This is a genomic window from Dactylosporangium sp. NPDC049742, from assembly GCF_040674675.1.
Lineage (GTDB): Bacteria > Actinomycetota > Actinomycetes > Mycobacteriales > Micromonosporaceae > Dactylosporangium > Dactylosporangium maewongense.
The window spans coordinates 362,169-477,511 of the sequence record NZ_JBFANF010000001.1 but is presented as its reverse complement, the minus strand read 5'-3'; the positions used below and the strand labels follow the sequence as shown (position 1 = coordinate 477,511).

Here is a 115,343-nt window from a genome sequence, read left to right as displayed (position 1 = left end):
AGCGGCAGCCCCGCGGCGACCACCCCGCCGAAGATCAGCACCAGCACGACGAGCAGCGTGACCAGCGCGATGCTCTCCCCGATCGCGAGGTCCCGCACGGACTGCTCGCCGAACGCCCGCTCCGCGATCTTCGTCCCGCCGACCGTCACCTTCGGCGCCTCGATCAGCTTCAGGCGCGCCCTGACCTTGTCCTCGAGCTGCTCGCGGGCGGCCTCACCGAGCTTCGGGTCGAGCTCGACCCGCACCGTCGAGCTCATGTTGTCGGCGCCGATCTGCCCGCCGGGGCCGTTGTAGAGGTCGTTGACCTCCTTCACCCCGGCCATGGCCTTGATCTCCTGGCTGGCCTTGGTGACGCTCGCGTTGAGCCCCGGGTCGTAGACGTCCTTGCCCTCGATGACGGCGATGACCATCGACCCTTCGGGCGCCAGCTCGTCGATGCGCTGCTGCGCGATCGCCGACTCGCTGTCTGCCCGGTTGGTGGTCGTGGTGGCGAGCCGGTCGAACAGCGCGCCACCGAAGACGGCACCGGCCACGGTCACTGCCAGCCACACCCCGATGACAGGCCACCGGTAGCGGTCCATGAGCGTGCCCAGTTTCGCGAACATCGCAGTATGCAAGCACGGCGGTGGAGCGCGGCGAAATCCTCCGTCTTGTTAGAGACCCAACGACCGCGAGATGATCATCCGCTGTACCTCGGACGTGCCCTCACCGATCTCCAGGATCTTCGCGTCGCGCCACATGCGGGCCACGGGCGTCTCGTTCATGAAGCCGTAGCCGCCGTGCACCTGGGTCGCCTCGCGGGCGTTGGTGACCGCGGCGTCGCTGGCCTGCAGCTTGGCGATGGCGGCCTGGCGCTTGAACTCCCGGCCGTTCACCAGCCGGGACGCCGCGTCGTAGTAGGCCAGCCGGGCGGTGTGCGCGCGGGCCTCCATGTCGGCGAGCTTGAACTGGATCGCCTGGTACTCACCGATCGCCTTACCGAACGCCCGGCGCTGCTTGGCGTAGGCCACCGACTCGTCGACGCAGCCCTGGGCGAGCCCGACGCCGAGCGCCGCGAACGCGACCCGCCCCTCGTCGAGGATCTGCAGGAACTGCGCATACCCGCGGCCACGCTGCCCGAGCAGGTTGGCGGCCGGCACCCGGCAGTCGGAGAAGCTCAGCTCGTGCGTGTCGGAGGCGCACCAGCCGACCTTGGAGTAGCCGGGCTGGACCGTGAAGCCGGGCGTGCCGCTCGGCACGATGATCGAGGAGAGCTCCTTCGAGCCGTCCGGGTTGACCCCGGTGACGGCCGTGACGGTGACCAGGGCGGTGATGTCGGTGCCGGAGTTGGTGATGAAGGCCTTCGAGCCGTTGATCACCCATTCGCCGGTGGCCTCGTCCAGCACCGCGCGGGTCTGGGTGCCGCCCGCGTCGGAGCCGGCACCCGGCTCGGTGAGGCCGAAGGCGGCCAGGGCCTCGCCGGTAACGAGCCTCGGCAGCCACTGGGCCCGCTGCTCGTCGGTGCCGAAGCGGTAGATCGGCATGGCACCGAGGGAGATGCCGGCCTCCAGGGTGACCGCGACGGAGGAGTCGACGCGCGCCAGCTCCTCCAGGGCGACGCAGAGGGCGAAGTAGTCGCCGCCCATGCCGCCGTGCTGCTCCGGGAAGGGCAGGCCGAAGAGGCCCATCTTGCCCATCTGGCGCACGATGTCGTACGGGAACGCGTGCCGCTCGTAGTAGTCGCCGATGACCGGTGCCACGACGTCGTTGGCGAACTCGCGAACGCTCTGACGGAGGGCCTCGAGCTCCTCGCCGAGGGTGAAGTCGACCATGACGGGTACCTCTCAGACGGGCGTGACGCCGTGACGGCGGCGCGAGAATTGACGGTCTTTCCCGGTGGCGGCGGCGAACCGGCGGGCCACCTCGGCGCGCAGCGCGCCCGGCTCGACGACCGTGTCGACGACCAGCTCGCTGGCCAGGCGCATGATGTCGATGTCGCGCTCATACTCGGCCCGGGCCGAGGCGACGAACGCGGCGCGCGCCTCGTCGTCGGGCAGCGCGGCGATCTTGTTGGCATAGACCGCGTTGACGGCGGCCTCCGCCCCCATGACGGCGATCTTGGCGGTAGGCAGCGCGATGGTGGCGTCGGGCTCGAACCCCGGGCCGGCCATGGCGTAGAGGCCGGCGCCATACGCCTTGCGGACCACGACGCAGAGCTTGGGCACCGTCGCCTCAGAGATCGCGGTGATCATCTTGGCGCCGTGCCGGATGATGCCCTGCTTCTCCACGGCCGAGCCGACCATGAAGCCGGGCACGTCGGCGAGGAAGAGCAGTGGCACGTTGAACGCGTCGCAGAGCTGCACGAACCGGGTCGCCTTGTCGGCGGAGTCGACGAAGAGCACGCCGCCCTTGAACATCGAGTTGTTGGCGACGACGCCGACGGGCCGGCCGTCGATGCGGGCGAAGCCGACGGTGAGCTCCCGCGCCCACAGCGCCTGGATCTCGAAGAACGAGCCCTCGTCGACGAGACCGCGCACGAACTTGCGCATGTCGAAGGCCTGCCGCTCGCTGGCGGGGATCTCGGGCAGGCCGGTGGCGGCGGCCGCCGCGGCGACCGGCGCGGGCTGCGTCCAGTTGGACGGCAGGTAGGACAGGTAGCGCCGGACCGTCTCGATCGCCTCGGCCTCGGTCTTGCACAGGAAGTGCCCAACGCCGGACTCCGCGCAGTGCACCCGCGCGCCGCCCATCGCCTCGAGGGTGGTCTTCTCGCCGGTGACCATCTCGACCATCCGGTCGGATCCCAGGTACATCGACGCGTTGCCCTCGACCATCGCGACGACGTCGCAGAAGGCGGGGATGTAGGCGCCGCCGGCGGCCGACGGGCCGAACAGGGCGCAGGCCTGCGGGATGCTGCCGCTGGCGCGGACCTGCGTGTGGAAGATGCGCCCGGCGCCCCGCCGGCCGGGGAAGAGCTCGACCTGGTCGGTGATGCGGGCGCCGGCGGAGTCCACCAGGTACACCATGGGGACGCCGGTGTCGTAGGCCTTCTCGATGATCCGGATGATCTTCTCGACGGTGCGGGCGCCCCAGGAGCCGGCCTTGACCGTGGAGTCGTTGGCCATCAGGCAGACGGGGCGGCCGTCGACGGTCGCGGTGCCGGTGATGACGCCGTCAGCCGGCAGGCCGTCGGCCAGCACGTTGGCGAACATCCCGTCCTCGACGAAGGATTCTTCGTCGACGAGCAGGGCAATCCGCTCACGGGCGAAGAGCTTGCCCCGGGCTGCGTTGGCCGCGTGGTACTTCTCGGCACCGCCGGCCTCGACACGCTTCCGAAGCTCCTCCAACATGGCGCGACCTCCGCGTCAGCAACCTGAACGATCGTTATGCCTAACGATCGTTCAGGTTAGCCGAAGCGGAGGTCAAGTACCAATGGCTCGTCGGGCACGGGTCGGTGTGCACCCGGCGGGGCCCCGGGTCCCCCTGCGGATCAGAGGGACCCCAGTACCGGTGTCAGCAGGAGTACGCGACCGCGCCGCCCTGGCTGGACGCCTGCGAGAAGCCGAACAGGCTGATCGCGTTGCCGCTGATGTTGACCGGCACCTGCAGCGTGGTGTCGAACTGGTTGCCGTTCAGCAGACCGGCGTTGTAGCCCGTGGTCCAGTCGCTGCACGAGTTCTTGACGGCGGTCGCGCCGCCGCCGTTGCTCCAGCCGCCGCCGTTGCCACGCCCGTGGCCGTGGCCCCGACCGTGGCCACGGTCGTCGTCGCCGTTGCCGGCGCCGTTGCCGTAGCCACCGTTGCCGTTGCCGTTGCCGTTGCCGTAACCGCCGTTGTTCTGGCCGTTGCCGTAACCGCCGTTGTTGTTGCCGTTGCCGCCACCGTTGCCGTAGCCGCCGTCGTTCGCGGTGCCGGTGCCGGCGCCGTTGCCACGGCTGTGCTCGCTGGTGACCTTCTTGGTCTTCGCCTTGCCGTGCGACGCGGAGGCGCCGTGCGAGCTCATGTTGCTGGCGTTGCCCGCGGCGTTGCCGTACGCGCCGGGGTTGCCGTTGCCGTTGCCGTAGCCACCGTCGTTGTCGGCGTCGTCGTCACCGTAGCCACCGTTGCCGCCACCGTTGCCGTTGTCGTCCCAGTCGCCGTTGTCGCCGCCGTGACCGTGGCCGTGCCCGTGACCGTTGCCGCCGCCCCAGCCGTCGACGGCGACCGCGCCGCCGCCGCAGGAGGCGCTGGAGAAGCCGAGCACCGCGATCGCGTTGCCGCAGACGTTGATCGGCGCCTGGACCGTGGTGTCGAACTGGTTGCCGTTGAGCAGGCCCGCGTTGAAGCCCGTGGTCCAGTCCTCGGTGGTCGCGCTCTCGGTGGAGGCGCTCTCACCCTTGACCGCCCAGGCACCGCCGGCGCTCTGCGCGCTGGAGAAGCCGAACAGGCTGATCGCGTTGCCGCTCAGGTTGACCGGCACCTGCAGCGTGGTGTCGAACTGGTTGCCGTTGAGCACGCCCGCGTTGTAGCCCGAGGTCCAGTCCTCGGTGCGGTTGCCGGTGCTCTCGGTGTAGTCGTCGGCACCGGCGGCGTAGCCACCGTTGTTGTTCCCGGTGTAGCCGCCGTTGCCGCCACCGTTGCCGCCGCCGTGCCCGTGGCCCCGGCCGTGGCCGTGCCCGTGACCCCGGCCGTTGTCGGAGGCCATGCCGCCCTTGACGGCGTACGCGCCGCCCTGGCTGGACGCGCTCGAGAAGCCCAGCACGCTGACGGCGTTGCCGCTGACGTTGACCGGCACCTGGAGGGTGGTGTCGAGCTGGTTGCCGTTGGCGACGCCCGCGTTGTAGCCGGTCGTCCAGTCCTCGGTGGTGGCGCTCTCGGTGTCGACCGCCGCGGCGCCGCCACCGCAGGACGCGTCGGCGAAGCCGAGCACCGCGATCGAGTTGCCGCAGACGTTGACCGGCAGCTGGAGGGTGGTGTCGAACTGATTGCCGTTCAGCAGGCCGGCGTTGTAGCCAGTCGTCCAGTCGGCGTGCGCGGCCCCGCCCGAGATGAGCAGGAAGCCCGCGGAAAGCACGCCCACGTTGAGCGACTTACGAACCCACGTCTTCATGGTGAAAGTGAGACCCTTCGGTAGGTGTTTCTGTTCAGTGCTGCTGGCGTGGGCGCGGATCGGAGCCGCGAAACCTGCGTGCGGGCAGGCTCTGCCCGGCTCCGCCCTGTCGACGTGCGCCCGGATGGTGCGTGTTCGGTGTTGCGAGATGCCGCGATGTGGTCGATGCGGGTCGATGCTGGCCCAGGGGACCCTGGCTGGCTCCGGCTCGGCCCGCTTCGCTTCGCGTCGGCTGGCCGGCCGGCCTCAGTCGGGTGAGACTGTCGGCTCCTCGGCTGCGAGCAGCCGCAGCTCGGCGTCTTCGACCGCATCCAGCCTGAAGGTGACCACCTTCGTGCCGGCCGGAGCGGCGGGCAGCGTGGCGGCGGCGCCACCGTCGTGGTTGACGCCCGAGCCGGTGCCCGGGACCCCCGAGGTGATGCCGGCCGCCGGCGCCGGAACGGGCGCCGGGCGGGGCAGCAGCGGCACGTGGCGCGTACCCTGCGCTTCGGTCCGGTCCGCGACCGGCTTCTCGTGCGTGGCGTCGCCGGCGTCGAGCCGGTCGAGCTGACCCATGGCACGGGAGACGACGACGCGTGTCGAGTCGACGCCGGCACGGGAGGTGCCGGTCGCCGCGGCTACGACGTCGCCGGGTGACCCGACGCCGACCGGCTCGGCCTGGACGGCCGGCTCCTGCGTCTGCGTCTTGCGGGCGATCGTGATGCCGGCTTTTGCCGGCCTCTTGGTGCGTGAGTTCGTGGCGCTCGACGCGTTCACCGTCGTCAAGCGGGGCATCTTGGTGGACACCGGAGTGGCGGCTTTGCCGGCCGCCTTGTCCGTGACCCCGTCGGTCGTGGCCAGGACCGTGCCCGTCACCGGTCGCAGGACGGTCAGCACCGTCCCGGTGAGCAGGTCACCCCTCGACTCGCGCGGCGACACCCCGGAAGGCGCGCCGGAGGACACCCTGGAGGGCACACCGGTGGACCCGATGTGACCGAGGGTGCCGCCACTGGAAGAGGCGTGACCGTCAGCGCCGTGACGGCTGCCGCCGGCGCCGAGGTCGAGCAGGTCGAGTCCCGTCCCGCCGCCCCTGGTGACCAGGTTGGTCACCGGCGCGATCAGGGAGGCCCCGGACGCGAAACCGTCCGAGCCCGACGACTCCGAGGCGTGCGCCGCCGACGCCGACAGCAGCCAGGCCACGCCGGCGAAACCGGCGACGACCAGACCCTTGACGGCGAAACGGGCAGCAGACCGGGCACAGGGGGCCGTGCGCGGGTTGCGCTCGCTCCTCGACCTGGCCATGGCTGCCTCTCAGTACGGGCTCGGTGCCGGGCGGGTCGCCCGACATCTGACAGTTCCGTACTGAGCAACGAATCGTCCCGGCCGGGGACACGCCACTATCCCGGCGAATCGGGCACAAGTGGGACAGCGGGCGTCAGAAAGGGATTCGCGGACCGGCCTTGAGCACGCCCGATGGCAGCTCCCGCCCGACGATCTCCTGCGCCATCGCCGCCGCCTCGATCATCGCCTTGAGGTCGATACCGGTGTCGTGGCCCATGTCGTGCAGCAGGTGCACGACCTCCTCGGTGGCGACGTTGCCGGTGGCTCCCGGCGCGTACGGGCAGCCGCCGAGCCCGCCGACGCTCGCGTCGAACTCGGTGATCCCCAGCTGCATCGCGGTGAGGATGTTCGCGAGGGCGGCGCCGCGGGTGTTGTGGAAGTGCAGCAGCAGCGGCAGGTCGGGGTGGCGGTCGCGGACGAGGCCGACGACGTCCTGCACGCGGCGGGGGGTGGCCATGCCGGTCGTGTCGCCGAACGCGACCCGGTCCGCGCCGTCGGCGACCACCCGGTCGACGATGCCGGCCACCCGCGCCGGGTCGATGTCGCCCTCGAACGGGCAGCCGAAGCTGGTGGAGATGATCACCTCGGCGGTGGCGCCGGCGCCGTGCAGCAGCGCGATCAGCGCGGCGATGTCGTCGAGGGACTCGCCCGTCGACCGGTTCACGTTGCGCTGGTTGTGCGTCTCGGACGCCGACACGACGACCTCGATCTCGCCGAAGCCGGCCTTGAGCGCCCGCTCGGCGCCCCGCGAGTTGGGCACCAGCGCCGAGTAGTGCACCGCGGGGTTCTTGACCGCGGCGGCCCACACCTCGTCGGCGTCGGCCATCTGCGGGATCGCCCTCGGGTGGACGAACGACACCGCCTCGATCCGCCCGACACCGGTCGCGGAGAGCGCGTCGAGCAGCCGTACCTTGGCGGCGGCGGGAACGGGGTCCTCGTTCTGCAGACCGTCGCGGGGCCCGACCTCACGGATGGAAATGAAGCTCACCGCGCACCTCCTGGGCGCATCCGGCTCACGATGCCGGTGTCGTAGTCGCCGGAGAGGAACTCGGCGTTGTCGAGCAGCTCGGCGAAGAACGGCAGGTTGACCTTCGGGCCCACGACCTCGAACCCGGCGACCGCGGCCCGCAGCTTCGCCAGCGCGTCGGCGCGGTCGGTGCCGTGCACGACGAGCTTCGCCATCAGCGAGTCGTAGTTGGGCGTGACGACGTTGCCCGGCCCGTACCCGGCGTCGACGCGCACCCCGTCGCCGGTCGGCTCGACCCAGGTCGTGATCGCGCCGGGGCCGGGCAGGAAGCGCTTCGGGTCCTCGGCGTTGACCCGGACCTCGACGGCGTGGCCGGTGACGCGCAGCGCCGCGGGGTCGAAGGTCGGCGCGAGGCCGGACGCGACCCGCAGCTGCTCCTCGACCAGGTCGATGCCGAACACGGCCTCGGTGACCGGGTGCTCGACCTGCAGGCGCGTGTTCATCTCCAGGAAGAAGAACTGCCCGGAGGTCGGGTCGAACAGGCACTCGACGGTGCCGGCGTTGCGGTAGCCGACCGCCTCGCCCGCCCGGACGGCGGCGGCGAGCAGGTCGGCGCGCTGCCGCGGGTCGAGGGCCGGCGACGGGGTCTCCTCGACGAGCTTCTGGTTGCGCCGCTGCACCGAGCACTCGCGCTCGCCGAGGGCGACGACCCGGCCGTCGGCGAGGCCGAGGATCTGCACCTCGACGTGGCGGACGCGGGGGAAGTAGCGCTCGATGAGCACCGAGCCGTCGCCGAACATCCGCTCGGCGAAGCCGCGGACCTTCTCGTACTCCACGACCAGGGCGGCCTCGTCGGCGGCGACCGCCATGCCCATGCCACCGCCACCCGCGGCGGCCTTCACCATCACGGGGAAGCCGATCGAGGCCGCGGCGGCGACGGCGTCCTCGACGGTGGCGGCGGGGTCGGTGCTGCCCGGCGCGACCGGCACGCCGGCGGCGGCCATGAGGTTCCTGGCGTTGATCTTGTCGCCCATCGCGGCGATCGCGTCCGGCCCGGGACCGACCCAGATCAGGCCGTGCTCGGTGACGGTGGCGGCGAAGGCCGCGTTCTCCGACAGGAAGCCGTAGCCGGGGTGGATCGCCTCCACGCCGGTCGACTTCGCCGCGGCCAGGATCGCTTCGGTGTTGCGGTACGACTGGGCCGGGTTGGCCGGCCCGATCAGCACCGCCTCGTCGGCCTCGCTGACGAAGGGCAGCCCGGCGTCGGCCTCGGAGTGCACGGCGACGGTGTGGATCCGCAGCCTGCGCGCGGTGCGGATGATCCGGCGAGCGATCTCTCCGCGGTTGGCGACGAGCAGCGAACTCAGCATGCGGACCGGCTCCTGTGGATAACTCTGTGGGTTAACACGTGACTGGCCTGTGGATAACCCTCGGAGGGTCACCCTTGCAGCGCGGAGAGTGTCGCGGCGCGCAGCAGCTCGGCGCGGCGGGTCCGGTCGACCTCGCCGCCGAGGAACGGCGTGGAGTTCATCAGACCGAAGGCGGCGTGGGCGAGGACGCGGGCCTCGCCGGCGTTGAGCTCGCCGCGCAGCGCGGTGAGCGTGCTGACCCACTCCTCGACATAGAGCCGCTGCAGGCGCCGGATCTGCCGGCGGGGCTCCTCGGGCAGCCGGTCGAGCTCGTGCAGGTGCAGCGCGATGACCGCCGGGTTGGCCAGGGCGAACTCGACATGGAAGTCGACCAGCGCGGCGAGCGCGGCGGCCGGGTCGTCGGACGAGTCGGCGATGCGCTTCTGCCCGCCGTCGAGCAGCTGCTCGCTGACCGGGATGAGCGCGGCCGCCAGCATCGCCTCCTTGCCGGCGAAGTGGTGGTAGAGGGCCGGGCCGGTCACGCCGGCCGCCGCGCCGATGTCGTCCATCGACACGCCGTGATAGCCGCGGGTCGCGAAGAGCCCGACGGCGATCTCGAGGATCTCCTCCCGCCGTGAGCGGCGGCGTTGTCCGGCAGGCCCGGCACCGCGGGTCTGTGCAGGTGGGCGCACGGACGATTGCTCCAGCGTCATGGGGAAAGCCTAACCTTGTGTCAAGACAACTGCTGAACGGTCGTTAAGTTTGTCACTGCCCGAGGTGGAGCTGACGGATCTCGGCGGCCTCCTCCGAGCGATCCATCGCCTCGAGCGCCTCGGCCAGCATCCAGGCCGCGTTCTGCCCCGCCTGCGAGCCCGCGGGCGCGGCACCGAGCACCGAGCGCAGCAGCGGCTCGGCCGGTGCCGGATCGCCGGAGCGCAGCAGCAGCTCGGCGTGCAGCAGGTCGGCCTCGAGGGCCTCGCCGAGCGCGCCGATGCCGCGCAGCACGTCCGCGGCGCCGCGGACCCGGGCCAGGGCCTCGTCGCCCTGGCCGGCGCCGAGCAGCACCCGCGCCGCGTCGCAGTCGAGCATCGCCCGCTGCCAGACCAGCCACGGCTCGGACGGCCCGACCGTCTGGCTCAACGACGCGGCCAGCGCGTCGGCCTCGGCGAGCGCGGCGAGCGACTCCTCGACGCTACCGGCCCAGCGCAGCGCGAGGGCCCGCATCCGGCGGTTGTACAGCTCGGCCTGGACCACCCCGGCGGCCCCGAACGCGGCCGCGGCCGCACCGAACCGCTCGGCGGCCTGCGCGTCGCGGTCGGCCCGGTAGAGCAGCTGGGCCGCCTCCTGCAGCATCCGGCCGCGGGACTGCAGGTTGTCGAACCCGTCGAGGTTGCCGGCGAGCGTCTCCAGCAGCGCAAGCGCCTGGTCGGGCTCGTCGAGCTCCCGGTAGATCCGCGACAGCAGGTAGCGGGTGCGGTCCGCATACTCCTGGGCGCCGATCCGGTCGAGCACGTCGATCGAGCTCTCCGCCGCCTCGGCCGCGTCGAGCGGCTGCCCGGCCTGGTCATAGGCGCTGGCCAGGTCGAAACGCAGGATCGCGGCGGGCCCGTCCTCGCCGTGCGCGACGTGGTCGGCGATCGCCTCGACGAGGTCGTCGACGGCCTCGGCCGGATGGCCGCCGGCGAGCCTGGCCCGCCCCCGGCCGACCAGCGCCGACAGCCGCGGGTCGCGCTCGACCGCGGCGGCGAGCGCGGCGTCGAACGCCTCCACCGCGGCGTCGAACTGCTCGAGGTTGGCCAGCGCGTGCCCCTGGATCAGCGCCGCGAGCGCCACCGGCGGCGGGTCGCCGAGCCGGCCATACTGCTCGCGGCAGTCGGCGGCGGCCGCCACCGCCTCCTCGAAGCGCTCCAGCACCAGCAGGCACCGGGCGCGCCGCCCGGCCAGCTCGGCCCGCAGCGCCGGGCGGGCCGGCTCCTCGGCGACCGCGGCCTCGACCGCGGCGAGGGCGTCGTCGAGCCGGTCGAGCGCCAGCAGCGGATACTCGAGCCGCAGCCGCGCCTCGGCCCGGGTGTCGGCGTCGCCGATCGCGACGATCCGCTCGGTGACCTCGGTCAGCCGGGCCAGGACCTCCTCCTGCCGGTCCTCGGCGTCGGGGGCGAGCAGCGCGCGGGCCTCGGCGATCAGCGCGGACCGCTCGTCGCCGAGCCGCCGGTGACCGGCGGCGGCCTCCAGGAACGCGGCCTCGGCCACCTCCGGCTCCTGGTCGACGCTCGCGATCCGGCCGCGGCCCTCCACCCGCCGGACCGCCAGCGCGGGCGCCGGGTCGTCGACGAGCTCGTCGAAGCGCTGCCACGCGGCCCGCGCCTCGGTGAAGCGGTACTCCTCGAACAGCTCCTCCGCCCGGTCGAGCAGCTCCGCCGGGTCGGTCGGCAGCGGGCGCGGCGCGCTGGTCGCGGCGGGCGCGGCGGCGGTCCGCAGCGTGCGGGCCACGGCGCTGAGCGGCAGGTGGTCCACGAGCGGCTCGGCCTGCAGCCGGGCCTCGATGAGCCGGCCGATGTTGGATGTGCCGTTGCGGGCGTCGAAGCGCGCCGCCAGGGCCCGCGCCCGCGCGGCGAGCCGCTCGGCGAGCACCGGCGCCGGCAGCCCCTCGGCACCCTCCGGCGCCCGTTCCGCCGCCGGCACCCCGGTGATCACGACCGTGGCGTCGAGGCGGCCGAGCAGCAGCGCCGCGGCGGCGGAGAACCACATGTCGGCCTGCGGGTGCGGGGCCTTGTCGAGCCAGGTCAGGTGCCGCTCGACGATCTCCAGGCCGCGGGTCTCGTTGCCGGTCCGCGCGCAGAACACCACGTGCTCGCCGATGCGCTGCAGGTCGGCGAGGTTGCCCCGCAGGCTGCGGTAGGCGCGGCGGTGCGCGTCGGCGGCCTCCGTGAGCCGGCCGGTGCGCAGATACGGCACCAGCAGCGACGTCAGGATCGACTGGGGCTGCTCGGCGCAGGTGAGGTGGCCGGCGAGCACCGGCTGGGCGAGTGCGACCGCCGCCTCGTCGTCGCCGGCCGACACCAGGTGATACACCTTCGACGTCGGGTCGCAGCCGACGCAGTCGGAGTTGTCGTCGCGAGGCGTCGCGCACCACTGCTCATACCACTCGTCGGCGGCCGGGTCGCCGATGTGCGCGGCCACGGCGTGCCGGTAGGAGTAGACGGCCTGCAGGCTGTGCCCGCCGGCGCGGAAGCGGCGCTCCATGTCGTCGAGCACGTCGTGCGTGCGGCCGAGCGGCACCTCGGGGAACTTCAGCAGGCCCGACACCATGTACTTGAACTGCCACAGCAGCAGTCTCTCGGCGTGCCGGTCGAAGCGGTCCGGGTGCGCGTCGTACTCCGCGCGGCACCACGAGAACGTCACGAACGACTTCGCGGTCTCCCCGCCGTGCACATACGCCGTCGTGGCCTGCATCCGCGCCGCGAAGCGCAGCTCGTCGAAGCCGCCGGCGTCGGCGTGCTGCACGATCTGCTCGACCAGCGCGATCTGGCCACTGCCATAGGGCATGTGGTCGGCCTCGCGCAGGAGGGCCCAGAGCTCGTCTTCAGTCTTCATGCGCGACCGCCTTGTTGAGCAGGCCCAGGAATGAGCTGTTGAGCAGCGCGGCGTCCGCCGGCCGCAGCGGGTGGTGTCCGAGCAGCAGCGCCTGACCGTACAGGCCCTCGACGGCGAGGCGCACCAGGTCCTCGTCGGCGAGCTCGCTGACCCGCCGGACCAGCGGGTTTCGATGGTTCAGCACCAGCTGGGGCCGGTCCTCGTCGTCGGTGCGGGCGAGGGCGTCCAGCACGTCGGCCCACACCTCGTCGACCCGCTCCCGGGTGGCCCGCAGCTCGGCGGCGAACGCGGCCGACCGGTTCACCAGATACATGGCCGGCATGCCCGCCGGGTCGAACGCGCGCAGGACCACCTCGCAGCCGAGCCGGTCCATGGCGCGCTGCGCGCGGGCCACGAACGGCCGCCGGGCCAGCTCCAGCCCCGGCTCCAGCGCGTCGAAGTGCGTGGTCAGGTCGCTGGGCTCGACCCGCTCGATCAGCGCGCCCGGCTCGATCAGCGGCAGCCGCTCGATGAGCTGCGCGTCATACACGTAGCCGGCGTTGACCACCGGCATGCCCTGCGCCGCCGCGACCGCGCCGATCTGGCGGAACTCGTCGACCTGCACCGTGTATCGCACGAGGCCGTGCTGGGCGCGGAAGTCGGCGAGCGTCATCCGGCCCGTGTTGGTCTCCATCGGCCACCAGCGCTCGACCAGGCGCAGCATCTCGTCGTCGTGGACGGCCAGCGCCTTGACGCCGAGGTGGTGGATCTCCAGGAACTCCGCCAGCCGCCGCGGGTCGCGGGTGGCGAGCCGGACCAGCCAGCCGCGCAGCTGGTCGCCGAGCGTCTCGCGGGTCGACTCGAGCAGCTGGTCCTCGTACAGCGCCTCGCGGCTCGCGGTCGGGCGCAGCTCGCCGGCGTCGAACACGCACCGCGCGAAGAACGCCCACTCGGGCAGGACGCCCTCGGCGCCCTCGGCGAGCAGCATCCGCTTGAGGTAGACGCGGTGGCCGGCGCGGGCCGCCGGGTTGGCCGGGGTGGGCAGCACGAACGCGACCCCGGTCAGCCCGGCCTCGGCCACGGTCAGGTCCACCACGTCGAACGGGGTGAACCCGAAGACCTCCCGGCAGTGCGCGACGAGCCGCTCCCGCCGGTTGTCGCCGCCCGCCCGCCACGGCAGGCCGTCGCCGGTGACCTGGACGTCGCCGACCTCGACGGTCACCGGCAGCAGCGAGCCATAGAGGGTCGCGAGCTCGGTCACGGTCCGCCGCAGCAGCCACTGGTCGGCGTCGCGCCGGGGCACCAGCGTCACCGTCGTGCCGACGTGCAGCCGGTCCTCGCCGGCGGGCGCGACGCTGTAGCGGCCGTCGGCGAAGCCGCGCCACAGCACCGTCGGGCTGCCTTCCGCCCTGGTCAGGACCCGGATCTCGTCGGCGACGAGGAAGCAGGAGAGCAGGCCGATGCCGAACTGGCCGAGGAAGTCGTGCCGGGCGAAGCCGAAGTCGTCGCGCTTGGAGCTGCGCCCGATCGTGGCCAGGAACTGGTGGACCTGCTCCTCGGTCAGGCCGATCCCCGTGTCGGACACGCGCAGGGTGCCGTCGCCGGTGACGTCGGGCGGGTCGATGCGCACCCGTGCCGGCGCCGCAGGGTCGAGCGCGCGCCGCGCGGTGATCGCGTCGACGGCATTCTGGAGCAGCTCGCGCACATAAACCCGCGGGCTCGCATAGAGATGGTGGCTGAGCAGGTCCACGACCCCGCGCAGGTCCACCTGGAACGTCCGATCCACGCGCGCACGCTACCGCGACCCACCGACATTCTCCGCCCCGTTCTCACCCCAGCACGTGCTCCACGGCGGTGAGCCCCGGCACTGCGACGGTCGCCACCGGTGCTCCGGTTTCCGGATGCAGCCGGTGTACGGCCTCCGCCTGCCCCACGTACAGCCCCGTGTCCGACACCGCGACGCCCCGCGCGTCGCCCGGCAGGGCCCAGGTCGCCCGCGGCGACTTCGAACCGGTGTCGAACACCTGCACCTGCCGCCCGGCCGCGAGGTACGCCGCCGATCCGGACACCGCCAGCCGGGCCCGGCCCGCCGCCGGCGTGAACCGGAGCTCCTGCGTGACGGCCAGTACATCGGCGGAAATGACCGCAAGAACACCCTTGCCCGCGTCGGCGACCCACACCTCGTCGCCGCGCTGCGCGATCGTCAGCCCCTCGACCGGCCCCGTGCCGAACGACGACGGCAGATCGACGCAGACCGCCCACCCGTCGGCGACGCTGAGCGTGTGCACGAACGCGTGCACGTCCGGCCTGCCGTCCCGCGCCCCCGTCTCCGGGTGCAGCAGGTCGCGGACGTGCACGTGGTCCGGCTGGTGGCTGTACAGGGTGAAGAGCCGCTGCCGCCGGGCGTCGAAGACCGCCTGCCGCCCTTCGCCGCGCATCTGCTCCTCCGCGCCCTCCGGCACGAGGACCTTCACGCCCGCTTCCGCGTTCGGCAGGTTCAGCGCGGTGAGCTGCCCCGCCGCGAGATCGAGGACCCGCACCCGGTAGCTGTCCGGATGCTCCGGGGGCAGCATGTCCAGCACGAAGAGGCTCGTGCCGGTGGAGGAGAACGCCTCAGGCTGCACGAACCCCGGCAGCTTCAGCCGGTGCCGCTCGCCCGCCGGCCCGGCGACCACGATCGTCGTCTCCAGCCGCCCCGCGGGATCGCCGTCGACGAGCGCGACCAGCCCGGCGTCGGGTGCGACCGCGGCCAGCCGGCCGGCGCCCCGCACCGTCGTCTGCGCGACGACGTCGCCGGTGCGCGCGTCCCGGGTGACGACGCGCGACGCGCCCGGCTCGGCGACGGCGCTGACGAGCCGCCTGCCGTCGGCGGTCGCGAGGGTCGCCGCAGGTGTCACAACCCTCCGGCCGGTGCCGGACTCCACGACGGTCATCCCGTCCCCGACGGAGACGGCGAGCAGCTCACCGGGCTCCACCTTCTTCGGCTTCGAGCCGGAGCCGCAGGACGCCATCAGGACGGCCCCGCCCAGGCCGAGCAGTTCACGACGCTTCATGCCCACCACGAGCCGCGATCCGCCGGCTCCGTTCCCGGCCCGCATCGACTATTTTCGGCGGGTGGATCTCCGCGCCGCGCTCGACAGTCTGACCGGTCTCTCCGTCGGCGACGCGCTCGCCGCGCCGTTCGAGATGCACCCGCCGCTGCCCGCCGGTGCCGGATTCGTCCCGCCGCCGGCGCCGTGGCGCTGGACCGATGACACCGAGATGGCCTGCACGCTGCTGGAAGGGCTCCGCCGGGACGGCCGGGTCGACCAGGACTGGCTGGCGGGCGCGTTCGCGCAGCGCTGGAGCCGCGACCGGGGCTACGGCCGCGGCGCACGGTCGCTGCTGACCAGCATCGACGAGGGTGTCCCGTGGCGGGTCGCCGCGGGCGCGCTGTTCGCCGGCCGCGGCTCCGCGGGCAACGGGGCGGCGATGCGGGTCGCGCCGCTGGGCGCGTTCTTCTCCGGCGACCCCGACGTCGCGGCGCGGCAGGCAGCACTGTCGGCGGAGGTCACCCACCGGCATCCGGAAGGCGTGTCGGGTGCCGTCGCGGTCGCCGTCGCGGCGGCGCTCGCGGCCCGGCACACGCCGCGCGAGTCGCTGCTGCGCATGGTGCTCAACGCATTGCCGCCGTCCGACGTCCGGGACGGCATCGGCCGCGCCGCCCGCATGGCGGAGACGTCCGATCCCGGGGACGTCGCCGCGGAGGTCGGTAACGGCGCACACGCATTGGCGCAGGACACCGTGCCGTTCGCGCTGTGGGTGGCCGCGCGGTATCTCGACGACTATCCGGAGGCATTGGCGGCGTGTGTACGGGTGGGCGGCGACACCGATTCGATGTGCGCGATCGCCGGCGGCGTCATCGCGGCGCACACGGGTGTCGGCGCCCGCGGTGACACGGTCGGCGTGCCGCCGGAATGGATCGAGTCACGTGAACCGCTACCCACGTGGGCCTGAATACTCTACGTGACATCTGAACGGTAATTCACCCGAACGATCACGCCGGACCAGGTTTCCACGGAGATGGACTGAGCAGCACATTCACCCCAGAGTCCCATCCGGGCGTATCAAGGTTTTTTGGCAGGCCCGGGGGTAACAATGTGCTCATGTCACACCCTGCCGCGACCTATCGCCTCGGTATCGTGTCGACCTATCTGCCTCGCCGTTGCGGGCTCGCGACGTACACCGCGGACCTGCGGGAGGCACTTGGTGTCGCCAGCGACGATCTGGAAACAGTCGTCGTGGCCATCGACCGTGACGGGCACAGCTACGGTGACGAGGTCGTCGTCACCATCAATCAGGACCGCATCGAGGACTACTCCGCCGCCGCCCGCGCCATGCGGGAGGCCGGCGTCCAGGTCGTGCTGATCCAGCACGAGTACGGGATCTTCGGCGGCACCGACGGCTCTCACCTGCTCGAACTGACCCGCGCGCTCAACGCGTGCGGCATTCCTTACCTGCTGACACTGCACACGGTGCTGTCGCGCCCCTCGTCCGGGCAGGCGGCGACGCTGCGCGCGCTCTGCGCCCGGGCGGCGAGGGTCACGGTCTTCACCGAGACCGCGCGCCGGGTCGCGATCCGCACCGGCGTGGCCGCCGGCCACCAGCTGGTCGTGGTCCCGCACGGCGCGCCCGAGGCGATGCGCCAGCCACCGGACCCCGCGACGCTGCGGCCCGAGCTGCGCGAGCTGCTGCAGACGGTCGCCGGGAAGCCGACCCTCACCACGTTCGGCCTGCTCAGCGAGGGCAAGGGCATCGACATCGCGATCGACTCGCTGGCCGCGGTGGTCAAGGAGCACCCGGACACGCAGTACATCGTGGCGGGCGCGACGCATCCGGAGATCAAGCGGCGCGACGGCGAGGCCTACCGCGACAGCCTGCGGTCCCGCGTGGAGCTGCTGGGCCTGGCCGGCCACGTGCACTTCGTCGACGCCTTCTTGGGCCTGGACGAGCTGTCGGCCATCCTGCACGCGAGCACGCTGTTCGTGACGCCGTACCGGTCGCCGGAGCAGATCTGCTCGGGTGCGCTCACGTTCGCGCTGGGCGCGGGCCTGCCCGCGGTATCGTCGTCGTACAGCTACGCGGAGGACATGCTCGCCGGCGGCGCCGGGCGGGTGGTGCCGTGCGGCGACGACGCGGCGCTCGCGGCGGAGATCATCGACCTGCTCACCGACGGCCGCGCGCTCGCCGCCGCGAAGTCGGTGGCCGAGGCGTGCGCCGTGTGGCTGCCCTGGCCGGCGGTCGCCGCGCGGGAGGCGGAGCTGGTCGCCGACGTGCTGCGCCAGACGCAGGCCGCGACGGCCCGCCCCGGTCACTCGACCGCGGCCGCCCCGCTGCTCAACCTCGCGCACCTGGACCGGCTCACCGACGAGATCGGCATCATCCAGTTCTCGCACGGCGCCAACCCTTCGCTGGAGTCCGGCTACTGCGTCGACGACGTGGCCCGGCTCGCGATCGTCGCGGCGGACCTGCTCGCGATCGGCATCGACACGAAGCAGACGGCCCAGGCGACGCGCTGGCTGCGTCAGTCGATCCGCTTCCTGACCGCCGCCTACGACCCGTCGGGCGCGATGCACAACATGCTGAGCTACCACGGCACGTGGCAGGACTGGCCGCACCAGGGCGACCACGTCGGCCGGGCCGTCTGGGCGCTCGGCGTCCTGGTCGGCACGCCGGCCGTCCCCGACGACATCCGGCGGCCGGCGGCGGCGCTGCTCGACGAGCTGGGCGCGCGCACCCACCAGCTGCCGGACATCGGGCTGCGGACCGCCGCGTACGCGCTGATCGGCCTGGCCCGGGCGGGCCGCACCGACCAGGCGGCGCCGCTGCTGCGCCGGCTCGACGAGGCGCTGGTCGCGACGTCGGCAGTGGACCCGTCGTGGCGCTGGTTCGAGCCGGAGCTGACCTACGACAACGCCCGGCTGCCGCAGGCGATGCTGCTCGGCGCGGCGCTGCTGGAGGACGACGCGATCGCGGCGCGGGCGATCGCGGCGCTGGACTGGTACGCCCAGCACGTCGGGCTCGCCGACGGCACCCTGCGCTGCGTCGGCAACCGCTGGCACAGGCGGGGCGAGTCGGCCGCGGTCTGGCTCGCCGACGACGGCGACGAGCAGGCACTGGACGCGGCCGCGATCACCGAGGCGATGGTCGACGCCTGGCAGTACACCGCGGACCCGGCGCTGGCGCGGCTGGCGGGCTGGGGCTACTCCTGGTTCCTCGGCAGGAACCGGGCCGGCGCGCGGCTCTACGTCGACGCGACGGGCGCCTGCCACGATGGTTTGTCTGCTACTGAGCCGAATGGGAACCAGGGCGCCGAGTCCACGCTAGCCTATTACCAAGCGCTACTCAGCCTGCTCAAGGCCGGTTTGGCCGCTCTGCCCCACCCTGTCGTCGCCACGACGCCGGTCCCGACGTCATTGCCGGTCACCGGCCCGTCACGGCCGACTCCGAACAAGGCGCCGACGGGCACCCGGGCCGTCGGACGGGCCTCGGCCGGTTTCAGCGCGACCGCCCAGCCGCCCCGCCTGCGCACCACGGAGGGCCAACCTGATGCACTTTGACGCGGAGCTGTTCCACCGGGAACCCACCAATCCCCTGCTCACGGCCGGGGATTGGCCCTATCCGATCAACAGCGTGTTCAACCCGGGCGCCTGCCTGCACAACGGTGACACGGTCCTGCTGTGCAGGATCGAGGACCGGCGAGGCATCTCGCACCTGACCGTCGCCCGCAGCAAGGACGGCCGCACCGACTGGGTCGTGGACGCCAAGCCGCTGATCGCAGACGACCCGACCGACCAGCACAGCTGCTGGGGCGTCGAGGATCCCCGGGTCACGTACATCGATGGGCTCGGCGGCTACGTGATCGCCTACACCGCGTACGGACCCAGCGGCCCCTGCGTCGCGCTCGCCCGCACCGAGGACTTCGAGTCGGTCGAGCCGCTCGGCATCGTCATGCCGCCCGAGGACAAGAACGCCTCGTTGCTGCCCCGCAAGATCGACGGCCAGTACGTGCTGTTCCACCGGCCCGTGTCCGTGCTGTCCGCACGGGCCGACGTCTGGCTGTCGAAGTCCGTGGACCTGCAGGCGTGGACGACCCCCGAGCCGGTCATGCAGTCCCGCTCCGGACCGTGGTGGGACGCCACCCGGATCGGCATGGGCCCGCCGCCGGTCGAGACCCCGCACGGCTGGCTCTGCGTCTACCACGGCGTCAAGCAGATGGTCGCGACGTCGCTGTACCGCGTGGGCCTGGTCATGCTCGACCTGGACGACCCCACGAAAATCATCCGGCGGACTCCGAGCTGGGTCCTGGGCCCCGACGCCGAGTACGAACGGGTCGGCGACGTGCCCAACGTCGTCTTCCCCACCGGCCTCGTCCACGACGAGGCCCGCGACGAGCTCCGCCTGTACTACGGCGCCGCCGACCTGTGCGTCGCCATGGCCAGCGCCCGTTTCTCCGAGGTGGTCGACTACCTGGTCAGCCTGCCCGCCGAGAACGAATAAACTCTGCCAACCGAACGGCGGCCCCCACACCGGGCCGCCGTTCGCCTGCCTACACAAAACGGCGGCCCCCTGCAGTGGGCCGCCGTCCTGTTTGTCGCTACTTCGGGCTGTTGCCTTTAACGACCGGGACGCGGACCAGGTTGCCCCACTCGGTCCAGGAGCCGTCGTAGTTGCGTACGTGCTGGAAGCCGAGCAGATGCGTCAGCACGAACCAGGTGTGGGACGAGCGCTCGCCGATGCGGCAGTAGGCGATGACGTCGTCGTCCGGGGAGAGGCCGAGCTCGCCGACGTAGATCTGGCGCAGCTCGTCGACGGGCTTGAAGGTGCCGTCCTCCTGGGTCGCCTGCTTCCACGGCTTGCTGACCGCGCCGGGGATGTGCCCGCCGCGCAGCGCGCCCTCCTGCGGGTAGTCGGGCATGTGCAGCAGCTCGCCGGTGTATTCGCCGGGTGAGCGGACGTCGACCAGCGGGCGGTCGGCGGCGATGTGCGCCATGACGTCCTCGCGGAACGCACGGATCTTCGTGTCGTCCCTGGTGGGCACCGGGTAGGTGGTTTTCGGGCGATCCGGCGCGTCCTTGGTGAGCGGCCGCCCCTCGGCGATCCACTTGGACCGTCCGCCGTCGAGGATCCGCAGTTCGCGGTGGCCGAAGAGGGAGAACACCCACATCGCGTAGGTCGCCCACCAGTTGAAGTTGTCGCCGTAGAACACGATGGTGTCGTCGGGGCCGATGCCCTTGGCCTCGCAGAGCGCGGCGAAGCCTTCCGCGTCGAGATAGTCGCGGGTGACCTGGTCGTTGAGCTCGGTGTGCCAGTCGACCTTCACGGCGCCTGGGATGTGGCCGGTGCCATACAGCAGCACATCCTCGTCGGACTCGACGACGACGAGACCGTCGTCGTGGAGCCGCTCGGCCAGCCAGTCGGTGGTGACGAGTTTCATGAGTTCAATCTAGCGGCGCGAGCTCGGGCCGTTTGGCGGTCACCATGTCCCCGGAAGATTTTCCGGTCAGCCGCCGCTTCACCCACGGGGCCAGGTGCTGCGTCGCCCAGCGCGCGTCGGCCGCCTTGCGCGACATCCACGACAGATCCTCCGGCGGTGGTGGTGCGGCCAGCCACGATGCGTCGCAGTCGACGCCGAGCGCCGTCAGCACGTGGCCGGCGACCCGGCGGTGCCCGGCGGGCGAGAGGTGCAACCGGTCGATCCCCCACAGCCGCGGGTTGCCGAACTCGGCGTCGTCCCACATGTTCACCACGTGGGCGCCGTGCTTCGCGCCGATGCCGTCGATCGCGGTGTTGAGCGCGTCGACCCGCGGGCGGAGCATCTTGCCGCCCGGCATCCTGCCGGTCAGGTCCGCGAAGCGGAAGAGGACCACGTCGGCGCCGGTGGCCCGCAGCCGCTCGATCGTCTTGTCGAACCGCGCGACCAGGATGTCCACCTCGAACCCGCGCCGCAGCGCGTCGTTGCCGCCGCCGGCGAAGCTGATCAGGTCCGGCTTCATCGCCGTGGCGAGCGGCACCTGCTCGGCGACGATGTTGTCGAAGAGGCGGCCCCGCACCGCGAGGTTGGCGTAGCGGAAGTCCGGCAGGTCCTGGGCGAGACAGCCCGCCACCAGATCCGCCCAGCCGCGGTAGCCCTTGCCGTCCGGTCTCGGATCGTCCATGCCTTCGGTGAAACTGTCACCGACCGCGACGTAGCTAGTCCACCCCGCCACTGCACAACCTCCCCATGGTCTGCATGCCTGCATCGCATCTTTTCAGGGCACCAGGGGGGTTGGAAGCGACTTTGCCGCACGCCACACCTGGTTCAGCCCTTCTGGGTTCGGGTAACAAACGGGCATCAACAGCCGGGAGGGCGACCATGACGATGCAGACCGTCCGCGACGTGATGACCACCAATGTTGTGTATCTCCCGAGTGAGACGACCCTCGCCGAGGCGGCTCGCACCATGCGTGAGCAGGACATCGGCGACGTCGTGGTGGCCGACGGCCCCGGCCTCACCGGCGTGGTCACCGACCGCGACATCGTCGTGCGTGCCGTCGCGGAGCGCTGCGACCCCGCCGCCACGACGATCGGCGAGATCGTCACCCGCGACCTCGTCACGGTCCGCCCCGAGGACTCCATCCACACGGCGGCGCTGCTCATGCGCGACCAGGCCGTGCGGCGGGTGCTCGTCTGCGACGACGCGCAGGGCCTCGTGGGTATCGTCTCGATCGGGGACCTGGCCGAGGAGATCGACCCCGACTCGGTCCTCGGCGGCATCAGCAAGGCCGCACCCAACAATTGAGCGGCTAGATTTGAGGTATGGACATGCCCGGCAAGCTGGCCGCCATCGTTGACGAGTTCGCCTCCGCGCCCCGCGACGTGGTGCTGGAGATGCTGCTCGAGTTCGCTGACGCGGTCCGCCCGCTGCCGGCGTCGTTCGACGGGCACGAAGGCATGGAGCAGGTGCCCGAGTGCCAGACGCCGTTCTTCCTCAAGGCGGTGGTGACACCCACGGATCAGGTCGAGCTCCACTTCGACTGCCCGCCCGAGGCGCCGACGACCCGCGCCTTCGCGGGCATCCTGAGCGAAGGCCTCGAGGGTGCCACCGCCGCCGAGGTCCTGGCCGTCCCCTCCGACCTGTACCAGCGGATGGGTCTCGCCACGGCGATCAGCCCGCTGCGCGTCCGCGGCGGCACCGCCGTCCTGACCCGCCTCCAGCGCCAGGTCCGCGAGGCCGCCTCAGCGCAGGATGCCTAGCCTCCTGACCTCCGGGATCCAGGTCGGAAACTCGCCGAGCAGGCGGTCGTAGAGCTCGGCGTCGCTGACCTTCGAGATGTCGTCGACCGCGAAGAACCCGACGCTGTCCACGACCCGGCCCGCCATCCGGTCGAACCGCTCGAGAATGCCGTAGTTGCCCCTGCCCAGGCCGATGAACTGCCAGAACGTCGGCTCGCTCGCGGCGGCGCGCAGCTGGCGCTCGATCTCGGCGTTGCGGTGGACGCCGCCGTCGGAGAAGAACAGCACCAGGGTCGGGTCGGGCACCGGGTTCGCCGCGGTCCAGCGCCGGACCTGGTCGATGACGCTCGCCTCGTTGTTGCTGCCACCCACGCCCGAGGGCCGTTTCGGCGTCTGGGCGGCGAGCCAACCCGGCATCTCGGCGATGGTCAGATCCGGCAGCTGGCGGGCGAGGTCGGCGAACGCCCACACCTGCATGGTCCCGTCGTCGTCCAGCTGAGCGGCGACCGCGGCCATGCGCTCGACCGCTTGGCTGACGATGCCGCTCTTGTACAGCCGGTGCATCGACCCGGACGCGTCGAGCACCACGATGACCCTGGCCCGGATCCCGGCGGCGCCGCGCTTCGCCAGTGACACCAGCACCTGCTGTTTGCGCAGGTTGAGCCGCTGCCGGTCGGCGGCGGGCAGCCGCTCCTCGCCCTTGGTGAACCGGACCCCCGGCTGCTGCGCGGGCGCCGGTGCGGGCGCCGTTGCGGGCGCCGCGGCCTCCTCGGAGATCGAGATGCCGAAGGCGGTCGCCAGCCCGGCCAGCCCGGTGTCCCACCCCTGCCCGACGGCGCGGAACTTCCAGGCGCCCTGCCGGCGGTACAGCTCCCCGACGACGAACGCCGTCTCCGTCGTGGCCCGCATCTCGGTGAACCGGGCGATCTCGGCGCCGGTGGCGGTGTCGTAGACCGTGACGTGCAGCCCGGGGACCTGCCCGAACGAGCCACCGTCCGCCGACGCGGCGACCACGATCCGGTCGACGCCCGGCTCCACGGCCCGCAGGTCGGCGCTCACCGCGTCGTACCCCCAGCCACCTGCCTGCTGCTTCCCGTCGTGGACGACGGCGCCGCTCGGGTGCTTCGGCTGGTTGTAGAACACCATGTCGTTGTCGCCGCGCACCTTGCCCGCCGGGTCGAGCAGCAGCGCCGTGCAGTCGACGTCGGGCACCCCCGCCCCCTGCTGCCAGCCGACGACCACCCGGACCGCGCCGACCTGCACGGCCGTGTTCCCACCCTTGCCAAGCGTTGTCACGACTGACAACCTCGCACGCCGTGATCACCGGGTCTTCGCACGAACGGCTCATGTTTCACGTGCAACGTCGCCGCGACCTGCGGAACGGCCGATGGTAGCGTCGGAAAATGATCGACCAGAACCGATCGGTTGTCGACCTGTCGCACGTCGTGTCGCCCGGGTTTCCGGGCCATCCGTCCAGCGTCGCGGCGCGCGTGGCGGCGTCCAAGGACTTCGCGAGCGGGGTGTGCTTCTCGCAGCGGTGGGACATGGATGAGCACTGGGGCACGCACCTGGACGCGCCCGCGCATTTCGCCCCCGGCGAGCGGACCGTCGACGACATCCCCGCGGCGGACCTGGTGCTGCCCGCGGCGGTCCTGGACATCCGGGACCGTGCCGCGCGATCGCCCGACGCCGTTGTGGGGGTCGCCGATGTACGAGCCTGGGAACGGCGCAACGGTCCGCTGCCCGCGGCGGTGCTGGCCCTGACCGGCCGGTCCGAACTGATCGGCGACCGGCGGGCGTACCTCGGGCTCGACGCCCACGACCAGCCGCACTGGCCGGCGTTCGCGCCCGAGGTGGCCGAGTTCCTCGTGGCGGAGCGCCCCCAGGTCGGCGCGATCGGGATCGACACGCCGAGCCTGGACACCCCCGCCGGCGAGCGCGACGGCTGCCCGGTCCACCGGATCTGGCTGCACGGCCGCCGGTACGGCCTGGAGCACCTCACCAACCTGGCCGCCCTTCCCGACGCCGGCGCGACGATCGTGGTGGGAGTCCCGCGGTTCCAGGGCGGCAGCGGCGGGCCGGCGAGGGTGCTGGGGCTCAGGCCGGCCCGTACGTGAGGTGGACGACGCCGGTCGGGAACGTCTCGGACGTTGTCAGCCGCAGCGGGACCCGCGAGCCGTCGAAGAGGCGCTTGCCGGCGCCCAGGACGATCGGGCACACCAGGAGGTGCAGCTCGTCCAGTACACCGGCCGCCAGCAGCGACCGGACCAGCGTGGCGCTGCCGGTGACGGTGATGTTGCCGCCGTCCTGGCGCTTCAACGCGGTGAGGGCGGCGGCGACATCGCCCTCCAGCAGCGTCGACCCGGCCCAGTCGACCGAGGTCAGCGTGGTCGACGCGACCAGCTTCGGCGTGTGGTTCATGAAGTCGGCGATCTCGCCGCTCTGCCCGGGCCAGATCTTGGCGAACTCCTCGTACGTCTGCCGGCCGAGCAGCAGCGTGCCGGTGGCGTCGCGGCGGTCCTTGATCGACTGGCCGACCTCGTCGCAGAAGTAGTCGAAGCTCCAGCGCTCCGGCGACTCGACGACGCCGTCGAGGGACATGTGCAGCCCGGCAACGATCTTGCGCATCTCGGTGCTCCTTCAGGTTGGGTTCTAATGACGCGTCGAACGACGACGCACCCCTTCGACACGAGGAGCGGAAAAACTTTGCCTTCGACACTGCCGACCCATCCGCTCGCCGTCCTGCCGCTGAAGCTGTGGCGGCCCAGGTGGTTCGACGGCGTCGCGCTGGTGGCCGGGGCCGCGGCGCCCGACACCGCCTACCTCTTCGACCGGCTCCCGGTCCCGGCGCCGCGGCACGCCGTGCACGCCTGGGGCTACGAGCCCGACCACCTCTTCGGCGCGCTGTGGTTCAGCGTGCCGGTCGCGCTGCTCGTCGCGTGGCTCATCCGCCTGGGCGCCCCGGCCGTCGCCGCGCACCTGGGCCGCGAGGGCGGCTGGGCGCGCGACTACGGCGTCCTCGGCCGGGTCCGCCACCGGTGGTGGATCACGGTGAGCTCGGCGGCGATCGGGGTGGCCAGCCACCTGCTGTGGGATCTCGTCACCCACCCCGGCCCGCTGACCTCGTGGTTCGCCGTGCGGCAGACCAGCGACTACGCCTCCCTGCTCCTGACGCCGCTGTTCATCTGGTACGCCGGAAGCCACCGCCTCCTCCGCGACTGGCACGGCACGCCACCGCCGGTCAGGCCCGCCCCGAGGCTGTTCTGGCCGACGGCCGCCGCCGTGTTCACCGCCGGCGCCCTGGTGACGTGGCACCTCGGGTACCACGGCCCGCACATCGTGATCGTCCGGCTCATCACGGCCCTGATGCTCGCCCTGCTCACCGCCGCGGCCGTCGTCTCCACCCGTGGGGCTCAGCGCAGCGCGGCCAGCCCGCCCCGCGCCATGAGCTCCGCGACCCCTCCGCGCGGGTAGCCGGCGATGCACCGCTGATACAGCGCCTTCGCCTCCGCGTGGCGGCCCGTGAGCCGGTAGGCGTCGGCGAGGTTGTGCTCGATGTTGGCGATGCAATCCGGTACAGGAGCCGCCGACGCCAACTGGTCGGCCAGCACCCGCGAGAGGAGCTGGATGCCCTCGTCCACGCGGCCGGTCTCCAGCCAGTCGAGGGCCAGCGACTCACCGGTGTAGCAGGTGGCGACGTGGTGCGGGCCGAGGATCCGCAGGCGGGCGGCGTACGTGTGCTCGAGCAGGGGCTCCGACTCGTCCAGCCGGCCGAGCAGCCGGTGGTCGACGGCCACCTGGTACTGAGCCTCCAGCGTGTCGGGATGATCGGCGTCCAGGGCCGCCCGGCAGTCGGCCAGGAGCGCGGCGTGGACGGCCAGGGCGTCCTCGAACGCGTACTGGCGCCGCAGCACGATGCCCAGCGTCACGCGGCGGTCCAGCGTCTCGGAGTGCCACGGACCGAGCACCCGGGTCGCCGCGGCGACCTGGTCCCGCGCCGCCCGCAGCGTGTCGGCCGGGTAGCCCAGCGCGTCGCGGGCCCGCTTGAGGGTGGCGTGGGCGAAGACCAGGTCGCCGTGCGCGATGTTGCCGTGCACGAACGTCGCGTCGGTCAGGACCGCCGGGCCCAGCGTGTCGACGGCGCTGGTGTTGTGGCTGCGCAGCAGCAGGTCGGTGCTCTTGCTGCGCAGGTGGACGAGCCGCTTGCGGGTCTTGGCGGTGGCGGTGTCGCTGTGCAGGAACGCCGCCTGCAGATGCAGCGCGAGCTCGGCCGCGGCGGCCCTCGATCCGTCGATCCGCTTGGCCATGCGGGCCAGGGCGCCGGCGACGTGGGTGAGCACGGTGTCGGCCCGGCCCAGCTCGCGGCCGCGGGCGGCGATCGCGTGCCGGACGAGGTTCGTGAGCGTGACCCGGTCGGCGGTGACCGTCGCGAGCGCGGGCGGCACGTCGAGGGGCGGCTTCCCGCCGAGCAGCCGGGGGTCGATGCCGCACGGCGCCAGGACGGCGAGGCACTCCAGCAGCCAGTACACCTCGGGAGACAGCGACTCGTGCGCGAGGCGGACCACGTCGGTGCCGGGATGGTCGTCGGGGGCCGGGAAGCGCCGCCCCGGCCCGCACGTCGCGGCCGCGATCGCCAGCGCCTCGGGGTGGTGGTCGACCCGCGCGGCGAGCCCGGCGAGGTCGGGCGGCACGTCCGCCGGCGGGTGGCCGCCCAGCTCGACGGCACCGGGGACCGCGGCCCGCGTGGTGACGACGACGTGGATCGCGCCGAAGTACGGCCGCCACCGGTGCACCAGATCCATGCCGGGCGCGTCGTCGTAGACCATGAGCACCGGGCCGGGATGGTCGCGGAGCAGGGTGAGCGCCGCCGGGACGGTCCGCGACACGTCGGAGCCGGCGTCCCAGGCGCCGAGCGACTCCGCGACCTGGTCGAGGCCGACGAGCAGGCTGATCTCGTCCGTCGCGGACAGCCGCAGGACCAACGGCCAGCCGTCGGCGATGCACTGGTGGGCGTACGCGTCGGCGAGCCGGGTCTTGCCGACGCCGGACGGGCCGGACAGGACGGTGACCCGGGCCGGCCGGCCGCGCACCGGCGGTGGTCCCCAGGCGACGCCGGGGGAGACTGAGGGCATGACCACGATCTACGTTCCCTACCACCTGGACGAGCCGCTGGACGGGCTGGTCGACGAGCCGGCGGACGTGACCGTCACCGTCGAGTTCCCCGAGGATGGTGACATCTGGGGACGGCTGGCGGTGCTGTACGAACGGGTCGCCGACGAGGTGAGCGGCGCCGACGCGCCCGTGGTGATCTCCGGGGACTGCACCACCGCGCTGGGGACCGTCGCCGGCCTGCAGCGGCGCGGGGTCGACCCGGCGATCGTGTGGTTCGACGCGCACGGGGACGTGCAGACGCTGGAGACGACCACCTCGGGGTACATCGGCGGGATGCCGTTGCGGGTGCTGGTCGGGTACCGGCCGGAGCTCATCGCCGACCGGCTCGGGATCCGGGCGCTGGCCGAGGAGCGGGCCGTGCTGGTCGACGCCCGGGACCTCGACCCGGCCGAGGAGGAGTACCTGAAGGGGTCGGGGATCCGCCGGTACCGGCTGCAGGACCTGGAACTTCCGGAGGGCCCGCTGGTCGTACACGTGGATCTCGACGTGGTGGACGGGGCGGAGCTACCCGGTCTGCTCTTCCCCGTGCCGGGCGGGCCGTCGCTCGGGGCGGTGCTCGCGAAGGTGGAGGAGATCATCGCGACGGGGAGGGTGGTCGCGGTGGACCTCGCGTGCACCTGGCGGCCCGGCAACGGCGCCGAGGCGCGGGAGTTCGTCCAAACGATCTGCAAAGGCTTCCGAAAGGATCCGAACAAGTTTCAGACTCAACGTGATCATTGAAGTGCGGAGTGTACTCGTGTCGCGCGAACTTGTGTGACGAATAGCCGAACGCGGGACCCATTTACCTCGTATCTAGGGAATATTGGTACCCGTGAGAGGACGGCACGCAGCGGCGGACCTGAGAAGTAACGGGTTCGTCGCACTCGCCGCCGGCATGATCCTTCCCCTCGTCGTCATCGGTGCCGTCTATGGCGGCTACCAAGTGATGTCGTCGGCGGGGTGCTCGGGCACGGTGCGGCTCTCAGTCGCGGCGAGCCCGGAGATCGCGCCGGCCATCAAGGACGCCGCGAATCGGTGGGTCAAGACCGAGCCGCGGGTCGACAACGAGTGTGTCTCGGTCGATGTGGCCGCCGTGGGCGCATCGGAGGTCGCCGCGGCGATCGCCGGTGAGCACGGCGTCTCCATCAGCACGCTCGGCCAGGCCGACGGCAAGACGCTGGTGCCGCACGTGTGGATCCCGGACTCTTCGATCTGGCTTCAGCGCATGCGCGCCGCCCGCGAGGACCTGGTGCCGCAGGCCGCACCGTCGCTGGCGCGCAGCCCGATAGTGCTGGCGGTGCCGGAGCCGACGGCGAAGTCACTCGGCTGGCTGGAGAACAAGCTCACCTGGAAGCAGGTGCTGCAGCAGATCGTCGGCGACACCCGGATCACCGCGGGCATCGTCGACCCCAAACACGACGCCGTCGGCATCTCCACGATGGTGGCGATGGCGTCGGTACGAGACCAGTTCGGCCCTGAGGGCGACGCCCTGACGGTCGGCGCGATCAAGGCCCTGACCAGCGGCAAGTCGGAGCAGCAGTCGGGCCTCATCGCCCGGTTCCCGCGCGACGCCGACCCGCGGACCCTGTCCACCGCGGTGACGCTCGCGCCGCTGTCGGAGCAGGCGCTGCACGCGTACAACGCGACCGGGCCGGCGGTCCCGCTCATCGCGGTCTACCCGGACCCGGCGCCGATCGCGCTGGACTACCCGTACGCCGCGATGCCCCGCCTGTCACCCAACCGGGCCGCCGCCGCGGAGCAGTTCCGCGCCGTGCTGTCCGGGGCGGACTTCCGCAACATGCTCTCCTCGCACCAGCTGCGCGCCAACGACGGCAGCGTCGGCGCCAACATGACCCTCGGCCCCAGCGCCTCGACCGGCGGCACCGTCACCCCCGTGCCGGAGCCGAAGGTCATCAACGCGGCGCTGCAGATGTGGATCGAGATCACCCAGCCGTCACGCATGCTGGCGGTCCTCGACACCTCCGCCGCGATGAAGACGGCCGTCCCGTCCGCCGGCGGCCTCACCAAGCAACAGGTCGCCGTCCAGGCCTCGCTCGGAGGCCTGGACATGTTCCCCGAGAGCTGGGCGGTCGGCCTCTGGTCGTTCTCCACCGGCCACCAGCAGCTGGTGCCCATCGGCCCGTTGAACGCCCAGCGCGACCAGCTCCGCGGCGCGCTGGGCAGCCTGAAGCCCAACCCCAAGGGCGGCAGCAACCTCTACGACACCGTGTTCGCCGCGTACCAGTCGGTCCAGCAGGGCTGGGACCCGACCCGCGGCAACTCGGTCGTGGTCATCACCGGCGGCCGCAACAACAACCCCGCCGGCATGTCCCTCGACACGCTCGTCAGCTCACTGCGAAAAGCGGAGAACAAGGACCAGCCGGTGCAGATCATCATCATCGGCGTCGGCTCCGAAGTGAACCAGGCCGAGATGCAGAAGATCGTCGACGCGACGGGCGGTGCGGTCTTCATCGCCCAGGACCCGTCCAAAATCGGAGACATCTTCATGAAGGCACTCGCCCTGGACGACGGCCGTTGAGCTGTGCCCCGAGCTGCGCCCCGCGCAGCCCTTCGGGCCGCTCCGCCCACACCCCCTCAAGACCCGTTGCCGGCGCATGACTAGCCTGGCGACAACGACGGCGCGTGTCGGTCCGTCGTCGTCCGAGATCGGAGACCCCTTCATGACGGCACCCGCCCCGGACGGCCCCCGTTGATCGGCAAGCTGGAGACGGTCCCGGCCGCCTCGGCCCCGGACCTGCTGGCCGCCCCGGTCCTCGCGGCGCTGCACTCCACGGACATCTTCGCCGCCCCGATCGACCCTTCCTTGGCCGACACCGCCGAGTTCTGCGCCGCGTACGACGTCTCCCTCGAGCAGTCCGCCAACTGCGTCGTCGTCGCCGGCAAACGCGAGGGCTCGGTGCGCTACGCGGCCTGCGTCATCCTGGCCACCACCCGCGCCGACGTGAACGGCGTGGCCCGCAAGCGCCTCGACGTCCGCAAGGCCAGCTTCGCCCCCATGGACGACGCTGTTTCGTTGACCGGCATGGAGTACGGCGGCATCACCCCCATCGGCCTCCCCGCCGACTGGCCCGTCCTCATCGACTCCCGCGTCGTCGACGTCCCCTGGGTCATCGTGGGCAGCGGCCTGCGCCGCAGCAAGATCGTCCTCCCCGGCGCCGCCCTTGCCACCCTCCCCACCGCCGAGGTCATCCCAGACCTGGCCCGCTGACCCGAGCCGAATAACCGTTCGGTCAATCCCCATGGCGATGACTCGATTGCGGGTCCGGCCATCGCGATGTCAATTGCTCATACTCGGCGATCAGGTCGTCGCGACCGAGGCCACCGCCGTAGACCGAGCCCCACGCCAGGTCTTCGAAGCGCAGGTACTCCTGCTCCGACGGGGTCAGGTCGTACTCGGGACCCGGCAAGGTTCCCCTCTTCAATGCGTGGATGCGGACTGCGGCCCTGTGGTCGGCTTCATGGCTCCAGAGGCCGTAGCCCCCGACTGCCTGGTCATGTGGGTCGATGACCGGCAGGACCTCCCGTTCGGCGGGGAAACCGAGTGCGGCGAACAACGCCAGTACCTTGTCCTCCCTGAACGGCGATTCGTCCCAGGTGTCGTGGACGACGGCTGAGATGGTCTCGGGCCTCGGAGTCCGCCCGGCCTCGTGAGCCCATGCCTCGAACGCCTCGACCGCACGGTGTGGGTCGACCCGTCCGGGCCGGCCGTCCAGGTGCTCGTATCCACAGTCTTCGCCGGTGTTGGGCAGGTGCATGGTCACGGACACGCCCGCAGGGGTGCAGGCTTCCAGATGCGCACACACGCTCTCGGAAACCCATCCCGCCAGCACCGGAGCCCCGGTCGCGGCGGCCAGTTCCTGGACGCCTGCCGCCAACCGCAGCCGCTCTCGGTAGAACGGACGTACACCGACCCGCTGCCAGCCGTCGCCCAAGTCGTACAGCCCGAGCGGGTTACCGAACACCCGCATTCTGCTCGGCGTGGCGAACCACGACCCGAACGCCTGCCGCACCCCCCGGTACGCCGGAAGCGGGCCATCGGCGGACTTCGCGAGCAGGAGCGTTCCATACCAACCCATGAGCCGGCACTGTACGAGATGAGCCGCACATCCAGGCAGCAGAACGCCTCAGTGACGACGCGCCGCGTAGAACGGCAAAAGACCAGTAGCTGGAGCTACTGGTCTTGAGGGGGCGTCGGGTGGAGCGAAGCTCCCCCACTGGGGAGCGGCCCGAAGGGCCGCGCGGGGAATGCTGACACCACCCCGGCGAGCCCGCCGAAGGCGCGCGAGCAGAGTGCGCCGATTGGTGGAAGCGAGGGGACTCGAACCCCTAACCCCCGCCTTGCAAAGGCGGTGCTCTGCCAGTTGAGCTACGCCCCCGAGCGAGGGAATCCCTCGGTGTTGACTAGCGCAGGTCGGGTGCGGTGGTGGCCTCGTGCCAGAGCGCGCGCTCCTCGTTTGCGGTCTTCACGCGCTTGGCGACATAGGCAGCGGCACCGACGACTGCGACCACCACGAGCACCTTTTTCCACATGTGGGGCTAGCTGGAATCGAACCAGCGACCTCAGAGTTATCAGCTCTGCGCTCTAACCGACTGAGCTATAGCCCCATTACACCGATCCCCGCGAAAAGCGGCGTATCAGCGCGACGATGAAGGTTACCGCACCCGACACCCAAGCCTCAAACCGGTTCCCCCCGCGGCGAGTCGAAGCGCCCGCCGCGGGGGAAAACGCAGGTCAGTCCTTCTCGGCGAGGGTCAGCTCGATGCCGCCGACCAGGTCGGCGCAGACGTTGTAGATGAAGGAGCCGAGGGTGGCCAGCGCGGTGAAGAGGACCACGTTGACCACGCCGAGGAGGGCGGCGCCGCCGATGACACCCTTCGCGGTGATGCGGAAGGTGTTGTTGGCCTGGCCGCCGGTGGAGCTGACGATGTCGGCAAGGGCCTTGTTGACGCTGTTGAAGACGTCCATCGCGTCGAGGGCCAGGTAGAGCACCGACGTGGCGACGATCACGACGACGAACAGGACGAACGAGACCGCGAACGCGAACTTCATCACAGACCACGGGTCGATGCGCTTGAGGTGCAGCCGGGCCCGGCGCGGGCCGCGGCCGACCGCGGAGCTGACCGTCTTGCGGGCGGCACGGACGGCCTCGGTGACGCGGGCGGAGCCGCTCACCGCCGCCGCGGGCGTGTTCAGCGCCTGCGTGGCGCCCGCGTTGGTCGGGCGCACGGAGGCGCGTGCGACGGCGACGCTGGCCGTGCCGGTCGCCGCGCCGCTGGTGGGCGCCGAAGGCCCGGTAGCGCCGAGCGTGACCGGCGGAGGCGTCGTGACGCCCGCCTTGCCCATCGCCGTCGAAGGCGACTGGATCGGCACCGTCAACGAGTCGGGCGGCGGAGCCATCCCCGGTGCACGCTGAAACTTCGGCGTGCCGCCGATGGTGGTCTCGCCGGGCGTGCTGGTCCCGTTGACCGCGCCGGCGTCGCCGCCGGCGGCAGGCGCCCCCGAGTCGGATCCCGTCATGGCAGCCTCTCCGGCCGGCTTGGCCTCATCGGTTGCTGCCGAGGCGCTCCCCGACTTCGCCTGTGTGTCTGTCATCAACTAGTCCTGTTCGTCGGGCTCATCGGCGTTGCGGGCGATCGCGACGATGGTCACACCCTCCGGCAGGTCCATGAGCTTGACCCCCATTGTGTTCCGATCCCGCGTACGTCGTACAGGCTTCACGGGAGTCCGGATCACGCCACCATTTGAGGTGATGGCGAAAAGCTCATCGTCCGGAGAGATCACCGCGGCGCCAACGAGCCCACCGCGACGAGACGTGATTTTAGCGGTGAGGACACCCTTGCCGCCGCGACCTTGCACCGGATATTCCTCGATGGGAGTCCGCTTGGCGAAGCCACCGTCGGTGGCCACCAACACGTCCAGATCCATCCCCTCGCGCACAACTTCCATCGCCAGCAGTTCATCACCCTCGGCGAAGCGCATGCCGATCACCCCCGACGTCGCGCGGCCCATGGGGCGCAAGGTGTCGTCGTTGGCGGTGAAGCGGATCGCCTGCGCCTGCTTGCTGACCAGCAGCAGGTCGTCCTCTGGGCCGAGCAGCGCGGCGCCGACGAGCTCGTCCTCGTCGCGCAGGTTGATGCCGATGATCCCGCCGGACCGGTTGGAGTCGAACTCCTCCAGCTTGGTCTTCTTGACCAGGCCGTCCTTGGTGGCCAGGACCAGGTACGGCGACACCTGGTAGTTCGGGATCTCGATCACCTGCGCGATGTGCTCGTCGGGTTGGAACGCCAGCAGGTTGGCGACGTGCTGGCCCTTCGCGACCCGGCTCGCCTCAGGCAGCTCGTATGCCTTCGCCCGGTAGACGCGTCCCTTGTTGGTGAAGAACAGCATCCAGTCGTGTGTGGAGCACACGAAGAAGTGGCTGACGATGTCGTCCTGCCTCAGCGTCGCACCGGAGACACCCTTCCCGCCGCGCTTCTGCGAGCGGTACAGGTCGACCTTGGTGCGCTTCGCATACCCGGTGCGGGTGATGGTGACGACGACGTCCTCCCGCGCGATGAGGTCCTCCATGGAGACCTCGCCGTCGAACGGGATGATCTGGGTCCGCCGGTCGTCGCCGCGGCGGGAGACGATCTCGGCGAGCTCCTCGGAGATGATCTGCCGCTGCCGGGCCGGCGTGGCCAGGATGTCCTTGTAGTCGGCGATCTCGATCTCGATCTTCGCCAGCTCGTCGAAGATGCGCTGGCGCTCCAGTGCGGCGAGCCGGCGCAGCTGCATGTCGAGGATGGCGGTGGCCTGGATGTCGTCGATGTCCAGGAGGTTCATGAGGCCGTTCTTCGACTCCTCGGCGCTCGGCGAGCGCCGGATGAGTGCGATGACCTCGTCGAGCATGTCGAGGGCCTTGACCAGGCCGCGCAGGATGTGGGCGCGCTCCTCGGCCTTGCGCAACCGGTACGCGGTGCGCCGGACGATGACCTCGATCTGGTGCGTGACGTAGTGCCGCACGAACTGCGCGAGGTTGAGCGTGCGGGGCACGCCGTCGACGAGCGCCAGCATGTTGGCGCCGAACGTCTCCTGCAGCTGCGTGTGCTTGTACAGGTTGTTGAGCACGACCTTGGCGACGGCGTCGCGCTTGAGCACGATCACCAGGCGCATGCCGGTGCGGCCGGAGGACTCCTCGCGGATGTCGGCGATGCCGGCGAGCTTGCCCTCCTTGACCAGGTCGGCGATGCGCTCGGCCAGGTTGTCGGGGTTGACCGCATACGGCAGCTCGGTGACGACGAGGATGGTCCGCCCGCGGGCGTCCTCCTCGACCTCGACGACGGCGCGCATCCGGATGGAGCCGCGGCCGGTCCGGTACGCGTCGATGATGGCCGACGTGCCGACGATGAGGCCCTTGGTCGGGAAGTCGGGACCCTTGACGATCTTGATCAGCTCGTCGAGCGTCTCGGCCTCGTCGGCGTCGGGGTTGTCCAGGCACCACTGCACGGCCTGGGCGATCTCCCGCAGGTTGTGCGGCGGGATGTTGGTCGCCATGCCGACGGCGATGCCGGTGCTGCCGTTGACGAGCAGGTTGGGGATGCGCGACGGCAGGATCGTGGGCTCCTGGGCCCGGCCGTCGTAGTTGGGGACGAAATCGACGGTGTCCTCGTCGATGTCCCGCAGCATCTCCATGGCGAGCGGGTCGAGCCGCGCCTCGGTGTACCGCATGGCGGCGGCGGGGTCGTTGCCCGGCGAGCCGAAGTTGCCGTTGCCGTCGATCAGCGGGTAGCGCAGCGACCAGTTCTGCGCCATGCGGACCATGGCGTCGTAGATCGAGGCGTCGCCGTGCGGGTGGTAGTTACCCATCACGTCGCCGACGACGCGGGCGCACTTCACGTAGCCACGGTCGGGCCGGTAGCCGCCGTCGAACATGGCGTAGAGGATCTTGCGGTGGACTGGCTTGAGGCCGTCACGGACGTCCGGAAGGGCCCGCCCGACGATGACGCTCATCGCGTAGTCGAGGTAGGACCGCTGCATCTCGACTTCGATGCCGATCGGTTCGATCCGGCTCGCGACCGCTGAACCACTCTCGTCGGGGGTCTCCGGAGTGGAAGTCGGTTCCGTCACTCTTTATCCCTTTTCTCAGTGTCGACGGTCAGATGTCGAGGAACCGGACGTCTTTAGCGTTGCGCTGGATGAACGAGCGGCGTGCTTCCACGTCTTCGCCCATCAGGACGCTGAAGAGTTCGTCTGCGGTTGCAGCGTCGTCCAATGTCACCTGACGGAGCATGCGGGTCGCCGGGTTCATCGTCGTTTCCCACAGCTCGGGGTAGTTCATCTCGCCGAGACCCTTGAACCGCTGGATGTCGTCGGGCTTGGCGTTGGGCTTGCTCTGCTGGCGCAGCGTGATCAGGCCGTCGCGCTCACGGTCGGTGTACGCGTACTGCGCGTCGTCGCCCTTCTTGTTCCACTTGATCTTGTACAGCGGGGGCGCCGCGAGATACACGTGGCCGAGCTCGATCAGCGGGCGCATGAACCGGAACACCAGCGTCAGCAGCAGCGTCTGGATGTGCTGGCCGTCGACGTCGGCGTCGGCCATCAGGATCAGCTTGTGGTAGCGCAGCTTCTCGATGTCGAACTCGTCGTGGATGCCGGTGCCCAGCGCCGTGATCAGCGCCTGGACCTCGTTGTTCTTGAGGACGCGGTCGATGCGCGCCTTCTCGACGTTGAGGATCTTGCCGCGGATCGGCAGGATCGCCTGGACCCGCGGGTCGCGCCCCTGCTTGGCCGAGCCGCCGGCGGAGTCACCCTCGACGATGAACAGCTCGGAGACCCGGGGGTCGTTGGACTGGCAGTCGGCCAGCTTGCCGGGCATCGAGCCGGACTCCAGCAGCGACTTGCGCCGGGCCAGCTTGCGCGCCTGCGAGGCGGCCAGGCGCGCCCGGGCGGCCTGGGACGCCTTCGTGATGATGGTCTTGACCTCGGCGGGGTTGCGGTCGAACCAGTCGACCAGCCACTCGTTGCACACCTTCTGCACGAAGCTGCGGGCCTCGGTGTTGCCGAGCTTGGTCTTCGTCTGGCCCTCGAACTGCGGGTTGGTCAGCTTGATCGAGATGATCGCGGCCAGGCCCTCGCGGATGTCCTCGCCGGTGAGCTTCTCGTCGCCCTTGAGCAGCTTCTTGTCCGCGCCGTACTTGTTGACGACGGAGGTCAGCGCGCTGCGGAAGCCCTCCTCGTGGGTGCCGCCCTCATGCGTGTTGATCGTGTTGGCGAACGTGTAGACGCTCTCGCCATACGACTCGTTCCACTGCATGGCGATCTCGACGGAGATGCCCTCGCCGTCGGAGCCGAACTCCACCACCGAGCGGTGGATCGGCGTCTTGGTCGCGTTGAGGTGGCGGACGAAGTCGGCGATGCCGTTCTCGTAGCAGAAGACGACCTCCCGCTTCTCCTCGGGCGCGTCGGTGCGCTCGTCGCGCAGCGCGATCTTCAGCCCGCGGTTGAGGAACGCGTACTCCTGGATGCGCCGGTAGACCGTCTCGTAGTTGAACTCGAGGGTCTCGAAGATCGCGCCGTCGGGGAAGAACGTCACGCTGGTGCCGGTGCGGTCGGTCGCCTCGCCCTTCTGCAGCGGGTCGGGCACCGAGTTGCGGTACACCTGCCGCCAGACGAACCCGTCCTTGTGGATCTCCAGGTCGATGCGCGTGGACAGCGCGTTGACGACCGAGATGCCGACGCCGTGCAGACCGCCGGAGACCGCATATGCCTTGCCGTCGAACTTCCCACCGGCGTGCAGCACGGTCAGGACGACCTCGACGGTCGGGCGCTGCTCCTTCGGGTGGATGTCGACCGGGATGCCACGACCGTTGTCCACGACCCGGACCCCGCCACCTTCGAGCAGCGTGACCTCGATGGTGTCGCAGAAGCCCGCCAGGGCCTCGTCGACGGCGTTGTCCACGACCTCCCACACCAGGTGGTGCAGGCCGCGCTCGCCGGTCGAGCCGATGTACATGCCAGGGCGCTTGCGGACCGCCTCGAGCCCTTCGAGGACGGTGATCGCGGAGGAGTCGTATTGGCCTTCGGGCTTGTTTGCTACCACCCTCGGTCGCTTTCTCGCACTGGCCGGCCGCGCTGGAGGGCGCCCCGGGTCTCGTGCGGAGTCGTGCGAGCACTACGGTCGCGGATGCGGGCACGCAAGTGGCCTGCGCCCCACCGAACGGGCGCCGTGACCACCGGCGGGCCGACACCGCGGACGCGTGCACGCGGGGATGTGTCGGCTGGTTCTCAGAGCCTTCGCTCTGCCCGCAATCCTACTGTGCCCCTGCGACATTTTCGCATCGGGACGGCGCCTGTAGTCGTCGTAGCGGCCCGAACGGTACGGGGCGAAGGTCCCCCTACGCGGGAGGGGTTCGGACGGGCGATGACGGGCGGCACGGCGAGCGCTGAGATGCTGTCGCCGGGTTCGGCACCTGCGGGGGTCGCGCGAGCGGCCGTTCGTGCCGTATGTTCCCCGCCGCGGGGGCGGGGCAAGTGTGAGAGCGAGGGGTCCGCGATGGGGTTGGACAACGTCGCCGTGCAGTGGCCGCGCACCGGACGGTTCTACGACCCGGTGGCGCCGGCCGAGTTCGTCGACTTCGCCGAGTTGGCAGAGAAGCTGCCGCTGCACGCGGGGCCGGCCGCGGCGCTGGCGGACCACGTGGCGAAGACCGGCACGGTGCGCGTCACCGGTTATACGGAGCTGGTGGATCTGCTCTTCGGGCTCAACGGTGTGCTGTTCGCCACCGACGCGGCCGCCGAGGACGAGGATCCGGTGATCAGCCCGGACGACTGCGCCTGGATAGCCGGCGGGCTCGAGCGCTTCGTCAACGGGCATCAGGAGTTCGGCGACGAGATCACGTTCGAGACGGTGAGCACGGTGCTGCGCCGGGCCCTCGAGGGCTCCCGCCTCGCCGAGCAGCAGCTGCGCTGGCTGCAGAGCCGCCTCGACGCGCTGCGTGACGACACCGGCGACGCTCCGCAGTGGAGCTACACGATCGCCGAACTGGACGTGCTCGCGAAGTTCTACCGGCGCTGCGCCAACCGCGGGTTCGCCGTATACGCCGACTTCTAGATTTGGCGTTTGCGGCATTTGTACGACGCAGCGGGCCCGACACCCGTTACCCGGCGGACTGAAGGGCCTGGTTTCGTGGCGGGTCGATCAGCCGTAGGTGTCGCGCGGGCCACGCCCGCGGACCCGCATCGGCCCGCGGCTCCACGAGGGCGTCGACGGGCCGTGGATGTGCAGCTTCTTCACGACGTTGTGACCGACCTCACCAGCGATGCGCGCGATGAGCCGGCTGGAGAGCATCCGCAGCTGCGTCGCCCACGCCGTGGACTCCGCCTCGACGGTCAGCTCCCCGTCCTCCAGCTTGATCGGCCGGCAGTGGGCCGCCACGTCGGCGCCGACGACCCGCTCCCACTCGCCGAACACGGTCGCCTCGGCCGCCGGCCGCTGCCACCCCCGCGCCTTCACGACCCGCCCCAGCAGCGCGCCGAACAACTGCGGGTCCCGAGGGTCGGGCCCCGGTCCGGTGTACCCGCGCCGCCGCCGCGAGTCGCCGCCGCCCTCGGGCACGGCCTTGCGCCGCGGCTGCGCCCTCCGCTTGGCGAGGGCGGCCTCGACCGCCGCCCTGGCCAGCTCCGGCCCGCTCTTGTCGCCGCCACCGGTGTCAGCCACGTCGCACCTCGCCTCCGCCCACCTCATAGTGCGCCCCTCGGAGCGCGCGGGGGACGTCGTCGTCGACGGCACACGTGACGATGACCTGGCTCGCGCCGCTGACGAGCTCCGCGAGCCGCTCGCGGCGGCCCACGTCGAGCTCGGCGAACACGTCGTCGAGCACCAGCACCGGCTCCACCGCGTCGTCCCGCAGCAGATCGTAGGCCGCCAGCCGCAGCGCGAGGGCGTAGGACCAGGACTCCCCGTGGCTGGCGTACCCCTTCGCCGGCAGGTCGCCGAGCGTCAGCGTCAGCTCGTCGCGGTGCGGCCCGACCAGCGTCACGCCCCGCTCGACCTCCTGTTTGCGGGCCTCCCCGAGCGCCACCAGCAGCGCCTGCTCGATCTCTGCCTGTGCCGTCTCCCCCTGTACCGGCAGCGGGAACGACGGGCTGTAGGCGATGCGGGCGTCGGACCGGCTGGCGCTGACCGCCGCGTACGCCTTGGCGACGTGCGGCGCGAGCGCGGCGACGAGGTCGAGCCGCGCCCGGACCAGCTGGGCGCCGTGCTGGGCCAGGTGGCTGTCCCACACGTCGAGGGTCGACAGGTCGCCGCCGCGGCTGCCGCCGGTCTTGCGGGCCAGGTAGGCGCTGCGCAGCAGGGCGTTGCGCTGCTTGAGCACCCGGTCGTAGTCGGAGCGCACGCCGGCGAACCGGGGCTGCCGGGTGACCAGCAGCTCGTCCAGCATCCGGCGGCGCTCGCCCGGGTCACCGCGGATCAGCGACAGATCCTCCGGCGCGAACAGGACCAGCTTCAGCGCGCCGAGGATGTCGCGGGTGCGGGCCACCGGCGACCGGCCCAGTCGCGCCTTGTTGGCCTTGCCGGGCTCGATCGACAGCTCGACGAGCAGCTCGCGCTCCTCGTGGACGATGGCGCAGCGGACCACCGCACGGCTCGTGCCGAAGCGCACCAGCGGCGCGTCGGTCGCGACCCGGTGGGACTCGAGGCTGGCCACATACGCGAGGGCCTCGACCAGGTTGGTCTTGCCCACACCGTTGGGCCCGACGAGCACGCACGCCCCGGGCTCGAACTCGACGACGACCCGCTCGTAACTGCGGAAGTCGACGAGCTCGAGACCGCGGACGTACAAACTCAGCCCTTCTTGACCGCGTGACCGCCGAACTGGTTGCGCAGCGCGGCGACCGCCTTCATGGCCGGCGAGTCGTCCTGCCGCGAGGCGAACCGGGCGAACAGCGACGCCGCGATCACGTTCATCGGCACGGCCAGCCGGATGGCCTCCTCGACCGTCCAGCGGCCCTCGCCGGTGTCGTCGGCATAGCCCCGCAGGCCGTCGAGGTTGGGGTCCTCGTCGAGGGCCCGGTCCATCAGGTCCAGCAGCCATGACTGCACGACCGAGCCGGCCCGCCACGACTTGAACACCTCGGGGATGTTCTCGACGTATTCGGAGGCTTCGAGCAGCTCGTAGCCTTCGGCATAGGCGTGCATCATGCCGTACTCGATGCCGTTGTGGACCATCTTCGCGTAGTGGCCGGCGCCGACGCCGCCCGCGTGCGCGAAGCCGAACTCGCCCTCGGGCTTGAGGCCTTCGAAGATCGGCATGCAGTGCTCGACGTGCTTCTTGTCGCCGCCGACCATCAGCGCATAGCCATTGGTCCGGCCCCAGACGCCGCCGGAGACACCGACGTCGAGGTAGCCGAGGCTCTTGGTGGCGAGCCGCTCCGCCCGGGGGCGGTCGTTGCTGAAGCGCGAGTTGCCGCCGTCGATGACGATGTCACCGGGGGACAGCAGACCGGCGAGCTCGTCGATGGTCGGCTCCGTGTACTGCACCGGGACCATGATCCACACGACGCGGGGCGCGGCGAGCTTGTCGACCAGTTCGCTGAGCGACGACACGTCGGTGACGTCTGGGTGGTGGTCGTAACCGATGACCTCATGCCCGGCGGCGCGCAGCCGCTCGCGCATGTTGAAGCCCATCCTGCCCAAGCCGATGAGACCGAGCTGCATGTCTGGTGCCTCCGAAACTCAGCTGCCGATGCGAACCGGCATGATCAAGTACCAGTATCCGGGGATGATTTCTCCATCATCCTTGGCCGGGGACATGACCGCAGGCTTCTTCGGGTCAGTGAACGACAGCACGGCGATCGGGGCGTCGAGCGCCTTGAGGCCGTCGAGCAGGTATTGGTGGTTGAAGGCGATGGTCATCGGCTCGCCCTCGTAGGTGCAGTCCATCGCCTCGCTGGCCCGCGCGTCCTCGCTGCCGCTGGCCTCGACCACGAGACCGTCTGGGCTGAAGGACAGCCGCACCGGGGTGGACCGCTCGGCGACCAGGCCGACGCGCCGGACCACCTCGTTGAGCGCGGAGACCCGGATGCGGGCCTGGGCGTTGTGCGTGTCGGGCAGCAGCGCCCGCACCTTCGGGAAGTCGCCGTCGAGCAGCCGGGACGTGGTGCGCCGGGTGCCGCCGGCGAAGCCGATCATGCCCTCGCCGATCTTGCCCCGCGACAGCGCGACGGAGACCGCGCCACCGGTCGGCCCGAGCGTCTTCGCGGTGTCGTCGAGGGTGCGCGCCGGCACGAGGGCGGCGAGGCTGACGTCGGGCTCGTCGGGCCGCCACTCCAGCTCGCGCACGGCGAGGCGGTAGCGGTCGGTGGCGAGCAGCGTCAGCTTGGTCCCCTCGAGCTCGACCCGCACGCCGGTGAGCATCGGCAGCGTGTCGTCGCGGCCGGCGGCGATCGCCACCTGCGAGACGGCACCGGCGAAGGTGGCCGCGTCGACGGTGCCGGCCAGCTCGGGCATCTCCGGAAGCGTCGGATAGTCCTCGACGGGCATCGTCGGCAGCGTGAACCGGGCACTGCCGCAGGTGATCTCGACGTGCGACCCGACGGCGGCGACGTCGACGGGCTTGGCGGGCAGCGACTTGGTGATCTCGGCGAGCAGGCGCCCGGAGACGAGCGTCGCGCCGTCGGCGTCGGCCTGGACCTCGACGGTCACCTGGCTGGACACCTCGTAGTCGAAGCCGGACACCTGCAGGCGCCCGTCACCGACTCTGAGCAGAACACCGGCAAGCACCGGCACAGAAGGGCGGCTGGGCAGGCTCTTGGCTGTCCAGGCGACGGCATCGGCGAGCGCGTCGCGCTCGACTCGGAACTTCATCGCGGTCCTCCCGCGTCGTCTCGTCTCAAGCGTGGTGCTGCATCGAACCTTAGGGCTTCCCCGGCGGTGCCGTGCACCGACCCCACCAAAATTCCAGCCCGAGACTTATCCACTTGCTGATGATTGCTTTTTTCTCTCTTTTAAAGAGATTTACTTCGTAGTCATAGGTGGTGTGGATTCTGTGGACAACCCCTGTTTTAGCAGCTCAGCGGGGTTATGTCTCTGGGTATGAGCTGTGCATAACCCTCTGTGTACAAAGTTGTGGATTGTGGATAAGCCGTCATCCACAGGCGTTGTCCACCGGCTATCCACCGGGAATCCACAGGGTTCCTCCACCATCTGGGGATAACCCGTCCCGAACGGTGTTCACGTTCAGTCGATGATCCGATCACTCTCCGGATGTGTCCACACGTCTTCCACACGCTCTCCCCAGGAGTTATCCACAGACTGTGGACGAGACTTGTGAACAATCCGTAGCCGTCCGGTCACTTGTGAGCACTCAAACACGCAGCGTGGCGAAGAGTTGGCACAGACGAAGTTATCCACAGGTTCTGTGGACAAAATGTGTGGATAACTCCGGCAAACCCCTCGGGGGTATATGCCCACAAGCTGTGGGAAACCTGGGGACGAAGGTGTGGACAACTTATTGCCATAAGCGCCTGGATCCCAGGTCGGAGGCCTGTGGAAACAGTGGATAACGCGCGTTGTCCACAGGCTGTGCGCAACGTCGGTGGACAGTGCATTCTTCGCAAATCGACTCGGTACCGCGAGGGAACTCACAATGTTGTCCACAGGCTGTTCGTGAGTACCGCTCAGGTCGGCGGTTGTGCACAGCCCCGTCCGCCCCGCCGATCGGGTCGCGGACAGGGCGGCGGGCGGCAGTCGTACACCTGCCGCGACCGCAAACAGAAGGGCCGGACCGGCGCCGTCACGCGCCCATCCGGCCCCTGCGGGACGTCCGGCCCCTACGTCGTCTGCTTGATGCGGTTGGTCAGCTCGGCGATCTGGTTGTAGAGCGAGCGCCGCTCGGCCATCTGCTGGCGGATCTTGCGGTCGGCGTGCATGACGGTGGTGTGGTCGCGGCCGCCGAACGCCTGGCCGATCCGTGGCAGGGAGAGATCGGTCAGCTCGCGGCACAGGTACATGGCGACCTGGCGCGCGTTGACGAGCACGCGCGACCGGCTGTGCCCACGCAGGTCCTCCAGGCTGACGCCGAAGTAGTCCGCGGTCGACGCCATGATCTGGTCCGCCGTGATCTCGGGCCCGGAGCCGTCGGGGATGAAGTCGCGCAGCACCTCCTCGGCGAGGCCGAGCTCGACGGGCGCGCGGGTCAGGTTGGCGAACGCGGTGACGCGGATCAGCGCGCCCTCCAGCTCGCGGATCGACGACGCGACCCGCGACGCGATGAACTCCAGCACGTCCGGCGGCGCGAACAGCCGCTCCTGCGCCGCCTTCTTCTGCAGGATCGCGATCCGGGTCTCCAGGTCCGGCGGCTGGATGTCGGCGAGCAGGCCCCACTCGAACCGCGTCCGCAGCCGGTCCTCGAGCGTCGCCAGCTGCCGCGGTGAGCGGTCGGAGCTGATCACGATCTGCTTGTTGGCGTTGTGGAGGGTGTTGAAGGTGTGGAAGAACTCCTCCTGGGTCCGCTCGCGCGTCTCCAGGAACTGGATGTCGTCGATCAGGAGGATGTCGACGTCGCGGTACCGCCGCTGGAACGCCTGCGTCTTGTCGTCGCGCAGCGAGTTGATGAAGTCGTTGGTGAACTCCTCCGTCGACACGTAGCGCACGAAGCGGGCGTTGCCGAGCATCGTGGCGTACTGGCCGATCGCGTGGAGCAGGTGCGTCTTGCCGAGCCCGGAGCCGCCGTAGATGAACAGCGGGTTGTACGCCTTGGCCGGCGACTCGGCGACCGCGACGGACGCGGCGTGGGCGAAGCGGTTCGAGGATCCGATGACGAACGTCTCGAACGTGTACTTCGGGTTGAGCCGGTTGCCGGCGGAGTCGCCCGCGGGGGTCTGTGCGCTGCGACGGTCCTCGCGGCCGGTGCCGGGGTTGGACGGCGGGCGGGGCGGCAGGGGCTCCTCGTCCTGCAGCGGCGAACGGCGCAGGCGTTCGTCGCGGGCGGCCTCGAAGGCGGTGCCGGAGTGTTCGGTGCGTTCCGCTGGCGACCAACCAGTCGTGCCCTTGGAGGGGGTGTCGGACGGGAGATCGAACAGGCGGTCGCTCTGGGGCCGCTGGTCCTGTGGCTCGTGTGCCCGCCGGTCCTGCTCGTAGCCCGGCCGGTCGTGCTCATACCCCGGGCGGTCCTGCTCATAACTCGGCCGGTCCTGGTTCGGCCGGTCCGGGAGCATGCGGTCCTGGATCAGCCGGTCCTGCTCGTAGGACGGCTGCGGCGGTGGCTGGTACTGCGGCTGTGGATAGTGCGGTGCCGAAGCCGTGTCCGCCAGCTGGCCGGCGGTGCCGTTGGACCAGTGCGAGGCGGACGGGGCCGGCAGCGGCGGCGCGTCCTCCGGAGGGCGGACCGTGACGGCGACCTGGATGGCCCGGCCGAGCAGCCGCGACAGCGCCTCGGTGATGACCGGCCGGAGGCGCGACTCGATGACGTCGCGGGTGAACGCGTCAGGCACGGAGAGCAGCGCGGTGTCCTCGACGATGGCCCGTAGCCTCGTCAGCCGCAGATAGGCACGCTGCTGCGCCGAGACGATCTCGTCCGCGAGCTCGTCCGTCGCCGCATGCCATACAGCTGCGAGGTCGGTGTCAGTCACCGTTCGCGCACCCCCATCGTCGCCCCCCACCGCGAGTGGACCGTGCGCCGGAAGTTCCGCCCGTCCCGGGTCCCATTGTCCACAGGTTTTCCACAACCTGTGTATCAACGAGTCATGTGCCGTGGACGGATCGTCCTGATTCCCCCTCGCCCCGTGCCGAGTTGGCGGCTGTCGTGGCCCCGTGGCGGAGGTTCTGCAGGTCGGATGCGGTGCCATGCCCCCTGTGGCGCATCCGATTAGTGGCGGAAAGTCCTTTGTGCCCCGTCGCCGGTCGTCGCGGTGTCTACCGGCAACCGGGCACGTTAACAGCGTTGTCCACAACCACTCAACCGTTGTCCACAAGTAACCTGTGGATTTCGGGCGGATCTGCGGCATCGTTGACGGTCTGTAGGGCCGCGCGTACCCTGGTTCGGCTGGGGAAGCTTTCCCTGATAAACTCCAGTGACCAGCCCTACGCCGCTACGAAGACGGAGCCCGACGTGAGCAAGCGCACCTTCCAGCCGAACAACCGCCGGCGCGCGAAGACCCACGGTTTCCGGCTGCGCATGCGCACCCGGGCCGGCCGCGCGATCCTGTCGGCGCGCCGCGCCAAGGGGCGCGACCGCCTGTCGGCCTGACCGACGCGGGCCCTCCGGGAGGCAGCGTGCTGGCGGCCGCTCAGCGTCTGCGGCGGCGGGAAGACTTCGCCGCCACCATTCGCAACGGTCGCCGCGCCGGTCGCGGAGCCCTCGTGGTGCATTTCCTGCAGTCGACTGTCGAGCCGGCGCCAGCAGATCAACCGTCTGCGCGCGCCGGCTTCGTCGTGTCTGACGCTGTCCTTGATGGCTCCGGCGGCACGGGCGAGGCGTCGGACGACGCGGTCCAGCCGGCGCGGGCCGGTTTCGTGGTGTCCAAGGCGGTCGGCAACGCCGTCGTCCGCAATCTGGTGAAGCGCCGGCTCCGGCACCTGGTCCGGCCGCACCTGGCCGACCTCCCCCCGGCCGCCATGATCGTCGTCAGGGCGCTACCCCCCTCGGCGACAGCAAGCTACGAAGACCTGGGCCGCGACCTCGAGTCGGCCCTGGCGGCCGCGCGCCGCCCCAGAAGCCGGGAGGGACGTCGATGAACGTCGGAGCCCGGGTCGTTGCCGCTCCCATCGTCGCGTACCGTCGTTGGATAAGCCCGGCGTTGCCGGCGCGTTGTCGGTTCTACCCGTCGTGCAGCGCTTATGCCCTGGAGGCGGTCGGCACTCACGGCGCGATCCGGGGAATCGGTCTCGCGATCTGGCGGCTGCTGCGCTGCCACCCATTCCACCCCGGTGGGTTCGATCCGGTGCCTCCGCGCCGGGGAGCCTCGCCCGAGCCCGAGTCGACGTGACTGGAGCAGTGTCGTGATTAGCAAGCTGATGGGCGGGATCTACTGGCTGATCTCGCAGGTGATGCTGTTCTGGCACACCGTGTGGGACAAGGTCATGCCCGACCACCGCACGCTCGGCACCAACTGGCAATGGGTTCTCGCGATCGTGTTCCTGGTGATCACGGTCCGGGTCGTGCTGTTCCCGATCTTCGTGAAGCAGATCAAGTCGCAGCGTGCGATGCAGGCGATCCAGCCGAAGATGAAGGAGCTGCAGGAGAAGCACAAGGGCGACCGGGAGACCCTCCAGAAGGAGGTCATGAAGCTCTACCAGGAGGAGAAGGTCAACCCGCTCATGGGCTGCCTTCCGATGTTCCTGCAGATCCCGGTCTTCATCGGCCTCCTCCACGTGCTCCGCCACCTGAAGCCCGGCACCTCCAACCACCAGATGGAGCTGTACGGCTGGAGCATCCCCGAGTTCATGGGCGCCGTCGACGCCCGGCTCTTCGACGCCCCGATCGTCGCCAAGTTCAGCAGCAGCGCCTCCGACCTCGCGAAGATCGAGGCCAACTCGACCACCGTGAAGATCGTGGCCGCGATCCTCGTCGCGCTGATGATCACCACGACCTACCTGACCCAGCGTCAGATGATTATGAAGACCGGGTGGAACAGCGACCCGCAGCAGCGCATGATCCAGAAGTTCATGCTCTACGGCATCCCGTTCTTCACCCTCACCTCCGGCTGGTACTTCCCCATCGGCGTCATCATCTACTGGGTCACCAACAACGCGATCACCCTCGGCCAGCAGTACTGGGTCCTGCACAAGTACCCGCCGCCGGCGAGCGCGACCGCCAACACGACCCCGTACAAGAGCAAGGGCGGCCCCTCGCTGACCAAGGGCGGCGCCCCCGCGGCGAAGCCGGCCGGCGGCCTCCGCTCGATGCTCAGCAAGGCCAAGGACGAGGCAGCGGCGCAGCAGGCCGCGGCGGCCGCCGCCAAGCAGGCCCAGGCCAACGGCAAGGCCCTCGCCCCGAAGCCCGGCGCCAAGCCGATCAACCCGAAGAAGGGTGGCGCCGCGAAGCGGCAGTCGGGTTGATGCGACCCCGCCGGCCCACCCCTCCCCCGGGCCGGCGAGCGGCGCTCCCTGTGCACCACCACCCCTCACCGACGACCTGTGACGGCGCCTCGGCGCCCCAAACATGCGGAGATGAGTTTCGTGACCGACACCACCAGTGATCTCGACGCGCGCGGCACCGAGGACGACGCTGCGGATCAGGACGCCAACCTCGACGAGATCGAGGACGCGGACGAGGCCGACGAGGACGCCGACTCCAGCGACGGCGAATCGGCGAAGGCGCCCGGCGGCAGCAACGGCCGTGCCGCGGCCGACCTGTTCCGGGAGAGCGAGATCGCGGCCGACTACGTCGAGGGCCTCCTTGACATCCTCGACTACGACGGCGACATCGACGAGCTCGTCGTCAGCGGCCGCCCCGTCGTCGAGGTCGTCGAGGGCGGCGACGGCTCCGGCCGCCGCCTCCAGGCGCTCGTCGGCCAGCGCGGCGCCACCCTCGAGGCACTGCAGGAGCTGAGCCGCCTCGCGGTCTTCCGGCAGACGGGCTCCCCCAGCCGTCTCCTCCTCGACGTCGGCGGCTACCGGGCCCTGCGCCGCAAGGAGCTCGGCGCGATCGCCAAGAACGCCGCCGAGAAGGTGAAGGAGTACGGCGAGGCCGTCCGCCTGGAGCCGATGAGCGCCTTCGAGCGCAAGTGCGTCCACGACGTCATCAACGCCCTCCCCGGCGTGGAGAGCGAGTCCGAGGGCGTCGAGCCGGCCCGCCGGATCGTGGTCCGCCCGGTCGCCTGACCCAAGCTCCACCGCGAAGCGGGGCGCCCCATCACGGGGCGCCCCGCTTTCCGATTTTTGTGCTCGCCCTCGCCCACCCACCTGCCTACCTCTCCACGCGGTGCGTCCTTGTCCCGGCGCGTCTCCGCTCTGGCTGCCCACGCCCCCGCACGTTCCGCCTCTGTACTCGTCCCCTCGCGTCCAACCCCCGCACGTCGCGGGGTGCAGACGGGCCTCGCCCTTCCACGCACCAGTTGGTCGCTGCTCGCCCCGTGCCCTCGCTTCCTGTCATTCCCGCGTCCCGGCGTCCTGGTGTTCATGCCTTGCGCCTTGCGCCTTGTGTCGGGTGCCCGGTGGCCCGTGCCCGCCGCTACCGCCGGCGCCCCGTGCCCGGTGGCACCACGCCCCGTCTCCACGGCTTGTGCCCGGTTGCCGCGTCCCACTGCCTCTATCCCGTCTCGTCGTGAGCCTCCCGTCCGTGCGTCTGTGCTCCTGCCCGTGCCGCCCGCCCCGGCTTAAGCCTGCGGCCGAGTCGAGCCCCGCGCAGATTGCACTGTGGCCGGTTCCGGCCGCCCGCCGCTGGCGTCGGTTGCACCCAGCGCTGCGCGTTCGGGTTGCGCGTGTCTGGCGCTCCGCTCCTCACGCACTAGTCGGTTGTTCCTCGCCCGCGATCGGTGCCCCGCGATCCCGTCTCCATGTCTCGCGCCTGGTGGCTCCGTCTCCCCGCGCCACGCGTTCGGTGGCGCTGCGTGTCTACCCCTTGTGTCTTCATGCGTCAGTCGGTCGCTGTTCGCCCCATGCCACCGTGCACCTGCCCCGCCTCATGCCTCATGCCTCGTGGCCAGTGGCACCGTGGGCCGTTGCTGACGCTCGTGCCCCGGCTGCGCGTTCGGGTTGCGGGTGTCTGGCCTCCCTTCTTCAGGCACTAGTCGGTCGCTGCTCGCCCTGTGCTGCTCGCCCTGCGCCCGTGGCTTGTGCCCGTGGGCGCGTGCCCCCTGACTGCGCCCCGTCCACTGGGGAACGTCCCGTCCCTTGCGTTTGTGTTCCCGCCCCTGCCGCGCGCCCCGGCTTAGGTTGCGGCCGAATCGAGCGCCGCCCCGACTGCGCTGTGGTCGGTCACCGCCTCCGCGTCCGGGTTGTCGCCTTCCCCGTGTCGCGTCCCGCGCTGCCGACGCCGCGCTCTGTGTTTGAGGGGACGGTCCCGCACCCTCATGCCGCAAACCTGCTCGCCGCCTGTCTCGGCGGCCTCGGTTCTTTGTTGCCCGGGGCGCCCGCTTGTCTGCTGGCCGCGCCTCATGCGACGCCTGCCCCGCTTCACGCACTCGTTGCGCGTGGTTGTGCTGGGCCTCATTCCGCGCCGTGGTGTCGGGCTGTGCCGTATCCGCATGCCGGGTGTCGCGCCGCATCCTCATGCCGCGGGCCCGGGTGCGTGAGTCGGCCGCCTGTGCCGCTTGCCCTCGGCGTCGCATTCGAACGTCATCCACGCGCCGCGCTTCTCGTTCGTGCGGCGCGCCGCTTCTTCGTGTCCGGGTCGTGGGTCTTGACCCTGTGCTGGCTTGATCGAAGGAGTGTTCTGGTCGTCATCGCGACCAGAACACTCCTTCGATCACCACGCTGTTGGATGCCGGGGTGCGGGTGTCGGCGGGCCGCGGCGGGTCTGCGCGGCATGGTTCCCGGCTGCGATGCGGGCGGCGCCGCAGCGTCGGCCGCACGCGGTGGGGGGCGACGTGGTTCCGTCCGCCCGGTCTCGCGACTTGCGCTGGTGCCGGTCCGAGAGGCCACAACTGCGGCCTTGGCCCTGTGGCAGGTTCCTTCGGCGGGGTTCGTCCCCGCGTGGGCGGGAGGGGATGGGATCGGGGACAATGGGGGGCAGACGCGACTGGCGGCACCGGGATGGGACGGACCATCGGGGAGCTCGAGTTGTGAGGGTCGACCGCCTGGGTCCTCACGTCGAGGAGTCGTATGTCCACGACCACAGCTGTTCTTCTGCCCGGTGCTCCCGTCGCCGAGAAGATCCTGGCTGATGTTGCGACGCGGGTGGCGGCGTTGCGCGCGCGGGGGGTTGTGCCCTCGCTGGCGACCATCCTTGTCGGCGATGACGACGCGAGCGCGGGGTACATCCGCATCAAGCAGCGGCAGGCGGCGGAGCTCGGGTTCGAGTCGCCGCATGAGCACCTGCCGGCAGACACGACGCAGGAGGCGCTGCACGCGGTCATCGACCGGTTCAACGCCGACCCCGACGTACATGGGTTGCTCATTCAGTACCCGACGCCGCAGCACCTTGACTACGACGTCGCGTTGCAGCGGGTCGATCCGGACATGGATGTCGACGGCATGCACCCGTTGAACCTCGGGCGTCTTGCCGCGGGTATGCCCGGGCCGCTCCCCTGCACGCCCGCCGGGATCGAGGCGCTCCTCGCGCACTACGAGATTCCGGTCAGCGGCAGGGAGGTCGTCATCCTCGGGCGCGGGGCGACGCTGGGGCGTCCGCTGGCGATGCTCCTGTCGCAGAAGCGGCCGACCGCCAACGCCGCCGTGACGGTCGTGCACACGGGTGTCGCGGACTGGCCGCGGTACACGCAGCGGGCCGACATCCTCATCGCCGCCGCCGGCGTGCCCGGCATCATCCAGCCCGAGCACGTGAAGCCCGGCGCGACCGTCATCGGCGGCGGGGTCCGGTACTCCGGCCGGCGGCTCCTGCCCGACGTGGATGAGTCGTGCGCGGAGGTCGCGGGCGCCATCACGCCGCGCGTCGGCGGGGTCGGTCCCACCACCGTTGCGATGCTCTTCCGCAACGCCGTGACCGCCGCGGAGCGACGTTTCACGTGAAACATCGGGGGCCGCGTCTTCGGCGGCCCTCTTCCCGCCGCCCCCGTGCGCCGATCTGTCCCCAGTGGCCGGTCGCGCGGGGGCGGCGTGATTTGCTTGACCGCATGGATGGTGCTGTTCCGAACGAGGTGTTGCCGGCCGCCGAGAAGGTGTTCGGCGATCGGCTCCCGTTGGCTGAGCGGTTCGCTCAGTTGCTCGTCACCGACGGGGTGGTGCGAGGGCTGATCGGCCCCCGCGAGGCGCCGCGCATCTGGGAACGCCACATGCTCAACTGCGCCGTCCTCGGCGAACTCATCCAATCGGACGCCACGGTCGTCGACGTCGGCTCCGGCGCCGGACTGCCCGGTATGGTGCTGGCAGTGGCTCGTCCCGACCTGTTCGTCACGTTGGTCGAGCCGCTCGCACGACGCACCGCGTTCCTGACCGAAGCGGTGACGGCGCTCGGCCTCGAGCGGACCACCGTGGTCCGGGCGCGGGCCGAGGAGTGCGTCGGGAAGCTTCCCCTCGCCGATGTCGTCACCGCCAGAGCAGTCGCACCGCTGGACCGGCTTGCCGGATGGTGTCTTCCCCTCACCGCCATCGGTGGGCGACTGCTCGCGCTCAAGGGATCCTCTGCCGCGGCGGAGATCGCCGAGCACGCAGAAGTCCTGAGCCGGCTTGGAGCGGGCACGCCGTCGGTACGGCTGTGCGGGGACGCCGTCCTCGCCGAGCCGACGACCGTCGTCGAGGTCGTGCGGGAGCGGGAAGTCGCGCAGCGCCGGAAGGGCAAGCGCGGGCGGTAAACCGGGGGGCGGGCCGAGAGCGTCCTCCGGACACGGGGGAACGCGGGGGTTCGACGATGGACATCAGGAACTGCAATAGCGGCTGGCCGGCCGCACCGACCAAGCGACTCGGCGGTCTCCTACGCCGAGTCGACGGCTTTCTGGTCTTCTTACGGCCGAATGCGAGTGAGAAGACCAACGACGCGCCGATCGGCCATGGCTCTGGTCGCCTGTGCGCCGTAGGCTGGCCGCGCGCCGTTTTTGCGTTCCCGGCGCCGGTCACCGCAGTCACTCGAGACCTCGCGTCGGGCGGTGCGCCGGAGGTGGGCACAGCGTCGCTGACGGCCGGCAGTGCACATCTTTCCGAGCGGGACGGGACTGACATGGTGCGCGACAGCGGTGATGGTCCGGACTACGGCGATGGCAGCTCTCATGTTTCACGTGAAACACCGATAGGTCCGCGACCGGCCGCCGGCGCCGGAAGCCTCTACGGCTCGCCCGCCGGGAACGTCGCGCACTCTGGATTCGGTGCAGTCAGCGAGCCCGGCGTTCCCGGTCCCGACCACGGGCACGGGACCTATCAGCCGGACAGTCCGGCGCCGGTCGCCCAAGCGGCGAGTGCGCAGGGATCCGACGGGCAGGAAATCGAGGGTTGGGGGGTTCGCCCGCCGGCGCGGCCAGTGCCCCAGCCACGGGTCGACAACCCAGCCGAAACGACACGCGGCACCACGGTGGACTTTCGCGGCAGTGGCCCAGTCGATCGCGCATCTACCGGTACTGTTTACGGCCGGGGCGGAAAACCGGTCGTGCCCAGAGCCGATTCACAATCCGCTGCAGACGAAGCGAAAGCCGAGACGAGAGCAGATATGAGGTCCGAGCGACGGAGCAGTCCGTCCCCCCGGCCACACCCGTCCGTCGTCACCGCGGATACCGAGGGCGCCATGACAGACGCGTATGTTTCACGTGAAACCGAAGACCCCCCGCTGGCTCAGGAGGCAAAGCGCGCCGTGGAGATCCTCAACCCGAGCGGGGAGATCACGATGCCCCGTCCGCCACGGCGGCGCACGATGTGTGTGGCGAACCAGAAGGGCGGCGTGGGAAAGACCACCACGGCGGTCAACATCGCCGTCGCCCTGGCGCTGCACGGCAACCGCGTCCTGGTGATCGACCTCGACCCGCAGGGCAACGCCTCCACCGGTCTGAACGTCCCCCACCACTCCGGTGTGCCGGACGTCTACGACTGCCTGATCGACGGCGCGCCGCTCGACGCGGTGACCCAGCAGGTCGAGGGCATCCCGAACCTGTGGGCCGTGCCCGCGACGATCGACCTCGCCGGCGCCGAGATCGAGCTGGTCTCGGTCGTCGCCCGCGAGTCGCGCCTCAAGCGGGCGATCGAGGCCGGCGGGAGCAACTACGACTACATCTTCATCGACTGCCCTCCGTCGCTCGGCCTGCTGACGGTCAACGCGCTCGTCGCGGCCGAAGAGGTCCTGATCCCGATCCAGTGCGAGTACTACGCCCTGGAAGGCGTGCAGGCCCTCACGAACAACATCGAGCTTGTGCGGTCGCACCTGAACCCGAAGCTCGACATCTCGACGGTGCTGTTGACGATGTACGACCGGCGGACCCGCCTCGCGGACCTCGTCGAGCAGGACGTCCGGAACCACTTCGGCGAGAAGTGTCTGAACGCGGTCATCCCCCGCAACGTTCGCGTGTCCGAGGCGCCGAGCTACAGCCAGTCCGTGATGACGTACGATCCGGGCTCCCGCGGTGCGGTGAGCTACTTCGAGGCGGCGCAGGAAATCGCGCTGCGCGGTGCGCACGATGCGCAGGTTGGAGGAGTGGCATGAAGTCGAACCGACGTGGAGGTCTCGGACGGGGGCTCGGCGCCCTCATCCCCACCGCCGCGCCGGCAGCCGAGAGCGCGACGGGCGGCACCGCCACCGCGCTGGCGACTCCCCCGGCCGAGACCGACGCTCCGACCAACGGTGTGACCGCCGCCGACTCCTCGGTGGAGCAGCTCGCTCCGGTGCCGGGCGCGCGGTTCGCCGAGATCTCGGTGACGTCGATCGTGCCGAACCCGAAGCAGCCCCGGCAGGTCTTCGACGACGATGCGATCGAGGAGCTGAAGACCTCGATCCAGGAGGTCGGCTTCCTGCAGCCGATCGTCGTCCGCGAGCTCACCGAGCCGATCGAGTCGGACGACGAGTCGGGCGCGCAGAAGAAGTACGAACTCGTGATGGGCGAGCGTCGCTGGCGCGCGGCCCAGGCGCTCGGCAAGGAAGCGATCCCGGCGATCGTCCGCGAGACCCGCGACGACGCGATGCTCCGCGACGCGCTCCTCGAGAACATCCACCGCGCCAACCTCAACCCGCTGGAAGAGGCGGCCGCGTATCAGCAACTCCTCGAGGAGTTCGGCGCGACCCACGAGGAACTGGCGCGGCGCATCGGCCGGAGCCGTCCTCAGATCTCGAACACGATCCGCCTCCTGAACCTGCCCGCTCAGGTACAGCGTCGCGTGGCCGCCGGCGTGCTGTCCGCCGGGCACGCCCGCGCGCTCCTCGGACTCGACAACTCCGAGGAGCAGGAGACGCTCGCGCACCGGATCGTCGCGGAGGGTCTGTCGGTCCGGGCGACCGAGGAGATGGTCTCGCTCGCGGTGTCGGAGGGAGCCACGGCGAAGAAGGCGGCGCCGCAGCGGCGGGCCAAGCCACACGCGCCGGCGTTGTCGGACCTCGCCGACCGGCTGTCGGACCGGTTCGACACGCGGGTGAAGGTCGACATCGGCCAGCGCAAGGGACGGATCACGATCGAGTTTGCGACCGTGGACGACCTGGAGCGCATCGTCGGCATCATCGGTGTCGACCAGCGAGGCCAGCAGCGGGAGCAGTAGCACTGAGATTCTCGGCCGCGGCGATGTTCGCGGTGAACGATCCGGCCGGCGGTCCGGGCAGCTGCAGAACGAGCAGCGGCCCGGACCGCGGTGTATCCGGGCGAAGTCCGGCCGGAAGACCGAGGCGGTTTGAGATGTCGCGGCGGTCGCGGCATCGGGGCGAGGCTTCGAGCTGGAACGTGCGGCCGCTGCCTGATGTCGGTGGGGTTCGGTTCGCGGTCGCTCTCCCGCCTGCATGTGGTCGCGGCGATCGGGCGCGTCTACGGAACGGTCACGTTCGACCGGTGGGCCGTCGTGGGTCGGTCGGGTGGGCGAGGGGCGCGCTGATCGTGGCACCGCTTGGCGGTGTGTCTGAATGACTCGCGAAGGGCGCCGTTGGAGCGGCCAGGTACGGGCGTCGGGCTGGCGCTAGTCGTACAAACGCCGAAAACGCCAATCAGAACGGCTGGGGGCGAAATCTTGGGGCGTTTGGTTTCCGCCTCAGGATCGTTCTGGGGGAACTTTATCCACAGGGGTTATCCACAGGCTCACCGTTTCACGTGAAACCGCGTGGTAGAGGGCTTAGGTGCCTGTGGACGAAGGTCCCTGGGGTGCACTGTCCACAGGGTGCGGACAGCAGGGTTGCGATTGGGCTAGGGTCGGCTCGTGTCCGAGACGCCATCGCAGCTGCCCTCGTTTACCTACTGGCCCACGTTCCCGTTCGAGGGTGACCTCCGGGTGAAGCGTCTGCTCGACCCGGTGCCGATCGAGCCGCCGCGGCATGGGGACAACCCGGCGGAGTGCCGGGCGTGCGGGGCGCCGGACGAGGCGTACATCTGGGTGAGTGACCGGTGGCGGGTGCGCAGCCTCGACCGGCCGACCGGGCTGCCGGCCGTGCTGATCCTCGAGTCACGGTCGCACCTCGACCTCGGCGATCTGCCCAACATGCTCGCCGCCGAGCTCGGCGTGATGACGGTGCGGCTGGAGCGGGCGATCCGGTCGCTCGACGGGGTGGCGCGCGTCCACGTGAACCGGTGGGGCGACGGCGCCGCGCACCTGCACCTGTGGTTCCTCGCGCGACCGTATGGGCGGCTGCAGCTGCAGGGGACGTTCCTCGCGCTGTGGGACGACATCCTGCCGCCGATCCCGGAAGACCAGTGGCGGGAGAATCTGGCGCTGGTCGCCGCCTGGCTCGCGGAGTTCGGCGGGCGACCCCTCGCCGAGCCGCCGCGGATCAACTGGACGGCGCCGGCGCGGTTCCGCGAGGAGGCGGCGCTCGGAGACGCGGGGATTCACGTGGACCCGCCGGAGCCGGCGGCGGCGAGCGAGCCTTCTGTCGGCGGTGGCGGCGTCGGTACGGCCGGCAGCACCACAACGCCCGCAGCCGGCGCAACGGCTACCGGTCCAGCGGTGCCAGGCCCGGAAGCGCCTGGCACGGCAACGGGGCCCGGCGCGTCCGGCGTGGCAGCGGGGCCGGGCGCGGCAACGGGGGCGGGTGCAGCAGGGGCGGGGGCGTCTTCCCAAGGAGGAGACGCGGCGCCGGTGCTGGACAAGAAGGAGCCAGACACCCCGTGACCTGGTCGCGGCGCACGGTGCCGCTGAGGCACATGAGCCGCGGGGGCGGCGCCGACTGAGGAACTCTCGCCGGATGACTCCCGCGGCCCGTGATCGGTGCGTACCATCATGACGGTTGACCGTAAGTAAGCAGCGCGCGGAGATGGGCCAATGTCGCGACGTCTCGTGAGTTTGACGCTCGACACCCTCGAGGATCTGCCTCGATCGTGCCGTGCCTGCGTCTTCTGGGAACTCGACCCGGTAGCCGCCGACAGAGCCTGCGCCAACGGCGACCCAGGCCTCGAAAAAGAGGCCTGGGTGTCGCAGACGCTGCTCGAGTGGGGCTCCTGCGGCAAGCTGGTGTATGTCGACGGGATGCCGGCGGGGTTCGTGATGTTCGCTCCCCCGGCGTACGTGCCGCGGTCGATGGCGTTCCCGACCTCGCCGGTGTCACCCGACGCGGTGCTGCTGATGACCGCGCACGTGGTGCAGCCGTTCGCCGACGGCGGGCTGGGGCGGATGCTCGTCCAGGGCGTCGCGCGGGACCTGACGAAGCGCGGCGTGAAGGCGATCGAGGCGTTCGGCGACGCGAAGTTCGGCGAGGTCGACGAGGCCGGTCGCAACGAGCAGGGCTGCCTCGCGCCGGCGGACTTCTTCACCTCGATCGGGTTCAAGACCGTGCGACCGCACCCCCGCTACCCGCGGCTGCGGCTGGAGCTGCGCACCGCGCTGTCGTGGAAGTCGGACGTCGAGTATGCGCTGGAGAAGCTGCTCGGCTCGATGAGCCCCGAGTCGCTGCTCCGCCCGGTGCTGCCGGTGCGGCCGGCGACCCGCACCATGCAGCCCTGAAGACCGGGCCCCGGCCCTGAAGACCGGGATGCGGCCCTGAAGGGCCGGGGCGCGCAGCCCTGAGACGCCCGGACCATGCAGCCCGGAAGGGCCGTGCAAGACGAACAGTGCCTCCCGGCCTGAACGGCGGCTTGGGAGGCACTGGCAGGGGCGGGAAGCCTCAGACGGCGTTGTTGGTCAGCGCCCGCAGCAGGCTGACGTCGATGGAGCCCGTCGGCACGTCGATCTCGACCGGCAGGTACATGCGCTGCACCGCGGCCATCATCGCCTCGACGACCCGCTCGCGGAACGCCGGGTCGATGAGCCGCTCGCGGTCGGTCGGCGACGTCAGGTAGCCCACGTCCACCCGGACGGCGGGCATCCGGCTGAGGCGCAGCAGCTCCCACGTCTTCGCGTGCGTCTGGCAGTCGCGGAGCCCGGTCCGGACGACGATCTCGCGCTGCACGAGCTTGGCGAGCCGCTCGCCGACGATCGACGTCGGGCCGGAGACGGTGCCGTAGTGGTAGGTGGCGACGCCTTCGGCCTCGGGGTTGCGGTAGCCGTCGAGGTGGATCGAGATGAGAAGGTCGGCGCCGAGCTCGTTGGCCAGCTGGACCCGGTCACGGTCACTGAGAGCCGCTGTGGGCTGCGGACCCCTGGTGAGGTTCACCCGCATGCCCGCGGCCGCCAGACGGCCTTCCAGACGGGCTGCGAGGTCATATACGAGGTCCGCCTCCGCCCACCGGAGCGGACCGTCGGGGACTACGTGCCCGGTGTCGGGTCCGCCGTGGCCCGGGTCGATGACGATGCGCTTGCCGAGCAGGGTCGGGCCGGAGGCGCGGAAGGCCTCCGCCTCGCGGAGCAGCTGCGGGCGGCCGCCGATCACCTTGCGGCCGAGGCGGCGCAGCGCACCGACCGTGGCCGGCCCGCACTCGCCGTCGGGCCGCAGGCCGACCTCGCGCTGGAACTGCGCGACGGCGTGCGCCGTGCGGCTGCCGTAGATCCCGTCGGCGCGCCCAGGGTTGAAGCCCATCTCCAGCAGGCGCTCCTGCAGCTGACGGACGTCGTCGCCGATGTACGGGTCGCCGACGGTGTGGAACAGCGCCCGCTGCCCCAGCCGCCACCGCGCCGCGTCGAGGGACCGCCACGTCTCATCGCCGACTGCACCGTCGACCGTCAGGCCGTGGCTCTGCTGGAACGCGCGGACCGCGTGTTCGGTGGCCTCGTCGAACTCGGGATCGGTCTGCGGTGCGGTGTCAGCCAGCAGATCCAGCACGACAAGAATGCTGCGGATCTCGGCGACCGCCGCTCCCCGCGCCCCGCGCCGGATTGCCCGCATGTGGTCCTCCTGAAAAAGCCAGCGAATGCACCGCAGCGTACCGCCCACGGCACGGGGACGCGTCATCACGCGGCCTTTGACGAAAACGCGCCCCGCCTTACCTGAAGGCGGGGCGCATCAATGCTTGTGGCTGGCCTCAGGCTGGCTCGAGCGCCGACTCGATGAGACGCACCAGGGCGCTCTTCGGGCTTGCGCCGACGACCGACCGGAAAGGCTCGCCGTCCTTGAACACGGTGAGTGTCGGAACGGACAGCACCTGGTAGGCGCGGGCCGTCTCCGGGTTGCTGTCGATGTCGACCTTGACGATCTTCACCTTGTCGGCGAGGTCGCCCACGGCGATCTCGTTGAGCATCGTCTCGATCTTCCGGCACGGCTGGCACCACTCAGCCCAGAAGTCCACCAAAACCGGAATATCGGATTTGAGGACGTCAGCCTCGAAGGTCTTGTCGCTGACCGGCTGGATGGCTCCCATGCGCACTCCTCTACCTGTTGTGAAACTGTCGTGCTCCGCGTTTGAGTTACAGCGTGGCGATGTAGCGCTCGGCGTCGAGAGCCGCCGCGCAACCGGTGCCCGAGGCGGTGATCGCCTGCCGGTAGGTGTGGTCGACCAGGTCACCGGCGGCGAACACGCCCTCGATGTTGGTGCGGGTGCTCGGCGACGCCACCTTCACGTAGCCGGCGTCGTCCAGCTCGACCTGGCCGCGGAACAGCTCGCTGCGCGGGTCGTGGCCGATCGCCACGAACACGCCGGCCACCTCGAGGTCGGTCTCCTCGCCGGTGTTGACGTCCTGCACGCGCAGGCCGCCGACGCGGCCGCCGCGGTCGAGGACCTCGGTCACCACACTGTTCCACCGGACCTGGATCTTCTCGTTGGCCAGCGCGCGCTCCGCCATGATCTTGCTGGCACGGAACGACTCGCGCCGGTGCACGATCGTCACCGACTTGGCGAACCGGGTGAGGAACGTCGCCTCCTCCATCGCCGAGTCACCGCCGCCGACGACCACGATGTCCTCGTTACGGAAGAAGAAACCATCACAGGTGGCACAGGACGACACACCCCGCCCGAGCAGCTCCTGCTCCCCCGGGACGGAGAGCGGGCGCCAGGCGGAGCCGGTCGACAGGATGACGGCGCGGGCCTGGTATTCGGTCTCGCCGACCCACACGCTCTTCACGGGGCCTTCCAGGGCCACGCGGGTCGCGTCGTCGGTGACGAACTCGGCCCCGAAGTGCTCGGCCTGCTTGCGCATGTTGTCCATGAGCTCCGGGCCGAGGATGCCGTCGGGAAAACCGGGGAAGTTCTCCACCTCGGTGGTCGTCATCAGTGCGCCACCGGACGTGACGCCTTCGATCACCAGCGGCTTGAGGTTGGCCCGGGCCGCATAGACGGCAGCCGTATACCCGGCGGGGCCGGACCCCACGATGATCAGGTTGCGGACCTCGTCCACGGTCGACTCCTCGAGTTAAGCCTGTGCCCAGCAAAACGTCATCCTACGAACCGATGATTCCCGTTGTGGGGTGACGCGTGTGCCACATCACCACTACGGTCAGACAGTGCCGCGGTAAAGCTCGTCGGCGATCGCACCGCCGATGCCGCAGTCCGGCCCGACCGCGATGACCAGCCGCTTGCCGGCCCCGACCCGCGTGCCGTCGACGATGACGACCAGCGCCGGCTTCCCCTCGAACCGGGCGTAGTCGACCACTGCCACCTGACCACCGTATTCCCCGACCACGGCATTGAGGCAGGCGGCCCTGGCCACCGGGTCCGTGAGCCGCTGCAACGCCTCGGGCACGCCGGACGGCGGCTTCGCCGACTTGGCCACGTCGGTGCTGCGGCTGCCCTCGACGTCGGGCACCATCGCGGCGGACGGCGCGCTCTGGGCCAGCTGGCCGACCGTGCCGGGCCCGTAGTCCTGGCCGGATGCCACGAGGGCGGCGTCGGAGCGGGCGGACGCCCTGGTGCCGCCCGAGCTCGAAGCGGGCCCGGCCTGCGGCGCCGCGCCGTTGTTCCGGCCGCCGTCGGCCGCGGACATGCCCGGGCTGTTGGTGACGGTCTGCTCGCTCACGACCAGGCTCACGCCGACCCCGCCGCAGATCAGCACCGCGGCGGCCGTCGCCAGCCCGACCGCCCACCGCTGCCGCCGATGCCGGCGCGCCTCACGGGCCCGGGCGAGGTCGAGCACCGGCGCGTCCGAGGCCGGTGCGACCACCGCGGCCTGCAGTGCGGCATTCAGCCTGTGCTCGACGTCCGGCGGCACGGCCGGCGTCTCGGCGCCCAGCGCGGTCAGCTCGTCCCGGACGGCCACCTCGGCGGTGACGAGGGCCGCATACGCCTCGGCCCAGCTCGCGTCGGTGCTGACCCGGCGGCGCACGTCGTCCGCCTCGGGGGTGCCGTCCAGCGCGCCACCGACGAAGTCGGCGAGCAGGTCGAAGTCGGCGTCGGAGAACATCGTCACGAGCCGCCCTCCTTCCTGATCGCCGCGGCTCCAGTCGCTGTCTCAGCGCTGCTCGGTGATGGGACGCCGCCGGTGCCGACCGGGTTCCGCAGGTGGCCGAGCATCACAGCGAGGCGGGCCCGCCCGCGCGCGCACCTGCTCTTGATGGTGCCCTCCGCGACGCCCAGGATCACGGCCGCCTCGGCCACGGAGTATCCCTGCACGTCGACGAGCACGAGCGCCGAGCGCTGGTCGACGGCCAGCTGCTGCAGCGCGTGCTGCACGTCCATGGCCGTGTCGCGGTCGGCCGCCGGGGCGGGTGTGACGTCCGTCTCGGGCAGCGGCACGGTCGGCCGCGACTGCCGGCGCCGGATCCGGTCCAGGCAGGCGTTGACCACGATGCGGTGCAGCCACGTCGTGACGGCCGAGTCGCCCCGGAAGTTGCCGGCCGCCCGGAACGCGGACAGCAGCGCGTCCTGGAGCGCGTCAGCGGCCTCCTCACGGTCGCCCAGGGTCCGCAGGGCGACCGCCCACAGCCGGTCGCGGTGCCGCCTGACGATCTCGGCGAACGCGTACGGATCGCCCGCGGCGTGGGCATGCAGAAGCGCGGTGTCATCCGGCGTCTGACGCACGCCCGGCTCCGCCTCCACGGCTGGCACCTTATCGACCGCGAGCGGCTTGTGGGGACTACTGGACTCGAACGGTTATCTCGGCGATGGCAACTCGATAACCGTTGCCGCTGCTTTCCTTGGGCAGCTTCGTGATCCAGACGAGCAGGTAGCGCGTCGGCTGCGCCGGACCCACGTACAGGTTGGTCGGGTCCATCGCGGCCTTCGCCGTGTTCTCGACCACCTTGTACTGGTCGACGGTCTGCTGGTCCTGTGTGGCGCCGCTGCCGAAGTCGGTGGTGCCGGTGCGCAGCTCACCGCTGGCCCCCGGGGTGGCGAGCTTGACCTCAACGGACACGATCTGCCTCGCCTCGCCGAGGTCGAGCCAGACGCCCATGCCGTCTTTCTTGCCACCGAAGTCGGCCTTCGGGTATCGCTCCGTGCGCCAGGTCGTCTCGGTGTTGCCGTCGATCGTCTTCTCGGCGTCCTTGACCTCGGACCGGTTGCCCTTCGGGTCGATGATCCGGACCTGGGACGACTTGAGCGTCAGCACCGTCGGCTGGCCGGCCGGCGGCTTCGCCTGCTGCGGCGCGCTGCTGCCCGCCGCAGAGGGTGGCGCCTCACCGGGCGTCGCCGGGTCGCCGAGGACCTTCGCCGCGGCGAGCGTGCCGGCCAGCGCCAGCACGAGCAGGCCCACGACGCCCACGGCCAGCTTCCGCCCCGCGGGCTTCGGCGGCGCGGTGGACTGCGACGCGGCGTCGAACGCCTCGAAGTCGAGCTGCTCGCCGCCGCGCTCTGCGCCGCCCTCGGCCAGGTCGCTCTCGTCGAACTGCCCGAACGAGGCGAGCTCCCCGGCGAGCGACTCCGCCGACGGCAGCGGCAGGTCAGGGTTGAGCAGGTCCATCACCAGCGAGTCGAGATGCGTCGGCACGCCGGCCCGCACCTGCCGCGGCGCCGCCAGCGAGCCGGAGCTGTCCCGCACGCCGTCCGGCACCGAATAGGTGCCGGCCTCGCGATGCGGCCAGTAGCCCGTCAGCGCGCAGTAGAGCACCGCGCCGATGGCCCGGATGTCCGTCTCGGGGGTCGCCAGGTCGTCGGCCCGCGCGTCGGTCAGCACGACCCGTCCGTCGTGCGCGACGAGCACCGTGCCGGGGTGCACGTTGCCGTGCGCCATCCCCGTCCCGTGCAGCGACGCCACGGCGTCCGTGACGGCCCACGCGATCGCCACCGACCGCCCCGCGTCCAGCGGGCCCGACGCCACGATCTCGCGCAGCGCGATCCCGTCGACCCACTCCCGGACCACATAGGCCCGGTTGCCCTCGTCGATCGCGTCATAGACGCCGACCAGGTGCGGGTGGACGATCCGGCTGGCGGCAACGGCCGCGCCCAGCATCTCCTTGGCGCTCTCCCCACCGGGGTAGCGCAGGACGACCGCCACCGGCCGCCGCAGGATCACGTCGATCCCGCGATACAGCTGACGGCCCAATGAGTCGTTGCCGATGTGCTCTTCGAGCTGGTATCGCTCGGCAAGGATTTCACCGACGGATGGGGTGCCGAAGGTCAGGACCTGCGGAATTCCTCCCGAGGCCTCCAGCCCTTCGTCGAGCTCAGCCACCCGTCCTCCCTTCCGATTCGTGTGCTCACCTGGGGCGTCCGTCGTAACGCGAGTCGCAGTCACTAAGCCTAAGCGCTCCGGCGGGGCGTCGAGGTTGACCTTACCGGTCAGGTCTAAGGGTTCCGACACGTCATCTTCTCCGGACCACCCATGGCGATGCCAATTGATCACCCATGCCTGGACATAGCGGTCATATACCTTTCACCCGTCTTCCGCCGGCTCGCCCCGTCTCGCGACCCGCCCATCGGCGGGAACGAGCGCGACTCGACGGACTCGGCAGCGAGGCTCGCCGGGCCGCCCGCCGCTGCGACCTTCCGCACAACTCCGCGCGGTGGCGTCCGGAGGCACAGCAGGCAGGGCACCGCCCCGGGGAATCGGCTGGGGACGGTCATCGGCCCAGCTTGCCCTTGATCAGGCCGGCGAACTGACGGACCTCGGGCACGCGGAGGGCCAGGGCGGTCGCCGCGTAGGCGGCCAGCAGGACGGCGCAGCCCACGAGGAGCTGCACGAAACTGGTGACCTTGCCCGGGTCGAGGACCTTGCCGATGACCCAGGAGACGGCGAGGGCGAGGACACCGCCGACGGCCGCGGCGGCCGCGAGCCGGCCCAGGGTGTCGGCGACCTTCGCCAGGCCGAGCCGGCCCAGGCGGGTGCGCAGCAGCCAGTAGCCCATCACCAGGGCCGCGACGAACGACAGCGCCGTGCCCACCATCAGCGAGGCCGTCACGGCCGCGATCGGCAGGACGAAGTAGAAGGCGACGTCCAGCAGCAGCCGGACGGCCACGCCGCCGATGTTGACCAGGGCGGGCGTGCGCGTGTCGCGCATCGCGTAGAAGACGCTGGTCTGCATCTGGCTCAGCGCGAACGGCAGCAGGCCCAGCCCCGCCGCGCTCACCACCCAGCCGGTCGCGAGGGCGGTGTCGTAGTCATACTGCCCCCAGTTGAACAGCGTGACGGCGAGCGGCTGGCCCAGCACCAGGTAGATGGCGGCGGCCGGGATGAGGATCACCGACGCCAGCCGGGTGCCCTGGGAGAGCTGGTCGGTGACGTCGCCGAACCTGCCGTCCGCCGCGGCGGACGAGATGCGCGGCATCAGCGCGGTGATCACGGAGACCGCGACGATGCCATGGGCCATCATGAAGATCAGGAACGCGTTGTTGAAGATCGCGGGGCCGTCGCCGCCGCGCAGGGAGTTGTTCTTCGCGAGCACCATCACGACCGTGATGCCGATCTGGTTGACCCCGACGTAGAGCAGCATCCAGGTGCCGAGGCGGGCCAGCTCGCGCAGGTTGAGCTTGCCGAAGTCGAAGCGCCACTTCCAGCGGAAGCCCGTCTTGCGCATCGCCGGCCACAGGCCCAGCGACTGGATCACGATGCCGAGCGTGGTGCCGATGCCGAGCACCAGGACCTGCGGCAGCGTGATCGACTCGGGCGTCGGCAGGTTGGGGCCGGGCAGCAGCACGAAGATGCCGGCCGTGGCGATGATCACGAAATTGTTGAGGATCGGTGTCCACATGGGGGCGGCGAAGTGCCCCCGCACGTTGAGGATCGCGGCGAAGATGCCCGCCAGCCCGTAGAAGAAGATCTCGGGCAGCAGCAGATAGGCCAGCAGCGTGATCAGGTCGCGGTCGGTCGCCGTGACCCGGTCGTTGCCCACCGTGTAGACCGCGGTGAGCAGCGGCGCGGCCAGGACCACCACCAGCGTCGCCGCGCCGAGCGCGACCACCGCCAGGGTCAGCAGGCGCTGCGCATAGGCCTCGCCCCGGTCGGGCTCCTGCTTGCGCGCCCGCACGAGCGTCGGGATCAGCACGCTGGCCAGGACGCCGCCGAGCAGGAGCTCGTAGATTTGATTGGGCAGGTTGTTGGCCAGCGTGTAGTCGTCGCCCACGGCGAAACCGCCGATGGCGGCCGAGATCGCCGCGGCCCGCAGGAAGCCGGTGGCGCGGCTCACCAGGCTCAGGATCGCCATGGTGCTGCTGTTGCGCACGACCGTGCCGGTGCTCTCGTCGTCGCCCGGACCCTGCGGTGGCTCCGACTCCTCGACCAGGGGGGCCTCGGGTCGCGCGGTGACCAGCGGCAGACTGACCGTTGGCGCGTTCGCGGGATCCACGGGCTCAGGCGCCCGGTGAGCGCCCTCGGTCACCGGCCGCAGCACTGCCGTCGGCTCGTTGCTCCAGCGCCCGTCGTCTGCCGGGTCCATCCGCCACACCCCAACTCGGCCGTGCTTCCGCTCGCAGCACAGACCATAGTGGCACCCCCTGACATGTCCACCGCCCGACCGAGGAGCCGACAAATCACGCGACCGGTCGCCGACACGGCGACTACCCTCGGTGTCCGCTCCTTGCCCACCGCACATGCCCTCGCGATAGGCTCACCGACCGATGTCCGAAACCACACGAACCGACGCCGCTCGGGCCGAAGCCGCACGGGCCGATGCCGCGCGCGCCGGGAGCACCCGCGCCCTCACCGACGCCCAGCGTCGTGCCGTGCACGAGCTGATGCGCGTCTCCCCCGTCGCCGACGAGCTCGGCCGCCGGTTCGCTGCGGCAGGGCACGAGCTGCACCTCGTCGGCGGTTCGGTGCGTGACGCGCTCCTCGGGCGCCTCGGCGACGACCTGGACTTCACCACCGATGCCCGGCCCGAGGAGACGCTGCGGATCATCGACGGCTGGGCCGAGGCGGTGTGGACGACCGGCCAGGAGTTCGGCACGATCGGGCTCGCCCGCAAGGGCCTGCGCATCGAGGTCACCACGTTCCGCGCCGACGCCTACGACCGCGTCAGCCGCAACCCGATCGTCCAGTACGGCGACAACCTGGTCGACGACCTGCGCCGCCGCGACTTCGCCGTCAACGCGATGGCCGTCTCGGTGCCGGGGCACGAGTTCACCGACCCGTACGGCGGCCTCACCGACCTCGCCGAGCGTGTCCTGCGCACGCCGGGCGCCCCGGAGGAGTCGTTCGCCGACGATCCGCTGCGGATGCTGCGGGCCGCACGGTTCGCCGCGCAGCTGCAGTTCACCGTCGCGCCCGAGGTGCGGGCGGCGATGACCGCCATGGCCGGCGACCTCGCCCGGATCACGGCCGAACGGATCCGCGACGAGTTCGTCAAGCTCATGTGCGGCGCCGACCCGATCACGGGCCTGCGGCTGCTGGTCGACACCGGCCTGGCCGAGACGTTCCTGCCGGAGGTGACCGGTCTCAAGCTGGAGATCGACGAGCACGCCCAGCACAAGGACGTCTACGAGCACACCTTGATCGTCGTGCGCAACGCCATCGGCCACGAGAGCGACGGCCCGGACTTCACGCTGCGCATGGCCGCCCTGATGCACGACGTCGGCAAGCCGGCGACCAAGGCGGTCGGCCCGGACGGCGGCGTCAGCTTCCACCACCACGAGGTCGTGGGCGCGCGGCTGACCAAGCAGCGGATGAAGGCGCTCAAGTTCCCCAAGGACGTGATCTCGGACGTCTCCGAGCTGGTCATGCTGCATCTGCGCTTCTACGGGTACGGCCGAGGCGAGTGGACCGACTCGGCGGTGCGCCGCTACGTGACCGACGCCGGGCCGCTGCTGTCGCGCCTGCACAGCCTGACCCGGTCGGACGTGACGACCCGCAACCGGCGCAAGGCGGCGCAGCTCGCGGCCGACTACGACGCGCTGGAGGCCCGGATCGCCCGGATCGCCGCCGAGGAGGACCTGGCCCGCGTCCGGCCCGACCTCGACGGAAACGCGATCATGGAACTGCTCGGGGTGCCGCCCGGCCCGCTCGTGGGTCGAGCCTGGCGGCACCTCAAAGAGCTGCGGCTGGAGCGCGGTCCGCTCGACCGGGACGAGGCCGAGGCCGAGCTGCTGCGCTGGGCTGCCGCCGAGGGCCTCACGAAACCCTGATCTCCGTGATCTTCACGGCCAGCTTCGGCGCGCCGTCGGCACCCCCCATGGTGGTGCCGGCGGCGGCGATCCGGTCCAGCAGGTCCAGACCGCTCGTCACCTGGCCGAACACGGAGTAGTCCGGCGGGATGGCACTGTCCTTGTAGACGATGAAGAACTGCGAACCGTTCGTGCCCGGCCCGGCGTTCGCCATGGCGAGCGTGCCCCGCGGGTACGGTGGCAGCGCCGTCGGCAGGTTCTCCTCGCCGAACTGGTAGCCGGGCGTGCCGGTCCCCGTGCCGCCCGGGTCGCCGCACTGCAGCACCCATAGCCCCTCGGTCGTGAGCCGGTGGCAGGGGGTGTCGCTGTAGAAGTCGTCCCGGGACAGGTGGACGAACGAGTTGACCGTGCAGGGCGCCCGGTCGGCGTACAGCTGGATCCCGATCGCACCGAGGTTGGTCTCCAGCGTGGCGTTCGGCTTGCCGGTCAGCGTCGCGCGCGGCGCGGGCGTGGCCACCAGGCGGGGCTCGCCGCCGCCGCGGTCCGCGGGCGAGTACGTGCACGTCACGCCCGCACCGGGAGCCGACGGGGAGGCCGCGCCGTTCGGTCCGGCCGCCGCGGGACCGCGACTCGTGCCGTCGCCGGCGCTCGGCGCGCTCTGGGCGCCCGTCTCGGCCGTCGACGCCGCCACGGAGACGACCGGACCGGCGGTGGTGTCGACCGAGTCGTTGGCCCGCACGTACAGCAGGACGGTGGCGGCACCGCTCAGGATCAGCAGCGCGGCGGCCCCGCCGACGACGGGAATGACCCAGCGCCGCCGCTTGCGCTGCCCGGGCGGACCACCAGAGCCAGAGCCAGGGCCAAGGCCAGGGCCAGGGCCGGAACCGGCCGGTCCAGCGGCGGGCCCGGCGGGACCGGGCGGCTGCTGATCAAAGGAGGGGCCGCGGGAAGCGCCATAGGCGGACTCGCCCGGCGGATGGAAGTCCGGCACGTCATCGGCGGTGTACGCCGGCCGCAGCCACGCGGGAAGGGTCGGGTCCGGCGCCGACGGCGGCAACGGCTCGGCGCGCTCCTGCGGCCGCGGCGCACCGGGCCGCGGCGGCTCGTAGTCCGGCACCTCGTGCTCGGACGACGGCTGATGGGCGGCCGACGCCAGGGACGGGAACCCGTACACGGGCTCCCGGTACTCGTACTCCTCGTAAGCATCGGGATCGTGCGCGCGGGACGGCAGCGACGGCCGCGCCGGCGGACCCGACTCCAGCTCGAACCGGCGTGGACCACGAGGGTCCTGAGCGCCGCGTGGGTCGCGAGCGCCTCGAGGGTCGTGCCCGGAATCGGGATCCGGCGGCGAAGCGGACAAAGGTGGTGGAGGTGATGACATTATGTGATCATACGATTACAAACGGTTCAAAGCGGCAGGGCTACCGCCAACGCCTTCGCCCGTTCCGCCCACGAGTGCTGCTCGGCGAACGCCTGCCGCCGGGCCACCAGCGCCGGGTCGTGCGCCTCGGCCGCCGCCTCCCGTACCGCGGCAACCACCGTCTTCGGAGTGCCGGCGATCCGCACGAGGGGGGTGTCGAGCCAGTGCACCGCAGGCAGGTCGGTGCTCACGGGCGGCTTCCCGGCAGCGAGGTACTCCAGCGTCTTGAGCGGGAACGACGCCCGGTTGAAGGGCGTGTCACGGTACGGCGTGACGCCGACGTCGATGTGCCGCAGGAACGTCGGCAGCGACTCGAACGGCTGCCGCCCGACCCAGACGACGTTGGGCCGCTCGGTCAGCGCCGGGAAGCGGTCCGGCTCCCAGCGGGCGTCGTGCGGCCCGACCAGCAGCAGCGACACGCCGTCGTCAGCCAGGGCGGCGAGCAGCTCGAAGTCGGTGCGGTCGGAGAACTGGCCGATCACCCCCGCCACGGGCCCGGCGAGCGGCTTCGGGAGCTCGGCCGGCTCGCCCGGGGTCCGGTACGCCGAGGTCTGCACGCCGTTCGGGATCAGCTCGACGCGCTTGGCGCCCAATCCCGTCCAGCGCTCCGCCAGTACCGTGGAAACCGCCACGACCAGGTCGGCGTTGTCCAACTGGCGCCGCTCGTCCTCGGCGACCCGCGCCGCGTCGTGCCCCATGAGCTCCGCGCCGGCGACATAGTCGTCGGTGCCGTAGAGCACCTTGGCCACCCCGGGACCCCAGCTGCGCAGGACGTCGACGAGGTTGCACGCCATCACCGCGGCCGGCCGGCGGTCGAGCTTGCGCAGCGCCCAGCGGGTCTGCGAGCGGATCAGCGCCGCGGTGCTGACCTTGATGTAGGGGCGGGTGTGCAGCGGCAGCACCCGCGGCGTCAGCCGCGTCACACCGTCGGACACCTGACGGATCTGTGGGGAGACGCCCAGGCGGGAGGCGCCGTAACGGTATCGGTCCGGAGTCGCCGCAGAGATCGGCGGATCGACCCAGAGAATGTCAGCATGTGAGGTGAGCGCCGAGGCGAGCAGCCGGTCAGAGCCGGTCACCCCGTCCCACGACGTTCCGGCGAAGACGACGACCAGCGGCTGAGGCACGGCTCACATTCTTCCGGAGGACTCCTGGCAGGTTCAACGCTGTCAGAACTCTGACCCCGGTTGGGTCGTGCATGTGGCGATTCAGCCGGTTCTGCACGTAGACCCGGTCAGCTACCGTCGCTACACGTTCCCCCCTTTTCGGCCGCACCACGGTTGTGGGCCCGGCCACCCCTGAAAAAACTCTGGAGGCAGACATGCAGCCGTGTCCTACCTGCGGCGGCATGGGCATTGATACGAACGGTTACTGCACGCAGTGCCGCACCTATCGAGGCGTCCCGCAGGCGCCGCAACCGCCGGTGAGCGGCTCGCCCTACGGTGGCGACCCGTACAGCGGCGCGCCCTATGCCGGCTACCAAAGCAACGGACCCTCGTTCCCCGACCAGCAGGTCAGCGGGCCGGGCTATCCGAGCCAGCCGGGCTACCCCGGCCAGGTCAGCGGTCAGCCGGCCTACCCCAGCCAGGTCAGCGGGCCGCCGGCGTTCCCGCCGACCACCTACGGCGGCCAGTACGGCGCGTCGCCGACCCCGCCGCGGCGCAACAAGTTCATGATGCCGCTGATCGCGCTGTCCGGCGTGGTCGTGGTCCTCGTGATCGCGATCGTCGCCGTGGTCGCCCTGCGCAAGGACGACGACCCGAAGAACGTCGCCGACCCGGGCAAGACCACCTCCGCCGGTGCGAGCGCCGGGGCGAGCGCCAAGCCGAGCGCGGCGATCGACACCTGCCTCATCGGCAGCTGGACGACGACCAGCTACAGCCAGGTAGCGCCGATGGATGGCGTCGAGGGCGGACTCAAGCTCACGCTGGACAAGAACGGCTCGAAGCTGAAGTTCGACGCCGACGGCAACTACACCGAGACCTACGAGAACAGCATCTACAAGGCCAACCCGACGGTCTCCGGCACGCAGATCGCGGTGACGGTCACGGTCAACGCGACCGTCACCGCGACGGTGCACACCACCAGCGGCAGCATCGTGTACGAGAACCCGAAGGCCACCGGCAAGTTGGTGACGTCCATTCCGGCCACCGGCGCCAACGAGGAGACCGCGTTCGAGCCCGACGACACGCCGAGCAAGTACACGTGCAGCGGCAACAGCCTGTCGTTCTCGAACCTGACGACCCAGGTGCAGGCGAAGAAGACCTCAAGCTAAAGACGTGAGGCGCTTCCCGCCGGGTTGTGCGATGTCGTCGCCGACCCGGCGGGCCCACCGGCCGCCGAGCACCGCGTAGCCCACGGCGGTCAGCATGTAGCAGATCGCCACCCCGCTGAGCACCACCGCCGACTGGCCGGTGTAGGGCAGGGTCAGCGCGCCGATGTACATGCCGGCGACCAGCATGATGTTGAACGCGGTGTCGTTGATGCTGAACACCCGCCCGCGGAAATCGTCGGCGCACTCGTGCTGCAGTGACGTGTCGGTGACGATCTTGATCGCCTGGGCCGCGAGGCTGGTGACGAACACCGCCCCGAGCAGCAGCACCGGGTCGAAGGGCAGCCCGAAGCCGAGGATCGCCGCGCCCGTTGCCGCCAGCACGACCGTCACCCAGCGCCAGCCGCCCATCCGGCGGGCCACCGGCGGGGTCACGAAGGACGCCAGCAGCATCCCGACGCCGCCTGCGGCGAAGGCGTTGGCGATGGTACCGAAGGAGTCGCTGACCTCGCTGCCGGTGTTGAACACGGAGCGGAACAGCAGCAGGCAGGCCAGTAGGACCACGCCGTACAGCAGCCGGAACATCGCCTGCACCAGGACGAGATAGGCGGCGCCGCGCTTCGCCGCGAGGTGACGGACCCCGGCGACGGTGCCGCGGTTGACCTCGTCGACCGCCTGCCGGATCGAGCTCTTGGTCTGCTGCGCGGCGTCGGGCCCCAGCTCGTCGGCGGCGAACGACGACCGGCCGATCAGCGCGGACGCCAGGTAGAACGCGGCCGCCATCGAGGCGACCAGCGCATAGCCGTGGAACGACGTGGCCAGCACCGTCTTGATCAGCGTCGCGCCGACGCCGATGCCGAGGGAGAAGCTGAGCGAGCCGAGGGTCGCGGCGAACGAGTTGGCGGTCACCAGCATGTGGTCGTCGACGACGTGCGGGGTCGCCGCGGACAGCCCGGCCAGGAAGAACCGGTTCAACCCGGTGACCACGAGCGCCAGCAGGAACGGCACCGGCGACTCGTGCCCCTGCCAGATGTACAGCGCGATCGGCAGCACCAGGACGGCGCGCAGCAGGTTGGCCCGCAGGATGATCGTGCGCCGCCGCCACCGGTCGAGGAACACCCCGACATACGGCCCGATCAGCGAATACGGCAGCAGGAGGACGGCGAAGCCGGCGGCGATGGCCATGCCGCCGGCGCGCTGCTCCGGGTTGAACAACACCGTGCCGGCCAGCGCGCCCTGAAACAGGCCGTCGCCGATCTGCGCCACCATCCGCACGCCGAGCAGGCGGCGGAAGCCACGTTGCCGCAGGACCGCCCGTACGAAGTGGGACTGTGGATGGGCAGCTGCGGTGGCGGTGGACACGCCAAAAGCCTACGGCTCGTTCAGGCCTTTGGCGGCTTGACCGCACCTCGGCCGTGGGCAGGCCCGCGGTCGGCGGGCTCACCCACGGCGTCGGCGCATCGACGGCGGCTCGGCCGTCGATGGGGTCTGTCAGGCCTGCCGGGGCTTCGGCGCCTCGACCGCGGCGCGGCCGTTGGCGGGCTCGTCCGCGACCATGCCGCTGAGGCGACCGAGCAGTTTCGCCAGGTCGATGCCGGTCAGGTCGGTGCTGAGCTGCAGACCCTGGGCGACGTTGCCGGCGACCGACTTCGTCAGCGACGACGCGCCGTCGGTGGAGATGACGGTCATCTTGTCGATGTTGGCCATCGGCTCGCTGGCGGCCTTGACCACCTCCGGCATCACCCGCACCAGCAGGTCCAGGATCGCGGCCTCGCCGTACGCGGCGAACGCGTCCGCCTTGAGCTTCATCGCCTCGGCCTCGGCCTGGCCACGGGCCAGGATCGCCGACGCCTCGGCGGAACCCTCCCGCTCCAGCGCCTCGGCGATCGCGACGCGCCGGCGCTGCTCCGCCTCACCTTCCTTGGCGCCCTCGATCGCGTTGGCCTCGGCGAGCGCGGCCCGGCGGGACCGCTCGCCCTCACCGGTGAGGCGGGCCTGCTCGGCGGAGCCCTGCGCCGCGGCGATGACGGACTGCCGCTGCGCGTCGGCCTTGAAGATCGCGGCGTTCTTCGCCGCCTCCGCCTCCTGCTCCACCCGGTAGCGCTCGGCGTCGGCCGGCTTGCGGACCTCGGTGTCGAGCTGGCGCTGCTTGAGCTCGGCGTTGCGCTCGGCGACCTTCTGCTGCTCGGCCAGGATGACCTGCTCGCGCTCGGCCTGGGCGAGGGGGCCGGCCGCGGCGGAACGAGCCTTCGCGGCGTCGATCTCCGCCTGGATGGAGGCCTGCTTGAGCGCCAGGTTGCGGTTGGCCTCGGCGATGGCCTCCTCCGCCTTGAGCCGCTCCGACTCGGCCGCCTGGCGGGCGTGCGCCTCGGCGATCGCGGCGTCCCGCAGCACGCGGGCGGCCTCCGGCCGGCCGAGGTCCTTCAGGTAGGACCCGTCGGCGAGGATGTCCTGGAGCTGGAACGTGTCGAGCACCAGACCCTGGTTGGTCAGCGAGTGCTCCGCCTCCTCGGCGACCGCGCTGGCGAACGCGGTCCGGTCCCGGATGATCTCCTCGATGGTGAGCCGGCCGACGATCGAGCGCAGCGCGCCGGCGAGCACCTCGCTGGTGAACAGGTCGATGCCCTGCTGCTGGTTGAGGAACCGCTGGGCGGCGGCGCGGATCGCGTCCTCGGTGCCGCCGACCTTGACGATCGCGACGCCCTGCAGGTTGGCGCGGATGCCCTGCTTGCTGACCGCGCCGGTGATCTCGACGTGGATGCGGCGGCTGGACAGGTCCAGGACCTGCAGCTTCTGCACGATCGGCACCACGAACACCGAGGCGCCCATGACGACCTTCTGCCCGGACAGGTCGGTGGAGCGTGACCCGTCGAGCCCCTGCACCGACTTGCCCTTGCGGCCGGTGATGATGAATGCCTCGTTGGAGCCGGCGACCTTGATCCGCGCGACGATGAACAGCATGAGGAAGAGGATCAGCAGCACGCCGCCGCCGATCGCGATGAGCAGGACCGTATTCATATGTACGTCCCTTCTTGAAAAGGGTTTACTCGACCTACAAAGGGGTTTCTTCGACGATCACGCTGGTGGAGCTGGTCGCCTCCACCACGAGGACCCGTGCGCCGAGCGCGATCGGATGGTCCGCGCGGGCGCTGAGCTTCACGGGCTGTCCGCCGAGGGAGATCCGCACCTCGCCGAAACCGTTCACGGTGATGGGGGTGACGACGACGCCGATGGTGCCGATCATGTCCCGTTGCGTCGGTGTCGCGTCGGTACGCATGTTCATCGCCATCCGGGCGAGCCGGGTCGCGAACCAGGCCGTCGGAAAGGCCGCCGCGATCCCGCAGAGGGCGGCAACGGCCGAGCCCCCCGGGACGCCGAGCGCCGACACGATCGCCGCGCCGAACCCGAACGCGCCGATGAATCCGGCGACCGCCGGTAGCGAGAACAGGCCGCCGGCGTCCGGATGGTCGACGTCCAAATGGAAGAGGTCACCGAGGAGAAGCGACAGGGCCAGCACGAGGACGCCCAGGCCGCCGACGACCAGGAACACCACATCCATCGCGCCCCCTCCCCGTTGGAACTAGCAGGGTATCCATCCGACGCAAATCTGACACTCGCGTTTTCGGGCACAATTGTCTGCGTGCGTTGGGCGGAGATGCAGGCGCCGATCGATGCGGTCGGGATCGCGGTGGACGACACCGGTGTGTGCTCGGTGCGTTTCGGCGGCGCGGCCGGTCCGCTCGCCCCCGCCGGCGATCCGGTGCTGGAGCGGGCCGTCGAGGAGCTGACCGGCTACTTCGGCGGGGAGTCGGCGCCGTTCACGGTGCCGCTGTCGGTGCGCGGCGGGTCGGAGTTCGAGCGGGCCGTCTGGCGGGCGCTGTGGGCCATCCCGTATGCGGAGATGCGCACGTACGGGCAGATCGCCGCCGCGGTCGGCGAGCCGGACGGGGCCAGGGCGGTCGGGGTCGCCTGCAACCGCAACCCGCTGCCGATCATCGTGCCGTGCCATCGCGTGGTCGGCGCCGACGGGAAGATGGTCGGGTTCGGCGGCGGCATCTGGCGCAAGAAGGTGCTGCTGGAGCTGGAGGCCAAGGTCCGCATCGAGCGCGAGTTCGGCCTGTCATGAGAAACGCCCCTCTCCGGCGGTCCGGAGAGGGGCGTTCCTAGTTATAAGGAGTGGTTCAGCGCTCGATCTCGCCGGCGATGAACTGCTCGACCGACTGGTGCGCGTCGTGGTCGTTGTACTGCACCGGCGGCGACTTCATGAAGTAGCTCGACGCGGACAGGATCGGGCCACCGATGCCGCGGTCCTTGGCGATCTTCGCGGCGCGCAGCGCGTCGATGATGACGCCGGCCGAGTTGGGCGAGTCCCAGACCTCGAGCTTCAGCTCCGCGTTGAGCGGGGTGTCGCCGAAGGACTTGCCCTCGAGGCGGATGTAGGCCCACTTGCGGTCGTCGAGCCACGGCACGTGGTCCGACGGGCCGATGTGGACGTCGGACTTCGCCATCTCGTGCGGGATCTGCGAGGTCACCGACTGGGTCTTCGAGATCTTCTTCGAGACCAGGCGGGTGCGCTCCAGCATGTTCATGAAGTCCATGTTGCCGCCGAAGTTGAGCTGGTACGTGCGCAGCAGCTCGACGCCGCGGTCCTCGAACAGCTTCGCGAGGGCGCGGTGCACGATCGTGGCGCCGACCTGGCTCTTGATGTCGTCACCGACGATCGGCAGCCCGGCGTCGGTGAACTTCTGCGCCCACTCCGGGTTGGAGGCGATGAAGACCGGGAGCGCGTTGACGAAGGCGGCGCCCGCGTCGATGGCGGCCTGGGCGTAGTACTTGGCGGCCTGCTCCGAGCCGACCGGCAGGTAGCAGACGAGCACGTCGACCTGAGCCTCGCGCAGCGCGGCGGCCACGTCGACCGGCTGCTCGTCGGACTCGTCGACCATCTCGCGGTAGTACTGGCCGAGGCCGTCGAGGGTCGGTCCGCGCTGGACGGTCACGCCGGTGGGCGGCACGTCGCAGAACTGGATGGTGTTGTTCTCGCTGGCGCTGATCGCGGCCGCGAGATCCTGGCCGACCTTCTTCGCGTCGACGTCGAACGCGGCGACGAACTGCACGTCGCCGACGTGGTAGTCGCCGAACTTGACGTGCATGAGACCCGGTACCCGGTCATTCGGGTCGGCGGTGCGGTAATACTCCACGCCCTGAACCAGGGACGAGGCGCAGTTGCCTACACCGACGATGGCAACGCGGACGGAGCCCATCGCGGATGCCTCCTTCTTGTTGTTCACGATGACCGCTCCGGATCTGCCGAAGGCGGCTGAGGGGTGGTGCCATTGCGTTCGTTCGCAATGAGCTCTTCGAGCCAGCGGACCTCGCGCTCACACGCGTCCAGGCCGTGGCGTTGCAGCTCCAGGGTGTAGGCGTCGAGCCGCTCCGCGGCTCGACTCAGCACGTCGCGCATGCCCTCGCGACGCTCCTCCACCCGGCGGCGGCGGCCCTCGAGGATCCGCAGCCTGGTCGCTGGGTCGGTGCGTGCGAAGAAGGCGAAGTGGACGCCGAAGCCGGCTTCGCTGTCATAGGTCTCGGGGCCGGCGGCGGTGAGCAGCTCCTGGAAGCGCTCCTTGCCCTCGGCGGTGATCGTGTAGACCACGCGGCCGCGCTTGCCGGTGAGCAACGGGACCTCGTCGGGTGACGCCGGCATGCCAGTCGGCGGGGCACCTTCGGTGATCCAGCCGTCCGTCTGTAGACGGCGCAGTGTGGGGTAGAGGGAGCCGTAGCTGATCGCGGCCCGGAACGCGCCCAGCTTGGTCGTGAGCTGCTTGCGCAGCTCGTAACCGTGCATCGGGGACTCGTGCAGGAGACCCAGGATCGCCAGTTCGAGCATTCCCGGCCTCCCTCCGTTTACCCGATCCGATGTATCGGCCCGATACATCGCAACGGTAGGCCCCCAGCCGAACGGATGCAACGCGCGTGCCCAAGTGGCCTGGACCACACCCCTGATCGTCTATCCGACGGTTACCGATCGTGACCGATGTCGCCGAGTGGCGCGGGACCGCGTACCCTCGGCGCATGCGTACCCAGCGTCAGGTGGTCGACTTCTCCTTACGGAGACGCGCCCTGCTGCGTGAGGTGCATTCCGGGCGTGTCGGCACCTATGAGGTGTGCGACGCGTCGCCATACCTGAAGAGCGCAGCGAAGTTCCACGGTGAGCCGACGGAGGAGCTGTGCCCGGTGTGCCGCCGGGAGAACCTCACCCATGTGCATTACATCTATGGGGATGAGCTGCGGCAGTCGTCGGGTCAGGCTCGCCGCCTGACCGAGCTGCCACTCCTGGCGATGACGCTGAGTGAGTTTCACGTCTACGTGGTGGAGGTCTGTCGCGCCTGCGGCTGGAACCACCTCGTGGAGCAATATCTGCTGGGGCGCGACGGCCTGACGGCCGGATCGGACGATGGAGCCGGCGGTCGGTCAACGACGCGGGTCCGAGGAGGGGCGGCCGAGTGAACCTGGCCCGCGATCGCTGCGGGCCGATTTGCATCGATGCCCTGACGAGCGGTGACCTCTCGTGGCCTCACGGCCGCTTGACGCCCGTGACCGCAGACTTGAGACCTGACCGACGAGTGCCTCAGCTCACAGACATGGTGGCGACGGAGCATGCGACAACGACGCAACCGGCAAGGTGGGACGAATGAACTACGGTGACCCGACCAACTCCCCCTCGGGCCGGGCGCAGGTTCCTGGATCCTTCCCAGGACCGGACGGCGACGACTTCGGCGTGCCGCCCCTGCCACCGCCGCCTTCCCTGCCGCCACCCGCGCCCGCGCCCGCGCCGAGCGCCGGCGCCGCGGGACGTGCGACGGTCGGCCGTGCCAGCGTAGGGCGCCCGGGCGGCGACGAGCCGCGCACCGGGCGCGCGTCCGTGCCGGTGTCCGGTGCGTCCGGGTCGGCGTCGGTGGGGTCGGCGTCCGTCTCCGGCTCCGCCTCGGTGTCCGGCTCGGCCTCCGTGTCCGGCTCGGCCTCCGTGTCCGGGTCCGCGTCGGTGCCCGGCTCCTCCGCCGGCCGTGCGACGGTCGGCCGGGCCACGGTAGGCCGCGCGTCGGTGTCGATGGGTGCCGAGGGCTTCGGCGACGGTCCCGGCGGGCCGGGTGGTCCAGGCGGCCCGGGTGGCCCCGACGGTCCCGGTGGTCCCGGTGGCAGCGGCCCCGGCCGGGGGCGGAGCAACAGCGCCAAGGCCAAGCGCCGGCGCCGCCGCAACATCGTCATCGCCGCGATCGCCTCGTTCATCATGATCGCCGGCATCGGCATGGTCAGCGGCACGTACTACTTCGACCAGGTCGGGCTGCCCGAGGACCTGGCCATGGAGCAGTCGACCACGATCTACTACGCCGACGGCGTCACCCCGATGGGCCGTATCGGCGACAAGAACCGCACGGTCATCCCGATCACCGAGATCCCGCCGGACGTGCAGCACGCCGTCGTCGCGGCCGAGGACAACAGCTTCTACACCAACGACGGCGTCGACTACAAAGGCGTCGTCCGCGCGGCGTGGAACAACGTGACCGGCGGCGACCGGCAGGGCGCCTCGACGATCAGCCAGCAGTACGCGCGCCACTGGGCCGACCTCGAGGGCGTCACCTACGCGCGGAAGCTGCGCGAGGCCGTCATCGCGCTGAAGCTCAACCAGGAGTTCGACAAGGACAAGATCCTGGAGATGTACCTCAACATCGTCTACTTCGGGCGAGGGGCGTACGGCATCCAGGCGGCATCCATCGCGTACTTCAACAAGCCCGCGAAGGAACTGACCATGGCCGAGGGCATGGTCCTGGCCGGCATCATCAAGAACCCCGAGGGCAACAACGCCAAGGGCAGCCCCTTCGATCCGAACATCGACAAGCAGCAGGCGACGGATCGGTTCAACTACATCAAGGGGCGGATGCTCGCGCTCAAGTTCGTGAAGGCCGAAGAGGCGGACACGAAGATGGCCTACCCGACGACGGTCATCGCGCCGGCCGTCGCCCGGGCCAACGCGGTCAAGACGCAGGGCAGCATGGACAAGCCCGAGGGCCTGATCGTGCACCACGTGCTCGACGAGGTCGCCGCGCTCAAGGACCCGAAGACCAACGCCCCGCTCTACGAGGGCGTCGACCCCGACGGCAGCAAGAACTTCGACAAGATCCGCAACGGTGGTCTGAAGATCGTCACGACCGTCGACCAGAGGCTGCAGCAGGCCGCGGTCCAGGAGGCGAGCCGCAACCCCGAGTCGCGGATCAACAAGTACCCGGGCAACCTGCAGGCCGCGCTCGTGGCCGTCGAGCCGGGCACCGGCGCGGTCAAGGCCTACTACGGCGGCGACAGCGGCAACGGCGGCGACTTCGCCGGTTACTACAACGACCCGGTGCTCAGCAGCGGCGACGACAGCTGCTGCGGCGGCCACCCGCCGGGCTCGACGTTCAAGGTCTACACCCTCGCCACCGGTCTGATGGCCGGCTACACGATCGACTCCTACTGGAACGGCGACTCGCCGCAGCAGTTCCCGGCCAGCGGCCGGACCGCGAAGAACCCGGTCAAGAACGCCGGTGAGGGCGCGGTCTCGTCGCCGAAGTGCAAGTCGGGCGACGGCAAGTGGTGCACCTTGGAAGAGGTCACCGTCATGTCGCTCAACGTGCCGTTCTTCGCGCTCGCCGAGAAGGTCGGCCCGGCGAAGGTGATCGACACCGCCCGCGCGGCCGGCATCACCGACATGTGGGCCAACGTCGACAACAAGTCCAAGAAGATCGACCTCGTGGCCAACAAGGGATCCGACGTGTTCCCGAAGTACTTCAACACCGAGGTCGCCTTCGGTCAGTACCCGGTGACGGTGCTGGAGCACGCCGGCGGCATCGCCACGTTCGCCGCCCGCGGCGTCGCGGCGAAGACCCACTTCCTGAAGGAGGTGTGGGAGGACGGCAAGAAGACCTACGGCGAGGTGATCAACCCGAAGCGCATCCCGGGCTTCACCGACCAGATGGCCGACGACCTCAACACCGTCCTGCAGGGCGTGCCGAAGCACTACAACCTGAAGCTCAAGGACGGCCGCCAGATCGCCGGCAAGACCGGCACCTGGCAGCTCGGCCAGACCACCTCCAACGCGCACGCGTGGTTCGTCGGCTACACCGCCTACGACCCGGGCAAGAAGTCGCCGGGCCTGGCGACCGCGGTGTGGGTCGGCAACAAGGCCGAGGAGCAGAAGATCGTCGACAGCAACGGCAAGGGCGTCATCGGCGGTAGCCTGCCCGGCCCGATCTGGCAGGACTTCATGGACAAGGCCGAGGCCATCATGAAGCAGCCGAAGATCAACTTCCCGGGCCCGAAGCACGTCGGCAACCAGGACGTCGGCACCGGCATCTCGCCGCAGCCGAGCCTCCCGGTCGAACCGAGCATCCCGGGCGGTCCCGGCAACGGGAACGGCAACGGCAACGGTGGCAACCCCGGTGACACGCAGACCCCGGGCCCGGGCGGCAACGGTGGGGGCATCTTCCCCACGCCGACACGAAGACGCTGATCAAGGTAGGCCGAAGATGTGCGGCCACGGTAACGGCGGTATGTTCGCCGGGACCGTGGCCGCTGTCGTTTGGGGGGGGTGTCCGTTGGAAGCGGGCAGGCTGAAGGCCGTCCGGTGGGGGCTGCTCGCGCTGCTCGTGGCGCTGGTGGCCTACGCGCACTGGTGGTATGGCATCCGGCACCACTTCTACGACCTCAAGATCTACCGGCAGGCCGTCGACTGGTGGCTCGACGGGCACGATCTCTACACGTTCACCAAACCCGACATGACGCAGGGCGAGCTCGGCTTCACCTATCCGCCGTTCGGCGCGATGGTGCTGGTCCCCTTCGCGCTGCTGGCGAAGAACGCCGCCGTCACCGTGTACGCGGTCCTCGCCGGCGCCGGCCTGCTGATCACCACGTACTGGCTCGTCGCCTCGGCGGTCCGCCGGCACGGTTGGTCGCTGCCCTTCGCGCTGGTGCTGTCGACCGTCGTGTTCACCACGCTCGAGCCGATCCGTGAAACGTTCAGCTTCGGCCAGATCAACGTGCTGCTGATCGTGCTCATCCTCGCCGACCTGCTGGTCCTGCTGCCGCGGCGGAGCCGGTGGGCGGGCGTGCTCATCGGGCTCGCCGCCGCCATCAAGCTCACCCCGGCGATCTTCATCGTGTATCTGCTGGTCAGCCGCCGGTACCGGGCGGGAATCACGGCGATCGTCAGCGCCGCCGCCGCCACGTTGCTGGCCGCCGCGGTCGCACCCCGCGCCTCGTGGGACTTCTGGACCGACACGCTGTGGAAGGGCGAGGGGATCGGCAAGACGGCGTACATCCCCAACCAGTCGCTGCGCGGGCTGCTCGCCCGGTACGACGCGCCCGGCTGGCTGTGGGTGCTGCTGGTGCTGGCCGTCGTCGGCGTCGGACTGTGGCGGGCCCGCCGCGCCGCGCTCGCCGGGGACGAGGTCGTCGGGCTCACCATCGCCGGTCTCGTCGGCTGCCTGGCCAGCCCGATCACCTGGATCCACCACATCTACTGGTTCGCGCCCGCCATCGTCGTCCTGTTCGACGTCGGCCGGCGATGGCTTGCCGTATTGATCGCTGTCACCGTCGGTGTGGGCATGGTGTCGCTGTACGACCAGGGTCTGCCCGTCGACCCGTGGGGCGAGGGCGTCCTCGGATTCTTCATCGAGAACTGGTACGTGCTGCTCGCCGTCGCGCTGCTGTTCGCGATGCCGATCCGGCGGGTCGGCGAGGAAACCACGTCGGGTGGTGCACCCGCCCCGGAGGTTGCGACGGTACGGTGATGCGATGCCGCCGACTGTGCGACCCGAGCACCGCCTGAATGACGAGCCCGCCACCTCCGACCGCTTCGTCGGTGGCCTCTCCGAGTCGATCGGTGGGCCCCTGGGCAGTCACGCCGTGCGGACACCGAACCGGTTCTGGACCCCCGCGCGGGTGGTCCTGCTGCTGATCTGCGCCATGCTCAGCTTCTCCTGGATGCAGAAGTCCCCCTGCCGCGACGGCGCCTGGGCGGACATGAAGCAGTACAAGTACTTCTGCTACACCGACGTGCTGGCCCTCTACTACGCCGAGGGTCTCAACGAAGGCCAGGTCCCCTACGCCGACCACCAGGTCGAGTACCCGGTCCTGACCGGCGCATTCATGGGCGTGCTCGGCCTGCCCGTGCACTCCCTCGGCCAGCAGGGGGCGCTCGACAACCCCGGCCAGACCTTCTACGACCTCAACGCGGTCGTGCTCAGCGCCTTCGGCATCGCCGCGGTCGCCGCCACGCTCGCCGTCCGGCGCCGAAGGCCCTGGGACGCCGCGATGTTCGCCGCGGCACCCGCGCTGTTCGTCTCCGCGACCGTGAACTGGGACCTCTTCTGCGTCGGCCTCGCCGCCATCTCCATGACGTGCTGGGCCCGCCGAAGACCACTCCTCGCCGGTCTCTTCCTCGGCCTGGCGACGGCCGCGAAGTTCTATCCGGTCCTGATCCTCGGCGCCCTCCTGGTCCTCTGCCTGCGCACCGGCAAGTGGAAGGAGGCCCTCGCCACCTTCGGCGTCGGCGCCGGCACCTGGCTCGCCGTCAACGTGCCAATCGCGGCCCTCTACTGGGACTCCTGGATCAAGTTCTGGGACTTCAACTCCCAGCGCGGCATCGACTGGGGCACCCTCTGGTACATCGGCGCCCACTTCCCGCGCGGCTCCGGCCAGTACGGGTTCCCCTACTTCCAGAACCTCGACTCCGACCCTGAGCACGCCACCCTCAACGTGCTCTACCTCGGCCTCTTCCTGATCTGCTGCGTGGGCATCCTCGTCCTGGGCCTCACCGCCCCGACCACGCCCCGCCTCGCGCAGCTCGCGTTCCTGATCGTGGCCGCGTTCCTGCTCACCGGCAAGGTGTGGTCGCAGCAGTACGTGCTGTGGCTCATCCCCCTCGCGGTGCTCGCCCGGCCGCGCTGGGGTGCCTTCCTGGCCTGGCAAGCGGCCGAGGTCTTGTACTTCGTCTCGTTCTACGGCGAGCTCATGGGCGCCTCGGGTCGCCAGGTCTTCCCGGAGGGCGTGTTCGTGCTCGCCTCGATCCTGCGCCTGGTGACCCTCGCGGTCCTGGTCGGCTACGTCATCCGCGACATCAGGCACCCGGAGATGGACGTCGTCCGCGACACCTACGAAGGCGAGGACCCCGACGGCGGCGTCTTCAACCCCGAACCCGCCGAACGCCCCCTGATCGAACCCCCACCCCTGGTCAAGGCGGAGGCGTAGCCACTTCGCACTTCTGCACAACGGAAAGGGCCGGCGGGATCTTCTCCCGCCGGCCCTTTCGTGTCTCGTTCTTCGGCGCTTCGGCGCTTCGGCGCTTCGGCGCTTCGGCGCTTCGGCGCTTCGGCGCTTCGGGTGCCGGGCGACTTAGTGCGTGAGCGGCTCGTGTCCGGCCGTCTGCCCCGTCACCGCGGCCCCGTTCCTCGGCCTGTGTCGCCGGGCCTCAGCTGTCTTCGACCTTGTAGAGGACGACGTCGCCCTGCTCCGTGCGGGTCAGGCCGAGGCCGTCGATCGGTGCGTCGATGGCGCGCTCGTACGCGCTGCCGAGGGCCTGGCTGCGCACCACGAGGACCGTGCGGATGTGCCGCCCCCGCAGCAGCGCCACCGTCTGCTCGTCGGGGAACTGCTGCATCGTCTGCCGCAGCTCCTGCTGGTCCAGCGGCGTGAAGCCGCTGCCGCCGTTGACGATCTTCGGGAACCCGTCGGTGCTCCACAGCATGACGTTCATGTCGAAGAGCTCGTGGCTGGGCAGCACCATCACCGGCCCCCGCACTGAGCTCATCGCTATCGGCGTGGTGGGCACCACCGGGTGCGGCGTGTTGTGAGCACCCTCGAACAGCACCAGCATGACGGGGATCAGTGTCGCCAGGCGCGGCAGGAACCCCGCCCGGTCACCCGGCTCCGACTGGGTCCGGTCGGCGAACAGCTCCACCGCCCGCGCCGCGAACGCGCTCACCGCTCCCGCCGCGAGCAGCCCCAGGAACAGCGTCGTCCACACCACCAGGCGACCCGACGTGCGGATGCCGTCGAAGCCCGGCAGCGCCCGGTACAGCGCCAGGTAGCCGAACTCGCCCTTGCCCGGCCCGTGCGTCCCCATCGCGAGCGCCACCGTGCCGAGGACGCCGACCAGCATCCAGACGCGGTGCTTGAGCCGCCACGTGGAGACGAACAGTCCGGCGAACGCCAGGCCGTACAGGAAGAAGCCCGGCAGCAGCGCCATCTCCGGAGCCCAGGTCAGCGTGCCGCGGGCGTCGGCATACGCCTCGCCCCACAGCCACGACTCCGGCGGCGCGATGAAGAACCCCTTCAGCGGCGGCGAGAACAGCCCGACGAGCTCCTCGCTGCGCCGCGCGTACGGGTGCTCCTTCAGCACCTGCAGGTACGGGTACGCCATCAGCCCGCCGACCGCCGCGAAGATCGCCCCGCCGCCGAGGTTGGCGAAGAACAGCTTCCAGCCGAACGGTCGCGTCACGCCCCACTTGCGCACGTGCCGGTAGCCCCAGGAGATCGCGGTGGCGAGCACGGCCAGCAGCAGTGCGTACACGAACGGGATACCGATGCCGAAGCCCAGGCTGATCTGCCACGAGGCGACGAGCCAGCCCGCGAGGACCCAGCCCCACCGCCGCTTGTCCGGCTGATAGCCGTCGCGCAGCGAGAACCCGTGGCCGCGGGCGAGCATGGCCAGCGCCAGCGCGATCCCGCCGATCGACAGCACGTGCAGGTGGCCGGCCTGCCCCAGCCGGTACGGCGCGTACGCGAACGCGGCACCTGCCACCACCGCACCGGTCGGCCGCGCACCCAGCTGCCGGGCCAGGACGTACGCCCCGAAGAACGCCAGGGCATAGATGAGGACGTACATGATGTTGTACCGGACGAGCGCCGCCACCGGCCCGCTGCCGAGCATGCCGGCGGGCGCGTAGCCGAGCAGCGTGTCCGAGAACGCGTAGCTGTAGTTCGAGGGGAAGAACGCGTTGGCGTTCCACAGCTGCGCCGGGTTGGTGGTGAGGATGTGCCCGGCCCACGACATCTGCCAGGCCTGCAGCGTCGGGTCGGCGGTGTCCTGCGGGATCGTCGTGCCCGGGTTCCGCAGCGTCGGCCAGGTCATGACGGCGGCGAGCAGCACCGAGCCCACGGCCGCCATCGTCCACTCGTGCCCGAGGAACTCCCCGACCGCGTTGCCGACGCGCGCCGCCACCCTGCGGGCCTTGCCGGGCTCCTCGTCGGGGACGGGCGCGAACGATCCGAACGGGTCCGCCTTGACGAGACTGACCCGCTCACCGCCCTGCGCGGCGCCGTCCGCCTTGCCCGCTTCTCCAGCGGCTGTGTCGCCCCCGGCCTTCGCCGCTCCACCCTTGGCGTCCCCGGCCTTCGCCGCGCCGTCCTTTGCGTTGCCCGCCTCTTCAGCGGTCGTGTCGGCCTCGGCCTTCGCAGCGCCATCCTCGGTGCTGCCCGCTTCCGCGGTGGCCGTGTCGCCCTCCGCGGCGCCGCTTTCCGCGGCTGTGGCGTCTTCCGCCGGCGCGTCGGCTGCCGACTCTGCGGTGCCGGCGGCCACGGGCGGCGTGTCCGTCGCTGCTGGCTTGCCGTTGCCCGGCGCGGGCTCCCTCGAGGTCAAGGCCGCCGGGTCCCCGGGCTCGGCGGCCGAGGGTCCCGCTTCCGGGTCCTTCTCGGTCTCGGACACGTTGCTCACGCCAGCCGCTCCCGCAGGTAGGTGATGTCGGCGGTCTGCCCCTCGGTGCCACCGGGCGTCTCGACCAGCGCCGGCGCGCCGGCGGACCGGATCACCGAGACGATCAGCTCGGGGTCGATCTCGCCGGCCGTGAGGTTGTCGTGCCGGTCGCGGCCGGAGTCGAAGCCGTCGCGGGAGTTGTTGGCGTGGATGAGGTCGATCCGGCCCGTGATCGCCTTGACCCGGTCGACGATGTCGAGCAGGTCCTCGCCGCCCGCGTGGGCGTGGCAGGTGTCCAGGCAGAATCCGACCTCATACTCGCCGATCGCGTCCCACAGCCGGGCCAGCGCGTCGAAGCGCCGGGCGCAGGCGTTGTCGCCGCCGGCGGTGTTCTCGATCAGGATCGGGGTGGCGAAGCCGCCCTCCTCGGCCGCGAACGCGAATGTCTTCCGCCAGTTGTCGAACCCGGCGTCGCGCCCTTCGGCCTTCTCGACGTGCCCGCCGTGCACGATCAGACCCTTGGCCCCGACCTTCGCCGCCGCTGCCGCGTGGCGGAAGAGCAGCTTGCGGCTGGGGATGCGGATTCTGTTGTTGGACGACGCGACGTTGATCCGATAGGGCGCGTGGATGTAGACGTCGACGTCGGAGGCGATGAGTGCCTCGGCGTCGGGGCGGTCTTTGGGATCGGCCCAGGCCTGCGGGTCGGTCAGGAAGAACTGGACCAGGTCAGCGCCGCGCGCTGCGGCCTCGGCCAGTGGCTCCGCGGGGTCGACGTGAGCACCGATTCGCATGCCGCAGAGCCTACGACGTGGGACCGACAGTTTGCGCGACCCCGGGGCCTGGCCTCGGTGGCTACCCGACCGAAGGGTCCGGAATGGCAGGGTTCCGTCACCGTCCTGTCGGCCGCGTCGTTACGCAACTAGGTCGCCCGTGATCGCGCGACCTCGATGGAAACCGCATCTGCTCAATCCTCAACCTTGGATGGCTACCTTGTCTGGACACCGACCGGCACTCCGCGTGGCGGCAGCCGCCGCCGCGCTGTTCGCCGCGGCCCTGACCGTGGGCGCCAGCCCCGTGCACGCCGCACCCTCCACCCCGACCGTCGAGTTCAGCGGCGGGAGCGTGTTGAGCCTGCTGGTGTGCAAGTCGGAGCCCAGCACCGGCAGCGTCTCGGTGCCCGCCGAGTCGCGGATCAACTTCGTCAACCGGCTCGGCCAGGGCGCGACCCTCAAGGTCGACGGCAAGCCGGTCTCGACGGTGCAGCCCAACCAGGCGGTGCCGGTCGTCTTCAAGAAGGGCCCGGTCAACGTCGCGATGACCTTCTCCTGCGGCGTCGGCGTGGTCGAGCAGTTCAAGGAGGTCTCCGTCGGGGTCACCGCGCCGCCCGCCGCGCCCGCCGCCAACCCCGGCGCGGGCCAGGGCGGTCAGGCCGGCCGGCCGTCCTCCTCCGAAGGCCCGGCCGGTGCCGCCGCCGACGCGGCGAACAAGGCCATTACGGGCACCCGCTCGACCCGGAAGCCGTCGACGAACGCCTCGAGCTCCACCGGTGAGGGCACCGAGCCGGTCGACCCGTCGCTGCTCGGCCCGGACGCGACCGCGTCGCCCGCGCCGGCCGCCGGCGCGAACCCGAGTGCGTCGACGGACGAGCGGGTATACGTGGAACAGCCTGTCGCCGCGACCGGCCCGGCGACCAACGCCCCGACGGGTCTGTTGGCGCTTGTCGCGACAGTCTGCGTGGTCGGTGTTGGAATCGCCGCAATTCGGGCTATTATTGCGCAGCGGTCATCACGCGCTAGCTACGCGTAAGGTACAATTAGGTAGCTCCGCGGGGCGCCGTCATCCAACGCACCGGTGTGGTCGTTCCTCCCCAGGTCCCACCCAGAGAAGCGGATGACGCGCCCCGCGGTCTTTCTGTGTACACGCACCGTGTACTCTTGCTCGGTCTGCCGTCCATCGGACGGCCGACGACGCACGACCTCCTGCCGCGGATGGACCGCGGCCGCTTAGCCCGTAGGAGGTGAGAACGTCTTGCGTCATTACGAAATCATGGTGATCCTCGATGGAAGTCTCGAGGAGCGCACCGTCGCACCGTCGCTCGACACGTATCTGAACGTGATCCGGACGTCGGGTGGCTCGGTGGAGAAGCTCGACGTGTGGGGCCGCCGGCGCCTCTCGTACGAGATCAACAAGAAGACCGAGGGCATCTACGCCGTCATCGACCTCCAGGCATCGCCGGAGTCGGTGGCAGAGCTGGACCGTCAGCTGCGGCTCAACGAGTCCGTGCTGCGCACCAAGGTCATCCGGCCCGAGGTCCGCTAAGCGGATTCCGGGCGAGATCGACCTGCTTCGCCCGCCGCACGTCACCGGGAATTGTCATACCCCTGTGACAAGGTGGGCCATACCCCAGTGCGCGAGGAGTTGACTCGATATGGCAGCAGGAGACACCACGATCACGGTCATCGGCAATCTGACCGATGACCCCGAGTTGCGCTTCACTCCGTCTGGTGCGGCTGTGGCCAAGTTCCGGGTGGCATCCACCCCCCGGTTCCTGGACAAGAACACCAACGAGTGGAAGGACGGCGAATCGCTGTTCCTGTCCTGCACGGTGTGGCGCCAGGCGGCTGAGAACGTCGCCGAGTCGCTGCAGCGTGGAACCCGCGTGATCGTCTCCGGTCGCCTGAAGCAGCGGAGTTACGAGACTCGCGAGGGCGAGAAGCGCACCGTCATCGAGCTTGAGGTCGACGAGATCGGCCCCTCGCTGCGCAACGCGACTGCCAAGGTGCAGAAGATGCAGCGCTCCGGTGGCAGTGGCGGCTTCGGCGCTTCTGGTGGTGGCGGCGGCAACAGCGGTGGCGGCGGGTTCAGCGATGACCCGTGGGCCAACGCGGCGCCGGCGAACGCCTCCAGTGGTGGCGGCAGGTCGAACTCATCCTTCGACGACGAGCCCCCGTTCTAATGGCATCAGGAGCAAGAGCAATGGCGAAGGCTGCGGCCCTGCGCAAACCGAAGAAGAAGGTGAACCCTCTCGACAAGGAGGGCATCGCCTACATCGACTACAAGGACACCGCGCTGCTGCGGAAGTTCATCTCCGACCGCGGCAAGATCCGCGCTCGGCGGGTGACCGGCGTGACCGCTCAGCAGCAGCGGCAGATCGCGCGTGCCGTCAAGAACGCGCGCGAGATGGCGCTGCTCCCCTACACCGCGACTGCGCGATAAGGGGAGGCTGACATGAAGATCATCCTGAAGCAGGAGGTCTCCGGTCTCGGGACCCCCGGCGACGTGGTTGAGGTCAAGGACGGCTACGGGCGTAACTACCTGCTTCCGCAGGGCTACGCGATCCCGTGGACCAAGGGTGGCGAGAAGCAGATCGCGACCATCAAGCGCGCCCGTGGGGCTCGCGAGATCCGCGACCTGGGCCACGCCAACGAGGTCAAGGCCCAGCTGGAGAACCTGACCGTCAAGCTGGCCGTCCGCGCCGGCGAAGGCGGCCGTCTCTACGGCTCGGTCACCCCGGCCGAGGTCGTCGACGCCGTCCAGAAGGCCGGCGGTCCGGCCCTCGACAAGCGCCGCCTCGAGCTGCCCGGCCACGTGAAGTCGGTCGGTGACTACAAGGTGCAGATCAAGCTGCACCCCGAGGTCGCCGCCAGCTTCACGCTGAAGGTCACGGCCGCCAAGTAACACCACGCGGCAATACGAAGGGGCCCGTCCGGCAGGACGGGCCCCTTCGCTGTCCCCTACCGGTAGAGCTTCGTGGCCGCCCGGATCACGTCGGCGAGCTCCGCGACCTGCTTGTCCCCCTCGGACAGGCCCTCGGCGAGCCGCAGCAGGTCCTCGAGCCGGACCTCCCCGGCGTACTGGCTGGACCGCAGCACCTCGGCGAAGTAGGCCGCCGTGTAGCAGACCTGCAGCCGCGGCCCCGCCTCCGTGAACGCACGGTCCAGGGACGCCACCGTCACCGACACGTTCTGCTCGCTGGGCTCCCGCGTCTGCGGGTCCTGCCAGCGCACCCGCACGTCCGCCAGGTGCCCCTCCGCACCCTCGCGAAGATGCAGCGCGTACAGCGCCGTCACCGCATGACCGGGGCCGACCTCGCCGCCGTCGACCCGGTCGTTGCGGAACGCCGACGCCGAGAGGGTGCGGTTCTCGTAGCCGATCAGCCGGTACGACACGACCGCCGCCGGATCGAACTCGACCTGCGCCTTCGCGTCCAGCGCCCGCACCGACAACGTCGCCGGGAGCTGCTCCACGAAGACCTTGTTCGCCTCCGCGGTACTGCTGACGTAGACGACATAGCCGTCGCCCTTGTCGGCGAGCTCCTCCATGAACTTGTCGCCGTAGTCGCTGCCGACGCCGACGCCCATCATCGTGATCTGCTTCGCTGCCGCCTCCTGCACCTCGCGGACCAGGGGCGCGGCGCTCGTCGTGCCGACGTTCGGAAGACCGTCGGAGAGCAGGATGACCCGGTTGGTCGCACCCTCCCGGAAGCTCCTGCGCGCCGTCTCGTAGCCGAGCCGCAGCCCCGCCTGCAGGTTCGTGCTGCCCGCCACCCGCAACCGGTCGATCGCCCCGTGCAGCGCCGAACGGTCCCGGACCGGCGTCATCTGCCGCAGCACCTCCGCGTCGTCGGAGTAGGCGACCAGCGCCACCGAGTCCGTGGTGCGCAGCTGGTCCACCAACGTGTGCAGCCCGCTCTTGACCAGGTCGAGCTTGCCCGGCTCCGCCATCGAACCGGACACGTCCACGACGAACGTCAACGACGCGTCGAGGCGTTGCCCCTCCGGCTCGGCTCTCGTCTGCAGCCCCACCCGCAGCAACCGGGCGGTGTCACCGGCGTTGCCGTGCGTCTTCGGCAGCCGGGTGCCGTCCGTGGCGACCGCGAAACCGTCGCCGGACGGCTGCCGGTACCCCTGCTGGAACGAGTTCACGAACTCCTCGGGCCGGATCGTGCCCGCCGCCGGACGCTGCCCCGCCAGCAGCTGACGCTTCGCGTAGCTGTAGGACGCGGTGTCCACGTCGACCGCGAACGTCGACACCGGCTGGCTCGACGCCGCCTGCTCGCCGGGCGCCTCGTCGCCCGCGCCGCCGGTGATCGCCGGACCGGGCTGGCCGCCCTGCGGGTTCATCGTCCCCGCCGGGGCCTTCTCGTAGCTGGTGCTGTCGCTCTTCCCCTCTGCACCGCACGCCGTCAGGCACAACGCGGCGATCACGGCCACGGCGGCGACGCGGAACTGACTGACCATGGAAAGCCTCCCTGAAAGGTATTTGGCCAGTCAGACGACGACCCGCCTCCGAGCGGCTCCGAGCGTAACCGGACAGAGACCCAAGCGTGAGCATCGGTGATCAGCTCGCAAGGATGCTGTGACCCGTCGAAGGGAACCGATCCGCTGGGCGCTGCGTCCCGCGTCATCCTCCGGTAGCGCAGCCGCCATGATCCGTCCAGTCGGCGGCCACGTCACTCGATCGGGCCGACTATTTTTCCCACACAGGCTGTGGATTGTGTACGCCCAGCTCAGAGCCTGTTTGAGGATCCCGGCGGCGAAGTTTTCCACAGGCCTGTGCACAACTGATCCCCCGTTTGTGGACGACGGTCCACAGGTTGTCCGCAGGGTTGTCCACCGGCTAGTTTTGACGAACGCCAGTCGCTCCATACCGTTGCGCGGGGCGCTCCACGTCTTCCGAGGCGCGCCGCGAGGTTTTGTCATACCCGCGAGGTCTACTGATGCGTGGGGGTATGACGTTGGAGGGGCGAGTGTCGATCACCGAAGACAGGCGAAGCGATCCATGGGACGACGCGACCCCGGCCGAGTCGCGCCGACGGCCACCCAAGGACCAGGACCAGGAATCTGAGCGGCCCTCCGGCGGCGCCGAGACCTTCGAGCGCACCCCGCCGCAGGACGTCGCCGCCGAGCAGAGCGTCCTCGGCGGCATGCTGCTGTCCAAGGACGCCATCGCCGACGTCGTCGAGATCCTCAAGTCCCACGACTTCTACCGGCCCAACCACACCATCGTCTTCGACGCGATCCTCGACCTGTATGGCCGCGGCGAGCCCGCCGACGCCGTCACCGTCGCCGCGGCCCTGACCGACGCGGGCGAGATCGCCAAGGTCGGCGGCGCCGCATACCTCCACACCCTCATGGCGGCCGTGCCCACCGCCGCCAACGCCTCCTACTACGCCCGCATCGTCGCCGAGCGCGCCGTCCTGCGCCGCGTCATCGAGGCCGGCACCCGCATCGTCCAGCTCGGCTACGGCTCCGCCGGCCCCGGCGGCCGCGACGTCGACGACGTCGTCGACCTGGCCCAGCAGGCCATCTACGACGTCACCGAGAAGCGCGTCAGCGAGGACTTCGCCGTCCTCGCCGAGGTGCTCCAGCCCACCCTCGACGAGATCGAAGCCGTCGGCGCCCAGGGCGGCGTCATGACCGGCGTCCCCACCGGCTTCCAAGACCTCGACCGCCTGCTCAACGGCCTGCACCCCGGCCAGCTCATCATTGTCGCCGGCCGCCCCGGCCTCGGGAAGGCGCTGGCGCTCGACACTCCCCTGCCGACGCCCGACGGCTGGACGACGATGGGGGATGTCAAGGCCGGCGACCAGCTGCTGGGTGCCGACGGCCGGCCGACCACGATCGTCAACGCGTTCGAGGTCCTGCACGGCCGTCCGTGCTTCGAGGTTGAGTTCTCCGACGGCAGCGTGATCGTCGCCGATGCGGAGCACCTCTGGAAGACCACCACGAGAGCGGCTCGACGCCAGCGTGCTGAAGCTGCGCAGATGCCGCAATGGCCGGAAGCCGCTCGGGACGAGGTGGGCGCGGTCTTCGCCAGTGCGATGGCCGGCCCCGAATCGTTGCTGACCTTCGGCGAGGCGGTTGAACTGGTCGGACCTCGGTTCCGGCATGTGCTGCATGTCGTGGGCGGCGAGGTCGGCACGTCGGCCGACGTCGTGCGCGAAAATCAGCGTGCCGGCAAGCCGTGGCGTCGTTCCATTCAGGCATATTCCAAGCACGCGCTGCTGACGACGCTGCACCGGCGGGTCAACAGGACCATGAACGCCGAGACGAAGGTCAGGCACGACGGGGTCGTGACCACGCAGGACATCGCCGACACCCTCCGCTGTCCGATGGATGGTCGCCTCAACCACGCCGTTGAGAACTGCATGCCGTTGCGGCTTCCTGACAGGGACCTGCTGGTGCCGCCCTACACGCTCGGCGCGTGGCTCGGCGACGGCCATTCCGCCGCCGGTCGAATCACCACCGATGATCCGGAGATCGTCGGCAACATCGCAGCCGATGGGTTCGAGATCAGGCCGAGCTCGGCACATCCGATGCTGTATGGCATCGGCCGGGCGGGCGATCACGGTCCCGCGCTGGTCCACAGCCTCCGGCTGCTCGGTGTCCTCAACAACAAGCACGTTCCGGCCGAGTATCTGCGCGGATCGGAGCAGCAGCGACGCGCGCTCCTCGCTGGCCTGCTGGACACCGACGGCACCGTGACGGCCACGGGCAATGCACAGTTCACGTCGACCTCGGCCCGGCTTGCGGGCGATGTCCGGGAGCTGGTGGTCAGCCTCGGCTACCGGTGCACCATGACGACGAGATCGGTCCGGGGCCGGACGCCGGCAAGTTCGATCGCCTACACCCTGAACTTCACCACGGCCGACGACCTGTTCCGGTTGGGTCGCAAGCGCGCGACGCATCAGGCACGACGGCGGACCACCAGCACGTCGAGGACTGGTTCCAGGTACATCGTCGACATCCGGCCGGTGGCGAGTGTTCCGGTCCGCTGTGTGCAGGTCGACAACGACGACCACATGTATCTGGCCGGGCGCGCGATGATCCCGACCCACAACTCCACCGCCGCGATGGACTTCAGCCGGGCGGCGTCGGTGAAGCACAACTTGGCCAGCGCGATCTTCAGTCTGGAAATGTCCAAGGTCGAGATCGTCATGCGACTGCTCTCGGCCGAGGCGCGGGTGCCGCTGCACGTGCTGCGGTCCGGGCAGCTATCCGACGACGACTGGACCAAGCTGGCGCGGCGGATGGGTGAGATCAGCGAGGCGCCGCTGTTCGTCGACGACACGCCGAACATGAACCTGATGGAGATCCGGGCCAAGGCGCGCCGGCTCAAGCAGCGGCACGACCTGAAGCTGATCATCGTCGACTATCTGCAGCTGATGACGAGCCCGAAGCGGACGGAGAGCCGGCAGCAGGAGGTCGCGGACCTGTCGCGTGGCCTGAAGCTGCTGGCGAAGGAGGTCGAGTGCCCGGTGGTCGCGGTCAGCCAGCTGAACCGTGGACCCGAGCAGCGCACCGACAAGCGTCCGCAGCTGTCCGACCTGCGTGAATCGGGCTCGATCGAGCAGGACGCCGACGTCGTCATCCTTCTGCACCGCGACGACTACTACGACAAGGAGTCGCCGCGCGCGGGCGAGGCCGACTTCATCGTGGCGAAGCACCGAAACGGCCCGACCGACACGATCACGGTGGCGGCCCAACTGCACCTGTCCCGCTTCGTCGACATGGCGATCTGACCGAGGAGGACTGCGGCGACGTCTCCTCGTCCCAACGCCGCGTGACGGGAGACGGCGTCGCGCCGGCTCGCGGGCGTGGGTGTGCAGAGGCTGCCGTCTGGGGGACTCGCCGTTGCTGGGCCTCATCTGGCTGGCGATGTGCGCGTTGACGGTGCCAGCGGGAGCGTCGCCCGGAGCGTCCGGCCGCGGTTGAGGGCCGTGGCTGGCCTCGCGGCGGTGTCGTCTTGCGGTGTCGGCGGAACGGGCACCTGGCGCTGAGCGACCGAGTCCGCGCCGCAGTGCCTCCCCGCGCCCTCACCTGGATCTCGGCGACGGTGCCGATGGCGCCTGGCTGGCCTTTGAAGGGGTGCGCTGGCGGCGTCGGCGGGAGGGTTGCCCGGAGCGCCCGGCCGCGGTGAGAGTGGGCCGACTTGCGGTTGGTGCCGTCTGGCGTGCGTATGCGGTGTCGGCAGATGGGCGTCTGGCGCGCTGAGGTGGCGTTCGAGGGGCTGTCGTGGCCGGTGCTGTCCGCGGGCGTGTTGAGGGTGTCGGGGTGCCGATGAGCTCGAAGGGATTGTCGGGGCTGGTGCGGTGGGAGGGGTGTCAGGTGCGGTTGAGGATGCGGGCGACCTCGGTGTCGGGGACCTGGCGGAAGTCGTCGTAGTAGCGGCTGACGGAGCCGAAGAAGTCGGAGGTCACGGGGCAGACGACCTCGTCGGCCAGGGTCTTCAGGCGGTGGACGGCCTGGGTGGCGCCGACGGGGACGGCGAGCACGACGCGGGCGGCGGACAGCGCACGGGCCACGGCGACGGCCGCGCCTGCCGTGGCGCCGGTGGCCAGGCCGTCGTCGATGACGAGGGCGACGCGGCCGGTGAGGTCGAGCGGGGGGCGGCCGAGGCGGAAGACGCGGTCGCGGCGGCGGAGCTCGGCGGTTTCGTGGCGGATGACGGGGGCCATCTCCTCTGGGGCGAGGCGGATCTCCCGGTTGAGGACCTTCACGTCGCAGGGGCCGATGGCGCCGAAGGCGACCTCCGGTGACCAGGGCACGCCGAGCTTGCGCACGACCAGCGCGTCGAGCGGGACGCGGAGCCGCGTGGCGACCTCGGCGGCGACCGGTATCCCGCCGCGGACCAGGCCGAGGGCGATGACGTCTGGCCGGTCGGCGTAGCTGGTGAGCAGGTCGGCGAGGGCGGCGCCGGCCTCGCTGCGGTCCCTGAAGGCCATGCTTCCTGTGTACGCCAGGAGTGAGGAGCCCGGCCAGCGTCCCGGCCAGGTCGCCGGCGAGCGGCTGCACGGTCGTACAAGAGCGGCGAAAAGGAACTGGTCAGGGGCTGCCGAGCGAGGACGGCGCCGAGGCCGGGGCGGGTGTGGGGGTCGACCAGCGGCCGCCCGGTGCCGAGGCGTGCAGGGACCACCACAGGGCGGCGAAGGCGGCCGGGTAGAGCAGGTAGCCGAAGCGGGTCGACGGGATCAGCATGATGGCCGCGGTCAGGCCGACGGCGATGACCAGGGCAGCGGCGGCAGTGGTCCGGGGCGGGCGGCGCAGGAGCCAGACGGCGATGGCGAGGCCGGAGGCGACGAGCAGCGACAGCGCGATCGTGCGGCCGGCCGGCACGGACGAGGCGATGAGCTGGCCGGGCAGCGGCGACTGGGCCGGGCTGGTGACCAGGCCGTGGCCGGAGGGGAAGCGCAGGACGTTTTCGACGAAGGCGGAGGGTGCGACCACCAACGCCGGCAGCATCACCAGCAGCGGCAGGCCGAACGCGAAGGCCGCGAAGGACAGGGTGCGGCGGCGGAGCGGGAGGGCGAGCGCTACCAGTACCAACGCCGCAGGGAGAGCGAAGAGCTTGAGCGCGCCGGCGAGGCCGATCGCGATGCCGGCGGCGAGCCAGCGGTGTTTGGCGGTGAAGGCCAGGGCGAGCAGGCAGAGGCTGAGCACGGGAAGGTCGTCGCCGCCGGTGGTGAGGGTGAGGGCGCAGATCGGCAGGACGGCGACGGACTGGGCGACGAGGACGAGGCCGGGCGGGGCGACCAGGTCGGCGAGCAGCCGCAGGGTCCAGAGCAGCGCGGCGACGGTGGCGACGAGGAACCAGATCCGGGCGTCGGTCCACCAGTGGGCGCCGAAGAGCGCGCGGGGGATACCGAAGATCGACATGCCGGGTTGGTACGGGGAGTAGCCCAGCAGCCGCTCAGATTCGGGGAGCGCGGCGATGTCGGGACGGTCGAGGTAGGGCGTGCCGGTGTCGAGGAGGCGCCGGCCCATCTGCTCGACGACGAGGACCTCTTCCTGCGCGCGGTCGGTGCGGCCGCCGGCGCGCTGGACGGCCTGCGTGACGAGGGGGACGACCGTGGCGGCGACGAAGACCAGGGCCGTGAGCAGCAGGCGGCGGAGCACGACGAACGTGATGAGGAAGGCGGCCGCGTAACCCCACCAGGTGATCGCTCCCCATGCGCGGTGTGGCAGCAGGGTCGACGTCAAGGCGGTGAGCAGGGCGAAGGCGGCCGACAGTCCGTACAGGACCGCGTCAGTCATCGAGAAGCGTGGCGAGGTGGCTATGGGGTCCATTCTTGCCCGGGCTCGGCGGCGGCGGAGCGGCGGGACCGGCGGTTGCGCGGGAGGCGGATCACGGTGTCGGTGTCGTGCAGTGGCGGCGCGAGGCAGCCGGGCTGGCCGTCGTGGCCGCGGCGCAGGGCGGCGAGGAGCCGGTCGGCGGGCATCGCGCGGGCGAAGAGGTGGCCCTGGCCGGCGGGGCAGCCGAGCTCCCAGAGCTGCTGGCGCTGGTCCTCGCGTTCGATGCCTTCGGCGACGACGACCAGGCCGAGGCTGCGGCCGAGGTCGATGGTGGAGCGGACGACGGCGCCGGGGGCGGAGGTGTTCATGGCGGCGACGAAGCTGCGGTCGATCTTGAGCTCGTCGACGGCGACGCGGGCGAGGGTGGCCAGCGAGGAGAAGCCGGTGCCGAAGTCGTCGAGGGCGAGACGGATGCCCTGGTCGCGCAGGGCGGCGAGGACGTCGTCGACGACCTCGAGCTTGCTGAGCGTCACGGACTCGGTGAGCTCGATGATGAGCGACGAGGACTGGACGCCGCGCGCGGCGAGGCGGCGGGCGACGGCGTCGGGGAACGACAGGTCGAGCAGGCTGCGGGGCGACACGTTGACGGCGACCGGGATGGGGTGGCCGGCGTCGGCCCACTGCGAGACGGCGATCAGGGCCTGGTCGAGGACGGCGTCGGCGAACGCGGACAGCTGCCCGGAGCGTTCGATCGCGGGCAGGAAGCGGTCGGGCGCGAGGTCACCGCGGTCGGGGTGGTGCCAGCGGGTGAGCGCCTCGGCGGCGATGACCTGGCCGGTGGCGAGGTCGACGATCGGCTGGAAGTTGACGACGAACTGGCCTTCGGCGACGGCGCGGGCGAGGTCGCCGCCGAGGGTGAGGGTGCCGATGTCGGCGGTGTCGCGGGCGTGCGCGTAGACGACGACCCGTTGGCCGTCCTGTTTCGCCTGGTACAGGGCGACGTCGGCGCGCCGGAGCAGCTCACCGATGGTGCCGCCGCTGGCGGTCGTGACGCCGCAGCTGGCCTCGACGCTGATGCGCATGTCGTCGAGGTGGATGGGCGGGGCGAGCGCGTCGAGGATCGCGTGGGCGCGCATCTCGGCGAGGGCGGGCGCGCTGAGGTTGGCGAGGATGACGGCGAACTCGTCGCCGCCGAACCGGGCGACCAGGTCGCCTTCGCGGACGGCGGCGGAGAGGCGCTCGCCGACGGTGGTCAGGACGCGGTCGCCCGCGGAGTGCCCGAGGGTGTCGTTGACCTCTTTGAAGTGGTTGAGGTCGATGAGCAGGACGCCGACGATGCCCTGGGCGAGGACCTCGTCGCCGTACTGCTGCAGCTTGCGCCGGTTGGCGAGCCGGGTGAGGGGGTCCTGGGCGGCGGCGCGGGCGTGGCTGTCGGCGAGGCGCTGCGTCTCGGCGAAGGTGGAGGCGTTGCGGATCGCGGTGCACAGCGCGGCGGCGAACGTGTGCAGCGTGTACCCCTCGCGCTCGGTGAGCTTGACCGGTGCGCGGAAGCGCAGGCGCAGCTCGCCGAGGTCGGCGTCGCCGCGGTAGCTCTCCAGGCTGATCGGGATGACGAAGCCGCCCGCCGACGGCGCGTCCTCGGGGGTGCCGTCGTAGAGGATGTCGCGGCCGTTGCTGCGCACGAGCCGGGTCTCGCCGGTCGGCGGGCGGATCTGGACCTCGACCTCGTCGGTGGAGAAGAGGGCGGCGGCCTTGCGGACGGCGGCGTGCAGGACGGCGGTCTGGTCGACGGAGTTGAACTCGTCGGTCGCCTCGGCGAGCCGCTGCCAGGCCTCGTTGCCCTGGCGGGCGCGGATCCGGTTGCCGGAGGCGAGGTGGATGCACCACAGCAGCAGCGGCAGGACGAACAGGAGCCACTGGTTGACGTGGTACAGCACGACGGTGGCGACGGCGATGCCGAGCGTCCCGACGCGCAGGACGGCGAGGATGTTCCAGTCCGCGACCAGTCGCTGCCGGTAGGGCGTGCCGGTGAGCATGGCGAACAGGCCCTGCGAGACGAGTTCGTCGACGACGGTGTACGCGAGGAAGGCGACCACGGTCGCGGAGAGCGCCGAGGTGAGCGGGTCGACGCGGTCGGTGTGCACCAGGAGCGGCTCGAAGCCGGTCACCGCGCAGGCGAAGGCGGCCGCGGCACCGGCGAGGACCTCCTTGCCGATGTTGAAACCGATCTTCACCGGGACGTGCGTGCGATTCAGCGACTGATCGACGATTTTGCCGATGGCCACCGAAAGGATCACGAACGGCGGTGGCAGGAACACGGCGGTGGCGATGATGACCGCCGATACGGGTGTCGAGCCGGTGTTGGCCGAACGGATGCGGATGCTGATCCGCAGGTAGCGGCAGCCGAGCACGAGCACGGTCGGCAGCGGGAGGAAGAGCGCGAGGCCGCCGTAGTTCGTGATCAGCCAAAGTGCGGCGATGACGGCGATGCCCGCACCGACGACGACGGGACCAACGAGACGCCAGAGGCGCCGGTTGGTCGCGTCGTCGGTACCGATTGGTCGTTGCATCGCGGTCTGTTCATCGTGACGGATGGTCGGGCGTCCCTGTCAAGCCCGGTTTCGATTTCAGAGCCACTCGTGGATACGCATTGCTGCCCCCTTCGAGGTTCGTTCATCGCGGCGAACGGTCCCCGTGTAACAAGAGATTGATGTTCATCAACCTCTGGCTTGATGAACGAAGCCTAGGGTGCAGGGCGCGAGTTGCCCATCCCTATATGTCCGTCGACTCATAGTTTGCGAAGAAGGGCACGGCTTGTCATATTTTGGTAACGTGAAAGTTACGCTCCGTGTAGCGGAATCGACGCACCCGCCCCATTAGCGTGCATGATCAAATCGAACTCCACTGGACGGTCGTTAGGGTGATGTCGTGGCAAACGAACTGACCCACGTCGACCAGTCCGGTGCGGCCCGGATGGTGGATGTCGCCGGCAAGGAAATCACCGCCCGACGTGCGGTTGCGGCTGGTTCCGTCCGCACCACGGTGGATGTAATAGCGTTGCTGCACGACGGTGCGTTACCCAAGGGTGACGCATTGGCGGTTGCTCGGATCGCCGGAATCATGGGTGCCAAACGCACGCCCGATCTCATCCCCTTATGTCATCCGATCGCGCTTCATGGGGTGACCGTGGACTTGACGCTGCGTGACGATACGGTTGATATTGAGGTGACGACCCGGACCGCCGACCGCACGGGCGTCGAGATGGAGGCCCTCACCGCGGTCGCCGCCGCAGGTCTCGCCCTCATCGACATGATCAAGGCGGTCGACCCGGCGGCCTCGCTGGAAGGCGTACGGGTGCTGCGCAAGGAAGGCGGCAAGACCGGACTGTGGGAGCGCAGCGCATGAAGGCCGTCGTGATCGTGGCGTCCAACCGGGCCTCCGCCGGTGTGTACGCCGACACCAGCGGACCCGTCCTCGTCGCCGGCCTCCGCGAGCTGGGCTGCGACGTCGGCGACCCGGTCGTCGTCCCCGACGGGCCACCTGTGGAGGAGGCGCTGCGCGCCGCGGTCGCCGGCGGCGCCGACGTGATCGTGACCAGCGGCGGCACCGGCGTCACGCCCACCGACGCCACCCCGGAGATGACCCGCCGCGTGCTCGACTACGAGGTGCCCGGCATCGCGGAGGCCATCCGGGCCGCGGGCGCGGCCAAGGTGCCGACCGCGATCCTGTCCCGCGGGCTCAGCGGGGTCGCCGGGCGCACCCTCATCGTCAACCTGCCCGGCTCCAAGGGCGGCGCCAAGGACGGTCTCGCCGTGCTCGGGCCGGTCCTGGCGCACGCCGTCGACCAGCTCCGCGGCGGCGATCACTGACGGTCTAGGCTCGACCCGTGACGTTACCGATCGCGTGGGTCGACGCCCGCGAGGCGGTGTTCGAGGCCGGCGCGGCGGTCGCTTCGGTCGCCGTGCCCGTCCCCCTCGCCGAGTCCGACGGCCTCACGCTGGCCGATCCGCTGACCACGCTCACCGCGCTGCCGGCGTTTCCCACCTCGAGCGTCGACGGCTGGGCCGTCCGCGGCGCCGCGCCCTGGCGGATCACCGGCCGGGTCCTCGCCGGCGACGTCGCGCGGCCGCTGACGGCCGACGGCACCTGCGTGGAGATCGCGACCGGTGGCATGGTGCCCGAAGGCACCGACTACGTCGTGCGTGTCGAGGACTCCAAGGTCGACGGCGACCGGGTCCTCTCCGGCGAGCCGCGCAAGATCCCCGACTGGCGGATGATCGGCGAGGAGGCCGCCCTCGGCGAGGAGCTGCTGCCGGCCGGCACCCCGATCACCCCCGGCGTCATCGGCCTCGCGGCCGCCTGCGGCTATGACACGCTGCGCTGCCGCCCCAAGCCGCGCAGCGCGCTGCTGGTCTTCGGCGACGAGCTGCTGACCGCCGGCGTGCCCGCCGCCGGCCGGGTCCGCGACGCGCTCGGCCCCTCGCTGCCCTCGTGGCTGCGCCGCGCCGGCACGGAGGTCGTCCACCGCCGCGCCCCGGTCGCCGACACCCTCGAGGACCACGTCGCCGCGCTCAGGACCGCCGTCGACGCCGGCGCGCAGGTCATCTGCACCACCGGCGGCACCATGCACGGGCCCGTCGACCACCTGCACCCGGCGCTCGCCGAGCTCGGTGCCACCTATGTCGTCAACACGGTGGCCGTCCGGCCCGGCTTCCCGATGCTGGTGGCGCAGCTGCCCGGCGGGCAGTTCGTCGCGGGGCTCCCCGGCAATCCACAGTCCACCTTCGTTGCGTTGGTGTCGTTGGTACTGCCGTTGCTCGCCGGACTGGCCGGCCGACCCCGGCCCACGCACGCGACCGTCAGCCTGGGCGCCGACATACCCGGACGGGGTGACTTCACCCATCTCGCCCTGGTGCGCCGCGACCCGGTGGACGGACTGGCCTATCCGGTCGCGCACGCTGGGTCTTCCATGCTTCGAGGGCTGGCCAACTCGATCGGATTCGCCGTCATCCCGCCCGGAGGGCGCGGCCTCGCGGGGACGCCGGCACAGCTCGTACCACTGCCGATTCTGGATGGGGAGCGGGTGTGACCGACCGAATCACGGTCCTCGTGACCGCCGAGCCGATCGACGTGACGTCGCACGAGCTGGCGGTCGCCGACCGCGCGGCCGGAGCGGTCGTGTCCTTCGCGGGCGTGGTGCGCGACCACGACGGCGGACGTGGGGTCGTCGAGCTGGAGTACGAGGGGCACCCCAGCGCCGGCGACGTGCTCGCGGAGATCGCGGCGGAGATCGCGGCCGAGCCCGCGGTGCACGCGCTCGCCGTGTCGCACCGGGTGGGGCGGCTGGAGATCGGCGACGTGGCGCTGGCCGCGGCCATCTCCACGTCGCACCGGGCGGACGCGTTCGTGCTCTGCGCACGGCTCGTCGACGAGGTGAAGGCGCGGCTGCCGGTGTGGAAGCGGCAGGTCTTCACCGACGGCGAGGAGGAGTGGGTCAACTGCCCTTAGGGCCTTTGACCGGCTTACGGGAGCTTCCTGGCCAGGCGGGCAATTCGGGCGTCGCGCTGGGTCGCGTTGACCACGTGCCTCGCCTCGCGTTGCGCCGTGTGGATCGCGTGCCTGGCCTCGCGCCGGGCCGTCTTGGCGGTGTACCCGGCCTCGCGCCGGGCACGCTCGGCGGTGTTGCGCGCCCGCCAGGCGATGCTGGGGCGGCCCTCGTTGTCCAGTGCGGCGAAGATCAGGCCGCCCACCAGGCCAAGGTTCTTCAGGAAGTTGATCCGCTGCTGGTTGCGCTGCACCGGGTCCTCGACCTCCCAGAACGCGTGACCCGCCAGCGTCGTCGGCACCAGCGACCCCGCCAGCACCAGCGCCGCGGGGGTCGTCGCACGGCCGGTGGCCAGCAGGATCCCGCCGGCGACCTGGGCGGCGCCGTTCACCCGTACCAGCGTCTCGGCGTCGGTCGGCAGGCTCGGGTGCACCGCCTTCAACGCCGGCTCCAACCGGTCCGTGACCGGCCTGGCCTTGTCGGCGAGCTTCGCCGGGGCACGCAGCGCGGCCCAGCCCTGAATCACGAAGATCGCGGCGAGCATCGAGCGGGCCGCGGTGCGCACGGGTCTCATGCCGGGGTTCATACCCAGCCAAGGAATGTCGTACCCCATCACTACGCTTCGCAGCATGACCGAAACTTCGACGGAGACGACGGTCTGGACCACCGACCAGGTGATGGCGCTCGCCCCTGACGCGTCCGCCCAGCGGGCGGCCCGGGGCATGGCCGGCGACCGCGCCTGGCTGGAGTCGGGGCTCAGCGCCACCGACGAGCTGCCACCGACGATCTGGGGCCTCTGCCAGGGCAGCGGCAGCACGCCCTACCAGACGGCCGTCGATCTGACCGAGCCCGCGTTCAAGTGCACGTGCCCGAGCCGCAAGTTCCCCTGCAAGCACTCCCTCGCCCTGCTGCTGCGCTGGTCCGCGGGCAGCGTCACCGACGCCACCGCGCCCGGCTGGGTGCAGGAGTGGCAGTCCTCGCGCACCTCCCGGCGCGCCTCGGCGGCGGCGCCTCCAGCCGAGGGTGCCGGCCCGGCCGGCGGCGGCTCCACGGGCGGTGGCAGGGCGCTGCCCGGGGAGAAGGCGCAGGCCCGCCGGGCCGACCGGATCTCCGCGGGCCTCGACGAGCTCGACCGCTGGCTGGCCGACCAGGCCCGCGCGGGCCTCGCCAGCGTCGCCAAGAGCGGCTATGCACACTGGGACACGATGGCCGCCCGCCTCGTCGACGCCCAGGCCGCGGGGGCGGCCGGCATCCTGCGCCGCACCTCGGCCGTCACCGGATCCCCCGAGCGGCTCCTCGGCGAGCTCGCCCGCCTCCACCTGCTCGTCGGTGGCTACCGGCGGCTCGCCGACCTGCCCGACGACCTCGCCGCCAGCGTCCGCATGCGCGTCGGCCTGCCCATCGCGACCGAGACCGTGCTCGCCGGCCCCGCGCTGCGCGACCGCTGGCAGATCCACGGCGTCCGCGACGAGATCGAGGACCAGCTCACCGTCCGCCGGGCCTGGCTGCGCGGCGCCTCGACCCTGCGCCCCCTGCTCGTGCTGTCCTTCGCCGTCGCCGGCCAGTCCCTCCCGGTCGACCTGCTCCCCGGCACCGAGCTCGACGCAGACGTCTGCCTCTACCCGGGCGGCCAGCCCGCCCGCGCCCTGATCGCCAAGCGCCACGCCCCGCCCGCCCGCATGCACACCGTTGCCGGCGCCACCGGCATCGAGCCCAACCTGCGCGCCCACGCCGCCGCTCTCGCCGAGGACCCCTGGCTCGACTACTGGCCGATGACCCTCGACGCCGTCTGCCCCACCCGCGACGCCGGCACCTGGCACCTCGTCGACCCGTCAGGCGCCGCGCTCCCCCTCGACCCGGCCGCCGGCGACCCGTGGCGCCTCCTCGCCATCACCGCCGGCCGCCCCACCACCGTCACCGGCGAATGGTCCGCCGGCGGCCTGCGCCCCCTCGGCGCCTGGTCCGAAGGCCGGCTGGTCCGCCTATGACGTGCCGAGCCCTCACCCCCACCCACTCCGCTGCGCCCGTGACGGGCCGAGCCTCCGCCTCCGTCGGGGCCGATGCGACCAGGAGTGCGCTGCTGGCGGACCGAGCCGTCACCTTCACCCTGCCCGCCGCGGCCGGGCATGTGCCTGTGACGGGCCGAGCCTCCGCCACGACCAGGCGTGCGTCGCTGGCGTGCGAAGCCGTCACCTCCACCCGGGCCGCTGCGACCAGGCATGCGTCCCTGGTGTGCCGATCCTTCAGCCCCGCCCAGCCCTTGATGGCTGGGCATGTGCCTGTGACGGACCGAGCCTCCGTCGCGACCAGGCGTGCGCCGCTGGCGTGCCGAGCCGCCACCACCACGACCCGCCCCGAGGCGGCTGGGCATGCGTCTGTGACGGGCCGAGCGTCCGCCTCAACCTGGGCTGCCGCGACCAGGCGTGCGTTGCCGACGTGCCGAGCCATCATCTCCAACTGGCCCGCGGCGGCCGGGCATGTGCCTGTGGCGGGCCGAGCTTGCGCCCCCACCTGGTCCGCTGCGGCCAGGCGTGCGCCGCTGGCGTGCCGAGCCGTCACTTCCATCCGGCCCGCCGCGGCCGGGCGTGCGGTGCTCGCCAGCAGCGATGTAGCTGGCCTCGCTTTGGTTCGGGCACTGTTGCCGGTGGCTGTCGCGGTTGCGTGGTCGTCGGGTGGTGGCGCGCTTCGGGCATTGTCGTCGGTGGGTTGTGCTGCCGTGTTGCTGCCGGGGGTGCGGGTGGCGGGCGGGGGCGCGTTCGGGGGATGGCCGGTGGGGCTCGACGTTGGTGAGGGGGAGGTGTCGTGAGCGAGCTTCCGGAGTGGGGAGACGTCCTGGCGACCGCGCTGGTCGGCACGCAGCGGCGGCATCTTGCGGCGGGGGACGGGGACCCGGCCGAGGTGCTGCTCGATGCGGCGGCGGCCCTGACGATGTATCGGCGGGCCGGGATCGCGGCGCGGGCCGGGGTGCCGGTGCCGGCGCCCGCGCCTGACGACTCGGGGATTCCGCTGGTGCCCTGGCCTGCCTCGGCGCGGGCGGCGGACCTGCTCGCGGTCGACGCGGCGGGGTATGGGTCGAGCAACGCGACTCCAGTACGTGATGCGGACGGGCGACTGGAGCTCCTCGCCGAATGGCTCAGCGCCGTCGGGGCCAGGAGGGTGCCCGGTGAGCTGTTGCCGGCGCTGCTGGAGGTCGGGCGGCGGCACCGGGTCCTGCGGGGGCTGATCGCTTCGGTGGGCGGGCCGCGCGCGGCGTGGCTGGCGGAGCAGCGGCCCGACTGGGGCTATCTGGTCACCACCACGGTCGACGGGCCCGTTGACGACGGCAGCGCGTGGGAGCTCGGGTCGATCGGGCGCCGGGTGGGGTATCTGACCACGTTGCGGCGGCGGGACCCCGATGCGGCGCGCGACCTGCTGCGCACGGCCTGGCCCGCCGAGACGCCCGACGACCGGGCCGCGCTGCTCGGCGCGATGGCGACCGGCCTGTCCGGTGACGACGAGCCGATCCTGGAGACCGCGCTCGACGACCGGCGCAAGGAGGTCCGTGCGGCCGCGGTGGAGCTGCTCGCGTTGCTGCCCGGCAGCGCGTATGCGCGGCGGATGGCCGAGCGGTCGACGGCATGCGTGCGGATCAGCGGCGGGCGGATCATGGTCACGCCGCCGGCCGCGTGCGACAAGGCGATGCGGCGCGACGGGATCACGCCCCGGCCGCCGGTCGGGGTCGGTGAGCGGGCCTGGTGGCTGGAGGAGCTGCTCACGCGGACTCCCCTGCGGGTGTGGGGCGAGGCTGAGGAGTTTCTGCGGCTGCCGGTGACCGACGAGTGGGCCGCCGTGCTGCGCCGCGGGCTGGCGCGGGCCGCGGCGGGGCAGCGCGACGCACGATGGGCGACGGCGCTCACCGGGCAGCTGACCGAGGAGGTCGCGGCCGGTGGGCGGCCCGATGACCGGTTGCTGCTGGAGGCGTTGTACGACGCCCTGCCGTCCGACGCACTCTCCGCGATCGCGGTCGAGGTGCTCCGTCGCGGGCTGGCCGGTGCGGCCGCCGTCGGCGTCGAGCACGTCCTGGAGCTGTGCCCGCGACCGTGGCCGTCGGCGCTGCTCGAGGCGGTGTTCGCCGCGCTCGACGACCTCGGCGGGCGGCGGTCGGCGGGGTGGCGGCTCGCCGGCCTGTGCGAGCTGGCCGCGCTGCGACTTCCCGCCGACGCCGCTGACCGGGCCGCGAAGCTCGCGTCGGGCCTGGCGTCCGACGACCCGATGTCCTCCATCGTCGGCCGATTCGCCGACACCCTCCGGTTCCGACAAGACATGCTCGAGGAGCTCGCGTGACCGTGACCGTGACCGTGAACGAGGCCGACACCGCGACCGAGGCTGAGAACGTGCAGGCAGTCCAGCGCCGGCACGCCGAGGACGAGTTCGCCGCGGAGCTGGCCGCGCTGGCCGCCGGTGACGACCGCCCGCGGCCACCGGGGTGGCGCCTGTCCCCCGCGGCCGTCGTGACGTATCTGCTCGGTGGGGCCGCCGCCGACGGGACCGTGATCATCCCGAAGTACGTCGGGTCGCGGCGGTTGATGGAGGTCGCCGTCGCGACGCTCGCCACCGACCGGGCGCTGCTGCTGCTCGGTGTGCCGGGGACCGCCAAGACCTGGGTGTCGGAGCATCTGGCCGCGGCCATCAGCGGCGACTCGACGCTGCTGGTCCAGGGCACGGCCGGCACGCCCGAGGAGGCCATCCGCTACGGGTGGAACTACGCCCGCCTGCTGGCGGACGGGCCCAGCCGGGCCGCGCTCGTCTCCAGCCCGGTGCTGCGCGCCATGGCCGACGGCAAGATCGCGCGGATCGAGGAGCTGACCCGCGTGCCGTCCGACGTGCAGGACAGCCTGATCACCGTCCTGTCGGAGAAGACCTTGCCGGTGCCCGAGCTCGGCGAGGAGGTGCAGGCCCGCAAGGGGTTCAACGTCATCGCCACGGCCAACGACCGCGACCGCGGGGTCAACGAGCTGTCCTCGGCGCTGCGCCGCCGGTTCAACACCGTCGTGCTGCCGGTGCCGGCCGGGGTCGAGGAGGAGGTCGACATCGTGTCGCGCCGGGTCGCGGCGCTGGGCAAAGCACTGGAGCTGCCCGAGCTGCCGCCGGCGGTCGACGAGATCCGGCGGGTCGTGACCGTCTTCCGCGAGCTGCGCAACGGCGCCACCGAGGACGGCCGCACCAAGCTGAAGTCGCCCAGCGGCACCCTCTCGACGGCCGAGGCGATCTCCGTGGTCACCAACGGCCTGGCCCTCGCCGCGCACTTCGGCGACGGGGTGCTGCGCGCCGGCGACGTCGCGGCCGGCATCCTCGGCGCGGTCGTCAAGGATCCGGTCTCAGATCAGGTCGTCTGGCAGGAGTACCTGGAGACCGTGATCCGGGAGCGCGAGGGTTGGCGCGACTTCTACCGGGCGGCCCGTCGCGGTGAGTGATCCGCTGCTGCTCGGCGTGCGTCACCACGGGCCAGGGTCGGCCCGGGCGGTGCGGCGCGCCCTCTCGGCCTTCCGCCCCGACGTGATCCTCATCGAGGGCCCTCCGGAGGCCGACCCGCTGGTCCCGTTCGCGGGCGACGAGGACATGCGCGCCCCGGTGGCGTTGCTGGCGTACCCGGCGGACAACCCCGACCCGAAGCTGCGGGCGTCGTTCTGGCCGTTCGCCGAGTTCTCCCCCGAGTGGCAGGCGATCCGCTGGGCCGTCGCGTGCGGCATCCCCGTCCGGTTCATCGACCTGCCCGCGGCGATCCGCCTCGCGTCGGGCACGCCGTCCGCGCCGACCCCCACCGACGACGCGGTGCGGGTCGACCCGATCGGCGCCCTGGCCGAGGCCGCCGGCTACGACGACCCCGAACGCTGGTGGGAAGACGTCGTCGAGCACCGCCGCGAACCGGGCACCCCGCTGACGCCGGCCGCCCTCGACCCCGCCGCCGCTCAAGCAGCGACCGCCGCTCAAGCAGCGACCGCCGCGGAAGCAGCGATCGCCGCGGAAGCAGCGACCGCCGCCGCTGAAGCCGTGGCCGGTGGCGCCCAACCTGCGGACCGGGGCGCCCAAGCCGCGGACGGTGGCGGTGCTGTCGGTGATCACGGTCAGGCGGCGGGTGGCGAGGGCAGGGCGACGGAGCGAGGCGGCGACGGCGACGCAGCAGGCGCCGAATTGCGTGCCGGCGAGGCCGGGACGCTGTTCGCGATGGCGCCGGAGGGAGAGCCGGGCGACGACATCGACGTCGAGCAGCTGGCCGCGGCCGTCGCGCCGTTCGAGGCGATCGCCGAGGCCATGACCGTCGTCAGGGCCCACGCGCCCGCACCGCCCGAGGCGGAACGGGTCGATGAGGAGCGGCGCGAGGCGTACATGCGGCAGTCGCTGCGAGCGGCGGTGAAGGAGTTCGAAAGGGTCGCCGTGGTGTGCGGGGCGTGGCACGTGCCGGCGCTGACCGCGCCGCTGCCCAGCGCGTCCTCCGACGCCGCCGTGCTCAAGGGGCTGCCGAAGGTCAAGGTCTCGATGACCTGGGTGCCGTGGACGCACAACCGGTTGGCGTCGTGGCAGGGGTACGGGGCCGGGGTGCGCTCGCCGGGCTGGTACCACCACCTGTTCACGGCGGTGGACGAGCACGTCGTGGCCCGATGGTTGGTCAAGGCGGCAGGTGTACTGCGCAAGGACGGCGTCCCGGTCTCCAGCGCCCACGTCATCGAGGCGACGAGACTCGCCGAGGCGCTCGCGACGATGCGGGGACGGCCGCTCGCCGGGCTCGCCGAGGTCACCGACGCCGCCCACGCGGTGCTGTGCGACGGCGACGACCTGCGGCTCAGCCTGATCAACCGGCGGCTGGTCGTCGGCGACCGGCTCGGGCGGGTGCCGGAGCAGACGCCGGGCGTGCCGATCGCGAAGGACGTGGCCAGCAGCCAGCGCAGGCTGCGGCTCCAGCCGGCGGTCAGCAGCCGCGAGATCGACCTCGACCTGCGCCGCGACCTCGACCTGCAGCGCAGCCAGCTGCTGCACCGGCTGCGGCTGCTCGGCGTGGAGTGGGGTCAGGTGCTGGCCAACCGCAAGGGCCGGGGCACGTTCTGGGAGTCGTGGCAGATCGCGTGGCAGCCGGAGTTCGCGGTCGATCTCGTCGAGGCCGGCGTCTACGGCACCACGGTCCGCGAGGCGGCGACGGCCCGCGTCGCCGAGCAGGCCGTCGAGGCCGAGACGCTCGCGGATGTGACCGCGCTGGTCGAGCGGTGCCTGCTGGCCGACCTGCCCGACGCCTTACCCGGCGTGCTCGACGCGCTGGACGAGCGGATGGCGCTCGACGCCGACGTCGCGCACCTGATGGACGCGCTGCCCGCGTTGGCCCGGACGCTACGGTACGGCGACGTCCGCGGCACCGACCTCTCCGCCCTGCGGTCCGTGACCCTCGGCATGATCACCCGTGTCTGCGTCGGCCTGCCCGCGGCGGTCGGCGGGCTCGACGACGCGGCGGCCGCGGTGATGCGCGACCGGATCGACGGCGTGCAGGGCGCGCTCGCGCTGATCGACGACGCCGACGCGAGCGGGCGCTGGCAGGCGCTGCTCGGCGGCCTGTCCACCCGCGACGACCTGCACGGGCTGCTCACCGGGCGGATGAGCCGGCTGCTGCTGGACGCGGGCGCGGTCGACGCCGACGAGATCGGCGCCAGGATGGCGTTGGTCCTGACCGTCGGTGTACCCGTGGCCAAGGCCGCCGCCTGGATCGAGGGCTTCCTCGCCGGCGACGGCCTGCTGCTGGTCCACGACGAGCGGCTGCTCGCGCTGGTCGACGCCTGGCTGACGGGCATCCCCGCCGACGCGTTCGTCGAGGTGCTGCCACTGCTGCGCCGCACGTTCAGCGGTTACCCGGCCCCGCAGCGCCGCATGATCGGCGAGCGGGCCGCCCACATCGGCACCGGCGGCCGCCCCCGCTCCGGCGACCGCGACGACCAGGTCGACCCCGACCGCGGCGCCCTGCTGCTCCCGGTGGTGGCCCGCCTCCTGGGCAAGGAGCTCCGACATGCCTGACCACACCGGCGCGACCGAGGTAAGACCCCGCCCCAGCGCGACCGGCCGCGACGGCGCGATCGAGTGCCAGGAGCGGGACGAACGGCGGCGGGCGAAGGGGGCGGACCATGGATGAGCAGCACGGCGACGAGCAGGACACGGACGAGCGGCTCCGGCGCTGGCGGCTCGCGCTCGGTGGGGCGGCCGGCGGTGAAGGTACCGGCTACGGGCTGACCGGCGCGGACGTGTCCATCGACGCGGCGCTCGGTGCTCTGTACGACGGCGGGGAAGGCACGGGCAGCCAGCGCGGCGCGGGGCTCGGCGCGTCGGCGCCGCGGGTCGCGCGGTGGCTGGGGGACATCCGCCAGTACTTCCCCTCGACGGTCGTGCAGGTGATGCAGGCCGACGCGATCGAGCGGCTCGACCTGACCCGGCTCCTGCTCGAGCCGGAGATGCTTGACGCCGTCGAGCCCGACGTGCATCTCGTCGGCACGCTGCTGTCGCTGAACCGGGTCATGCCCGACAAGAGCAAGCGGGCCGCGCGGAAGGTGGTCGCCAAGGTGGTCGCCGAGCTGGAGCGGCGCGTCGCGCAGCCGACCAGGACCGCGCTGGCCGGGGCGCTCAACCGGGCGGCGCGGATCAACCGGCCGCGGCACCACGACATCGACTGGAACCGGACCATCCGGGCGAACCTCAAGCATTACCAGGCCGAGCACCGCACGGTCGTCCCGGAGCGGCTGGTGGGCTACGGCCGGCGGGCTCAGTCGGTACAGCGGGACATCGTGCTGTGTGTGGACCAGTCGGGATCGATGGCGGCGTCGGTCGTGTACTCGGGCGTGTTCGCGGCGGTGCTCGCGTCGATGCGGTCGCTGAAGACGTCGCTCGTGGTGTTCGACACGGCGGTGGTCGACCTGACGGAGCGGCTGCAGGATCCGGTCGACGTCCTGTTCGGCACCCAGCTCGGCGGCGGCACGGACATCAACCGGGCCATCGCGTATGGCCAGCAGCTCATCACCCGCCCGCGGGACACGATCTTCGTGCTGATCAGCGACCTGTACGAGGGCGGCGTGCGCGAGGAGATGCTCCGGCGCGTCGCGGCGATGACGGCCGCCGGGGTGCAGGTGATCGTGCTGCTGGCGCTGTCTGACGAGGGCGCGCCGGACTACGACCACGAGAACGCGGCGGCCCTGGCGGCGCTCGGAGTGCCGGCGTTCGCCTGTACGCCGGACGTCTTCCCCGACCTGATGGCCGCCGCCATCGAGCGCCGCGACCTGCGCGGCGTCATCGAGAAGTCGAAAACCTAGGGCGATCTAGTCGGCGGGCTGCGAGCGGATGTACCGGGCGAAGTGCGGCACGGTGAAGGCGACCGTGCCGCGCTCGCCGGAGTAGATGAGCCCCTTCTTGATCAGGGCGTCCCGCGCCGGGGAGAGGCTCGCCGGGCGCCGGCCGAGCGAGCGGGCGATCTCCGCGGTCGGCACGGCCTCGGAGACGTCGACGGCGGGCAGGAGGGTGGCCATCGAGCGCATGTACTCGCGCTCGGCCGGCGTAGCGCGCTCGTAGCGGGAGCCGAAGAAGCCGACGGCCAGCTCCGCCTCGGCCTCGGGCGCCGCCACCCGGACGTCCGCCGCGGTGATCGGCGAGTGCGGCGCGTGGTCCCAGGTCGCCTTGCCGTAGGCCTGCACGAAGTACGGGTAGCCGCCGGAGGCCTCGTAGAGCGCGTCCAGCGCCTTCGCCTCGTACTCCACCTCCTCACGCATCGCGGGCGCGGTGAGCGCCAGGTCGGCGGCGATCCGGTCGAGCCGGTCGATGCGCTGGTAGCGGAAGAGCCGCTCGGAGTAGGACTTCGACGCCGTGAGCAGGGCCGGCAGGTGCGGCAGCCCGGCGCCGACCACGATCAGCGGCGCGCCGGTCTGCGACAGCTCGTGGCACGCGGCGCACATGGCGGAGATGTCCTCGGCGGACAGGTCCTGCATCTCGTCGATGAAGATCGCCACGCCGGTGCCGACGTCGGTGGCGACGCTGGCCGCGTCGGTGAACAGCTCCACCAGGTCGATTTCGATGTCGCCCGAGTCGGCCCGCCCGGTGCTGGCCGGCACGTCGATCCCGGGCTGCCACCGGTCGCGCAGCTTGCCCGGCGGCTTGTTGGGGTCCTCGCGGATCGCGAACGCCTTCAGCACCCCGAGGAACTCGTCGATCCGGTCCGGCGCCCGGTGGTGCGGCGCCAGCTCGCGGATCGCCATGTGCAGCGCCGCCGTCAGCGGCCGGCGCAGCGACTGGTCGGGCCGGGCCTCGATCTTGCCGGTGCCCCACAGCCGCGAGATCGCCTGCGAGCGCAGCGTGTTGAGCAGGACGGTCTTGCCGACGCCACGCAGGCCGGTCAGCATCAGCGAGCGCTCCGGGCGGCCACGGGCGACGCGCTCGAGGACAACCTCGAAGGCCTGCAGCTCGCGGTCGCGACCGGCGAGCTCCGGCGGGCGCTGGCCTGCACCGGGGGCATACGGGTTTCGAACGGGGTCCACGATCGCACCGTATCGGCGTCTCTAGCCAAAACGCTAGAACCGCATAGAACATCCTTGTGGCGTGTCGTGCCTTGTCTAGCGAAGTCTAGGGCAGACGCAAGACAGGCTTATAACAAGGTGATCGAACACCTGTTCACCAGCTCGAACTAATGTACTACATGGTCTGAGGGGCCCCGTGCAAGGGGGTCCCAAAAAGTTCGACGGCGCGCCGTTGACCGGCGCGCCGTCGAAAACGGGGCGAAAGGGTCAGCTCCGGAGCTTCATGCAGAGCACGAAGGAGAACGTCTCCGGCTGGGCCTTGAAGAAGTAGTTGTGCGTGTAGCCGGTGACGCCGTTGCACTTCTCCTTGTCGGAGGTGCCCTCGATCCGCTTCAACACCTCGAACGTGCCGGCCGCGCAGGTCGTCTTCTGCATCACCGGAGCGGTCGCCGTGCCGGTGTTGGTCAGGCACTCGCCGACCTTGACCGTCTTCGCGTCGCCCGCCTGCACGCCACCGGGCGACGAGGCGGCACCGCTCGGCGCCGCGCTCGTGGACGCCTTCCCCGAGCCGCTCGGCTTCGGCGCCGCCGTCGTCGGCGAGGTGGTCGTGGGGCCGGTCTTGTCGTTCTTCAGGACATACCAGATGCCTGCGGCGCCACCACCGCACAGCAGCAGCACCAGGATGATGACGAGCGCCACCGTGCCGCCGGAGCCCCTCCGCCGCGGCGGAGCGGCCGGCGGACCCCACTGGTCGCCGCCGGGGCCGGGGCCCGGGCCGGGCGGCTGGCCATAGGCCGGCTGCTGATACGTGCCCGTCTGCCCGTAGTTGCCCCCATAGGGGCCACCCGACTGCGGCTGCTGACCCCACTGCGGAGGCTGGCCATACGGGTCTGGACGCTGACCATACGGGTCAGGCTGCTGCCCATATTGCCCGGGCGGCGGACCGTAAGGGTCCGGTTGGCCATAGGGATCCTGCTGGCCGCCCTGCCAGGGGTCCTGGGGTTGGCCCTGGTACGGGCCCGGCGGTCCGTAACCGGACATGTGATCCTCCTGCTCCCGCGAAGCTCAAGGCAGCCTAGTTGCGTCGATGCAGCTACGGTAGCGCCACCCCCCGACACTTTCGTCTCACGGATAAGCGACAGAAGCCGGTCTGTACGCCGTTCAGATGAGCCGGAGCTGCCGGTCCTTGGGTTTCCTGGGTGCCGCGGGACCCCGCCGCTCCAACAGCCCGGGATCGATGGACGACAGGAACGGCGTCGGCGCCATCTCCCGCTCCGAGCCGTGGCGGAAACGGATCCGGCTGTGCGACACGAAGAGCCGGTCCTGCGCCCGGGTCAGCCCGACGAAGAACAGCCGCCGCTCCTCCGCGACGTCGTCCTCCGAGCGGCCCTGCGAGCCGGGCATCCGCAACGGCAGCAGGCCGTCCTCGCAGCCGACCAGGAACACGACCGGAAACTCGAGGCCCTTCGACGCGTGCAGGGTCAGCAGCGTCACCCGGTCCGCCCGCGGGTCCCAGCCGTCGACCTCGGCCCCCGTGGCCAGCGCGCCCAGGAACTCGTCCAGGTCGCTGCCCGCCCGCAACGCCGGCGGCGTCATCAGCTCGACCGCCGTCCACACGTCCGCCTCGGTCAGCCCGATCACGTCGGTGTCCAGCTGCCCGCAGCGACCCGCGACGACCTGCCCGGCCAGCCGCACCCGCGCCGCGATCGACCCGCCGAGCCCCGTCGCGAACCGCAGCTCGCGGGCGATGGCGGCGACACCGGGACGGTCCAGCAGCCGGTCGTGTGACCGCTTCTGCACCGGTACGCCGGCCCGCGCCAGGGCGTCCACGATCGGCGCCGCCTGCGAATCGGTCCGGTACAGCACGGCGATGTCGGAGAAGGACATCGCGCCGATCGTCGCCCGCGAGTCGACCCGGTTGTCGTGCGACCGGTGCGACAGCCCGCCGACCAGCTCGTCGACGGTACGGACGACGAAATCCGCCTCGTCCGCGACCGACGTCGCCGGATAGAGCCCGACCATCGGCGCCTCGAGGTCCAGCCGCGCCGGATCGAGCCGCCGCCCCGGCACCAGCGTCGTCGGCGCGATCGCCTGCACCGCCGCGGCCAGGATCGGCGCCGACGAGCGGTAGTTGCGGGTCAGCCGCACGACCCGCGCGTCGATGTCCGGCGTCGAGAAGTCTGTCGCGAACCGCAGGAAGAACGACACCTCCGCGCCGCGGAAGGAGTAGATCGCCTGGTCAGGATCGCCGATCGCGCACAGGTTGCCGCCGGGCGGGCAGAGCAGCCGCAGCAGCTCGTACTGCACGGGGTCGACGTCCTGATACTCGTCGACGAAGATCCACTGCCACCGGTCGCGGTAGCGGTCGACCAGCGCCGGCGACCCGGCGAGCAGCTGCACGCTCAGCGTCAGCAGCTCGTCGAGCGACACCATGTCCTTCGCCCGCAGCGCCTTGGCCAGCGCCTCCGCGGTCGACGGCTCCATCGCCGCGAGCGCCCGGCGCGCCTCCCGCTCCGACAGCGGGTCGAGGGCCGCGAGCAGATCGGCCTCTTCCGCGATCCGGAACTTCGGCGTCAGCCCGACCGCCGGCGCGTTCTCCCGCAGGATCGACAGGCCCAGCGCGTGGAACGTCGACACCGTCACGGCCTCGGTCACCGGCCCGAGCAGGCCCTCCA

General features: G+C 71.0%; 94 protein-coding genes, 2 tRNA genes and 1 pseudogene (2 of these 97 cut by a window edge). 45 read left to right on the top strand and 52 right to left on the bottom strand.

The window, feature by feature from the left end; all coding sequences use genetic code 11:
• The 11 genes from AB0J72_RS02160 to AB0J72_RS02110 all read right to left on the bottom strand — a co-directional run.
• Positions 1–605: the start of an MMPL family transporter gene (locus tag AB0J72_RS02160; RefSeq protein WP_363393479.1), read on the bottom strand. It extends 1,555 nt beyond the left edge of the window; only the first 605 of its 2,160 coding nucleotides appear in the window; the start codon lies at positions 603–605; its stop codon lies beyond the left edge, outside the window.
• A gap of 48 nt (positions 606–653) precedes the next feature.
• Positions 654–1,811: an acyl-CoA dehydrogenase family protein gene (locus AB0J72_RS02155; RefSeq protein ID WP_344508433.1), complete on the bottom strand. Its 1,158-nt coding sequence runs from the start codon at positions 1,809–1,811 to the stop codon at positions 654–656.
• A 12-nt stretch (positions 1,812–1,823) separates the two neighbouring features.
• Positions 1,824–3,326, bottom strand: a complete 1,503-nt coding sequence (locus AB0J72_RS02150; RefSeq protein ID WP_363393476.1) for an acyl-CoA carboxylase subunit beta — start codon at positions 3,324–3,326, stop codon at positions 1,824–1,826.
• Positions 3,327–3,489: 163 nt separating this feature from the next.
• A complete protein-coding gene (locus AB0J72_RS02145; protein WP_363393474.1) occupies positions 3,490–5,064 on the bottom strand; it encodes a chaplin family protein in 1,575 nt (524 codons plus the stop codon).
• Positions 5,065–5,310: 246 nt separating this feature from the next.
• Positions 5,311–6,345, bottom strand: coding sequence for a hypothetical protein (locus AB0J72_RS02140; RefSeq protein WP_363393472.1), 1,035 nt, complete (start codon positions 6,343–6,345; stop codon positions 5,311–5,313).
• A 133-nt stretch (positions 6,346–6,478) separates the two neighbouring features.
• On the bottom strand, positions 6,479–7,372 hold the full coding sequence (locus tag AB0J72_RS02135) for a hydroxymethylglutaryl-CoA lyase (protein WP_344508440.1): 894 nt from the start codon (positions 7,370–7,372) through the stop codon (positions 6,479–6,481).
• Positions 7,369–8,721, bottom strand: coding sequence for a biotin carboxylase N-terminal domain-containing protein (locus AB0J72_RS02130; RefSeq protein WP_363393470.1), 1,353 nt, complete (start codon positions 8,719–8,721; stop codon positions 7,369–7,371). The genes AB0J72_RS02135 and AB0J72_RS02130 overlap by 4 nt, the downstream gene beginning before the upstream one ends.
• A gap of 68 nt (positions 8,722–8,789) precedes the next feature.
• Positions 8,790–9,413 (bottom strand): TetR/AcrR family transcriptional regulator, encoded by a 624-nt coding sequence (locus tag AB0J72_RS02125; protein WP_360568721.1) that lies wholly within the window; start codon positions 9,411–9,413, stop codon positions 8,790–8,792.
• 52 nt (positions 9,414–9,465) lie between these two features.
• Positions 9,466–12,294 carry a tetratricopeptide repeat protein gene (locus AB0J72_RS02120; RefSeq protein WP_363393468.1) on the bottom strand — a complete coding sequence of 943 codons (2,829 nt, stop codon included), beginning with the start codon at positions 12,292–12,294 and terminating at the stop codon, positions 9,466–9,468.
• Positions 12,284–14,059: an HSP90 family protein gene (locus AB0J72_RS02115; RefSeq protein WP_363393466.1), complete on the bottom strand. Its 1,776-nt coding sequence runs from the start codon at positions 14,057–14,059 to the stop codon at positions 12,284–12,286. Before AB0J72_RS02115 ends, AB0J72_RS02120 begins: the two co-directional genes overlap by 11 nt.
• A 43-nt stretch (positions 14,060–14,102) precedes the next feature.
• Positions 14,103–15,326 (bottom strand): hypothetical protein, encoded by a 1,224-nt coding sequence (locus AB0J72_RS02110; RefSeq protein WP_363393464.1) that lies wholly within the window; start codon positions 15,324–15,326, stop codon positions 14,103–14,105.
• Positions 15,327–15,387: 61 nt separating this feature from the next.
• Here AB0J72_RS02110 and AB0J72_RS02105 point away from each other — a divergent pair, with 61 nt between their 5' ends.
• The 3 genes from AB0J72_RS02105 to AB0J72_RS02095 all read left to right on the top strand — a co-directional run bounded on the left by AB0J72_RS02105 (position 15,388) and on the right by AB0J72_RS02095 (position 19,812).
• Positions 15,388–16,269 (top strand): ADP-ribosylglycohydrolase family protein, encoded by an 882-nt coding sequence (locus AB0J72_RS02105; RefSeq protein WP_363393462.1) that lies wholly within the window; start codon positions 15,388–15,390, stop codon positions 16,267–16,269.
• Between the two features lie 185 nt (positions 16,270–16,454).
• Positions 16,455–18,872 (top strand): glycosyltransferase, encoded by a 2,418-nt coding sequence (locus AB0J72_RS02100; protein ID WP_363393460.1) that lies wholly within the window; start codon positions 16,455–16,457, stop codon positions 18,870–18,872.
• Positions 18,862–19,812, top strand: coding sequence for a hypothetical protein (locus AB0J72_RS02095; protein ID WP_363393458.1), 951 nt, complete (start codon positions 18,862–18,864; stop codon positions 19,810–19,812). The genes AB0J72_RS02100 and AB0J72_RS02095 overlap by 11 nt, the downstream gene beginning before the upstream one ends.
• 97 nt (positions 19,813–19,909) lie before the next feature.
• Here AB0J72_RS02095 and AB0J72_RS02090 read toward each other — a convergent pair whose 3' ends face one another.
• Positions 19,910–20,749 carry a sulfurtransferase gene (locus tag AB0J72_RS02090; RefSeq protein ID WP_363393456.1) on the bottom strand — a complete coding sequence of 280 codons (840 nt, stop codon included), beginning with the start codon at positions 20,747–20,749 and terminating at the stop codon, positions 19,910–19,912.
• Between the two features lie 4 nt (positions 20,750–20,753).
• On the bottom strand, positions 20,754–21,554 hold the full coding sequence (locus AB0J72_RS02085) for an SGNH/GDSL hydrolase family protein (protein WP_363393454.1): 801 nt from the start codon (positions 21,552–21,554) through the stop codon (positions 20,754–20,756).
• A 113-nt stretch (positions 21,555–21,667) separates the two neighbouring features.
• Here AB0J72_RS02085 and AB0J72_RS02080 point away from each other — a divergent pair, with 113 nt between their 5' ends.
• Together AB0J72_RS02080 and AB0J72_RS02075 are read left to right on the top strand one after the other, a co-directional pair.
• Positions 21,668–22,093, top strand: coding sequence for a CBS domain-containing protein (locus AB0J72_RS02080; protein ID WP_344508461.1), 426 nt, complete (start codon positions 21,668–21,670; stop codon positions 22,091–22,093).
• A gap of 17 nt (positions 22,094–22,110) precedes the next feature.
• Entirely contained in the window at positions 22,111–22,548 is a 438-nt protein-coding gene (locus AB0J72_RS02075; RefSeq protein ID WP_363393452.1) for a SufE family protein, read from the top strand.
• Here AB0J72_RS02075 and AB0J72_RS02070 read toward each other — a convergent pair.
• Positions 22,531–23,823, bottom strand: coding sequence for a VWA domain-containing protein (locus AB0J72_RS02070; RefSeq protein WP_363393450.1), 1,293 nt, complete (start codon positions 23,821–23,823; stop codon positions 22,531–22,533). The genes AB0J72_RS02075 and AB0J72_RS02070 overlap by 18 nt on opposite strands.
• A gap of 107 nt (positions 23,824–23,930) precedes the next feature.
• Here AB0J72_RS02070 and AB0J72_RS02065 point away from each other — a divergent pair, with 107 nt between their 5' ends.
• Positions 23,931–24,644 carry a cyclase family protein gene (locus tag AB0J72_RS02065; RefSeq protein ID WP_363393448.1) on the top strand — a complete coding sequence of 238 codons (714 nt, stop codon included), beginning with the start codon at positions 23,931–23,933 and terminating at the stop codon, positions 24,642–24,644.
• On the opposite strand, the gene AB0J72_RS02060 is transcribed toward AB0J72_RS02065, so the two are convergent.
• A complete protein-coding gene (locus AB0J72_RS02060; protein ID WP_363393446.1) occupies positions 24,625–25,155 on the bottom strand; it encodes a dihydrofolate reductase family protein in 531 nt (176 codons plus the stop codon). The two genes, AB0J72_RS02065 and AB0J72_RS02060, sit on opposite strands and share 20 nt — an antisense overlap.
• 78 nt (positions 25,156–25,233) lie before the next feature.
• On the opposite strand from AB0J72_RS02060, the gene AB0J72_RS02055 reads away from it, so the two are divergent.
• Positions 25,234–26,001 (top strand): DUF4184 family protein, encoded by a 768-nt coding sequence (locus tag AB0J72_RS02055; RefSeq protein ID WP_363393444.1) that lies wholly within the window; start codon positions 25,234–25,236, stop codon positions 25,999–26,001.
• On the opposite strand, the gene AB0J72_RS02050 is transcribed toward AB0J72_RS02055, so the two are convergent.
• Positions 25,941–27,659 (bottom strand): tetratricopeptide repeat protein, encoded by a 1,719-nt coding sequence (locus tag AB0J72_RS02050; RefSeq protein ID WP_363393442.1) that lies wholly within the window; start codon positions 27,657–27,659, stop codon positions 25,941–25,943. The two genes, AB0J72_RS02055 and AB0J72_RS02050, sit on opposite strands and share 61 nt — an antisense overlap.
• On the opposite strand from AB0J72_RS02050, the gene AB0J72_RS02045 reads away from it, so the two are divergent.
• The 3 genes from AB0J72_RS02045 to AB0J72_RS02035 all read left to right on the top strand — a co-directional run bounded on the left by AB0J72_RS02045 (position 27,658) and on the right by AB0J72_RS02035 (position 30,907).
• Complete coding sequence (locus AB0J72_RS02045) at positions 27,658–28,419, top strand: arginase family protein (RefSeq protein ID WP_363393440.1); 762 nt, start codon at positions 27,658–27,660, stop codon at positions 28,417–28,419. The two genes, AB0J72_RS02050 and AB0J72_RS02045, sit on opposite strands and share 2 nt — an antisense overlap.
• A 91-nt stretch (positions 28,420–28,510) precedes the next feature.
• Positions 28,511–30,217 (top strand): substrate-binding domain-containing protein, encoded by a 1,707-nt coding sequence (locus AB0J72_RS02040; protein ID WP_363393438.1) that lies wholly within the window; start codon positions 28,511–28,513, stop codon positions 30,215–30,217.
• A gap of 174 nt (positions 30,218–30,391) precedes the next feature.
• The gene (locus tag AB0J72_RS02035; protein WP_363393936.1) at positions 30,392–30,907 is read left to right on the top strand and encodes a YbaK/EbsC family protein; all 516 of its coding nucleotides are present in this window, start codon (positions 30,392–30,394) and stop codon (positions 30,905–30,907) included.
• Positions 30,908–30,929: 22 nt separating this feature from the next.
• Here AB0J72_RS02035 and AB0J72_RS02030 read toward each other — a convergent pair whose 3' ends face one another.
• The 7 genes from AB0J72_RS02030 to gyrB all read right to left on the bottom strand — a co-directional run bounded on the left by AB0J72_RS02030 (position 30,930) and on the right by gyrB (position 37,778).
• A complete protein-coding gene (locus AB0J72_RS02030; RefSeq protein WP_363393436.1) occupies positions 30,930–31,775 on the bottom strand; it encodes a hypothetical protein in 846 nt (281 codons plus the stop codon).
• Positions 31,776–31,999: 224 nt separating this feature from the next.
• Positions 32,000–32,075 (bottom strand) — tRNA-Ala (locus AB0J72_RS02025).
• Between the two features lie 25 nt (positions 32,076–32,100).
• The gene (locus AB0J72_RS02020) at positions 32,101–32,229 is read right to left on the bottom strand and encodes a DLW-39 family protein (RefSeq protein ID WP_211273575.1); all 129 of its coding nucleotides are present in this window, start codon (positions 32,227–32,229) and stop codon (positions 32,101–32,103) included.
• A 1-nt stretch (position 32,230) separates the two neighbouring features.
• Positions 32,231–32,304, bottom strand: a tRNA-Ile gene (locus AB0J72_RS02015).
• Positions 32,305–32,431: 127 nt separating this feature from the next.
• Positions 32,432–33,292, bottom strand: coding sequence for a DUF3566 domain-containing protein (locus AB0J72_RS02010; RefSeq protein WP_363393433.1), 861 nt, complete (start codon positions 33,290–33,292; stop codon positions 32,432–32,434).
• 3 nt (positions 33,293–33,295) lie between these two features.
• A complete protein-coding gene (gene gyrA / locus AB0J72_RS02005; RefSeq protein WP_344508483.1) occupies positions 33,296–35,806 on the bottom strand; it encodes a DNA gyrase subunit A in 2,511 nt (836 codons plus the stop codon).
• 28 nt (positions 35,807–35,834) lie between these two features.
• On the bottom strand, positions 35,835–37,778 hold the full coding sequence (gyrB, locus tag AB0J72_RS02000; protein WP_360569332.1) for a DNA topoisomerase (ATP-hydrolyzing) subunit B: 1,944 nt from the start codon (positions 37,776–37,778) through the stop codon (positions 35,835–35,837).
• 453 nt (positions 37,779–38,231) lie between these two features.
• On the opposite strand from gyrB, the gene AB0J72_RS01995 reads away from it, so the two are divergent.
• A complete protein-coding gene (locus tag AB0J72_RS01995; protein ID WP_344508487.1) occupies positions 38,232–38,789 on the top strand; it encodes a hypothetical protein in 558 nt (185 codons plus the stop codon).
• Positions 38,790–38,876: 87 nt separating this feature from the next.
• On the opposite strand, the gene AB0J72_RS01990 is transcribed toward AB0J72_RS01995, so the two are convergent.
• From AB0J72_RS01990 to dnaA, 5 genes are all read right to left on the bottom strand, one after another.
• On the bottom strand, positions 38,877–39,395 hold the full coding sequence (locus AB0J72_RS01990) for a DciA family protein (protein ID WP_363393430.1): 519 nt from the start codon (positions 39,393–39,395) through the stop codon (positions 38,877–38,879).
• Positions 39,388–40,521 carry a DNA replication/repair protein RecF gene (gene recF / locus AB0J72_RS01985; protein WP_363393428.1) on the bottom strand — a complete coding sequence of 378 codons (1,134 nt, stop codon included), beginning with the start codon at positions 40,519–40,521 and terminating at the stop codon, positions 39,388–39,390. Before recF ends, AB0J72_RS01990 begins: the two co-directional genes overlap by 8 nt.
• Before the next feature lie 2 nt (positions 40,522–40,523).
• Complete coding sequence (gene gnd, locus AB0J72_RS01980; RefSeq protein WP_363393426.1) at positions 40,524–41,396, bottom strand: phosphogluconate dehydrogenase (NAD(+)-dependent, decarboxylating); 873 nt, start codon at positions 41,394–41,396, stop codon at positions 40,524–40,526.
• Positions 41,397–41,414: 18 nt separating this feature from the next.
• Complete coding sequence (dnaN, locus tag AB0J72_RS01975) at positions 41,415–42,545, bottom strand: DNA polymerase III subunit beta (protein ID WP_363393424.1); 1,131 nt, start codon at positions 42,543–42,545, stop codon at positions 41,415–41,417.
• Between the two features lie 965 nt (positions 42,546–43,510).
• Complete coding sequence (gene dnaA, locus AB0J72_RS01970; protein WP_363393422.1) at positions 43,511–45,310, bottom strand: chromosomal replication initiator protein DnaA; 1,800 nt, start codon at positions 45,308–45,310, stop codon at positions 43,511–43,513.
• Positions 45,311–45,789: 479 nt separating this feature from the next.
• Between dnaA and rpmH the strand changes: the two genes are divergently transcribed.
• The 11 genes and pseudogenes from rpmH (at position 45,790) to AB0J72_RS01915 (ending at position 57,347) form a co-directional block, all read left to right on the top strand.
• The gene (rpmH, locus tag AB0J72_RS01965; RefSeq protein ID WP_033360019.1) at positions 45,790–45,927 is read left to right on the top strand and encodes a 50S ribosomal protein L34; all 138 of its coding nucleotides are present in this window, start codon (positions 45,790–45,792) and stop codon (positions 45,925–45,927) included.
• A 26-nt stretch (positions 45,928–45,953) separates the two neighbouring features.
• On the top strand, positions 45,954–46,415 hold the full coding sequence (gene rnpA / locus AB0J72_RS01960; RefSeq protein ID WP_363393420.1) for a ribonuclease P protein component: 462 nt from the start codon (positions 45,954–45,956) through the stop codon (positions 46,413–46,415).
• Positions 46,412–46,683: pseudogene (gene yidD, locus AB0J72_RS01955) on the top strand (membrane protein insertion efficiency factor YidD). Before rnpA ends, yidD begins: the two are co-directional and overlap by 4 nt.
• 11 nt (positions 46,684–46,694) lie before the next feature.
• Positions 46,695–47,738, top strand: coding sequence for a membrane protein insertase YidC (gene yidC, locus AB0J72_RS01950; protein WP_363393934.1), 1,044 nt, complete (start codon positions 46,695–46,697; stop codon positions 47,736–47,738).
• A gap of 111 nt (positions 47,739–47,849) precedes the next feature.
• Positions 47,850–48,503, top strand: a complete 654-nt coding sequence (locus AB0J72_RS01945) for a R3H domain-containing nucleic acid-binding protein (protein WP_363393418.1) — start codon at positions 47,850–47,852, stop codon at positions 48,501–48,503.
• A 1,941-nt stretch (positions 48,504–50,444) separates the two neighbouring features.
• Positions 50,445–51,311, top strand: coding sequence for a tetrahydrofolate dehydrogenase/cyclohydrolase catalytic domain-containing protein (locus AB0J72_RS01940; RefSeq protein ID WP_354889668.1), 867 nt, complete (start codon positions 50,445–50,447; stop codon positions 51,309–51,311).
• Between the two features lie 104 nt (positions 51,312–51,415).
• A complete protein-coding gene (gene rsmG, locus AB0J72_RS01935) occupies positions 51,416–52,093 on the top strand; it encodes a 16S rRNA (guanine(527)-N(7))-methyltransferase RsmG (RefSeq protein WP_363393416.1) in 678 nt (225 codons plus the stop codon).
• A gap of 845 nt (positions 52,094–52,938) precedes the next feature.
• Positions 52,939–53,922 (top strand): ParA family protein, encoded by a 984-nt coding sequence (locus AB0J72_RS01930; protein WP_344508616.1) that lies wholly within the window; start codon positions 52,939–52,941, stop codon positions 53,920–53,922.
• The gene (locus tag AB0J72_RS01925; RefSeq protein WP_363393414.1) at positions 53,919–54,965 is read left to right on the top strand and encodes a ParB/RepB/Spo0J family partition protein; all 1,047 of its coding nucleotides are present in this window, start codon (positions 53,919–53,921) and stop codon (positions 54,963–54,965) included. Before AB0J72_RS01930 ends, AB0J72_RS01925 begins: the two co-directional genes overlap by 4 nt.
• Positions 54,966–55,631: 666 nt before the next feature.
• Positions 55,632–56,519 carry a hypothetical protein gene (locus tag AB0J72_RS01920; RefSeq protein ID WP_363393932.1) on the top strand — a complete coding sequence of 296 codons (888 nt, stop codon included), beginning with the start codon at positions 55,632–55,634 and terminating at the stop codon, positions 56,517–56,519.
• Between the two features lie 150 nt (positions 56,520–56,669).
• Complete coding sequence (locus tag AB0J72_RS01915; protein WP_344508509.1) at positions 56,670–57,347, top strand: GNAT family N-acetyltransferase; 678 nt, start codon at positions 56,670–56,672, stop codon at positions 57,345–57,347.
• 160 nt (positions 57,348–57,507) lie between these two features.
• Here AB0J72_RS01915 and AB0J72_RS01910 read toward each other — a convergent pair whose 3' ends face one another.
• From AB0J72_RS01910 to murJ, 7 genes are all read right to left on the bottom strand, one after another.
• Positions 57,508–58,665: an N-acetylmuramoyl-L-alanine amidase gene (locus AB0J72_RS01910; RefSeq protein ID WP_363393412.1), complete on the bottom strand. Its 1,158-nt coding sequence runs from the start codon at positions 58,663–58,665 to the stop codon at positions 57,508–57,510.
• A gap of 136 nt (positions 58,666–58,801) precedes the next feature.
• Complete coding sequence (gene trxA / locus AB0J72_RS01905) at positions 58,802–59,137, bottom strand: thioredoxin (RefSeq protein WP_033359929.1); 336 nt, start codon at positions 59,135–59,137, stop codon at positions 58,802–58,804.
• Between the two features lie 46 nt (positions 59,138–59,183).
• On the bottom strand, positions 59,184–60,110 hold the full coding sequence (trxB, locus tag AB0J72_RS01900) for a thioredoxin-disulfide reductase (RefSeq protein ID WP_354889675.1): 927 nt from the start codon (positions 60,108–60,110) through the stop codon (positions 59,184–59,186).
• 99 nt (positions 60,111–60,209) lie between these two features.
• Positions 60,210–61,118 (bottom strand): hypothetical protein, encoded by a 909-nt coding sequence (locus AB0J72_RS01895; protein WP_363393409.1) that lies wholly within the window; start codon positions 61,116–61,118, stop codon positions 60,210–60,212.
• A complete protein-coding gene (gene sigM / locus AB0J72_RS01890; protein WP_363393407.1) occupies positions 61,115–61,747 on the bottom strand; it encodes an RNA polymerase sigma factor SigM in 633 nt (210 codons plus the stop codon). The genes AB0J72_RS01895 and sigM overlap by 4 nt, the downstream gene beginning before the upstream one ends.
• A 37-nt stretch (positions 61,748–61,784) precedes the next feature.
• Positions 61,785–63,320 (bottom strand): protein kinase family protein, encoded by a 1,536-nt coding sequence (locus AB0J72_RS01885; RefSeq protein ID WP_363393405.1) that lies wholly within the window; start codon positions 63,318–63,320, stop codon positions 61,785–61,787.
• 388 nt (positions 63,321–63,708) lie between these two features.
• Positions 63,709–65,520 carry a murein biosynthesis integral membrane protein MurJ gene (gene murJ / locus AB0J72_RS01880; protein WP_363393403.1) on the bottom strand — a complete coding sequence of 604 codons (1,812 nt, stop codon included), beginning with the start codon at positions 65,518–65,520 and terminating at the stop codon, positions 63,709–63,711.
• A gap of 286 nt (positions 65,521–65,806) precedes the next feature.
• Here murJ and AB0J72_RS01875 point away from each other — a divergent pair, with 286 nt between their 5' ends.
• Complete coding sequence (locus tag AB0J72_RS01875) at positions 65,807–67,204, top strand: CCA tRNA nucleotidyltransferase (RefSeq protein ID WP_363393401.1); 1,398 nt, start codon at positions 65,807–65,809, stop codon at positions 67,202–67,204.
• On the opposite strand, the gene AB0J72_RS01870 is transcribed toward AB0J72_RS01875, so the two are convergent.
• Together AB0J72_RS01870 and AB0J72_RS01865 are read right to left on the bottom strand one after the other, a co-directional pair.
• Positions 67,191–68,357 carry a peptidylprolyl isomerase gene (locus tag AB0J72_RS01870; RefSeq protein ID WP_363393399.1) on the bottom strand — a complete coding sequence of 389 codons (1,167 nt, stop codon included), beginning with the start codon at positions 68,355–68,357 and terminating at the stop codon, positions 67,191–67,193. The genes AB0J72_RS01875 and AB0J72_RS01870 overlap by 14 nt on opposite strands.
• A gap of 233 nt (positions 68,358–68,590) precedes the next feature.
• Positions 68,591–69,730: a glycosyltransferase gene (locus tag AB0J72_RS01865; RefSeq protein ID WP_363393397.1), complete on the bottom strand. Its 1,140-nt coding sequence runs from the start codon at positions 69,728–69,730 to the stop codon at positions 68,591–68,593.
• Positions 69,731–69,951: 221 nt separating this feature from the next.
• Between AB0J72_RS01865 and AB0J72_RS01860 the strand changes: the two genes are divergently transcribed.
• The gene (locus tag AB0J72_RS01860) at positions 69,952–70,878 is read left to right on the top strand and encodes a hypothetical protein (RefSeq protein ID WP_363393395.1); all 927 of its coding nucleotides are present in this window, start codon (positions 69,952–69,954) and stop codon (positions 70,876–70,878) included.
• Here AB0J72_RS01860 and AB0J72_RS01855 read toward each other — a convergent pair.
• The 3 genes from AB0J72_RS01855 to AB0J72_RS01845 all read right to left on the bottom strand — a co-directional run bounded on the left by AB0J72_RS01855 (position 70,870) and on the right by AB0J72_RS01845 (position 74,434).
• Positions 70,870–72,237 (bottom strand): MFS transporter, encoded by a 1,368-nt coding sequence (locus AB0J72_RS01855; RefSeq protein ID WP_363393393.1) that lies wholly within the window; start codon positions 72,235–72,237, stop codon positions 70,870–70,872. The genes AB0J72_RS01860 and AB0J72_RS01855 overlap by 9 nt on opposite strands.
• A 129-nt stretch (positions 72,238–72,366) precedes the next feature.
• Positions 72,367–73,893, bottom strand: coding sequence for an SPFH domain-containing protein (locus AB0J72_RS01850; RefSeq protein WP_363393391.1), 1,527 nt, complete (start codon positions 73,891–73,893; stop codon positions 72,367–72,369).
• 34 nt (positions 73,894–73,927) lie between these two features.
• Positions 73,928–74,434, bottom strand: a complete 507-nt coding sequence (locus AB0J72_RS01845) for an NfeD family protein (RefSeq protein WP_363393389.1) — start codon at positions 74,432–74,434, stop codon at positions 73,928–73,930.
• An 81-nt stretch (positions 74,435–74,515) separates the two neighbouring features.
• On the opposite strand from AB0J72_RS01845, the gene AB0J72_RS01840 reads away from it, so the two are divergent.
• Entirely contained in the window at positions 74,516–75,001 is a 486-nt protein-coding gene (locus AB0J72_RS01840; RefSeq protein WP_363393388.1) for a methylated-DNA--[protein]-cysteine S-methyltransferase, read from the top strand.
• Between the two features lie 55 nt (positions 75,002–75,056).
• On the opposite strand, the gene AB0J72_RS01835 is transcribed toward AB0J72_RS01840, so the two are convergent.
• The gene (locus tag AB0J72_RS01835; RefSeq protein ID WP_360569349.1) at positions 75,057–76,136 is read right to left on the bottom strand and encodes an inositol-3-phosphate synthase; all 1,080 of its coding nucleotides are present in this window, start codon (positions 76,134–76,136) and stop codon (positions 75,057–75,059) included.
• A gap of 23 nt (positions 76,137–76,159) precedes the next feature.
• Positions 76,160–76,759, bottom strand: a complete 600-nt coding sequence (locus AB0J72_RS01830; protein WP_344508541.1) for a PadR family transcriptional regulator — start codon at positions 76,757–76,759, stop codon at positions 76,160–76,162.
• Between the two features lie 185 nt (positions 76,760–76,944).
• Between AB0J72_RS01830 and AB0J72_RS01825 the strand changes: the two genes are divergently transcribed.
• The 4 genes from AB0J72_RS01825 (at position 76,945) to AB0J72_RS01810 (ending at position 83,154) form a co-directional block, all read left to right on the top strand.
• The gene (locus AB0J72_RS01825) at positions 76,945–77,379 is read left to right on the top strand and encodes a DUF5318 domain-containing protein (RefSeq protein WP_344508543.1); all 435 of its coding nucleotides are present in this window, start codon (positions 76,945–76,947) and stop codon (positions 77,377–77,379) included.
• A gap of 184 nt (positions 77,380–77,563) precedes the next feature.
• Positions 77,564–80,416: a transglycosylase domain-containing protein gene (locus AB0J72_RS01820; protein ID WP_363393385.1), complete on the top strand. Its 2,853-nt coding sequence runs from the start codon at positions 77,564–77,566 to the stop codon at positions 80,414–80,416.
• A gap of 85 nt (positions 80,417–80,501) precedes the next feature.
• Complete coding sequence (locus AB0J72_RS01815) at positions 80,502–81,695, top strand: glycosyltransferase 87 family protein (protein WP_363393383.1); 1,194 nt, start codon at positions 80,502–80,504, stop codon at positions 81,693–81,695.
• A gap of 4 nt (positions 81,696–81,699) precedes the next feature.
• The gene (locus tag AB0J72_RS01810; RefSeq protein WP_363393381.1) at positions 81,700–83,154 is read left to right on the top strand and encodes a glycosyltransferase 87 family protein; all 1,455 of its coding nucleotides are present in this window, start codon (positions 81,700–81,702) and stop codon (positions 83,152–83,154) included.
• A gap of 220 nt (positions 83,155–83,374) precedes the next feature.
• On the opposite strand, the gene AB0J72_RS01805 is transcribed toward AB0J72_RS01810, so the two are convergent.
• Positions 83,375–85,618: a hypothetical protein gene (locus tag AB0J72_RS01805; protein WP_363393379.1), complete on the bottom strand. Its 2,244-nt coding sequence runs from the start codon at positions 85,616–85,618 to the stop codon at positions 83,375–83,377.
• Entirely contained in the window at positions 85,615–86,388 is a 774-nt protein-coding gene (locus tag AB0J72_RS01800) for a deoxyribonuclease IV (protein ID WP_363393377.1), read from the bottom strand. The genes AB0J72_RS01805 and AB0J72_RS01800 overlap by 4 nt, the downstream gene beginning before the upstream one ends.
• A 226-nt stretch (positions 86,389–86,614) precedes the next feature.
• Here AB0J72_RS01800 and AB0J72_RS01795 point away from each other — a divergent pair, with 226 nt between their 5' ends.
• The 5 genes from AB0J72_RS01795 to rplI all read left to right on the top strand — a co-directional run bounded on the left by AB0J72_RS01795 (position 86,615) and on the right by rplI (position 89,275).
• Positions 86,615–87,403 carry a hypothetical protein gene (locus tag AB0J72_RS01795; protein ID WP_363393375.1) on the top strand — a complete coding sequence of 263 codons (789 nt, stop codon included), beginning with the start codon at positions 86,615–86,617 and terminating at the stop codon, positions 87,401–87,403.
• Positions 87,404–87,625: 222 nt separating this feature from the next.
• Positions 87,626–87,916, top strand: a complete 291-nt coding sequence (gene rpsF / locus AB0J72_RS01790) for a 30S ribosomal protein S6 (RefSeq protein ID WP_033359943.1) — start codon at positions 87,626–87,628, stop codon at positions 87,914–87,916.
• Between the two features lie 109 nt (positions 87,917–88,025).
• A complete protein-coding gene (locus AB0J72_RS01785) occupies positions 88,026–88,553 on the top strand; it encodes a single-stranded DNA-binding protein (RefSeq protein ID WP_363393373.1) in 528 nt (175 codons plus the stop codon).
• A gap of 20 nt (positions 88,554–88,573) precedes the next feature.
• Entirely contained in the window at positions 88,574–88,813 is a 240-nt protein-coding gene (gene rpsR, locus AB0J72_RS01780) for a 30S ribosomal protein S18 (protein ID WP_033359945.1), read from the top strand.
• A 12-nt stretch (positions 88,814–88,825) separates the two neighbouring features.
• Complete coding sequence (gene rplI / locus AB0J72_RS01775; RefSeq protein WP_354890196.1) at positions 88,826–89,275, top strand: 50S ribosomal protein L9; 450 nt, start codon at positions 88,826–88,828, stop codon at positions 89,273–89,275.
• Positions 89,276–89,331: 56 nt separating this feature from the next.
• Here the strand turns inward: rplI and AB0J72_RS01770 are convergent, their stop codons facing one another.
• Positions 89,332–90,837 (bottom strand): von Willebrand factor type A domain-containing protein, encoded by a 1,506-nt coding sequence (locus AB0J72_RS01770; RefSeq protein WP_363393371.1) that lies wholly within the window; start codon positions 90,835–90,837, stop codon positions 89,332–89,334.
• A 479-nt stretch (positions 90,838–91,316) separates the two neighbouring features.
• Here AB0J72_RS01770 and dnaB point away from each other — a divergent pair, with 479 nt between their 5' ends.
• Positions 91,317–94,121, top strand: a complete 2,805-nt coding sequence (gene dnaB / locus AB0J72_RS01765; RefSeq protein ID WP_363393369.1) for a replicative DNA helicase — start codon at positions 91,317–91,319, stop codon at positions 94,119–94,121.
• Positions 94,122–94,703: 582 nt separating this feature from the next.
• Here the strand turns inward: dnaB and AB0J72_RS01760 are convergent.
• From AB0J72_RS01760 to AB0J72_RS01750, 3 genes are all read right to left on the bottom strand, one after another.
• Entirely contained in the window at positions 94,704–95,324 is a 621-nt protein-coding gene (locus tag AB0J72_RS01760) for a phosphoribosyltransferase family protein (RefSeq protein WP_363393367.1), read from the bottom strand.
• Between the two features lie 100 nt (positions 95,325–95,424).
• Entirely contained in the window at positions 95,425–96,633 is a 1,209-nt protein-coding gene (locus tag AB0J72_RS01755; RefSeq protein ID WP_363393365.1) for a glycosyltransferase family 87 protein, read from the bottom strand.
• A 20-nt stretch (positions 96,634–96,653) separates the two neighbouring features.
• Positions 96,654–99,182: an EAL domain-containing protein gene (locus AB0J72_RS01750; protein WP_363393363.1), complete on the bottom strand. Its 2,529-nt coding sequence runs from the start codon at positions 99,180–99,182 to the stop codon at positions 96,654–96,656.
• 358 nt (positions 99,183–99,540) lie between these two features.
• Between AB0J72_RS01750 and moaC the strand changes: the two genes are divergently transcribed.
• Genes moaC through AB0J72_RS01730 form a run of 4 tightly spaced genes read left to right on the top strand, consistent with a single transcriptional unit; the run spans position 99,541 to position 102,120 of the window.
• Positions 99,541–100,017 carry a cyclic pyranopterin monophosphate synthase MoaC gene (gene moaC, locus AB0J72_RS01745; protein WP_363393360.1) on the top strand — a complete coding sequence of 159 codons (477 nt, stop codon included), beginning with the start codon at positions 99,541–99,543 and terminating at the stop codon, positions 100,015–100,017.
• Complete coding sequence (locus AB0J72_RS01740) at positions 100,014–100,481, top strand: MogA/MoaB family molybdenum cofactor biosynthesis protein (RefSeq protein WP_354890187.1); 468 nt, start codon at positions 100,014–100,016, stop codon at positions 100,479–100,481. The genes moaC and AB0J72_RS01740 overlap by 4 nt, the downstream gene beginning before the upstream one ends.
• Positions 100,482–100,537: 56 nt before the next feature.
• A complete protein-coding gene (locus AB0J72_RS01735; RefSeq protein WP_363393929.1) occupies positions 100,538–101,701 on the top strand; it encodes a molybdopterin molybdotransferase MoeA in 1,164 nt (387 codons plus the stop codon).
• The gene (locus tag AB0J72_RS01730; protein ID WP_363393357.1) at positions 101,698–102,120 is read left to right on the top strand and encodes a molybdenum cofactor biosynthesis protein MoaE; all 423 of its coding nucleotides are present in this window, start codon (positions 101,698–101,700) and stop codon (positions 102,118–102,120) included. The genes AB0J72_RS01735 and AB0J72_RS01730 overlap by 4 nt, the downstream gene beginning before the upstream one ends.
• A gap of 14 nt (positions 102,121–102,134) precedes the next feature.
• Here the strand turns inward: AB0J72_RS01730 and AB0J72_RS01725 are convergent, their stop codons facing one another.
• Positions 102,135–102,731: a DoxX family protein gene (locus tag AB0J72_RS01725; protein WP_344508579.1), complete on the bottom strand. Its 597-nt coding sequence runs from the start codon at positions 102,729–102,731 to the stop codon at positions 102,135–102,137.
• 55 nt (positions 102,732–102,786) lie between these two features.
• Here AB0J72_RS01725 and AB0J72_RS01720 point away from each other — a divergent pair, with 55 nt between their 5' ends.
• The 6 genes from AB0J72_RS01720 to AB0J72_RS01695 all read left to right on the top strand — a co-directional run bounded on the left by AB0J72_RS01720 (position 102,787) and on the right by AB0J72_RS01695 (position 111,474).
• On the top strand, positions 102,787–104,145 hold the full coding sequence (locus AB0J72_RS01720; protein WP_363393354.1) for an SWIM zinc finger family protein: 1,359 nt from the start codon (positions 102,787–102,789) through the stop codon (positions 104,143–104,145).
• 814 nt (positions 104,146–104,959) lie between these two features.
• A complete protein-coding gene (locus tag AB0J72_RS01715) occupies positions 104,960–106,480 on the top strand; it encodes a DUF5691 domain-containing protein (RefSeq protein ID WP_363393351.1) in 1,521 nt (506 codons plus the stop codon).
• Positions 106,477–107,610 carry an AAA family ATPase gene (locus AB0J72_RS01710; protein ID WP_363393348.1) on the top strand — a complete coding sequence of 378 codons (1,134 nt, stop codon included), beginning with the start codon at positions 106,477–106,479 and terminating at the stop codon, positions 107,608–107,610. The genes AB0J72_RS01715 and AB0J72_RS01710 overlap by 4 nt, the downstream gene beginning before the upstream one ends.
• The gene (locus tag AB0J72_RS01705; protein WP_363393345.1) at positions 107,603–110,191 is read left to right on the top strand and encodes a DUF5682 family protein; all 2,589 of its coding nucleotides are present in this window, start codon (positions 107,603–107,605) and stop codon (positions 110,189–110,191) included. Before AB0J72_RS01710 ends, AB0J72_RS01705 begins: the two co-directional genes overlap by 8 nt.
• Positions 110,184–110,306: a hypothetical protein gene (locus tag AB0J72_RS01700; protein WP_363393343.1), complete on the top strand. Its 123-nt coding sequence runs from the start codon at positions 110,184–110,186 to the stop codon at positions 110,304–110,306. The genes AB0J72_RS01705 and AB0J72_RS01700 overlap by 8 nt, the downstream gene beginning before the upstream one ends.
• Positions 110,299–111,474: a VWA domain-containing protein gene (locus tag AB0J72_RS01695; RefSeq protein WP_363393340.1), complete on the top strand. Its 1,176-nt coding sequence runs from the start codon at positions 110,299–110,301 to the stop codon at positions 111,472–111,474. Before AB0J72_RS01700 ends, AB0J72_RS01695 begins: the two co-directional genes overlap by 8 nt.
• Positions 111,475–111,480: 6 nt before the next feature.
• Here the strand turns inward: AB0J72_RS01695 and AB0J72_RS01690 are convergent, their stop codons facing one another.
• The 3 genes from AB0J72_RS01690 to AB0J72_RS01680 form a co-directional block, all read right to left on the bottom strand.
• Entirely contained in the window at positions 111,481–112,689 is a 1,209-nt protein-coding gene (locus AB0J72_RS01690) for an ATP-binding protein (protein WP_363393337.1), read from the bottom strand.
• A 246-nt stretch (positions 112,690–112,935) separates the two neighbouring features.
• Positions 112,936–113,367, bottom strand: a complete 432-nt coding sequence (locus AB0J72_RS01685; protein ID WP_363393334.1) for a hypothetical protein — start codon at positions 113,365–113,367, stop codon at positions 112,936–112,938.
• Between the two features lie 462 nt (positions 113,368–113,829).
• Positions 113,830–115,343, bottom strand: partial view of a UvrD-helicase domain-containing protein gene (locus AB0J72_RS01680; RefSeq protein WP_363393331.1) — the final stretch only. It continues 1,705 nt past the right edge of the window; only the last 1,514 of its 3,219 coding nucleotides appear in the window; its start codon lies beyond the right edge, outside the window; the stop codon is at positions 113,830–113,832.

What these genes read in the sequence shown, in the direction of transcription:
- AB0J72_RS01740 (WP_354890187.1), top strand. Translation starts at nt 100,014, where the DNA reads ATGAAGGCCGTCGTGATCGTGGCGTCCAACCGGGCCTCCGCCGGTGTG.
- AB0J72_RS01720 (WP_363393354.1), top strand. Translation starts at nt 102,787, where the DNA reads ATGACCGAAACTTCGACGGAGACGACGGTCTGGACCACCGACCAGGTG.
- AB0J72_RS01820 (WP_363393385.1), top strand. Translation starts at nt 77,564, where the DNA reads ATGAACTACGGTGACCCGACCAACTCCCCCTCGGGCCGGGCGCAGGTT.
- AB0J72_RS02010 (WP_363393433.1), bottom strand. Translation starts at nt 33,292, where the DNA reads ATGACAGACACACAGGCGAAGTCGGGGAGCGCCTCGGCAGCAACCGAT.
- AB0J72_RS01915 (WP_344508509.1), top strand. Translation starts at nt 56,670, where the DNA reads ATGTCGCGACGTCTCGTGAGTTTGACGCTCGACACCCTCGAGGATCTG.
- AB0J72_RS01750 (WP_363393363.1), bottom strand. Translation starts at nt 99,182, where the DNA reads ATGCAACGACCAATCGGTACCGACGACGCGACCAACCGGCGCCTCTGG.
- AB0J72_RS01770 (WP_363393371.1), bottom strand. Translation starts at nt 90,837, where the DNA reads ATGGTCAGTCAGTTCCGCGTCGCCGCCGTGGCCGTGATCGCCGCGTTG.
- yidC (WP_363393934.1), top strand. Translation starts at nt 46,695, where the DNA reads ATGGGCGGGATCTACTGGCTGATCTCGCAGGTGATGCTGTTCTGGCAC.
- AB0J72_RS01760 (WP_363393367.1), bottom strand. Translation starts at nt 95,324, where the DNA reads ATGGCCTTCAGGGACCGCAGCGAGGCCGGCGCCGCCCTCGCCGACCTG.
- AB0J72_RS02030 (WP_363393436.1), bottom strand. Translation starts at nt 31,775, where the DNA reads ATGGGTTGGTATGGAACGCTCCTGCTCGCGAAGTCCGCCGATGGCCCG.
- AB0J72_RS02085 (WP_363393454.1), bottom strand. Translation starts at nt 21,554, where the DNA reads ATGCAGGCATGCAGACCATGGGGAGGTTGTGCAGTGGCGGGGTGGACT.
- AB0J72_RS01835 (WP_360569349.1), bottom strand. Translation starts at nt 76,136, where the DNA reads ATGGGCTCCGTCCGCGTTGCCATCGTCGGTGTAGGCAACTGCGCCTCG.
- AB0J72_RS02125 (WP_360568721.1), bottom strand. Translation starts at nt 9,413, where the DNA reads ATGACGCTGGAGCAATCGTCCGTGCGCCCACCTGCACAGACCCGCGGT.
- AB0J72_RS01830 (WP_344508541.1), bottom strand. Translation starts at nt 76,759, where the DNA reads ATGCTCGAACTGGCGATCCTGGGTCTCCTGCACGAGTCCCCGATGCAC.
- AB0J72_RS02080 (WP_344508461.1), top strand. Translation starts at nt 21,668, where the DNA reads ATGACGATGCAGACCGTCCGCGACGTGATGACCACCAATGTTGTGTAT.
- AB0J72_RS01945 (WP_363393418.1), top strand. Translation starts at nt 47,850, where the DNA reads ATGAGTTTCGTGACCGACACCACCAGTGATCTCGACGCGCGCGGCACC.
- AB0J72_RS02045 (WP_363393440.1), top strand. Translation starts at nt 27,658, where the DNA reads ATGACCACGATCTACGTTCCCTACCACCTGGACGAGCCGCTGGACGGG.
- AB0J72_RS02155 (WP_344508433.1), bottom strand. Translation starts at nt 1,811, where the DNA reads ATGGTCGACTTCACCCTCGGCGAGGAGCTCGAGGCCCTCCGTCAGAGC.
- AB0J72_RS01995 (WP_344508487.1), top strand. Translation starts at nt 38,232, where the DNA reads ATGGGGTTGGACAACGTCGCCGTGCAGTGGCCGCGCACCGGACGGTTC.
- AB0J72_RS02065 (WP_363393448.1), top strand. Translation starts at nt 23,931, where the DNA reads ATGATCGACCAGAACCGATCGGTTGTCGACCTGTCGCACGTCGTGTCG.
- AB0J72_RS01910 (WP_363393412.1), bottom strand. Translation starts at nt 58,665, where the DNA reads ATGCGGGCAATCCGGCGCGGGGCGCGGGGAGCGGCGGTCGCCGAGATC.
- AB0J72_RS02120 (WP_363393468.1), bottom strand. Translation starts at nt 12,294, where the DNA reads ATGAAGACTGAAGACGAGCTCTGGGCCCTCCTGCGCGAGGCCGACCAC.
- rsmG (WP_363393416.1), top strand. Translation starts at nt 51,416, where the DNA reads ATGGATGGTGCTGTTCCGAACGAGGTGTTGCCGGCCGCCGAGAAGGTG.
- AB0J72_RS01755 (WP_363393365.1), bottom strand. Translation starts at nt 96,633, where the DNA reads ATGACTGACGCGGTCCTGTACGGACTGTCGGCCGCCTTCGCCCTGCTC.
- AB0J72_RS02060 (WP_363393446.1), bottom strand. Translation starts at nt 25,155, where the DNA reads ATGCGCAAGATCGTTGCCGGGCTGCACATGTCCCTCGACGGCGTCGTC.
- AB0J72_RS01850 (WP_363393391.1), bottom strand. Translation starts at nt 73,893, where the DNA reads ATGAATACGGTCCTGCTCATCGCGATCGGCGGCGGCGTGCTGCTGATC.
- murJ (WP_363393403.1), bottom strand. Translation starts at nt 65,520, where the DNA reads ATGGACCCGGCAGACGACGGGCGCTGGAGCAACGAGCCGACGGCAGTG.
- AB0J72_RS01810 (WP_363393381.1), top strand. Translation starts at nt 81,700, where the DNA reads ATGCCGCCGACTGTGCGACCCGAGCACCGCCTGAATGACGAGCCCGCC.
- AB0J72_RS01940 (WP_354889668.1), top strand. Translation starts at nt 50,445, where the DNA reads ATGTCCACGACCACAGCTGTTCTTCTGCCCGGTGCTCCCGTCGCCGAG.
- AB0J72_RS01725 (WP_344508579.1), bottom strand. Translation starts at nt 102,731, where the DNA reads ATGAGACCCGTGCGCACCGCGGCCCGCTCGATGCTCGCCGCGATCTTC.
- AB0J72_RS02095 (WP_363393458.1), top strand. Translation starts at nt 18,862, where the DNA reads ATGCACTTTGACGCGGAGCTGTTCCACCGGGAACCCACCAATCCCCTG.
- gnd (WP_363393426.1), bottom strand. Translation starts at nt 41,396, where the DNA reads ATGCAGCTCGGTCTCATCGGCTTGGGCAGGATGGGCTTCAACATGCGC.
- AB0J72_RS01845 (WP_363393389.1), bottom strand. Translation starts at nt 74,434, where the DNA reads ATGGATGTGGTGTTCCTGGTCGTCGGCGGCCTGGGCGTCCTCGTGCTG.
- AB0J72_RS01825 (WP_344508543.1), top strand. Translation starts at nt 76,945, where the DNA reads ATGCGTACCCAGCGTCAGGTGGTCGACTTCTCCTTACGGAGACGCGCC.
- AB0J72_RS02090 (WP_363393456.1), bottom strand. Translation starts at nt 20,749, where the DNA reads ATGAAACTCGTCACCACCGACTGGCTGGCCGAGCGGCTCCACGACGAC.
- AB0J72_RS02110 (WP_363393464.1), bottom strand. Translation starts at nt 15,326, where the DNA reads ATGAAGCGTCGTGAACTGCTCGGCCTGGGCGGGGCCGTCCTGATGGCG.
- AB0J72_RS02050 (WP_363393442.1), bottom strand. Translation starts at nt 27,659, where the DNA reads ATGCCCTCAGTCTCCCCCGGCGTCGCCTGGGGACCACCGCCGGTGCGC.
- AB0J72_RS01700 (WP_363393343.1), top strand. Translation starts at nt 110,184, where the DNA reads ATGCCTGACCACACCGGCGCGACCGAGGTAAGACCCCGCCCCAGCGCG.
- AB0J72_RS01800 (WP_363393377.1), bottom strand. Translation starts at nt 86,388, where the DNA reads ATGCGAATCGGTGCTCACGTCGACCCCGCGGAGCCACTGGCCGAGGCC.
- AB0J72_RS01860 (WP_363393395.1), top strand. Translation starts at nt 69,952, where the DNA reads ATGGGCATTGATACGAACGGTTACTGCACGCAGTGCCGCACCTATCGA.
- trxA (WP_033359929.1), bottom strand. Translation starts at nt 59,137, where the DNA reads ATGGGAGCCATCCAGCCGGTCAGCGACAAGACCTTCGAGGCTGACGTC.
- dnaN (WP_363393424.1), bottom strand. Translation starts at nt 42,545, where the DNA reads ATGAAGTTCCGAGTCGAGCGCGACGCGCTCGCCGATGCCGTCGCCTGG.
- AB0J72_RS02140 (WP_363393472.1), bottom strand. Translation starts at nt 6,345, where the DNA reads ATGGCCAGGTCGAGGAGCGAGCGCAACCCGCGCACGGCCCCCTGTGCC.
- AB0J72_RS01695 (WP_363393340.1), top strand. Translation starts at nt 110,299, where the DNA reads ATGGATGAGCAGCACGGCGACGAGCAGGACACGGACGAGCGGCTCCGG.
- AB0J72_RS02130 (WP_363393470.1), bottom strand. Translation starts at nt 8,721, where the DNA reads ATGCTGAGTTCGCTGCTCGTCGCCAACCGCGGAGAGATCGCTCGCCGG.
- rplI (WP_354890196.1), top strand. Translation starts at nt 88,826, where the DNA reads ATGAAGATCATCCTGAAGCAGGAGGTCTCCGGTCTCGGGACCCCCGGC.
- AB0J72_RS02145 (WP_363393474.1), bottom strand. Translation starts at nt 5,064, where the DNA reads ATGAAGACGTGGGTTCGTAAGTCGCTCAACGTGGGCGTGCTTTCCGCG.
- dnaB (WP_363393369.1), top strand. Translation starts at nt 91,317, where the DNA reads ATGCGTGGGGGTATGACGTTGGAGGGGCGAGTGTCGATCACCGAAGAC.
- AB0J72_RS01930 (WP_344508616.1), top strand. Translation starts at nt 52,939, where the DNA reads ATGAGGTCCGAGCGACGGAGCAGTCCGTCCCCCCGGCCACACCCGTCC.
- rpsR (WP_033359945.1), top strand. Translation starts at nt 88,574, where the DNA reads ATGGCGAAGGCTGCGGCCCTGCGCAAACCGAAGAAGAAGGTGAACCCT.
- AB0J72_RS02150 (WP_363393476.1), bottom strand. Translation starts at nt 3,326, where the DNA reads ATGTTGGAGGAGCTTCGGAAGCGTGTCGAGGCCGGCGGTGCCGAGAAG.
- AB0J72_RS01925 (WP_363393414.1), top strand. Translation starts at nt 53,919, where the DNA reads ATGAAGTCGAACCGACGTGGAGGTCTCGGACGGGGGCTCGGCGCCCTC.
- AB0J72_RS02075 (WP_363393452.1), top strand. Translation starts at nt 22,111, where the DNA reads ATGGACATGCCCGGCAAGCTGGCCGCCATCGTTGACGAGTTCGCCTCC.
- AB0J72_RS02020 (WP_211273575.1), bottom strand. Translation starts at nt 32,229, where the DNA reads ATGTGGAAAAAGGTGCTCGTGGTGGTCGCAGTCGTCGGTGCCGCTGCC.
- AB0J72_RS01785 (WP_363393373.1), top strand. Translation starts at nt 88,026, where the DNA reads ATGGCAGCAGGAGACACCACGATCACGGTCATCGGCAATCTGACCGAT.